Source organism: Nostoc sp., assembly GCF_036917155.1.
Lineage (GTDB): Bacteria > Cyanobacteriota > Cyanobacteriia > Cyanobacteriales > Nostocaceae > Nostoc.
Genome location: NZ_JBALDZ010000005.1, coordinates 1 through 104,998 on the forward strand (window position 1 = coordinate 1; position 104,998 = coordinate 104,998).

General features: G+C 42.6%; 88 protein-coding genes, 26 tRNA genes and 5 pseudogenes. 77 read left to right on the forward strand and 42 right to left on the reverse strand.

All coding sequences use genetic code 11. The annotated features are described in order from the left end of the window. Nucleotides 1-102: 102 nt before the first annotated feature. Genes V7K67_RS00275 through V7K67_RS00285 form a run of 3 tightly spaced genes read left to right on the forward strand, consistent with a single transcriptional unit; the run spans nt 103 to nt 4,404 of the window. A complete protein-coding gene (locus V7K67_RS00275; RefSeq protein WP_335164771.1) occupies nt 103-3,582 on the forward strand; it encodes a tetratricopeptide repeat protein in 3,480 nt (1,159 codons plus the stop codon). After that, nucleotides 3,575-3,820 carry a tetratricopeptide repeat protein gene (locus tag V7K67_RS00280; RefSeq protein WP_334729289.1) on the forward strand — a complete coding sequence of 82 codons (246 nt, stop codon included), beginning with the start codon at nt 3,575-3,577 and terminating at the stop codon, nt 3,818-3,820. Before V7K67_RS00275 ends, V7K67_RS00280 begins: the two co-directional genes overlap by 8 nt. A gap of 50 nt (nt 3,821-3,870) precedes the next feature. Further along, on the forward strand, nt 3,871-4,404 hold the full coding sequence (locus tag V7K67_RS00285) for a tetratricopeptide repeat protein (RefSeq protein ID WP_334729290.1): 534 nt from the start codon (nt 3,871-3,873) through the stop codon (nt 4,402-4,404). Between the two features lie 71 nt (nt 4,405-4,475). Here the strand turns inward: V7K67_RS00285 and V7K67_RS00290 are convergent, their stop codons facing one another. Together V7K67_RS00290 and V7K67_RS00295 are read right to left on the reverse strand one after the other, a co-directional pair. Then, the gene (locus V7K67_RS00290; protein ID WP_334729291.1) at nt 4,476-4,901 is read right to left on the reverse strand and encodes a putative toxin-antitoxin system toxin component, PIN family; all 426 of its coding nucleotides are present in this window, start codon (nt 4,899-4,901) and stop codon (nt 4,476-4,478) included. A 9-nt stretch (nt 4,902-4,910) separates the two neighbouring features. After that, a complete protein-coding gene (locus tag V7K67_RS00295; RefSeq protein WP_335164774.1) occupies nt 4,911-5,189 on the reverse strand; it encodes an AbrB/MazE/SpoVT family DNA-binding domain-containing protein in 279 nt (92 codons plus the stop codon). Between the two features lie 54 nt (nt 5,190-5,243). Between V7K67_RS00295 and V7K67_RS00300 the strand changes: the two genes are divergently transcribed. Then, nucleotides 5,244-5,666, forward strand: a complete 423-nt coding sequence (locus V7K67_RS00300; protein ID WP_335164776.1) for a tetratricopeptide repeat protein — start codon at nt 5,244-5,246, stop codon at nt 5,664-5,666. A 389-nt stretch (nt 5,667-6,055) separates the two neighbouring features. Here the strand turns inward: V7K67_RS00300 and V7K67_RS00305 are convergent, their stop codons facing one another. Both V7K67_RS00305 and V7K67_RS00310 read right to left on the reverse strand, forming a co-directional pair. Then, on the reverse strand, nt 6,056-6,754 hold the full coding sequence (locus V7K67_RS00305; protein ID WP_335164778.1) for a Uma2 family endonuclease: 699 nt from the start codon (nt 6,752-6,754) through the stop codon (nt 6,056-6,058). Nucleotides 6,755-7,121: 367 nt separating this feature from the next. Continuing rightward, nucleotides 7,122-7,352: pseudogene (locus V7K67_RS00310) on the reverse strand (ATP-binding protein); the annotation flags it as partial. Nucleotides 7,353-7,359: 7 nt separating this feature from the next. Here V7K67_RS00310 and V7K67_RS00315 point away from each other — a divergent pair. After that, nucleotides 7,360-7,548, forward strand: coding sequence for a tetratricopeptide repeat protein (locus V7K67_RS00315; protein ID WP_334729295.1), 189 nt, complete (start codon nt 7,360-7,362; stop codon nt 7,546-7,548). Between the two features lie 71 nt (nt 7,549-7,619). Here V7K67_RS00315 and aroF read toward each other — a convergent pair whose 3' ends face one another. Together aroF and V7K67_RS00325 are read right to left on the reverse strand one after the other, a co-directional pair. Then, nucleotides 7,620-8,489 (reverse strand): 3-deoxy-7-phosphoheptulonate synthase, encoded by an 870-nt coding sequence (aroF, locus tag V7K67_RS00320; protein WP_334729296.1) that lies wholly within the window; start codon nt 8,487-8,489, stop codon nt 7,620-7,622. A gap of 678 nt (nt 8,490-9,167) precedes the next feature. After that, nucleotides 9,168-10,649, reverse strand: a complete 1,482-nt coding sequence (locus V7K67_RS00325; protein ID WP_334729297.1) for a GTP-binding protein — start codon at nt 10,647-10,649, stop codon at nt 9,168-9,170. Nucleotides 10,650-10,863: 214 nt separating this feature from the next. Here V7K67_RS00325 and tpiA point away from each other — a divergent pair, with 214 nt between their 5' ends. Beyond that, entirely contained in the window at nt 10,864-11,595 is a 732-nt protein-coding gene (gene tpiA, locus V7K67_RS00330; protein ID WP_335164830.1) for a triose-phosphate isomerase, read from the forward strand. 78 nt (nt 11,596-11,673) lie between these two features. Beyond that, a complete protein-coding gene (gene folP, locus V7K67_RS00335; RefSeq protein WP_334729298.1) occupies nt 11,674-12,534 on the forward strand; it encodes a dihydropteroate synthase in 861 nt (286 codons plus the stop codon). Between the two features lie 266 nt (nt 12,535-12,800). On the opposite strand, the gene V7K67_RS00340 is transcribed toward folP, so the two are convergent. Then, nucleotides 12,801-13,097, reverse strand: a complete 297-nt coding sequence (locus tag V7K67_RS00340) for a DUF2288 domain-containing protein (protein ID WP_334711478.1) — start codon at nt 13,095-13,097, stop codon at nt 12,801-12,803. 1,584 nt (nt 13,098-14,681) lie between these two features. Between V7K67_RS00340 and V7K67_RS00345 the strand changes: the two genes are divergently transcribed. The 3 genes from V7K67_RS00345 to V7K67_RS00355 all read left to right on the forward strand — a co-directional run bounded on the left by V7K67_RS00345 (nt 14,682) and on the right by V7K67_RS00355 (nt 17,671). Then, a complete protein-coding gene (locus tag V7K67_RS00345) occupies nt 14,682-14,966 on the forward strand; it encodes an HU family DNA-binding protein (protein WP_010998076.1) in 285 nt (94 codons plus the stop codon). Between the two features lie 26 nt (nt 14,967-14,992). Beyond that, nucleotides 14,993-16,051, forward strand: a complete 1,059-nt coding sequence (cobD, locus tag V7K67_RS00350) for a threonine-phosphate decarboxylase CobD (protein ID WP_335164781.1) — start codon at nt 14,993-14,995, stop codon at nt 16,049-16,051. 165 nt (nt 16,052-16,216) lie between these two features. Then, the gene (locus tag V7K67_RS00355; protein ID WP_334729300.1) at nt 16,217-17,671 is read left to right on the forward strand and encodes a dihydrolipoyl dehydrogenase family protein; all 1,455 of its coding nucleotides are present in this window, start codon (nt 16,217-16,219) and stop codon (nt 17,669-17,671) included. 83 nt (nt 17,672-17,754) lie between these two features. On the opposite strand, the gene V7K67_RS00360 is transcribed toward V7K67_RS00355, so the two are convergent. Further along, a complete protein-coding gene (locus V7K67_RS00360; RefSeq protein WP_334729301.1) occupies nt 17,755-18,462 on the reverse strand; it encodes a diacylglycerol/polyprenol kinase family protein in 708 nt (235 codons plus the stop codon). An 83-nt stretch (nt 18,463-18,545) separates the two neighbouring features. Further along, entirely contained in the window at nt 18,546-20,315 is a 1,770-nt protein-coding gene (locus tag V7K67_RS00365; RefSeq protein ID WP_334729302.1) for a DUF3685 domain-containing protein, read from the reverse strand. Nucleotides 20,316-20,456: 141 nt separating this feature from the next. On the opposite strand from V7K67_RS00365, the gene V7K67_RS00370 reads away from it, so the two are divergent. Then, the gene (locus tag V7K67_RS00370) at nt 20,457-23,483 is read left to right on the forward strand and encodes a pentapeptide repeat-containing protein (RefSeq protein ID WP_335164784.1); all 3,027 of its coding nucleotides are present in this window, start codon (nt 20,457-20,459) and stop codon (nt 23,481-23,483) included. 130 nt (nt 23,484-23,613) lie between these two features. Here the strand turns inward: V7K67_RS00370 and V7K67_RS00375 are convergent, their stop codons facing one another. Continuing rightward, entirely contained in the window at nt 23,614-24,060 is a 447-nt protein-coding gene (locus tag V7K67_RS00375; protein ID WP_179067258.1) for a Fur family transcriptional regulator, read from the reverse strand. Between the two features lie 1,022 nt (nt 24,061-25,082). Here V7K67_RS00375 and V7K67_RS00380 point away from each other — a divergent pair. Then, a complete protein-coding gene (locus tag V7K67_RS00380) occupies nt 25,083-25,553 on the forward strand; it encodes a CRR6 family NdhI maturation factor (RefSeq protein ID WP_334729314.1) in 471 nt (156 codons plus the stop codon). Nucleotides 25,554-25,756: 203 nt separating this feature from the next. Here the strand turns inward: V7K67_RS00380 and V7K67_RS00385 are convergent, their stop codons facing one another. After that, entirely contained in the window at nt 25,757-26,716 is a 960-nt protein-coding gene (locus V7K67_RS00385; protein ID WP_335164785.1) for a glycosyltransferase family 9 protein, read from the reverse strand. Between the two features lie 69 nt (nt 26,717-26,785). Here V7K67_RS00385 and ispD point away from each other — a divergent pair, with 69 nt between their 5' ends. The 3 genes from ispD (at nt 26,786) to accD (ending at nt 29,971) form a co-directional block, all read left to right on the forward strand. After that, nucleotides 26,786-27,475, forward strand: coding sequence for a 2-C-methyl-D-erythritol 4-phosphate cytidylyltransferase (gene ispD / locus V7K67_RS00390; protein WP_334711464.1), 690 nt, complete (start codon nt 26,786-26,788; stop codon nt 27,473-27,475). A gap of 185 nt (nt 27,476-27,660) precedes the next feature. Continuing rightward, entirely contained in the window at nt 27,661-28,203 is a 543-nt protein-coding gene (gene scpB / locus V7K67_RS00395; protein WP_334711465.1) for an SMC-Scp complex subunit ScpB, read from the forward strand. 817 nt (nt 28,204-29,020) lie between these two features. After that, complete coding sequence (gene accD / locus V7K67_RS00400) at nt 29,021-29,971, forward strand: acetyl-CoA carboxylase, carboxyltransferase subunit beta (RefSeq protein WP_334711466.1); 951 nt, start codon at nt 29,021-29,023, stop codon at nt 29,969-29,971. A 367-nt stretch (nt 29,972-30,338) separates the two neighbouring features. Here accD and V7K67_RS00405 read toward each other — a convergent pair whose 3' ends face one another. Both V7K67_RS00405 and V7K67_RS00410 read right to left on the reverse strand, forming a co-directional pair. Next, entirely contained in the window at nt 30,339-31,907 is a 1,569-nt protein-coding gene (locus V7K67_RS00405; protein ID WP_335164788.1) for an MFS transporter, read from the reverse strand. A 275-nt stretch (nt 31,908-32,182) separates the two neighbouring features. Next, complete coding sequence (locus V7K67_RS00410) at nt 32,183-32,530, reverse strand: hypothetical protein (RefSeq protein WP_334729306.1); 348 nt, start codon at nt 32,528-32,530, stop codon at nt 32,183-32,185. On the opposite strand from V7K67_RS00410, the gene V7K67_RS00415 reads away from it, so the two are divergent. Beyond that, complete coding sequence (locus V7K67_RS00415; RefSeq protein WP_334729307.1) at nt 32,529-33,821, forward strand: ABC transporter substrate-binding protein; 1,293 nt, start codon at nt 32,529-32,531, stop codon at nt 33,819-33,821. The genes V7K67_RS00410 and V7K67_RS00415 overlap by 2 nt on opposite strands. 12 nt (nt 33,822-33,833) lie before the next feature. Here the strand turns inward: V7K67_RS00415 and V7K67_RS00420 are convergent, their stop codons facing one another. The 3 genes from V7K67_RS00420 to V7K67_RS00430 form a co-directional block, all read right to left on the reverse strand. Continuing rightward, nucleotides 33,834-34,226 carry a type II toxin-antitoxin system VapC family toxin gene (locus V7K67_RS00420; RefSeq protein WP_334729308.1) on the reverse strand — a complete coding sequence of 131 codons (393 nt, stop codon included), beginning with the start codon at nt 34,224-34,226 and terminating at the stop codon, nt 33,834-33,836. Beyond that, nucleotides 34,223-34,453: a type II toxin-antitoxin system Phd/YefM family antitoxin gene (locus V7K67_RS00425; protein ID WP_104908431.1), complete on the reverse strand. Its 231-nt coding sequence runs from the start codon at nt 34,451-34,453 to the stop codon at nt 34,223-34,225. Before V7K67_RS00425 ends, V7K67_RS00420 begins: the two co-directional genes overlap by 4 nt. Nucleotides 34,454-34,894: 441 nt before the next feature. After that, nucleotides 34,895-35,032: a hypothetical protein gene (locus tag V7K67_RS00430; protein ID WP_335164832.1), complete on the reverse strand. Its 138-nt coding sequence runs from the start codon at nt 35,030-35,032 to the stop codon at nt 34,895-34,897. 450 nt (nt 35,033-35,482) lie between these two features. Here V7K67_RS00430 and V7K67_RS00435 point away from each other — a divergent pair. From V7K67_RS00435 to V7K67_RS00450, 4 genes and pseudogenes are all read left to right on the forward strand, one after another. Further along, nucleotides 35,483-35,575, forward strand: a pseudogene (locus V7K67_RS00435) (addiction module protein); the annotation flags it as partial. After that, nucleotides 35,572-35,760 (forward strand): annotated as a pseudogene (locus V7K67_RS00440) (type II toxin-antitoxin system RelE/ParE family toxin); the annotation flags it as partial. The pseudogenes V7K67_RS00435 and V7K67_RS00440, both read left to right, overlap by 4 nt. A 741-nt stretch (nt 35,761-36,501) precedes the next feature. Further along, entirely contained in the window at nt 36,502-36,750 is a 249-nt protein-coding gene (locus V7K67_RS00445; RefSeq protein ID WP_334729859.1) for a hypothetical protein, read from the forward strand. Between the two features lie 147 nt (nt 36,751-36,897). After that, nucleotides 36,898-37,080: an alpha/beta fold hydrolase gene (locus V7K67_RS00450; RefSeq protein ID WP_334729858.1), complete on the forward strand. Its 183-nt coding sequence runs from the start codon at nt 36,898-36,900 to the stop codon at nt 37,078-37,080. A gap of 217 nt (nt 37,081-37,297) precedes the next feature. Here the strand turns inward: V7K67_RS00450 and V7K67_RS00455 are convergent, their stop codons facing one another. Next, entirely contained in the window at nt 37,298-39,751 is a 2,454-nt protein-coding gene (locus tag V7K67_RS00455; RefSeq protein WP_334729857.1) for an ATP-binding protein, read from the reverse strand. 162 nt (nt 39,752-39,913) lie between these two features. Here V7K67_RS00455 and V7K67_RS00460 point away from each other — a divergent pair, with 162 nt between their 5' ends. The 6 genes from V7K67_RS00460 to petJ all read left to right on the forward strand — a co-directional run bounded on the left by V7K67_RS00460 (nt 39,914) and on the right by petJ (nt 43,908). Then, complete coding sequence (locus tag V7K67_RS00460) at nt 39,914-40,825, forward strand: carbohydrate ABC transporter permease (RefSeq protein ID WP_335164792.1); 912 nt, start codon at nt 39,914-39,916, stop codon at nt 40,823-40,825. Then, nucleotides 40,818-41,654 (forward strand): carbohydrate ABC transporter permease, encoded by an 837-nt coding sequence (locus V7K67_RS00465; protein ID WP_334729855.1) that lies wholly within the window; start codon nt 40,818-40,820, stop codon nt 41,652-41,654. The genes V7K67_RS00460 and V7K67_RS00465 overlap by 8 nt, the downstream gene beginning before the upstream one ends. Nucleotides 41,655-41,833: 179 nt before the next feature. Then, on the forward strand, nt 41,834-42,049 hold the full coding sequence (locus tag V7K67_RS00470; RefSeq protein WP_179065905.1) for a hypothetical protein: 216 nt from the start codon (nt 41,834-41,836) through the stop codon (nt 42,047-42,049). A 135-nt stretch (nt 42,050-42,184) separates the two neighbouring features. Then, nucleotides 42,185-42,676: a photosystem II cytochrome c-550 gene (psbV, locus tag V7K67_RS00475; protein WP_179065906.1), complete on the forward strand. Its 492-nt coding sequence runs from the start codon at nt 42,185-42,187 to the stop codon at nt 42,674-42,676. A 242-nt stretch (nt 42,677-42,918) separates the two neighbouring features. Then, the gene (gene petE / locus V7K67_RS00480) at nt 42,919-43,338 is read left to right on the forward strand and encodes a plastocyanin (protein ID WP_334729854.1); all 420 of its coding nucleotides are present in this window, start codon (nt 42,919-42,921) and stop codon (nt 43,336-43,338) included. Nucleotides 43,339-43,563: 225 nt separating this feature from the next. Next, nucleotides 43,564-43,908 (forward strand): cytochrome c6 PetJ, encoded by a 345-nt coding sequence (gene petJ, locus V7K67_RS00485; RefSeq protein ID WP_334707638.1) that lies wholly within the window; start codon nt 43,564-43,566, stop codon nt 43,906-43,908. Between the two features lie 404 nt (nt 43,909-44,312). Here petJ and V7K67_RS00490 read toward each other — a convergent pair whose 3' ends face one another. Beyond that, nucleotides 44,313-45,755 carry a hypothetical protein gene (locus V7K67_RS00490; RefSeq protein WP_335164794.1) on the reverse strand — a complete coding sequence of 481 codons (1,443 nt, stop codon included), beginning with the start codon at nt 45,753-45,755 and terminating at the stop codon, nt 44,313-44,315. Nucleotides 45,756-46,386: 631 nt separating this feature from the next. Between V7K67_RS00490 and V7K67_RS00495 the strand changes: the two genes are divergently transcribed. After that, nucleotides 46,387-47,082: an esterase/lipase family protein gene (locus V7K67_RS00495; protein ID WP_334729852.1), complete on the forward strand. Its 696-nt coding sequence runs from the start codon at nt 46,387-46,389 to the stop codon at nt 47,080-47,082. 100 nt (nt 47,083-47,182) lie between these two features. Then, nucleotides 47,183-47,785 (forward strand): cytochrome b N-terminal domain-containing protein, encoded by a 603-nt coding sequence (locus V7K67_RS00500; protein WP_334729851.1) that lies wholly within the window; start codon nt 47,183-47,185, stop codon nt 47,783-47,785. An 80-nt stretch (nt 47,786-47,865) separates the two neighbouring features. Here V7K67_RS00500 and V7K67_RS00505 read toward each other — a convergent pair whose 3' ends face one another. Then, nucleotides 47,866-49,785 (reverse strand): cation:proton antiporter, encoded by a 1,920-nt coding sequence (locus V7K67_RS00505; protein ID WP_334729850.1) that lies wholly within the window; start codon nt 49,783-49,785, stop codon nt 47,866-47,868. A gap of 317 nt (nt 49,786-50,102) precedes the next feature. Between V7K67_RS00505 and V7K67_RS00510 the strand changes: the two genes are divergently transcribed. Further along, a tRNA-Glu gene (locus V7K67_RS00510) sits at nt 50,103-50,175 on the forward strand. Between the two features lie 90 nt (nt 50,176-50,265). On the opposite strand, the gene V7K67_RS00515 is transcribed toward V7K67_RS00510, so the two are convergent. The 3 genes from V7K67_RS00515 to V7K67_RS00525 form a co-directional block, all read right to left on the reverse strand. Continuing rightward, entirely contained in the window at nt 50,266-50,853 is a 588-nt protein-coding gene (locus V7K67_RS00515) for an SRPBCC family protein (RefSeq protein ID WP_334729848.1), read from the reverse strand. Nucleotides 50,854-50,861: 8 nt separating this feature from the next. Further along, on the reverse strand, nt 50,862-52,880 hold the full coding sequence (locus V7K67_RS00520; RefSeq protein WP_335164797.1) for a GAF domain-containing sensor histidine kinase: 2,019 nt from the start codon (nt 52,878-52,880) through the stop codon (nt 50,862-50,864). A gap of 702 nt (nt 52,881-53,582) precedes the next feature. After that, entirely contained in the window at nt 53,583-53,918 is a 336-nt protein-coding gene (locus V7K67_RS00525; RefSeq protein WP_096535028.1) for a hypothetical protein, read from the reverse strand. 71 nt (nt 53,919-53,989) lie between these two features. Here V7K67_RS00525 and V7K67_RS00530 point away from each other — a divergent pair, with 71 nt between their 5' ends. From V7K67_RS00530 to V7K67_RS00540, 3 genes are all read left to right on the forward strand, one after another. Next, the gene (locus V7K67_RS00530; protein WP_334710690.1) at nt 53,990-54,241 is read left to right on the forward strand and encodes a hypothetical protein; all 252 of its coding nucleotides are present in this window, start codon (nt 53,990-53,992) and stop codon (nt 54,239-54,241) included. Nucleotides 54,242-54,354: 113 nt separating this feature from the next. Continuing rightward, nucleotides 54,355-54,861, forward strand: a complete 507-nt coding sequence (locus V7K67_RS00535) for an HNH endonuclease (protein ID WP_292851445.1) — start codon at nt 54,355-54,357, stop codon at nt 54,859-54,861. A 16-nt stretch (nt 54,862-54,877) separates the two neighbouring features. Continuing rightward, entirely contained in the window at nt 54,878-55,267 is a 390-nt protein-coding gene (locus V7K67_RS00540) for an alr0857 family protein (RefSeq protein WP_334710691.1), read from the forward strand. 145 nt (nt 55,268-55,412) lie between these two features. Here V7K67_RS00540 and V7K67_RS00545 read toward each other — a convergent pair whose 3' ends face one another. Then, nucleotides 55,413-56,261, reverse strand: a complete 849-nt coding sequence (locus tag V7K67_RS00545; protein ID WP_335164800.1) for a polysaccharide deacetylase family protein — start codon at nt 56,259-56,261, stop codon at nt 55,413-55,415. Nucleotides 56,262-56,460: 199 nt separating this feature from the next. Beyond that, nucleotides 56,461-56,583, reverse strand: coding sequence for a hypothetical protein (locus V7K67_RS00550; RefSeq protein ID WP_334704939.1), 123 nt, complete (start codon nt 56,581-56,583; stop codon nt 56,461-56,463). Between the two features lie 176 nt (nt 56,584-56,759). Here V7K67_RS00550 and V7K67_RS00555 point away from each other — a divergent pair. The 25 genes from V7K67_RS00555 (at nt 56,760) to V7K67_RS00675 (ending at nt 60,233) form a co-directional block, all read left to right on the forward strand. Then, a tRNA-Asp gene (locus tag V7K67_RS00555) sits at nt 56,760-56,834 on the forward strand. 3 nt (nt 56,835-56,837) lie between these two features. Next, nucleotides 56,838-56,914, forward strand: a tRNA-Glu gene (locus tag V7K67_RS00560). Nucleotides 56,915-56,917: 3 nt separating this feature from the next. Then, nucleotides 56,918-56,990 (forward strand) — tRNA-Cys (locus tag V7K67_RS00565). 7 nt (nt 56,991-56,997) lie between these two features. Continuing rightward, nucleotides 56,998-57,071, forward strand: a tRNA-Met gene (locus V7K67_RS00570). A gap of 3 nt (nt 57,072-57,074) precedes the next feature. After that, nucleotides 57,075-57,146: transfer RNA gene (locus V7K67_RS00575), tRNA-Trp, on the forward strand. A gap of 86 nt (nt 57,147-57,232) precedes the next feature. Then, nucleotides 57,233-57,305: transfer RNA gene (locus V7K67_RS00580), tRNA-Glu, on the forward strand. A gap of 7 nt (nt 57,306-57,312) precedes the next feature. Further along, a tRNA-Tyr gene (locus V7K67_RS00585) sits at nt 57,313-57,395 on the forward strand. Nucleotides 57,396-57,399: 4 nt separating this feature from the next. Further along, nucleotides 57,400-57,489, forward strand: a tRNA-Ser gene (locus V7K67_RS00590). A 4-nt stretch (nt 57,490-57,493) separates the two neighbouring features. Beyond that, nucleotides 57,494-57,568 (forward strand) — tRNA-Arg (locus V7K67_RS00595). Nucleotides 57,569-57,589: 21 nt separating this feature from the next. After that, nucleotides 57,590-57,664 (forward strand) — tRNA-Phe (locus V7K67_RS00600). 6 nt (nt 57,665-57,670) lie between these two features. Beyond that, nucleotides 57,671-57,745 (forward strand) — tRNA-Asn (locus V7K67_RS00605). Between the two features lie 5 nt (nt 57,746-57,750). Further along, nucleotides 57,751-57,823 (forward strand) — tRNA-Gln (locus tag V7K67_RS00610). A 3-nt stretch (nt 57,824-57,826) separates the two neighbouring features. Next, nucleotides 57,827-57,902, forward strand: a tRNA-Gln gene (locus V7K67_RS00615). A 6-nt stretch (nt 57,903-57,908) separates the two neighbouring features. After that, nucleotides 57,909-58,011: transfer RNA gene (locus V7K67_RS00620), tRNA-Leu, on the forward strand. Nucleotides 58,012-58,017: 6 nt separating this feature from the next. Further along, a tRNA-Leu gene (locus tag V7K67_RS00625) sits at nt 58,018-58,091 on the forward strand. A gap of 95 nt (nt 58,092-58,186) precedes the next feature. After that, nucleotides 58,187-58,259: transfer RNA gene (locus V7K67_RS00630), tRNA-Thr, on the forward strand. 51 nt (nt 58,260-58,310) lie between these two features. Beyond that, a complete protein-coding gene (locus V7K67_RS00635; protein WP_335164802.1) occupies nt 58,311-59,177 on the forward strand; it encodes a TIGR02452 family protein in 867 nt (288 codons plus the stop codon). A 263-nt stretch (nt 59,178-59,440) separates the two neighbouring features. After that, nucleotides 59,441-59,512 (forward strand) — tRNA-Gly (locus tag V7K67_RS00640). Between the two features lie 5 nt (nt 59,513-59,517). Next, nucleotides 59,518-59,593, forward strand: a tRNA-Val gene (locus V7K67_RS00645). A 6-nt stretch (nt 59,594-59,599) separates the two neighbouring features. Then, nucleotides 59,600-59,673 (forward strand) — tRNA-Arg (locus V7K67_RS00650). A gap of 5 nt (nt 59,674-59,678) precedes the next feature. After that, nucleotides 59,679-59,755 (forward strand) — tRNA-Ala (locus V7K67_RS00655). Nucleotides 59,756-59,760: 5 nt separating this feature from the next. Then, nucleotides 59,761-59,834 (forward strand) — tRNA-Ala (locus V7K67_RS00660). 9 nt (nt 59,835-59,843) lie between these two features. Further along, nucleotides 59,844-59,917: transfer RNA gene (locus V7K67_RS00665), tRNA-His, on the forward strand. Between the two features lie 7 nt (nt 59,918-59,924). Beyond that, a tRNA-OTHER gene (locus V7K67_RS00670) sits at nt 59,925-60,007 on the forward strand. Nucleotides 60,008-60,162: 155 nt separating this feature from the next. Then, nucleotides 60,163-60,233, forward strand: a tRNA-Lys gene (locus V7K67_RS00675). 101 nt (nt 60,234-60,334) lie between these two features. Here the strand turns inward: V7K67_RS00675 and V7K67_RS00680 are convergent. Next, nucleotides 60,335-61,423: a glycoside hydrolase family 3 protein gene (locus V7K67_RS00680; protein WP_335164804.1), complete on the reverse strand. Its 1,089-nt coding sequence runs from the start codon at nt 61,421-61,423 to the stop codon at nt 60,335-60,337. 444 nt (nt 61,424-61,867) lie between these two features. Here V7K67_RS00680 and pds point away from each other — a divergent pair, with 444 nt between their 5' ends. The 4 genes from pds (at nt 61,868) to V7K67_RS00700 (ending at nt 65,954) form a co-directional block, all read left to right on the forward strand. Continuing rightward, nucleotides 61,868-63,307, forward strand: coding sequence for a 15-cis-phytoene desaturase (gene pds / locus V7K67_RS00685; RefSeq protein WP_334729843.1), 1,440 nt, complete (start codon nt 61,868-61,870; stop codon nt 63,305-63,307). Continuing rightward, nucleotides 63,291-64,223, forward strand: a complete 933-nt coding sequence (crtB, locus tag V7K67_RS00690; RefSeq protein WP_334729842.1) for a 15-cis-phytoene synthase CrtB — start codon at nt 63,291-63,293, stop codon at nt 64,221-64,223. The genes pds and crtB overlap by 17 nt, the downstream gene beginning before the upstream one ends. Nucleotides 64,224-64,346: 123 nt before the next feature. Then, a tRNA-Ser gene (locus V7K67_RS00695) sits at nt 64,347-64,438 on the forward strand. 193 nt (nt 64,439-64,631) lie between these two features. Continuing rightward, nucleotides 64,632-65,954, forward strand: a complete 1,323-nt coding sequence (locus V7K67_RS00700) for an ABC transporter substrate-binding protein (protein WP_335164807.1) — start codon at nt 64,632-64,634, stop codon at nt 65,952-65,954. 77 nt (nt 65,955-66,031) lie between these two features. On the opposite strand, the gene V7K67_RS00705 is transcribed toward V7K67_RS00700, so the two are convergent. Next, nucleotides 66,032-66,889, reverse strand: coding sequence for a hypothetical protein (locus V7K67_RS00705; RefSeq protein ID WP_334729840.1), 858 nt, complete (start codon nt 66,887-66,889; stop codon nt 66,032-66,034). A 507-nt stretch (nt 66,890-67,396) separates the two neighbouring features. Between V7K67_RS00705 and V7K67_RS00710 the strand changes: the two genes are divergently transcribed. From V7K67_RS00710 to V7K67_RS00720, 3 genes are all read left to right on the forward strand, one after another. Beyond that, nucleotides 67,397-67,714: a hypothetical protein gene (locus tag V7K67_RS00710; protein ID WP_334710702.1), complete on the forward strand. Its 318-nt coding sequence runs from the start codon at nt 67,397-67,399 to the stop codon at nt 67,712-67,714. A gap of 400 nt (nt 67,715-68,114) precedes the next feature. Further along, nucleotides 68,115-69,842, forward strand: coding sequence for a succinate dehydrogenase/fumarate reductase flavoprotein subunit (locus tag V7K67_RS00715; protein ID WP_334729839.1), 1,728 nt, complete (start codon nt 68,115-68,117; stop codon nt 69,840-69,842). Continuing rightward, on the forward strand, nt 69,842-70,027 hold the full coding sequence (locus V7K67_RS00720) for a DDE transposase family protein (protein WP_334729838.1): 186 nt from the start codon (nt 69,842-69,844) through the stop codon (nt 70,025-70,027). Before V7K67_RS00715 ends, V7K67_RS00720 begins: the two co-directional genes overlap by 1 nt. Before the next feature lie 78 nt (nt 70,028-70,105). Here the strand turns inward: V7K67_RS00720 and ctpC are convergent, their stop codons facing one another. The 6 genes from ctpC to mnmG form a co-directional block, all read right to left on the reverse strand. Beyond that, nucleotides 70,106-71,389: a carboxyl-terminal processing protease CtpC gene (gene ctpC / locus V7K67_RS00725; RefSeq protein WP_334729837.1), complete on the reverse strand. Its 1,284-nt coding sequence runs from the start codon at nt 71,387-71,389 to the stop codon at nt 70,106-70,108. Between the two features lie 219 nt (nt 71,390-71,608). Next, nucleotides 71,609-72,835, reverse strand: a complete 1,227-nt coding sequence (ispG, locus tag V7K67_RS00730; RefSeq protein WP_334729836.1) for a (E)-4-hydroxy-3-methylbut-2-enyl-diphosphate synthase — start codon at nt 72,833-72,835, stop codon at nt 71,609-71,611. Between the two features lie 427 nt (nt 72,836-73,262). Continuing rightward, nucleotides 73,263-74,615, reverse strand: a complete 1,353-nt coding sequence (locus V7K67_RS00735) for a histidine phosphatase family protein (RefSeq protein ID WP_335164810.1) — start codon at nt 74,613-74,615, stop codon at nt 73,263-73,265. Nucleotides 74,616-74,886: 271 nt separating this feature from the next. Next, the gene (locus V7K67_RS00740; RefSeq protein WP_334731139.1) at nt 74,887-76,218 is read right to left on the reverse strand and encodes a hypothetical protein; all 1,332 of its coding nucleotides are present in this window, start codon (nt 76,216-76,218) and stop codon (nt 74,887-74,889) included. A 66-nt stretch (nt 76,219-76,284) separates the two neighbouring features. Beyond that, nucleotides 76,285-76,506: a hypothetical protein gene (locus tag V7K67_RS00745; protein ID WP_334731140.1), complete on the reverse strand. Its 222-nt coding sequence runs from the start codon at nt 76,504-76,506 to the stop codon at nt 76,285-76,287. 47 nt (nt 76,507-76,553) lie between these two features. Next, complete coding sequence (gene mnmG / locus V7K67_RS00750) at nt 76,554-78,476, reverse strand: tRNA uridine-5-carboxymethylaminomethyl(34) synthesis enzyme MnmG (RefSeq protein WP_334731144.1); 1,923 nt, start codon at nt 78,474-78,476, stop codon at nt 76,554-76,556. A gap of 181 nt (nt 78,477-78,657) precedes the next feature. Here mnmG and V7K67_RS00755 point away from each other — a divergent pair, with 181 nt between their 5' ends. The 3 genes from V7K67_RS00755 to V7K67_RS00765 are packed head-to-tail and all read left to right on the forward strand — an operon-like array spanning nt 78,658 to nt 81,342. Then, entirely contained in the window at nt 78,658-79,806 is a 1,149-nt protein-coding gene (locus tag V7K67_RS00755; protein ID WP_335164813.1) for an AAA family ATPase, read from the forward strand. Beyond that, nucleotides 79,803-80,492: a hypothetical protein gene (locus tag V7K67_RS00760; RefSeq protein ID WP_334731142.1), complete on the forward strand. Its 690-nt coding sequence runs from the start codon at nt 79,803-79,805 to the stop codon at nt 80,490-80,492. Before V7K67_RS00755 ends, V7K67_RS00760 begins: the two co-directional genes overlap by 4 nt. 7 nt (nt 80,493-80,499) lie before the next feature. Beyond that, the gene (locus V7K67_RS00765) at nt 80,500-81,342 is read left to right on the forward strand and encodes a D-alanyl-D-alanine carboxypeptidase family protein (RefSeq protein ID WP_334731143.1); all 843 of its coding nucleotides are present in this window, start codon (nt 80,500-80,502) and stop codon (nt 81,340-81,342) included. A gap of 38 nt (nt 81,343-81,380) precedes the next feature. Here the strand turns inward: V7K67_RS00765 and V7K67_RS00770 are convergent, their stop codons facing one another. Then, the gene (locus tag V7K67_RS00770) at nt 81,381-82,010 is read right to left on the reverse strand and encodes a Uma2 family endonuclease (protein ID WP_334733062.1); all 630 of its coding nucleotides are present in this window, start codon (nt 82,008-82,010) and stop codon (nt 81,381-81,383) included. A gap of 510 nt (nt 82,011-82,520) precedes the next feature. Next, nucleotides 82,521-82,883, reverse strand: coding sequence for a hypothetical protein (locus V7K67_RS00775; RefSeq protein WP_334710713.1), 363 nt, complete (start codon nt 82,881-82,883; stop codon nt 82,521-82,523). Nucleotides 82,884-83,139: 256 nt separating this feature from the next. Here V7K67_RS00775 and V7K67_RS00780 point away from each other — a divergent pair, with 256 nt between their 5' ends. Further along, on the forward strand, nt 83,140-84,183 hold the full coding sequence (locus tag V7K67_RS00780) for a DMT family transporter (protein ID WP_334733063.1): 1,044 nt from the start codon (nt 83,140-83,142) through the stop codon (nt 84,181-84,183). Between the two features lie 580 nt (nt 84,184-84,763). Further along, nucleotides 84,764-85,435, forward strand: coding sequence for a DUF2996 domain-containing protein (locus V7K67_RS00785; protein WP_335164817.1), 672 nt, complete (start codon nt 84,764-84,766; stop codon nt 85,433-85,435). A 471-nt stretch (nt 85,436-85,906) separates the two neighbouring features. Here the strand turns inward: V7K67_RS00785 and V7K67_RS00790 are convergent. Together V7K67_RS00790 and V7K67_RS00795 are read right to left on the reverse strand one after the other, a co-directional pair. Beyond that, nucleotides 85,907-86,725: pseudogene (locus V7K67_RS00790) on the reverse strand (protein kinase domain-containing protein); the annotation flags it as partial. Between the two features lie 168 nt (nt 86,726-86,893). After that, a pseudogene (locus V7K67_RS00795) lies at nt 86,894-87,058 on the reverse strand (NINE protein); the annotation flags it as partial. Nucleotides 87,059-87,758: 700 nt separating this feature from the next. On the opposite strand from V7K67_RS00795, the gene acsF reads away from it, so the two are divergent. After that, nucleotides 87,759-88,835, forward strand: coding sequence for a magnesium-protoporphyrin IX monomethyl ester (oxidative) cyclase (gene acsF, locus V7K67_RS00800; RefSeq protein ID WP_334733064.1), 1,077 nt, complete (start codon nt 87,759-87,761; stop codon nt 88,833-88,835). A gap of 116 nt (nt 88,836-88,951) precedes the next feature. On the opposite strand, the gene V7K67_RS00805 is transcribed toward acsF, so the two are convergent. The 4 genes from V7K67_RS00805 to V7K67_RS00820 all read right to left on the reverse strand — a co-directional run bounded on the left by V7K67_RS00805 (nt 88,952) and on the right by V7K67_RS00820 (nt 91,582). Next, nucleotides 88,952-89,767 (reverse strand): type 1 glutamine amidotransferase, encoded by an 816-nt coding sequence (locus tag V7K67_RS00805; protein ID WP_334733065.1) that lies wholly within the window; start codon nt 89,765-89,767, stop codon nt 88,952-88,954. Nucleotides 89,768-89,860: 93 nt separating this feature from the next. Then, nucleotides 89,861-91,198 (reverse strand): Mur ligase family protein, encoded by a 1,338-nt coding sequence (locus tag V7K67_RS00810; RefSeq protein WP_334733066.1) that lies wholly within the window; start codon nt 91,196-91,198, stop codon nt 89,861-89,863. Between the two features lie 94 nt (nt 91,199-91,292). Continuing rightward, the gene (locus V7K67_RS00815) at nt 91,293-91,454 is read right to left on the reverse strand and encodes a hypothetical protein (protein WP_335164819.1); all 162 of its coding nucleotides are present in this window, start codon (nt 91,452-91,454) and stop codon (nt 91,293-91,295) included. Continuing rightward, nucleotides 91,445-91,582 carry a hypothetical protein gene (locus V7K67_RS00820; RefSeq protein ID WP_335164821.1) on the reverse strand — a complete coding sequence of 46 codons (138 nt, stop codon included), beginning with the start codon at nt 91,580-91,582 and terminating at the stop codon, nt 91,445-91,447. The genes V7K67_RS00815 and V7K67_RS00820 overlap by 10 nt, the downstream gene beginning before the upstream one ends. A gap of 148 nt (nt 91,583-91,730) precedes the next feature. On the opposite strand from V7K67_RS00820, the gene V7K67_RS00825 reads away from it, so the two are divergent. From V7K67_RS00825 to V7K67_RS00835, 3 genes are all read left to right on the forward strand, one after another. Next, on the forward strand, nt 91,731-92,318 hold the full coding sequence (locus V7K67_RS00825; RefSeq protein WP_334733067.1) for a thylakoid membrane photosystem I accumulation factor: 588 nt from the start codon (nt 91,731-91,733) through the stop codon (nt 92,316-92,318). 177 nt (nt 92,319-92,495) lie between these two features. Next, nucleotides 92,496-93,104 (forward strand): hypothetical protein, encoded by a 609-nt coding sequence (locus V7K67_RS00830; protein ID WP_334733068.1) that lies wholly within the window; start codon nt 92,496-92,498, stop codon nt 93,102-93,104. Between the two features lie 318 nt (nt 93,105-93,422). Beyond that, complete coding sequence (locus V7K67_RS00835) at nt 93,423-93,605, forward strand: type II toxin-antitoxin system HicB family antitoxin (protein WP_334733069.1); 183 nt, start codon at nt 93,423-93,425, stop codon at nt 93,603-93,605. Between the two features lie 248 nt (nt 93,606-93,853). On the opposite strand, the gene murD is transcribed toward V7K67_RS00835, so the two are convergent. Together murD and glyS are read right to left on the reverse strand one after the other, a co-directional pair. Further along, nucleotides 93,854-95,356, reverse strand: coding sequence for a UDP-N-acetylmuramoyl-L-alanine--D-glutamate ligase (gene murD, locus V7K67_RS00840; RefSeq protein ID WP_334733070.1), 1,503 nt, complete (start codon nt 95,354-95,356; stop codon nt 93,854-93,856). 84 nt (nt 95,357-95,440) lie between these two features. After that, nucleotides 95,441-97,594: a glycine--tRNA ligase subunit beta gene (gene glyS, locus V7K67_RS00845; RefSeq protein ID WP_335164825.1), complete on the reverse strand. Its 2,154-nt coding sequence runs from the start codon at nt 97,592-97,594 to the stop codon at nt 95,441-95,443. A 776-nt stretch (nt 97,595-98,370) separates the two neighbouring features. Between glyS and V7K67_RS00850 the strand changes: the two genes are divergently transcribed. The 4 genes from V7K67_RS00850 to V7K67_RS00865 all read left to right on the forward strand — a co-directional run bounded on the left by V7K67_RS00850 (nt 98,371) and on the right by V7K67_RS00865 (nt 104,904). Beyond that, nucleotides 98,371-99,660 (forward strand): glycosyltransferase family 4 protein, encoded by a 1,290-nt coding sequence (locus tag V7K67_RS00850; protein WP_334733072.1) that lies wholly within the window; start codon nt 98,371-98,373, stop codon nt 99,658-99,660. A gap of 1,342 nt (nt 99,661-101,002) precedes the next feature. Continuing rightward, a complete protein-coding gene (locus tag V7K67_RS00855; protein ID WP_335164827.1) occupies nt 101,003-102,586 on the forward strand; it encodes an efflux RND transporter periplasmic adaptor subunit in 1,584 nt (527 codons plus the stop codon). A 395-nt stretch (nt 102,587-102,981) separates the two neighbouring features. Next, nucleotides 102,982-103,431, forward strand: coding sequence for an RpiB/LacA/LacB family sugar-phosphate isomerase (locus V7K67_RS00860; RefSeq protein WP_334733074.1), 450 nt, complete (start codon nt 102,982-102,984; stop codon nt 103,429-103,431). A gap of 90 nt (nt 103,432-103,521) precedes the next feature. Then, nucleotides 103,522-104,904, forward strand: coding sequence for a carotenoid oxygenase family protein (locus V7K67_RS00865; protein ID WP_334733075.1), 1,383 nt, complete (start codon nt 103,522-103,524; stop codon nt 104,902-104,904). The last annotated feature ends 94 nt before the right edge of the window (nt 104,905-104,998 follow it).

Sequence of the window (104,998 nt, forward strand, 5' to 3'; positions counted from 1 at the left end):
TTGGCGCGTAGCGCCAACGTACCGATGCACGCGATCGCATCAATTGAGTGGTAACAAGCACAGATCAGTCGATAACCCGCAACTTGGGTTATTAGCAAATAAGTGCAAACTATCCGCATTCAACTTCGGGAAAGTACGCAGGAAACAGTTGAACTCAGGTATTGGCTACCTCAAAAAAATCACTATGAATCACGTCGCCTGAAATTAGCAGAAATTGCTAATTTCCTCAAGCAAGGTGAACGAGATTACTATAAACTGCTGCCCAATTTACCAGGAATCGGGAAGCAGTTATTTTTTTGGTTGGATGGGGATGGACGGTGGTTGAGTCGGGGAATTGCTAACTGTCGCGGTGAGGGGTTGGTAATTGCCATTGATACCGATCAAAAACTGGCACATCTACCTTGGGAAGTGCTGCATGATGGTGAGGATTTTTTGGTGAAGCAGGTTAATCCAGTGGTGTTACCTCTGCGCTGGATTGAGAAAGAAACGGCAGGGTTTTCTGTGGAAGCACGGCAATTGCGAGTATTGTTTATGGCAACCGACCCGGAAGATGTGGAACCAAAGTTAGAGTTTGAACAGGAAGAAGCGAGAATTCTGGCTGATACGCGAGATTTTGCTGTTGATTTGCGGGTGGAAGAAAGCGGTTGCGTTAGCGAGTTGGGTAAGGTGTGGAGTCGCTATTTTAATGACTTTGATGTGTTTCACCTCACAGGACACGCCTCAATTAAAGCTGAAGCACCTTACACGCCTTACTTTATCACTGAGACGGAAATCGGGGAACGCCACGAAACCACAGCCGCAGAACTTGCCGAAGTCTTCCGGTTTCGCTTTCCCAAATTGATGTTTTTATCTGGGTGTCGGACTGGACAAGCACCAGATAAAGGCGCTGTCCCTTCAATGGCTGAGGCGCTAATTGCCCAAGGGGCTAGGGCTATTTTAAGTTGGGGGCGGCCTGTGGAAGATCGGACAGCTACAGCCGCCGCCGCGCACCTTTACGGGAAATTGGCAGCCGGATATCAATTAGCCCAAGCCCTCGCTAGCACTTACCAGCAGTTGTTTAAACAGAATGTGCGTGACTGGCATTTGTTGCGGTTATATGTCCAGGGAGAATGTCCCGGTGCGTTGGTGGAAGTGTGGGGAGATTTGCCACCCTCAGCGCCGGAACCTGCATACCAACAGTTTTTAGATCCCGATACCCAACTGGTGCGGGTGGCGAAACCCTCTGAGTTTGTTGGCAGACGGCGGACTTTGCAACGTTGTCTCAAAGCAATTCGTACTTCGTTAGGGGTACTAATTCACGGACTGGGGGGTGTGGGTAAGAGTACTGTGACGGCGCGACTTCTGGAAAGGATGGTTGGCTATGACAGGCTGGTGATTGTTCGGCAACTGGATGAGGACAAACTGCTCAAAACCCTTGCTGAACAATGTACCTCGGAACGGGGGCATGATATTCTCAATGGCAAGTTACCGTTGATGCAGCGCCTCACCAAGTTTTTCACTGAAGGACTGAATACCAAAGAACAGCGATTTGCTTTTGTGCTGGATGACTTTGAGGCTAATTTGGAATTACGAAATGGGGTTTATGTTTTGCAACCTCAAGTTGTGGATGTACTGCTGGCGTTGCTGAAGGCGATGCAAAATTCCCAACTTCCCCACAAGGTAATTATTACCTGTCGCTACAATTTCACATTGTCGGAACTGAATCATCGTCTGTACCGCGAACCTCTGGGGGCTTTGGGTGGGGCAGATTTAATTAAAAAGTATAATCGTCTGGATTCGTTTAATGGCAGTTGGCAATTTCAGCCAGATTTGCCGGAACGTGCCAAACAAGCAGCAGATGGAAATCCTCGGCTGTTGGAATGGTTAGATAAGATTTTGCAAAATTCCCCGCAGTCGCCAGAAGCCGAGAGGGGAGTTGAGATGATTCTGCAAAAGATGGCAGATAAGGAAAAGGAATTTCGTGAGGATATTTTGGCACAGGTATTGCTGAAGCAGCAAACTCCAGCTTTGCGTCAAATGCTGGGGAAGTTGTTGGTGTATGAGTTACCTGTTCCTCTAGCTGCGATTTCACCGATTTGTGAGGATATCTCAAGTTGGGAAAGTCATATTCAACGCGCTGAAATTTTGGGTTTGTTGGAAGTTACCCTCACCAACAACACAGAGAGGTTGTATCGTGTTCCCCGGATTTTGTCACCGTTGCTAGAGTTTCCAGAAAACCCCAAGGGTGAAGAGTTGTATAAACAAGCTGCACAAATTTTGTATCGCCTGTGGTGGGAGGCGAAAAGTTCTACGGAAGCACAAAAGTTAGAAATTCATCGGTTGGCTTTGTTGGGGAAGGTTGAAGAGATTGCAGCGAAAATAGCTAGTTCATTGGGGGAACACTTGCGGAATCAAAGTCGATTTCGGGAAGCAATACATCTGTGCAAATCAACCTTAAAAATTACTAAAAACCATAGGGTTATCAGAGAAATTGCTTATTGTGAACACCGAATAGGTGAAGTTAATCAAGCATTAAACTATTACGAAGAAGCTTTAAATCTTTGTCCCGCAGAAGACGAAAGAGAATTAGCAGCAATTTATCATTGTTTAGGAATGCTGAAAGCCAACAAAGGGGAAGTCGATGAGGCGATCACACTCTACAATCAGTCTTTGGAAATAAATGAACGCATTGGTAATGTCCAAGGCAAAGCGACAACGTTGCAAAATCTGGGAGTAATATACGCCAACAAAGGGGAAGTGGATAAAGCGATCGCACTTTTCAATCAGTCTTTGGAAATAAAAGAACGCATTGGAGATGTCCAAGGTAAAGCGGAGACATTGCACGAACTGGGACGTATCTACGCCAACAAAGGGGAAGTGGAGCAAGCAAGCGCACTTTTCAATCAGTCTTTGGAAATAAAAGAACGTATTGGAGATGTCCAAGGCAAAGCGGCGACGTTGCACGAACTGGGACGTATCTACGCCAACAAAGGGGAAGTGGAGCAAGCAAGCGCACTTTTCAATCAGTGCTTAGAAGTTTTTGAACGTATTGGTGATGCTTATTGGAAAGCACTAACGTTGCACAATCTCGGATATATCTACGCCAACAAAGGGGAAGTGGAGCAAGCGATCACACTTTTCAATCAGTCTTTGGAAATAAAAGAACGTATTGGAGATGTCCAAGGCAAAGCGGCGACGTTGCACGAACTGGGACGTATTTACGCCAACAAAGGGGAAGTGGATGAAGCGATCGCACTCTACAATCAGTCTTTGGAAATAAATGAACGCATTGGTAATGTCCAAACCAAAGCGGCGACGTTGAACTGTCTGGGAATAATCCACTCCAACAAAGGGGAAGTGGATGAAGCGATCGCACTCTACAATCAGTCTTTGGAAATAAAAGAACGCATTGGAGATATCCAAGGCAAAGCTGCGACATTGCACTGTCTGGGAATTATCTACGCTAACAAAGGGGAAGTGGATGAAGCGATCGCACTTTTCAATCAGTCTTTGGAAATAACTGAACGCATTGGGGATGTCCAAATCAAATCGGCGACGTTGCACTGTCTGGAGTATCTACGCCAACAAAGGGGAAGTGGATGAAGCGATCAGACTCTACAATCAGTCTTTGGAAATAACAGAACGCATTGGATATGTCCAAAGCAAAGCGGCGACATTGCACCAACTGGGAATAATCCACGCCGACAAAGGGGAAGTGGAGCAAGCGATCGCACTCTACAATAAGTCTTTGGAAATAACTGAACGCATTGGGGATGTCCAAATCAAAGCAGCGACGTTGCACTGTCTGGAGTATCTACGCCAACAAAGGGGAAGTGGATGAAGCGATCAGACTCTACAATCAGTCTTTGGAAATAACAGAACGCATTGGATATGTCCAAAGCAAAGCGGCGACATTGCACTGTCTGGAGTATCCACGCCGACAAAGGGGAAGTGGAGCAAGCGATCGCCCTCTACAATCAATCTTTAGAAATATTTGAATGCATTGGTTATGTTCAAGGCAAAGCAGCGACGTTGCACCAACTGGGAATTCTCTACGCCAACAAAGGGGAAGTGGATGAAGCGATCGCACTCTACAATCAGTCTTTGGAAATAACTGAACGCATTGGTAATGTCCAAGGCAAAGCGGCGAATTTGCACGAACAGGGACTTCTCTACGCCAACAAAGGGGAACTTGATGAAGCGATCGCACTCTACAATCAGTCTTTGGAAATAAAAGAACGCATTGGTGATGTCCAAGGCAAAGCAATGACTCTGTGTTGGTTAGGAGTTTTAGCAGAACAGCAGGGTGAATACAGTAAAGCGATATCCTATTTGGAACCAGCTTTAGAGATTTTGCAGCGATTGAAGTCACCGTATGCTGAACAGGTGCAGGCGATGCTGGAGAGAATACAGAATCATTCGTAAAGACTTAGATCCCCGACTTTTTGAAAAAGTCGGGGATCTGGTTTTCTGGTGATTGACAAGCGATCACTTTCTCAAATTTCTGGGTACAGAAGTGCGATCGCCTCTCGCATATCTACCACTGTTACTCTCTCTAATTCCTGACCATAAAATGAACCAAAATGTGTCTTATCACCCGTTACCAAAAGGTCTGCTCTACTCTCTACTGCTGTCGCTAAAATGGGAGCATCTTTCAAAGGTAGTCCCATCTCCATTGCCCAATTGACTCGTGCAATTGGTGCTTCTCCAACTATAGTTAGTTTGGGGATTAAATCTTGCTCCAATCGTGTTAAAGCTTGGGGATATTTAGCTGTAATATTACGCCGTGTTTCTTCCAAAGCATGAGGCGAAGTTAGCAAAGCACAATACCCAGCAGAAGCCAACTTAAACAATGCACTACAGCGACCATCAGGACTAATAGCTGCTGCAAAGATAACATTAGCATCCAGGAATAAGCGCATTTATATTCCCTATTCAGCATCTTGAAGCTGTCGCTGAAGTTGTTTAGCTTCTTCGTCAGTTAAGCGATCGGCTATCTGAAACTCCTCGATTCGCTCGTCTGTATATATCTCAATCGGATACACTCCAGCAGGACGTAGTAAAATTCCACCATCAGCAGTAGTTTCTACCAGTAGCATAGTTTCCCCATCTAACCCTAGACGATTAAGAATTGCTTTGGGAATAGAGACTTGACCTGTTTTTCCTAGCTTGATGACTTCCATAATTTCTAAATAACCATAATCCGGCAACCCGGAATTTAATTAGATCATAACTAATCAGGTTTACTCGCACCAACTTTTCTGTTGATTAATCTAGTTTACAGGCACTTGGTACAAAAAGCGATCGCTCTCTACAATCAGTCTTTGGAAATAACAGAACGCATTGGTAATGTCCAAACCAAAGCGGCGACGTTGCACCAACTGGCAGGTATCTACGCCGACAAAGGGGAAGTGGAGCAAGCAATAGCACTCTACAATCAGTCTTTGGAAATATTTGAACGCATTGGTAATGTCCAAGGCAAAGCGGCGAATTTGCACGAACTGGGAAATATCTACGCCAACAAAGGGGAACTTGATGAAGCGATCGCACTTTTCAATCAGTCTTTGGAAATATTTGAACGCATTGGTAATGTCCAAGGCAAAGCAATGACTCTGTGGCGCTTAGGAGATTTGGCAGAACAGCAGGGTGAAAACACTAAAGCGAGATCCTTTTGCAACCAGCTTTAGAGATTTTGCAGCGATTGAAGTCACCGGATGCTGAAGGTGTGCGTGCAAGTCTTGATAGGGTAATGGGTAATTCGTAATTCGTAATTACTGAAAGATTTTTGTCTCACGCAGAGGCGCAGAGAAGAACGCGAGAGTGTTTTTTTAATAAATGAAAATTGCTGTAATGAGTCTTTAATACTCGTGAATGAGTCTTTGATACTCATTCATGAGTCTTTGAACTCCGTTAATGAACCTTTGAGCTTCATTCGTGAACCTCGCAATGTTGTTCGGTTAAGGCAAAAGACGCGATGAATCGCCGTCTCTACAATAATCATTCCTTTGTAGAGACGGCGATTTATCGCGTCTTCGTGATTATGGGATTTATTTCATTAATAGATTTTGATAGCAATTCAGGTGAGAGAATCAGGATCTATGCCGAGCGATCGCAACCGTTCTGCTAACAATTGGACGCGTCGTAGTGCTTCCTGTGCTTCTTGTTGAGCAAGTTTTGCCTGTTCTTGTGGTGTAAAAAGCCTTTGCCCTTGCTGATCGTACCAATACAACCACTCGCGGGGAATGCCTAGATAAGTTCCCCGTTCCATGCCAATTCCTAAACCGATCTCTGGCAACCAAACGGGATTACCATCATGTAATTCATAAGCATTATTAACTAATTTGTAAACTTCCAACCGTGGCTTTCGGCGACGATTCGGATTGTAGACTACATAATATAAAATCCCTAATTTCGCATACTCTGATTTTTTAGTAGAGTACTCACCACGATACTTTTGAGATACTACTTCTAGCGCTAATACTGGTACTCTCTTTTCTTCCCAAAGGACATAACTGGGGCGGAGGTTTTCATCATAAAATCGCTCTACGCCCAGACTCAAAAACCCATCTGGGACTATTGCTGGTAAGTCTGGGTCATAATAAATACCCATATCTACGCCAAAATACCAATCCATGCGTTCTGGCCAAGCCATTGCGAGTATTGCTTTGAGTAAACCGGGAATTAAATCTTGTAATTCGTTATCCACTGGGCTATCGTCAGAGTCGGGCAGTTCCTCTGATGAGGGCAAACAAGCTAATGGATCGTAATTTAGCATGATGGACTTACTGTTTTTCGGTGGTTAGTACATCTTTATTTTATTAATAAATTTTGATAGCAATTTAGAAGAACGCGAGAGTGTGATTTAACGTGAATTCGACAAACCTCTCCCTGCTTTGCAATAGCAATACTCAAAACTATTTCAAACAGATCCAGTCGCCTTCTACTTGAGCGATCGCACTTAAAGCTTGATACCGCCAATCGCGTGCAGCAGCTTCACTATTTATCTGACTTTTCACGGGAAGTCCTCAAGCCCCCAAAAAGCGTAGGTTTTTCCACAGGCTAATTCTCAATAACTCTGAGTTAATGAAAATAGCTAACGGAGAAATCAGGGCTTGGGAAAGCATCAAAATGACCTTTTCCACATCCCGTGAAAAGTCAGCACTATTTATCGGTTCGTTTGCTGTTTCTAAATAAAAGCATATACCCCAAGTTTTCGCTAAATTTTCGACGTGTTTAGCATTAGCCTCGGAGTCAGAACGCCAGCGATGATCGCAGTGAGCAATACCTAAATACCATCCCCATTTGGATTGTAAATCTAAAAGTAATTTTATCAAACACAGAGAATCTTGTCCGCCGGAGACAGCGATTAGTAGTAAACTTTTGCACCAGCTGGGACATATCTACGCCAATAAAGGGGAAGTTGATCAAGCGATCGCACTCTACAATCAGTCTTTGGAAATATTTGAACGCATTGGAAATGTTCAAGGCAAAGCGGCGACGTTGCACTGTCTGGCAATTCTCTACGCCAACAAAGGGGATGTGGATGAAGCGATCGCTGTTTGTCTTTAAGCCAAAAGAAATTTTTTGACTCAGACATACAAGCGATGCCTACGGCGGTAAACTACGCCCTCAACTGAGATTTAAGCCGCACAAAAAATCGGGGCAGGTTTCAAGCCTGCCCCGACATCTGATATATTTCGCCCTACGGCTGTTGCCACAGGCTTTAAGCTATTAACTAAATGCACCATATCTTCTAAAGAAAGTGCTTGACGGGCATCAGAAACAGATTTTTCTGGTTCTGGGTGACATTCAATAATTAATCCATCAGCACCACAAGCGATCGCAGCCCTAGCCACAGGTGCCACCAACTCTCGTTTACCGACGGCATGGGAAGGATCTACAATGACAGGCAGGTGAGTGATTTGCTTGAGTGCTGCCACTGCCCCTAAATCTAGGACATTACGGGTGTAATCATCAAAGCTGCGGATACCTCTTTCGCACAACACCACATCAGGATTCCCGTGGCTGAGAATATATTCAGCAGCCATGACGAATTCTTCAATAGTTGCTGCTAAACCACGCTTGAGTAATATTGGTTTACCAGCTTGTCCTAAAGCTTTGAGCAAGTCGAAGTTTTGCATATTGCGGCTACCAACCTGAAGCATATCAGCGTGGGCGGCGACTACTTCAATTTGGGAAATTGACATTACCTCAGTGACAATCGGCATAAGGTAATGCGATCGCACCCTTGCCAAAATCTCTAATCCGGCTTCTCCCATACCTTGGAAAGCGTAGGGAGATGTGCGGGGTTTGTAGACACCGCCACGCAACCCCTGTACCGATGCAGTAGATAGCTTGTGGGCAACTATCTCCATTTGTTCTAAGCTTTCGACGGTGCAGGGGCCACCGATAATTACCAGTTCTTCACCCCCAAAAGCGACTTTTTCGGAAATTTTAACGATTGTCTGGTGGTTAGGATGAGATTGTGCGGCAAGTCTAGCATTAATCATGGTTTCATTCTCCTGAAAAAAGTTAGGGATTGGGTATTGGGTATTGGGGACTGGGTATTGGGTATTAAGGTAAGAGTTGTTTTCCATTCCCCAGTCTCTAATCCCCGATAACAACAAAAAAAACCCGGAACTCTTAAAGGTTCCGGGGGCGTTCTGATTCATTGGCATGACGCTATTTACCCGGAACTTAGTTTGGGCCAAAAGTAAAAGCCATAAAACCAACTACTGAAATAAGTCATGACAATGAAATTCTCCTTAAAAAACAAAAACCGCAGAGTTCGCTCTGCGGTTCACCGGGTGGTTTCCATTAGGAAACTTAATTCACTCCCGGTGAACCACCCTAAACCAAAAATAAAAGTAAGAATTCGTGTTAAGCATTTGCGGGGCTTTTGCAGGAAACTCTAAAAACTATATCTATCTAATTTAACATTATCAGGAAAAATAAGCGGTGTCAACACCTCCATAAACTAACGAACGCGAACAGCGTCCCGTAGGGAAGTGAAACCCAACATCCAAAGAGTTTGGTATTGTTAGGTTTCGTGCCTCAATTCAACCTACGCCTAAAATCAATATTTTTGCTAAAAGTCTTATTTTGTCAGCATTCTAGATTATTCTTTCCCGAAAGTGATTAAAGAGGGATTACTAGGGGTAAAATAATTTGAAATTACGAATTACGAATCACTTTTTGAGTTTTACTTTGTGGAGTAATTCATCTTTAATCCGGTTGAGAATTGAAGTCTCATCCAGGTTTGCCAAAATCCGATTAATCACTGCTTTCGGCCCATCAGGCCCCCAAGTTGCGCCATTGGCTAAATAAACTTTGGTAACTTGTCCAATACCGTAAGAAGAAACACCAGCTACTCCCCCTTGGGTGAGTGCCACTGATATATAAGGGCCTAAGGCAATGCCACCTGTGGCTGTTGCAGAGATCCCAAGTAAAGTTTTTAATCCACTTAAGCCCAAATTTGCTAACAATTCACTAGCACCTATGCCGCCCATACTCAGGGCGATTTTTTGTAGCAATTGTATAGCCCCAGCTTCGGTCATGGAGAAGCCATAGAGTTTAGATAAACCCAAAATCAGAGCAATATCAATGACTACACTACTCAGAATATCTACCACAGTTACGGGATTAAGTGCGATCGCTAATGCCTTAGTCATCACAGCTTTCCAAATCAGCTGATTGGCATTCTGTTCCCGAATCATCACTTTTCGCTCTACCAATTGCTCATTTACAATATCGGCATAAAGCATAGTATTGAGAGCAACCAAGGCTTTACCCTCACGGTGTAGAATCTCCAAGATTTTCAGCTTCAGTTCCTCAACTTGGGCATTCCCTGTACGTAACTGTATACCCCTAGTACCATCAGGGCGACGAATCGCCGTCTTCACCAATGGCGATGCCGCAGCCATAATAATTTCTAGAGGTGTAAGTAATTCCCGCACCCTTTCATCCCGGATTTTGTGATAAATTGCCATCCGGTCTGCTTCTGGATACTGGTCTACTTTGTTAAACACCAGAATGATCGGTTTACCTGCTTCCCGCAACTGAGAAAGGGCCATGTATTCTAGCTTTGTCATGTCGCCAGATATCACAAACAGAATTAAATCCGCTTGTTTGGCAATCTGTTCAGCTAAGGCGGCACGGGTTGCACCATCTACTTCGTCTAACCCAGGAGTATCAATTAATTCTACCTGTGATTGACCTACACCAGGGAGAGTAACCCGCAAAGCACGTTCAGTTTCCCCAATTGCTTCCTCGCTAATACTCCAATTAACTCTTTGTGCAGCACGGGTGACACCGTGCAGCGGCCCAGTTTCAAATACTGTTTGTCCAACCAAAGCATTGAGTAGCGAAGACTTACCACGTCCCACCATGCCAAAAGCCGCAATCTGTACCACCATACGGTCTAACTTCCCCAGCATGGTTTCCAACTCAGCAATTTCCGTCTCTAACCCGGTTTTTTCATGGGGGGTGAGGTCGAGATTGGCTACCAAATTTCGCAGCGCCGTTTGTGCTTGTTTATAGTTAAGTTCTGTTTGAATATCTTCAAAACTGAAAATAGCACTATCCAGTTCTTCCTCCCAACTGAGAGAATTTGGGTCGGTGTTAGCGGAATCGCTTTGATGAGGTTCAGGCATAGGCAGGGTTGAAGTCATTTTAATTTTAGATTTTAGATTTTAGATACACCCCCTCTACCATCCTAGTTATTTTTAGCAAGGGTTTGGCGAGATGAGAGGGAGCAGAGGTAGCAGGGGAAGAATAATTTTTACCCAATGCCCCATGCCCAACTCGTAGACTAATGACTAACAAAAAGTCATAAACTGAAAAATGCATCTAATATAACGCGTTAGAATCTTGACTAAATTACCTGTGCGGAAAATCGTTATTGCCGGCAACTGGAAAATGTACAAAACTCAGGCAGAGACCCAGGAGTTTTTACAAGGATTTCTGCCCCACTTAGAGGAAACCTCCCAAGGGCGAGAAGTGATATTGTGCCCTCCGTTCACTGATTTAAGCGTTTTGTCCAAAACTTTGCACGGTAGCCTCATCCAACTGGGGGCACAAAATATCCATTGGGAAGAATTTGGAGCCTATACGGGTGAGATTTCTGGCCCAATGCTGACAGAAAGTGGTGTGCGCTTTGTAATTGTCGGTCATAGCGAACGACGGCAATACTTTGGTGAAACGGACGCCACTGTTAATCTGCGCCTCCGAACTGCTCAAAGGTTTGGTTTGACTCCAATTCTCTGTGTTGGCGAAACTAAACAACAACGAGATGCAGGAGAAACTGAATCCCTGATTATTCGCCAACTTGACAAAGCCTTGGTAGATATCGATCAGAATAATTTGGTGATTGCCTACGAGCCAATTTGGGCGATTGGTACTGGTGATACTTGTGAAGTAACGGAGGCAAATCGGATAATTGGCTTAATTCGTAGCCAGTTGAGTAATCCAAATGTATCAATTCAATATGGCGGTTCAGTTAAACCCAATAATATTGATGAGATTATGGCTCAACCAGAAATTGATGGTGTTCTGGTGGGTGGAGCAAGTATAGAGCCTGAGAGTTTCGCTCGGATTGTGAATTTTCACTTAGTGTAATGTGCCTTCTTTTCGTTCCCATGCTCTGCATGGGAATGCCTACAGTGGGGCTGCCGCCTCACATAGCAATGTAGATTTATGCCAAGGAACTTGATAATTCGAGGACGCTGTTTCGAGTGGGGACAGCGGACTTATCTGATGGGTATTTTGAATGTGACGCCTGATAGCTTTAGTGATGGGGGTGAGTTTAACACTACCTCTGCCGCTTTAGTACAGGCGCAAGCCCTGGTAGCTGCTGGTGCTGACATAATTGATGTGGGCGGTCAATCAACTCGACCAGGGGCAAAGCAAATAACTCTGGCGGAAGAACTTGACCGAGTACTATCGGTGTTAGAAGTGCTAAGACCAGAAATCTCAATCCCGATTTCTGTAGATACAACTCGTGCTGCTGTAGCTAGGGCATCAGTAGAAGCTGGAGCGGATATGATTAATGATATTTCTGGCGGTACTTTTGACTCAAAAATGTTGCCAACAGTTGCAGAGTTAAATGTGCCGATGATTTTAATGCACATCCGGGGAACACCACAGATAATGCAACAACAGACTGATTATCAAGATTTGCTCACAGAGATTTATAGTTTTTTGGCTGGGCAAATTGAGGTAGCAACTACTGTGGGCATTGACCTGGATAAAATTATTATTGATCCTGGTATTGGTTTTGCTAAGAACTATGAGCAAAATTTAGAAATTTTTCGGGGCTTGCGATCGCTTGCAGCACTCAACTGTCCTATCTTAGTAGGAGCATCTCGTAAAAGTTTCATCGGTCGCATTTTAAATCAACCAGATCCCAAAGCACGAGTTTGGGGAACGGCAGCAGCTTGTTCTGCTGCTATTTTTAATGGCGCTGATATCCTCCGAGTTCACGATGTTCAAGAAATGCGCGATGTTTCATTAGTAGCCGATGCAATATTCCGACAAGCCGCACAGCTTGACCAATAATTCCTTGATGTTACACAGCAAGCAAATTCTAGATTTATTTATTGATTGTCAAAAATTTGACTTTCCTAAACTGCATGAATATGGTGTTTTCTCATGAATCATTTAGGATTGCTATAGTAAATCAAGCCATCTTTCCTTAGAAACTAACCCAACACCAACTGTCATTGAAAACAACACAGAAACTAATTAGAATAATTCGTAATTAAGTTTTGTAGCAGAGTTTTAGACTCTGCTACAAAATTTACTACCAAATCGACAGAAGTTACTTAAGCAGCGGCTATTTCTTGTGCCAAAACGTAAGGCTGGACAATGAGAGTATTGAATCGCTTACTACGCTCAAGATTCCATTCTCCCACCTGTACTGTCGTGGGTTTGGTAATCAATAGCTCATCAATCCACTGTTGCACTGATGGAATGTTATCACTAGCGATCGCTACTCCAACATCTATCAAGTTTAAATCAAGTGCCACCAAAATTACTGCATCTCGTTGTACATGAGGAATTAGCCACTCCCACTCTGCCTCATCCAAAATCTTTGTTAATTCCGCTCTTAAATCCGACATTATTTCCCAATTTGTCTTGTCTAATATACTATTCTACATTAGATAGACCTCTTGTAAAATTTAAAGTACTATCTAAAAATAATTTTTTAGACTAATAGCTCAATTCCGTTTAAACCAAATCATTATAGTATTTTTATGCTGTTATAACCGATTTTTTATGCCCCATAGACTCAAGTATCTGGGTGTTCAAGTAGTTTTATAAAAAGTTAATTACTAGCTCCCGATTAAACTTCAGATTTAATTTCATTGATGAAAAATAAAGACATAATTACTCTAGGATAGGAATAAATATAAAAACACCTAAAGATTTGCCAAATAAACTAACCACAGAGACGCAGAGAACACAGAGAGAGGAGAAATAGAAAGCAAATCCCGGATTTCTCACCACATCTCTCAAAACCTTGTGCTCTTGAGCAGAGGGGCAGAGGGGATTGAACTTGGCACATTGAACTCTCCTCTGCTCCCCTGCTCAAGAGCACCTCTGCATTTCAAGCTTGTGAGAAATGCGGGAAATATACCAGGCGATTAGAAATCGCGGCTACACAAACGTACTTCTTTGGATAACCCGGAGGGTAGACCGCCTACGCGGACTTAAACCCACGCAGGTGGGTAAAGTCTCGTATAGCCAAGCCAGTGCGGTCTTCTCACATTGGGAGAGGCTAGCGCCTTCGCGCGCGGAGCGTCTCGTAGAGAAGGGGATTTCCCCCATGCACAACTGGCGCGCGAATTCCATTCGCTAGGGCAGGTGTGTTTTTACACTCATTGAGATGCTCCCATGTGGCACTTGAGGGCGTGGAATGTAGGTTAAAAAATTTGGGCTGATGTTCAGATGTTGAAATATTTGCTTGTACGCGTCGGGACTTGGCAGTGATTGTGTTGATTTGGCTTGTCACTCCAAAAATCCTTTGGATAACTTGTGGTAATGTTACAAATCGTAATCAGATTCTTACGGTTATATTTCCAGATGCTTTAGAACGTCTGCCACAAGGTAAAGCGATTATATAAATTAGCCCAGACGCCTAGCTGCTGGCCATCATCCTATTTTCAAAAATATTTGCAACAAATTAATTGGCTGTAGGGGTGTACATCTGTATACCCCTAACTATGTAGGGTATGGCGTGTATTTCATAAACTACAAGCTCCCCGATTTCTTAAATAAATCGGGGATCTGAGCCTTCGATTTTCATCAAAACTTGGTTAATCTCAGCAATAACTCTTTAACATCGGTAATTAATCCCAACAAACGCTGACCATCTCCCACATCGCTACTTCCCTGTTCTCTTGGAAATCGCGGTTTTTAATAGGTATTTTTTCCTACTTTTGGGGTGGTTTTTAGTGAAACAAGTACCCTAAAATTACAAAACATCCTGAAATCTATATAAATTAATGGTTTCATCTATCCACATCAGGCTACAACACCTTAGAATGATTCATTGAAAAGTCGAGCCGATGGGATGTACAGCCGTTTAGAGTAAAAATACTCCCAAAGGATGATTTTTGTATTTCTGCGAACAGAAATTTCAGTATAAGATGTATTAATTTGCATCCGTGCTGAAATCTCAAGTAAACCTTCAGGAGTTTGACATGAACAAAGGTGAATTAGTTGATGCCGTAGCTGAAAAAGCTAGTGTTACCAAGAAACAAGCGGATGCAGTCTTAACTGCCGCTTTGGAAACGATTATTGAAGCGGTTTCCTCTGGTGATAAGGTGACATTGGTGGGATTTGGTTCATTTGAATCACGGGAACGTAAAGCTCGTGAAGGTCGCAACCCGAAAACAAATGAAAAGATGGAAATTCCAGCCACGAGAGTTCCTGCTTTCTCCGCAGGAAAACTGTTTAGAGAAAAGGTAGCACCCCCAAAAGCATAGGTTCTGTCTTCGGGAACCCTTTTTTAATGCGGCAACCTGCACACGGGGGAAATTTAGCCTGGGCAGCGGCACTGGCTGGCTGTCCCCCTGATGCTATTCTGGATTTTTCTGCTAGCATCAGCCCGTTGGGGCCTCCAAACAGCGCGATCGCTGCTATACTGTCCCAAATTGGTAATCTTAAGCACTATCCAGACCCAAATTATAGTGAACTGAGACTAGCTCTCAGTCACTTCCATCAATTGCCGCCTGAGTGGATTCTGCCGGGTAACGGCTCCGCAGAATTACTCACTTTAATCGGTCGGGAATTAGCTCAATTAGCCGCAACAATTTTAATAACTCCAGCCTTTGGCGACTACTACCGAACCCTGAGGGCATACGACGCGAAAGTGCTGGAGTGTCCTTTGTCATTAGTCACTGGTCATTGGTCATTGGTCATTGACAAAGGACAAAGGACAAAGGATAAAGGACTATTGCTAAATAATCCCCACAACCCAACCGGAAAGCTATTCTCGCGGGACTCTATATTGCCCTACCTAGAGCAATTTGCTTTGGTTGTGGTGGATGAAGCATTTATGGATTTTGTGCCGCCCAATGAGGAACAAAGCCTGATTCCGGTAGTACAGGAATATGCAAATTTAGTAGTATTGCGATCGCTGACCAAATTTTACAGTCTCCCAGGACTGCGATTAGGATATGCGATCGCACACCCCGATTGTCTAGCAAAATGGCAGCTATGGCGCGATCCTTGGCCTGTAAACACACTAGCGGCAGCGGCGGCAATTGCAGCACTCCAGGATACAGATTTTCAGCAGCAAACCTGGGCATGGCTACCACCTGCACGAAACCAACTCTTTCAGGGTTTAGCTGAAATCCCAGGATTGCAACCCCAAGCAAGTGCCGCTAACTTTTTACTAGTTGAGTCTCAACAGTCTACTTTGCAGTTGCAGCAACAATTACTCAAACATCATCAGATTTTAATCCGCGATTGCCTTAGCTTTCAAGAACTAGGCGATCGCTTTTTCCGGGTTGCTGTACGTGAAGAGTCCGATAACCAACGCTTACTAACAGCGCTAAAAGAGAGTTAGGAGTTATAAGTTATAAGTTAGGAGTTATAAGTTCAAGAAAGGTTTTAACTCCTAATTCCTAACTCCTAACTCCTAACTCTTAATTCCTAATTCCTAACTCTAAATTCCTAACTCCTAACTCTAAATTCCTAACTCCTAACTCCTAACTCCTAACTCTAAATTCACGTGACTATTGACTACGATATTGTAATTATTGGCGGCAGTCTTGCTGGATATTACGCTGCCCTTGCTGCAACCCAACTACGTGCTACAGTTGCTCTGGTGGAACCCAAAGTAGATTATGGTTTGACTCATCACCATGCTCTTACGGAAATTGCTAAACTGGCACAGAAGTTGAATAATGCTGCTGGTTTTGGTATTCACGCCACACACACTGATACCTCAGAAAAATGCCATATATCTATGGCATGGCAAGAAGCAATGCTGTATGCTCAATGCGTCGCCTCAAATCTTAAAGAACAGCATTCTCCAGCCATCCTAGCCGCGCAGGGAGTCGATGTCATAGTTGGCAGTGGTCAATTTCAATCTTCCCCCCAACTGGCTTTTGCCATTAACAATCGCTTATTACGCGCCCGTACCTATTTGCTAGCCACTGGTTCACGTCCAGAAATTCCTGAGATTGAAGGATTGCAAGCCACTGGCTATCTAACCCTTTCTAATATTTGGCAATCCTTACAGGGAGCAACATTACCCAAAAATTGGGTAATTATCGGCGGAATTCCCCAAAGCATTGAAATCGCTCAAACTTTAGCGCGGTTTGGTTGTAGTGTGACGCTAGTAGTCAAGCATCCTTATATTCTCCCCTATTTAGAGCCTGAGATAGCCATACTGCTTCAGGCACAATTGCAAGTCGAGGGTGTGCGCGTCCTCACCGAAAAACCAGTAACTCAGGTAAAGCTAATTGAGGATAAAAAGTGGATTCAAGCAGGAGATAAGGCCTTTGAAACTGATGAAATTTTAGTGGCGACTGGACAACAGCCAAATCTCGAATCTCTCAATTTGGCAACAGTAGGCGTGAAATGGCATCAGCGTAGCTTAGTGGTGAATGATAAATTACAAACCACTAACCACCGCATTTATGCTTGTGGTGATGTCATTGGTGGTTACGACTTTGCCAATATCGCTAATTATGAAGCCAAAATTGCCCTGAACAATGCCCTCTTTTTTCCCAGGCTACGAGTAAATTATTGCTCCATTCCTTGGGCGATATTTTCTGTACCGATGCTGGCGCAAGTGGGTTTGACTGAAGCCCAAGCAAAACGCCAATTTCGTAGAGATGAAGTTTTAGTTTTGCGACAGTATTTTAAAACAGTGGTAGCAGCCCAAATTTGCGGCGAAACTACTGGTATGTGTAAATTAATTGTGCTACGCAATGGGGAAATTTTGGGAGCTTCGATATTGGGGGGTGAAGCTGGAGAATTAATTAATTTGATTGCCTTGGCAATATCACAAAAAATTAAAGTCAAAGATTTAGCAAATTTATCTCCCGTCTATCCCAGTTTCTCAGTAATTCTGGAACAGACTGCAAGAGAGTGGAGTAAACAAAAGTTAAATAGCAATATTGCTTTGCAAGAGTTTTTAGAAGGCTTCTTCCATTTCCGCCGCAATTGGAATTTATGAGTTATTGGGCATTGGGTATTGGGCATAACACTATATCGACTTTAAAATCTCGTCAAGCCCCTGGAGGCGAATTACAAATTATTTTAAAATGCCTGCATTATCCACACTACCCCAGCTGCTACTAGAGGCACACTGAGGTTATCTGTGCCGTGGGGTGAGACTGCCTCTGCTAGGGTGGCGAAAGTAGCAGTTACCACTGCCGTTAATAAGGCCCATCCTAAACCTAAAGGCGTTGCTAGGGGACTCAGCGACGAACCAGGTAGCAGCAACAGCACCAAGAAAATCACCACTGTACTTGCTATAAACATTGCTGCCGAACCTTCCCAGGAACGCACAGAATTTCCCACTTGGTATTTATGCTGTCCGAAGCGTCTACCGATTAATGCTGCTAGCGCATCACCCCAGGTCATTGCCATTATCCCAGCAACAGCGATCGCAACGCTATCTACTGGCTCATCTGGCCGCCACAGCAACCCGAATAACAGCGTCACTGAGATAGCAAAGTAAACTGTACCAGGTGAGCTATCTTCAGTATCCATTGCGCCAATGATTCGGTAGCGGTAAAACAGGTAATTGAGTCCGATAAAGGTAGCAAAAGGTATAATTCCGATTTGCCAGTGCTTAAACAGCAGCAGGACACCGAAAACCCACATCCCTGCACCAATATGAATCACTTTGCGGGTCAAATCTGGCTTTACAGCAAATAGCCTACGCAGTCCCTCGCCAATGACAAGCAGACTGGTGGCGTAAACGTAAGAAATTGCTAGTCCGATAAAATCATTGTTAGTCATTTGTCATTTGTCATTAGTCATTAGTCCCCCTCATCTCCCTCATCCCCCTCATCCCCCTCGTCCCCCTCATCCCCCCTGCTTCTTCACTTTGGTCGATCGCTATTTCTTCTAAAGTTCTTTTCTACTGACGAAACGCTACCAATACCTTGAAGAATACCACGACCGATTAAACCTAAACCCCGGCCAACTATTTGAGTGAGAATGAAGACTATACCGCTACCTACGAAAGATAATAGTGATTTTAGACGCGGTGCGATCGCATCACTAAATTCTAGGAGCAATGTCACTACTAAAGGAATATTAGCAAGTCTTACTAACTCCTGATTTCGAGGAGCATAAACTGAAGTGTTGGCAATACCACGAGGCACTATTACAAATAGCTCATAACGGCTTTCAAATACTGCTTTTGGTTCATTGATATAATTTCTTAATCTATATTTCCACGACAAATCATTTCTAAATCTTTCAATCTCTCTTGTGGAAATTAATTGCTGCCCATAAAAAGTTTGCTTAATCTCTTCTACATCTGCTAAAGAATTTAGCAATGGTTGCACTACCCCATTCGCTACCTGAATCAACAAGTTCTCTAAAATTATTAGTGCCTGAGACTTAGACTCAGCACTCACTACTGAATATGAGGTATTATCAATATTCAATTCTATTTGAAATATCAGATAAGAATACAACTCACAAATTAGCGGGATTTTATTGAGAATATCTCTTTGCACAACCTCTGTATTTTGTAGCAATAAATTAACAACTTCTATATTTTGATTACCTGTTTTTATTCGAGAAAATTTACCGAAAAACTCTGTGACTGCCACTTGCCATAAGTCGCGCATCAAGATATTTTTTACTTCATATAATTGATTTATATCAATATTAGAAGCACGTAATTCATCCAACTGTTGAGCTAATTTTTGCAGAATTAGATAAAGTAATTCCCGTTTTTTATCTTCACGAAAGATGTCAATTTCTAAAGGTATATCTGTGACATTTTTTAAAGGAAATTGAAGTTTAGTAACGCAAGATGCAAACAAGACAGATTGTAGTGTTCCCGGACTAAGTAAAGGTGAGACAGTTTGTCTTTGTTGAATGGCACTACTCAACGAAGGAGTCAAAGGCGGCTCATCAGCAATCGGAATTTCCTCTTGCCTTTCTTGTGATGAAACCAATAACCGATTTAGCAACCAACGAGCTGCTAACAGTTCTCGCCGCCGTCCAGCTAGAATTGCTCGATCTAGTACTCGTAATCCGGGAACTTGTAATTGTGCTGTTACTGCGGACAGGGTGGATTCAATGTTAGTGTTTCCTGACAAACGCAAATTATTTCGGAGTTTAGAAAATGGGAGTAGGGAGTGGGGAGAGACGCGATCAATCGCGTCTCTACTAGGGAGTGAGGAGTTAGGAGTTATTACTTCCGTATCCCCAAACCAGTAATAACCCCCATTTGCAACCTCTTGGATGGCAGCGACTAACTCAGGCAGTGGTGTACCTTTAGGGCAGTAGCCATTTACACCAACAGATTTTGCCGCTAATAGCAGTCCTTGTTCTTGCACAGAACTAAGGAGCAAAATTGGGAGGTTGGGATATAAGGCTTTGAGTTGGCGACAGAATTGTAAACCTAGCTGTTGACTGGTGGTAGAGCGACCATTACCGAATTCCAAAACTACCAAATTTACCTGGTTAGGGTCTTTTTCGGCAATTTCTGCTAGAATCTGCAAGGCAACGGTGTCAGTTTCTACTGCTGCGATCGCTACTAAGTTAGGAATTGCTTCCAGAGCTACCTGTAAACCCAGACGAAAAATTGGGTCTTGGTCGATTAACAATAATTTTATCGGGCGATCGCTCATAATCCACTCAATACATAAGCAGTGTTTTTACCAATCAAAAAACAACTTTGATACAAAACTTTGTCTTTATCATTGTTACCTGTTTTCGCAAACTGATAAATCGATCATAATTGCCTCATGCAGCCTTCATTATGTAATTAAATGAACCTGAGTATTCGGCACTGGTTGGCAGAACGCCATATCGCAATCAATCAAATCAGAGGCTTTTCAGCGGGGCAATTGGCAGGTATTGCCTACCGTATTGTTCAGGATATGGAAGTCAAAAGCCTTGTGCCTTTTGATATCTGTACCTTGGTAGAGGTTTTAGAACTGCCCTTAAATATTGTTTGGGAAGAAATCAGTGTCATTTCCCAGTTGACAGAAAACCTGTTGCGTAGCCTCAGCCAAAAAAAACCATTAAAACGTAACGAAGGTACGTGGCTAGCGTTTCAGATTGCCTATCTCCAGGCTTTGCAAGCAATTTTAGAGCAGGAGTCAAGGCTGCAAAGACCGTGGCTAGATCGGGCAAGTATACCTATGCAACCACACATACTTATAGAGGATGTGGGTAGACTCATCCTTCAAGATCCGCGACTACAAGGATTGCTGAAAACTCTCACTCCAGGTAAATTGACTGATACTCAAGCTGAACAAGCACTATCTTTGGTTGCAGACTCATTGCTAGTGCAACAAATAAATAGCGCTACCATCGCTTGGTTAGTTGCCAATGGTGCAGAGGAAACTGAAGCTAAACTCCTAACACAGCGTTTGGTCAACTCACTTCCTGGTGACATACTGGTAGTTGTCACCGAAAATGCTGCACCTTTAGCCCAACTACAAAAATTTTTCCGATTGGGGATTTCATTGTCTCCCAGTTTCATCGCCCCAGAAGTTGGTTCTACAGTCGGTGAGAAAATTGATTTGCACCGAGAACATTACCGTGCAAGTTTGATTCAAAACCTCAGTAGGCCTTTGCTGATGGAATCCTTTGCTCTCCAGGATATCTATGTGCCACAAAAAGGCTTACCAATCGAGGAAAATATTTCTGAGCAGGAGAAAAAAACTGTTAAACCAGTTGATTTAAAGACATGGGGAGAGCAACAGCTAACAGATTTAGAAACGATCGCTGTGATTGAGTCGGAACCTGGTTATGGAAAAACTAGTTTTTGCCAACTTTGGGCGGCACAAGTTGCACAAGAATTATACCCTACTTGGATGCCGATAGTAATTCGGTTACGAGATGTAAAATACGGCAAAACTTTCATCGAAACCTTAAATTCTGCCTTTCCTGTTAATCTTTCAACTTGGTTAGAGCAAGAAAATCTCCCTTGTCTATTGCTGCTGGATGGTTTGGATGAACTACCCCATTCTGCTCAGGGTATCAGGGCGCAAGCAATTTTTCTTCAGCAATTATTGAACTTTCAATCTCAGCATCGACATAAAATTGTGTTGACGAGTCGTTCAACGACGTTACCAGAAATCGTCTCGGAACTACCGCTATTGTTGAAGCGAATTATTATCCAGCCATTGGATGTAGACGAACTCAAACAATGGTTTCAGCAGTGGGCAAAAGTGCAATCATTGCCCATTGCTCAAAATTTATTTACATTGCTAAAACAGTCGGGGGTATTTGCCAGCCAGTCCAAATTAAGAGAATTATCTGCCCTTGTTCGTCAACCTCTAATGCTGCATTTGTTGGGCATTTTGCACCGCGACGGATTGCTAGATGATGAACTATTACAGTTAGCTGCTAATACCCAAAAGTCTTTTCTGTTATGGGAAATTCATCATCGTCTGAGTCGATGGTTATTGGGCTATCCGCTAATTGGTGGCATTAAAACAATGCTATTGCGTTCAGGATCGGCTCATATCCACCGTACTCCAGAAGCGATCGCTAATTTACTTGCTGGTCGTCATCCCCAAGATTTACTTGAGCAGATGCAAGCGATCGCTCTCAAAATTTTACACTCACAACGCCATCAAATTAATGTCGTTGGGGAATTTAAGACTCTACCAGGGTTTTATTTTAAAATTCGGGATGTAGAAAGCGTAACCCAAAGTAGTTTAATTGAGTTTTCATACATCAAGTTAGGAGAATTTCTTTGTGCAGATGCTATTGCTGCCCAACTTAAATTTCTGACTCAATACCAAGATGAGGCTTATGGTACGCCAACTTTTGCGCTTGATTCTCCCAGTAGCGTAGCCCAGCATATTTATAATTTACTAGGTTATGGCATACTTAGCCAAGAAATTGAAGAACTGGCGATCTCTGGATTACGTCGCCAGCAAAAACACAAGTTTTCATTTGAAGTTTTGTTTCAACGTCTTCTATCTTTCTGGCGTGCTTACTGTCAAGGACATTGGTTAGATGAGGGGATAGCCCACAACGCTTTAACTAATTTTCACGCACTACAAAACCCTGTGAATGTTGAACAGGTGAATGCTGCGGTGGGACTGAATGTGTTTTTATTGCTTTGTGCTTGCTACCGAGAAACAAAAATTCCTTTTTGGCCTTGTGGGAATCCGGTCAATTTGACAGAATTCAACCCAGAGGCGCTGAGTGTGCTAATTGCGAGGACAACGGTTTTGCATAAAAGTGCCTTCGCAACCCGAATCAAATCTCTGGCTGGACTCAATTTATCGGGAGCCTCTTTATCACAAGTGATGTTAACTGGGGTAAATCTTGAGCAAACAAACTTATCCAATGCGGAGTTAATGGGGGCGAATTTAGCTGGAGCCAATTTGCAACAGGCGAACCTCACAGGCACTAACCTTACAGGCGCAAACCTCGCAGGTGCAAACCTCCAACAGGCAAACCTGATAGGGACAAACCTCCAACAGGCAAACCTGATAGGGACAAATCTTAATTCTGCCAATCTCACCAACGCTTGCTTATTTGATGCAATTCTCACTAATACTGAGAAAAAATTGGCTGCTGATAATGGTGCTTTGTTCTCCAAAGAGTCGTTTCAAAGACTGAAACATTTGCGTAGTTTACCGCCGCAGGCATCGCAGCAGCCTTTCTTAAACACGGTGCAAATCACTCCAAACATGAATGTTAATTGGAAAAATGCCCCTGCAATCGGACAAATTGAAAGCTGCGAAGGCGCAATTTTGCCAGTAGATTTATATGATGATGCCGATGCCGATGATGAAACAGTTTTTGGCAATAATTCTATTGGGGAATAGGGCATTGGGCATTGGGCATTGGGCAAAACAGTTCCGAGAAATCATTATAAAGACGCGATAAATCGCGTCTTTTGTCTTAACCGAACAGTATTGATTCTCTTCCCAGTCCCCAGTCCCCAGTCCCCAATCCCTAGCCCTCTTGCGAATTACGATAGCCAAAAAAGTTAATACTGTAGTCAGTAATCCGCACTCCTGTTTGTTCTTCAATTTTGCGGATAAAATCTTCTGGCAGTTCTACATGAACATCAAGAATTTGATTTGTATCTATACAGTTAACATGACTGTGAGAGTCACTGATATTACCGTACAAACGTCCATCACAGCGTTCAATACACTCAATGATGCCTTGACTTGATAATGCTTCTAAGTTTTGATAAACAGAAGTATGACCGATCTCTTTGCCTTGTAGGTTCAAGCGATCGTAAATCTCTCGTGCTGCAAGGTGTTCATTTGCTTGCCAAAGTAGTTCCAGAATAAAGCGACGCTGACGACTGACGCGCATACCCAGGATTTGACAGCGCTCAAGCGCATCTTCTAGGGAACGAATTGGTTTTGTAGTAATTGTTTGTTTTTGCATATTACAGCTTGTTAACTGTTGGGGGGATTTTCCCGTCTAAATGTTTATTGGTTATTTAATATATGCAATGATATTGCACACCGCTCTTTTACCTGTGCTTGTGTTTTGGCTTTTGATGCTGCGGAAGTGACAATGGCGATAATGATTTTTTTGCTTGTTGATGCTTACTTTGTCAGACCTTAATCTAAAACAAACTCATTACAACTTTAACTTAAAATTGCTGTAAATGTCCACCTTGGGGCAGGCATTGACTTACCCAAGTAGGCTAATTCTCATGGCATACCATATTAATCGTGTAGTAATTATTTAGTTAAGTGTGAGTAATTATAGCAATGATAAAAGCAATATTTAATTTTAGTAAAAATCAGTGAAGTGAGTGGCGTAGGTGTAGCCCGCCGCAGGCATCGCCAGCAGATAATATCAAGGCTAGCAACTAGATGTATCTTTGTGATAACCAGCGAAAATTAAGCAAAAGTATCAAATAAATTTGAGCAGGTCAGACTTGTGTCTAAACCTTGTGTAGGTTGACCAAATTATCAGCAAAAAAGTATCAGTAAATACTAATTTAACGTAAGTTCGATGAACCTCTCCCGGACAGCCTCCCTCTCCGAAACGGAAAGGGAGGAGCAACGAAAAATTCAGCTTTTTGCTCCCCTCTGGGCGTCGGAGAGGGGTTGGGGGAGAGGTCAAATAAGACTTGTCGAACTCACGTTAATTTATTTGTGAAGAAGACTTTGTGCTAGAAAGCCAGTCCACTAATATATATTGACAAAAACTAAAGTATGTGAATTAGGATAAAACGCCTATCTTGGGTGAAATATTTGGGTCTGATTTTTAGCGATCGCATAAAAACGGAACACTCAAATCCCCAATTTTAACAACACCCATATCTTGCATTTTAGGTCAAGCACCTCTACTGGACTGGCTCTCTAGTAAAAATCAATGTAGCGTCAATCGCTGAAAGCTGCTACTGTATATTGTCGATCCTACAGTTGAGCATCAAGAAAGTGGCTGCTGAATCAATAACAATTGCGATCGCACTCAATAATGACTTCATTAACAATCTGGATCTGTCGCCTGCGTCAACGGTGATTGGTAAACTGCTGCAAGATGGGGTTACATCCCATGAACAGCAGCTACGTTTTGATATCAATTACGATCTCGAACCTGGCGATCCACGGGAACTCTCAGAAATTCCAGAGGTGCGGCTGTGGTTTGTGCGCCTAGATGCCAAGTATCCCTGGTTGCCATTTTTACTAGATTGGAAAGCTGGAGAATTTGCTCGTTATGCCGCCATGCTTGTACCACACCAGTTTAGTTCCCAAGAAGGTATTCAGTATAATCCCGAAGCCTTAGAGATATTTTTGATGCACAAAATATTTATTTTAGGTGATTGGCTCAAACAGCAAGACATCCCCAGCCTATCGCGGCTGAAGTCTATGGCCCAAATGCTGGGTTATGAATTAGATGATGCTTTTTTTGGGATATTTTAATCAGAAAGAATTCAGTCAAATTAAGACCTGGCGAATAGAATTCGCGGCTATACTGGCATTGTCCGCCTCCGCGGACTAAAGTCAAATTAAGGGTTTGAAACCCAGGATCGGTAGCTTTTGTTTGTATAGACGCGGTTTCTAACCGCCCGTTTCCCTTTCTTGTTCTGAATTCTGACTTCTGAATTCTTCAAAAAACGACTGGTTTAGCCACCCCAAACCTTCTCTAAAACTGCGTTTGGTGAAATATCCGCCGTTTTTCCCGTGGGGGATTCAATGGCCAGAAATTTATCGTTTTTCGGCAGCAACTTAACCGGATCGGTGGGCCCAAATAGGGCAATGGTATAGGTTTGGACAGCAACACTCAGTTGTAGTGCCTCATTATCAGTAGACAGCAACAAATTTGCCCCAGCAATTATGGCAGTTAACTTGCCAATATCATCGGGGGCAGTTACTTTGATATCTGGAGAAGACTCCAGGAGCGATCGCACAAATTGCTCATCATCAGACCCCTTAATGACCAACACAGGCAGATCCGGTTGCTTGTCTTGGAAGCCTTGAATAATTTGCTGCCAACTTTCGACAGGGTAGATTTTATCCAGTTCTTTAGACTTGGATAACTGGCCAGAACTGCCATTAATCAAAATATAGCCTGTTTCATTCACCCCTAAACGTTTTTGTTCCTTTTGTGCCCACTCAATATTTGGTTTTGGCACATTTACAGCTAACTCTGGGACAGGGCTATTTATTTCCAATGGTTGCAGCAAATCGTGGTATAATGCTGCCGCATACTGGGATGGTTTGAACGGCACAGCATGGGTAAGAAAACCCGATCCTTTGCCTTGGTAGCCAATACGTATCGGAATTCCCGTCAACCAGAGTAAAAGACCCACCAACCAATTTTGCTTAACAGCAATGGCAACATCGTATTCGCGATCGCGAATGTTGCCGACCAAATTACCCCAATCTGCCAGACTATTACGGTCTTGAAAATCAAAGTTCAGTACCTCGTGAACCGACTTGCTCACTTGGTAGGCAGCCTTTGACCGGGGTTCAACAACGACATCTATTTGAGCGTTAGGATAATGGCGCTTCAGGTCATCTAGAGTCGGAAAGAAGAGAATTTGGTCGCCAATTCCGCCAGGTACAAGGGCTACTACTCGCATAATATTTATTGACGCTTACTCGCTCCCTATTTTAGGGGAAAATATATAGCTTAAAGATTGAGGAATTCTGTGTATTTACTAATTCCAGCTGCGGGAATCGGAAAAAGAATGGGGAGTAACCGCAATAAACTCCTGCTGAAAGTGCGATCACAACCAATTATTGCTTGGACTCTATTAGCCGCAGAAGCCGCCAGCACCATCAGTTGGATCGGGATTATTTCTCAGTCTACGGATTGGCCAGAGTTCAATGCAATTCTCACCGATCTGAAGCTGACCAAACCAGTAGAATTGATTCAAGGCGGCTCCACCCGACAAGAATCTGTTTACAATGGCTTGCAATCTCTGCCAGTAGTCGCAGAACAAGTTTTAATTCATGATGGCGCTAGATGCTTGGCTACACCAGATTTATTTAACTCTTGTGCCGAGGCGATTCGCCATTGTCCCGGTTTAATTGCTGGTGTGCCGGTCAAAGACACCATCAAAGTTGTCGATGAACAAGGGATAATTCAAGAAACACCCGATAGACGAAAACTATGGGCGGCACAAACTCCCCAAGGATTTGATGTCAAGTTATTGAAACAGTGTCATGCTGAAGGTGTCCGTCAAGGTTGGGAAGTAACTGACGACGCCGCTTTATTTGAAAAGTGCGGCATCGAAGTCCGAATTGTCGAGGGAGAGGAGACAAATTTAAAAGTGACCACTCCACAAGATTTAGCGATCGCAGAATTTATTCTCACAAGTAGAGGGATTGGGGATTAGGGACTGGGGATTGGGGATTGGGGACTGGGGATTAGGGACTGGAGGAACAAAAAAGTGTGTTCTCAATACTCAGATTTTAATTGGAGAGTGTCAAAATATTCTTCGACTTATGTTATTAAGATACAATCCCATACACTTGTTGATTGTTAGTTGTCATCTGCTAATGACTAATGACTAATGACTAAATGATTACAGCCACAGCGACGAAGATAGAAGCAATTCTCTATTTAAAGGGTAAACCCTTGTCGCTCGGCGAAATCGCCGAGTATGCCGCGTGCGATCGCGCCACTGTCAAGGAAGGCATGATTGAACTTATGGACAACTATGCCCACCGAGATAGCGCCCTAGAGGTAATAGAAACCCCAGATGGTTACAGTTTGCAACTACGGTCTGACTTTCATGATTTGGTGCAAACTATGATACCAGTCGAATTGGGTGTAGGTGCATTGCGGACTTTAGCTGCGATCGCTCTCAATAGTCCTATACTCCAAAGCGACTTGATTAACCTGCGCGGTTCAGGGGTATATCAACACGTTCCAGAACTCGTAGAACTTGGTTTCATCCGCAAGCGCCGAGACAGTGATTCTCGTTCCTACTCATTGCAAATAACCCCGAAATTTCATCAGTACTTCCAAATCGAACAACTCCCGCAAATACTTTCCACTAGCCAGAAGGAAGAACAATTAGAACTAGAACTAGAACTAAAGGGAGTGGGGAGCGGGGAATAGGGAGTAGGGGTCAACTTCAGAGGATAAAGTCTATATTTGTTGGGTGTAAGCATCAATCTCTTGATGGCGCTTGCACTTTATTTGACTAATTGATGGGGAATTAGGGACTGGGAATTAGGAAAGGGTTTTTGTCGTACCCAATGCACTTACTTGAAGAAGAATTCAGAAGTCAGAATAAAGACGCAACGCTCTCTAAGTTCGCGCAGCGTGTCGCAGACAGACGCTAAAAGCGTAGCTTGCTTCCCTGTAAGGGTACGAATACTCGCTATCGCAGACTCGCTAACACTGCGCTATCTGCCACTCGTACAGAATTCAGAATGAATTCTGACACCTGACTCCTGAATTCTGTTCGATAGAAAATATTTATAATTCGTGACTGTAACCAACATTACCCCATCTGCCCTTCACATTTTGATAATATTCAGCTTGTGACTTGTATTACCCTCTTAACGACGATTAACCGTTGGCAAGTACAACTAGTGCAACAGATGCTGCTTGTTCACAACCTAGCAATACGAAGTAATTGATTTGGGTGGGAGGGAGAGAGCATCTTATTTGGAGGTTGGTATTCTCGTGGCTTTGTCAGTACGTCCATATAATTAAGTCTGCTGAAAAAAAGAGCAAGAGACTTGTATTGGTATAAGTATTTTCGTTAAGCTGGCAACCAAAGATGAAAATTAAGGTCTGAATTGCTTAAAAGCGTAGTTTAACGATGTAGTCATTAGTCATTAGCAAAGACAAATAACTATTGATTAAGGACAACCCAATACGATTTGTCATGTTTTCGACCTCATACCCACTTAAAATAAAATAAAAAATGGCTAACAACGAAGAATCACGTGGTTTAAAGTCTCTATTTGATTGGTTTGCAAATCGAAGGAAGTCAGGATCTACAAGCCTCGAACGCCAAGAGCGTGAAATTGCTGATGGACTTTGGCATAAATGCTCTAAGTGTGGCGTGTTGGCATATACAAAAGACCTGAAAGCCAATCAGATGGTTTGTGTCGAATGTGGTCATCACAATCGGGTAGACAGCGATGAGCGCATCCGTCAATTGATAGATCATAATACCTGGAAACCCCTGGATGAGCATTTGCGTCCAACCGATCCGCTGGAATTTCGCGATCGCAAACTCTACAGCGATCGCCTACGAGAAACACAAGATAAAATTGGCTTAATAGACGCGGTTAACACTGGTTTAGGTCAAATCAATGGTTTGCCCATTGCCCTTGGAGTTATGGACTTCCGCTTCATGGGTGGTAGCATGGGTTCAGTTGTAGGAGAAAAACTCACCCGCATGATTGAGCAAGCCACTCAACGGCGGTATCCTGTAGCGATCATCTGCACCTCCGGTGGTGCCAGGATGCAGGAAGGAATGCTCTCTCTGATGCAAATGGCGAAAATATCCGCAGCCCTACAGCGTCATAAAGATGCCCGACTATTATATATTCCCGTTTTGACCAACCCCACAACGGGCGGTGTTACCGCTAGTTTTGCAATGTTGGGTGATATTATCTTGGCAGAACCCAAGGCAACCATTGGTTTTGCCGGTCGGCGAGTGATTGAGCAAACCCTGCGGGAAAAACTACCCGAAAATTTTCAAACTGCTGAAGATTTACTCCAGCACGGTTTTGTCGATGATATTGTACCCCGTACTCAATTAAAGAACACCCTAGCCCAGCTGATTGCTCTACACCAGCCTGTACTAACAACACCTCACATGGTTTTGTGGGAAACAATGTCTTTGACTTCTACCGCCGCAGAATAAACAAAAGTTAAAAGTTATGAGTTATGAGTTAAAAATTTACAACTCCTAACTCCTAACTGCTAACTGCTAACTGCTAACTGCTAACTGCTAACTGCTAACTCCTAACTGCTAACTGCTAACTGCTAACTGCTAACTCCTAACTGCTAACTGCTAACTGCTAACTCCTAACTGCTAACTGCTAACTGCTAACTCCTAACTGCTAACTGCTAACTGCTAACTCCTAACTCCTAACTCCTAACTGCTAACTGCTAACTGCTAACTCCTAACTGCTAACTCCAAACTCCAAACTCCAAACTCCAAACTCCAAACTCCAAACTCCTAACTCCTAACTCCTAACTCCTAACTCCTAACTCCTAACTCCTAACTCCTAACTTCTCCTTGGCTCTTGAAGAAACATGAGTGGAACAAGCGCTACTAGTCGGAATAGACCAGAGAGGGCAAACAAGCCTAGTAAGCCTCCAGATTGAGCAAATTGGACGAGAAAGCTGCCTATAGTTGTGCCCAAAGCACCACTCACTCCAGCAACGGCAGCTGCGATCGCAAAATAGATAGACTGATTTTTAATTGGTGCGATCGCCAATTGTATATTATTGCTGCACAAATCAATGGCCGCCCAAGTACCTCCAGCTAAGATGTGTAATAGAGGTAGCCACAACCAGATATCAAGGCGATTAGCACCAATTCCCAGCCAGAGGAGTGGTGTGACTCCAACCAAAATCCCAACACAGATGAGGATGGGACGATTACCAATCTTATCAGCTAATTTTCCCCACAGAATAAGCATTAGTAAAGTCGCCCCTGCCTGAAGGCTGTTGTAGACAGTCACGTAACTCACATCCAAATCCAGCGTGTCCAGCATGTAGAGGTTAAAAAAAGGACTGCTGAGATTAACAGCAAGATTCCAGAAGCTAAAATACAGCAGAAATATCAAAAAGTTAGAATTTTTCCAAATACTGTTAGTTAACTGGTCTTGTGGCAGATGAATTGAACTTGAAGGCAGAAGTAATAAGTCTGTTGATTGAGTGACTTCAGAAGATTCATCGAAAGCGACGGGAAACTCCACCCACTCTTGGGAGGAGAGGGATAGTCGCCCCGTCGCTTGGGGCATTGGGCATTGGGCATTGGTAACTTCTTCCCCTTGTGGGTGGAGTTTTTTATCTTTTGTAATGTCTGATTGAATCTCACTTGTTTGTGGTGACTTGCCATAATAAGTGTTTTGCGATTGGGGATTTATATCCACCTGGAAATATTGACACCCCAATCCCATAATTCCAAAGACAATGCTTACCAGTAAGACTACCCCATAACCTTGTAGAGATCCCCCATACCAATGTGATACAACTAGACCAGCCATTGGTACGCAAATCAAAGTGGTGAGGTTAGCAGCACTATTACGTGTCCCAAAATACCTGCCTCGTAATCGCCGGGGAACTATCATTGCCACCCAACTTAGCCACGATGCAGTTCCTAATCCTCCCAAAAGATTGCTGAATAGAACAATCAAGAGTGTCAATATTACTAACTGCTGAGTATCAATTACTCCCCAATTGATGCTGACAATCCCAATTACTAAAACCAACCATAACAGCCGACCAATTCCGTGCGTCCGAAGCGAATATTGAAAGCGGCTGGTGCTGCGTTCAGACAAGTAAGCACCCAAAGGCTGAATAAGATTGACCAACATCGGGATAGAAGACAACATCCCAAATACCACTGGACTAGCACCCAATTCCACCAATAAATTGCTGAGTAAAATGCCACTAGTTCCAAGAGAATAAACCGATGCTAAGACAGAATCCGCAGTGGATGCTTTTAAACTAGTGCGAATACTATCCTTGGGAATTCGAGAGTTTGGAGAGATTGCTCTTGGTAGTGAGGCAATCTGGGTAATTTCTAGAGTCAGTGGTGCAGTTATTTCAACCTGAACAGAATCCATAATCTATGTTTATGGGTGAAGTACCCTGGATAAATCCGGTTGCAGAGGAAATCAGTATGCTTTAATTAGCGTTGCTGATAATTTTTCGTTATTTTAGCTTGCAATTTTCAACAAAAATTTTAAATAAGTAAAAAATCACTCCTTAAGAACACAAGGTATAAGTAAAGTGAGAGAGATTATTATCTGTCATTGGTGATATCAACAGCTTAATGAGTGTATGCCTACAATAACCAAGTTTTGCCTCACGAGGGATCTAGGTGTCAAGTTTCAACAGACTAATTATCGATTATTTTTTCAACTAAAGAACACAGCGAATCTGCTTCTCCTTCTACACTTTCTCGCTGAAACCAGAATGCAGGCTCAGGATCAGAGGCACTGCCAAATACAATCAATCGTCCACAATTATGACACTCATAAACTTTAGTAAATTTTGGTTTTTTTAGGTAAAAAAGTTTGTAGGCTTCCTCTTCAAACTCTTCATCAGATTTAGCTTGTCGATGTGCATTGACCAGAGAATCAATAAGTGTTTCAATTAGTGGTTCCCAAATCAGCTTAAACTCTTGCTTATTTGGAATCACAGATAAATTGATAACTTCATCACATAAACATCTGATTTTCGGCATGGAAATTCTTCCTACGAATGGTTATCTGTCTGTGATTAAAAAAAGATTATTTAATTTTTTGGGATTGGTAATAGCGATCGCGATCGCCTTTATTGCTTGTCAAAGTCTACAATTGCCAAGCAAACCGTTAGCATCTACCGCAGTCACCATCAAACTTAGTGGTTGGGGAGGCTCTCCCGTTGAGCAAAAACTCTTGAGAGTAGTATTGCAAGACTTTGAAGCACAACATCCAACTATTAAGGTCAAATATGAGGTAATTTCCGACCAATATATGGATGTAATTAAAACTCGTTTGGTTGGAGAAGCCGCGCCTGATGTCTTTTATCTGGATGCGCTGGAAGCTCCTTTCTTGATGAGTCAAAATGTTTTGGAACCGTTAGATACTTATATCACCCCCAAATTTGACCTAGCAGACTTTGAAGATAACCTACTCGACAGTTTTAAATATCAGAACCACATTTATGGTCTTCCCAAAGACTATTCCACCCTGGCTCTGTTTTATAACAAAAAAGCCTTCGCCGCCGCCGGGTTGAGTAGTCCGCCAGCGACTTGGGATGAATTACGTAACTACTCGAAACAATTGACAGGCAAACTTAACAAATATGGGTTTGGGGAAATTCCAGAATTGGCGCGTCAGGCTTATAAAATTAAAGCCTTTAGTGGACAACTCATCGATCAAAATGGTTATGCTACCTTTGCCAGTGAGACGGGTTTACAGGGTTTGCAGTTGGTAGTCAACCAGTATCAAAAAGACCACTCCTCTGCCCAAAAATCGGATGTGGGGACTAACTCAGGTAGTGAAATGTTTGGTCAAAGTAAAGTGGCAATGGTGATTGAGGGTAATTGGGCAATTCCCTATCTAACTGAAACCTTTCCCCAAGTAGAGTTTGCTACCGCACAAGTGCCTACTATTAATGACAAAAAAGGTACGATGGTCTTTACCGTTGCCTACGTGATGAATAAGCAAGCACAGCACAAAGCCGAAGCCTGGGAATTGATTTCTTATCTCACAGGTAAAGAAGGTATGCAAAAATGGACAGGAACAGGGTTTGCTTTGCCAGCACGTAAATCAGTGGCAAAGAATTTGGGCTACGATCAAGATCCGTTGCGATCGCCATTAGTTGCGGGAGTAGATTATGCTACACCGTGGCAGGTAGGGAAATATCCAGGGGCGATCGTGAATAATTTTGATAACCAATTCGTCAGCGCCTTGTTGGGTCAACAACCATTAAAGCAGGCGATACTGAAGGCACAGAATGAAGCTAATCAACAAATTAAGGCTATGGAGTAAGCAATCTTTCTTTCACCAAATCACTTCTGAGTAGAAATTTGCTATTTCCTTATCAGATGTAATTATTGCAGCTTGATTACTTCTCGCTAGTGCAACAACAACTCGATCTACTGGATCTCGATGATCCCATTCTAAATTGACACTTTCCATCCAAATATTTTCATCAATGGGTACAATCTGAACGACACTAGACTTTTTCAGCCTTACTACGTACTCCTTAAGATTGACTCCTAAATCTAGTTTTTTATTTTTGATTTTTATCGCAATTTCCCATATAGCTATGGAAGGGACAAGACCATTTTTATCCTTTTCCATTTGGTTGCACGCTTCTTTAGCTTGTTCAGAAAGTTTGGCTGGATCTAGACTCAACCAGATTAGGGCACAAGTGTCAAGGACTATCTTCACAATTGTGTCCATTCCTCAGTGGTTGGTGTAGTTAAATCCTCAAAGTACTTCACTTTCCCGCGCATCTCCCCAAATAACTCTTCTGTTGAAGGTGTTTGTGCGTATTTGGAAATTTTCACGACTGGCTTACCGCGATCGGTAACTACAATTTCTTCTCCTTCTGACTCTACAAGTCGTAAGAACTCAAGAAGTTGAGATTTGAGTTTACTTTTAGAAATTGATTTCATAATAACCGGAGTCATGACTATAGTCATATTCTAATAGGACATAGGTGCAGCTAGCGGACTCATCTGTGGTTTCTGTTTTGGTAACAGATTTTTTTTGGGGCTGGGATTTAGAGGCTAGAGACTAGGGAAAAGAGCGAAATGGGCGGTTAGAAACCGCATCTACACAAACAAAAGCTACCGATCCTGGGTTTCAAAACCTTAATTTGACCTTAGAAAGCCTGTGTAGCCACGAATTCCATTCGTCAAGGCAAAAGTAGACACGTATGAGATGCGATCGCCTATTACAAAACTCAGTTTAAATGGAGAGTGGGAAGCGTAGGCGTAGCCCGTCGTAGACATCGCTCTTTATAGTAGATATTAAACAATAACTTTGGGTCATCTCTCAGATTCGTAATTCGTTCATAGGTACGAGCCAGCTTGATTTTCGCTTTGACTCGGTTGCTACTTACTACCTTTGACACTGCGGGACAGTTTTTTGTGTGCCTTCTGTAACTTCCTTTTTTGAGTTCTATAATACTTGGGGTTGTCTACCGTCTCGCCATTACTAGTAGTCAGATCAGACTTCAGCCCTAAGTCCATTCCAATATTCTGCGTGACTTGAGGATACTTTTCTATCTCTGTTTCGCACAAAATACTAGCAATATATTTACCTGATGAAGTACGATTTATGGTAACGTTTACAAGCTTCCCGGTAATGTCCTGAGACTGGTGAAACTTAATCCATCCTAACTTGGGAAGTCTTAAACGATTCTCTATAATTTGAACGTTGCCGTTAGTCAGGTTAGTTCTGTAAGACTGCTTGTCAATAAGCAATAGTACTTAAAATATTGCTGAAATCGGGGTTAGAAACAGAATTTTTGATTGGGCGATGCCTAGGTTGGGCTTTGCCTACGCGTCATCTTGATACGCATCATTTATTCTTAACCCATAATTTCAGTACAACAGTTAACTTGATACCTCGGCTCTTTCCAAATTTTAAGCATAATTTCTAATTGACAAAAGTAAGATTATCTTAACCTCTCACCGATGGAATTGGATAGACGTTTAGAAACACATCGTCAAAACCCAAATCAGGGTTCAACCTGGGAAGAGGTTAAGCAAAGACTGGGTTTTTCTCAATGATTTATCAGTTAATTATTAACCCAGAAGCAGAGCTTGATATCCAAGATGGTTTTGAATGGTACGAGCAACGTAGTTCTGGATTAGGTTCAGAATTTGTACGTGCTGTCGATAGCAGTTTGACATTAATCGGACGCAACCCTCTAGCTTATCGACAAGTACGACGAGTTTTAATTCGTCGATTTCCTTAGCTCTACTTTATCCATTTTTTTCGCAACGCGATCGCTATCGCTGAAACCTATGTGGGACAGTAGTTTTACTTTTTGAACTTTATCTATGCTCTGTGACGTAGAAAAAGTATTTGCCAAAAAGCCACGATTTTTGCCAGATAAAGAAACCGAGTTCTTAATTTTGGATAAAGTCGAGCTTAGAGGATGTTTGAAAAGTTTTGGGCGAATATAATTCGCTACTACACAAACCAAGTCCACCTTTCCTGCGGAACGCTAAGTAGGTGGGCGTCAATATTTGTCGTTGGAAAAAGGCAGGGGGCAGGGAGCAGGGGGAGAAAGGGTTTGAGCCTTGTTTACTTTTCTTTACACAGTTTGGTTTTATTGTGCCGACTTACTTACGCGAACGTGGACTAATTAAAAATCAAGGGTTTTAACCCACGAAGGTGGGTTTTGTCTGTGTAGCCGCGATTTCTAATCGCCAGGGCAAGTAATAATTTAGACTTTTCAAACAACCTTTTATGGAGTGATATATATTTTGGAAGAAGATGTAATTACTATTATCGCCTGCTTTCACGTCAAACGCGACCCTAAACAATGGCAGGATAGAAATATTTGAAATTCTCCTGTTAGCTCAAAAACTACCTTTTTAGTTAGAAGATCACACAAAACCTGGGTGGATATCTGGCATGATCACAAAGCTTCTCAAGCAGTTGGTAAAATAAATGTTCGCAATCTTTGCTCTACAAAATCTAGAATAAGATGAGGTTTACTAATTATGTGGCAATGGAAGTTTTAAAACTTACAACTAAAATCGATGAATCAGGATATTTAAATCTTAAAATTCCAACGCAGTTAGCGGTGATGGAAGTGGACGTTGTAGTTGTTTTAAATCCAGTTTCATCAGAGGAAAAACAGCAACCTAGTTATGATTTCTCCGATTTGGTGGGGCGATTAACTTGGCGGGGAGATGTGGTAGCAATGCAGAGGAATCTACGCGATGAGTGGTAATCGCTACGTGTTGGATACGAATGCGATAGTAGCTCTGCTTCAAGGAAATTCTCAACTTATTCAATTACTTCAAGGTGCTGATTGGATTAGAGTTTCAGTTATTAGCCAAATTGAATTTCTCACGTTTTCTGGGCTGAGTCAAGAGGATTGTCAGCTTTTTGGGCCTACGATGAGGTTACACCTACTTGTGTTGAAACAGTTCACAAGGGTATTTCTGGTTCCGAGTGGGTACTATTTGAAAACAGTTCACACATGCCTCATCTGGAAGAGACAGAAAGATTCTTGCAAGTCTTGGGTGAATTTTTGAATCGTATCGAAACAGCCCTGTAAATAGGTTGATGGCAGTGCAAGAGAAAACGTTCAAGACTATGAAAGCTAAATATTTGCAGTCAAAAACTCAAAAGCGCATTTACTTTCAGTATCATTTACAAAAAATATTTTGGGATTATGGTTCAAACAATACAGGCTAAAGAAATTACCCTGCTTGACTTAGAGACCAGATTTGGACTCGATGGGCTACGCCTACGCCATTTTTGTTAGCCTACTGCTAATACAATCCCCATTCTAATTTCAGAGTTTCTAACTTAGGATTTTTTACACTCATTCTCTTACACTCTTCCAAAAATTCTTTGACTTGTCCTTCGTTCAGACTTAAGCCACCATCTTGCAGATTATTGATGTAAGTAATCACATCTGAAGTTGTTAAAGCTGAACTTATTTCTTCTAGCAGAATAGCATTTCTAACTTCCCGACAAACCAACTCAATATCAGATGAAGTAAATCTCCCACTTTTATCCGCCAGAATTTCAAAGTTAACTAGCTGATTCATATCAATTTTGGACAGGTAGTGTTTGAATAAATCTATTCTCTCTGCTTGAGCGGGTGGGAAAACAGGAATCTTCCAATCCAATCTACCAGAACGTTTCAAAGCACTATCAATACCACTCAAATAATTAGTAGCAGCAATGACAATTACATCACTATTTTGCAGATTATTTAGTTCTATGAGTAATTGGTTGATGGTTGCCTTTTGGTCTGTGTGTGCGTTGTCTTCGTTACGATTAAACCCAATACTGTCTAGCTCATCAATGAATAAAAGCGAAGGAGATTTTTTCTTAGCTTGAGCAAAGATATCTCGAATATTTTTTTGACTTTGCCCTATCCAAACACTAACAATATCGGCAGGAGAGAACTTAAAGAAATATCTCCCAGACTCGTTAGCAAAGGCATTTGCCAGTAGAGTTTTACCACATCCTGGCAAGCCATAGAAAAGAATCCCACCAATTGAACTTTTATGTCCTTTAGATTCCAGCTTCAGGAGTCTAGTTAGTTTTTCTTTTTCTTCATTTAGCCCTTGTACTTGGCTAAAGTCAAGCTTGAATTCCTTGATGCGGTTAGTAATTGGATATGTTTGGACTAAACTAGGTTTTTTGGCTCCATACTTAAAAGATGGATATTCGACAGAATTAAATGATACTGGGACTAATTGGTGTTTTTCATAATCAGGAGCCATGATTATAACTTGGAAGCGATCGCCATAATATCCAGAAAATTTATATTCTAATATTTCCTTAGCTTTTTTCAGTTGATAATAGTTGCGTGCTATCTCAAAGCCAGGAATTACTAACCAAAGACTTTCTAGTTTATTTGGCCATACTTTTGATTTTCTCAAAACTCTTTTAATTGAATCTAAAAAGAGATTATTGTCCTGAAATTCTTGGTATTTGAGAGTTTCTATCTCAACCACTACCTGATTTTTTACATAGACTTCTATGATTTCACTTTGATACTCATCATCATCATCATCTGATGTATCTTCATCGATTGTTTCTTCATCCCTAGAAGTCAATTCGACTTCACAGCCGATATTAGACAATCCATAGCCTAAACTTTCTAAGGTTTTAATAGCAAAATACTTAAGGTAGATATATTCTTTACTTTCTTGCTGCCACTTCAGAGTGTAAAAATGTTCAGATTTCATTTTCAGAAATAACTGAGACTCAGCCTGTATTTGAGCCTTTTGTAATTCCAAAAAGTAATCTTGCAAAGATGTATCATCTTCCTCTATTTCATAATATGGAAGTTCCAGCAGTAGACGAAAATGGGCGTACACTTCCTCTTGATATTCAATAGATGCTTCATTTGGGTATTTACACCGGAGAGTGAAAGTAAAAGGAATTTTACTAGCAACTCTATCTACCAAGTACCCTAAAGCATCTTCTTGCTGATGAGCTTGGATTTCTAATGCCGATGGACAATGAAATAAAATAAAGAACTGTTCAGAATTATATTTATTCGCATATAGAGATATCTGTTCAAACTGCTGCTCAAATTTTTCAGAATCAAGCAACTCTAAACCAGTGTTGCCAAGGATAATACTGGTCATGGTTGAGCGATTAAACTGGAAAATACTAGCATCGGAAATAGGATTTTCTTGCTCATCTTCACAATCTTTGTCATCTGAGGTAATACTCGTAGGAATTTTCCTAGTGGCAACTTTGGGTATGCTATTATAGCCGCCATACTGATACTTTCTAATTAATTCATAATTAAAGATTTTGACAACAATATCACAGAAGAAATCTTTTACTTGTGGAATCAAAAAAATACCTACTGGCTGATGAGAATCTAAACACGCTTGAAATCGTTCATATTCTTGTTCAGAACCAAAATCAAACAAGTAGTAGAAAAAATCATGTTTGACTGAAATTGCCTCTTTTAGTTTGGCTGAAATTGATTGAGGTTCAGCAACTTCACTTGTTGGTTCTACATCTTTGATGGAAATAGCTATTTTTGTATCTAAGGGAACGTGCAAATTCAACTGAGGATTTGTACAAAGTCCCAATTCATCAAGGGCAGTATTAAAATCATCTATGAATGATTGACTTCTACGCTGGTAGCCAAACTGTTCTATGATAGTTTTGACTCGTAGGCTTTTTTGAGTTTTACCAGTTCTCTGGAGTTTACTTTTAATCGAGCGTAAGTAAGCTGTATATGACATTTTGTGAGCATCCCAAGGAAACTAAATATATAGTTCCCTAACTTACATATCCAGCTAACTCACACAGGCAATATCTTTATTTTTATATAGCAGTACGATAAATAATCATGCACAATCCATCGCTACAGTCGGGTTAGTGCGAGATTAGATGGAGGCTCAGTAGTGTTTGAAATCAACAGGCGGCGGAGTAACCCCAGGTGGAACATCACCGAAGACTTGGCTGGGTATATATTTATGATGCCCACAATTCTAGTTTTGGGAACTTTTGTAGTCTTACCCATTCTCTACGCCGTTTTTCTTTCCCTGCAAAAAGTCCAACTTCTCGGCGGTATTGAGTACGAGTTCATCGGTTTTCGCAACTTCACGCGATTAGCTGAAGATGAACGGGTTTGGATTGCTTTGAGAAACACAGCAGCTTATGTAGCAATTGTTGTGCCAACTCAAACCGTACTAGCTTTAATTCTGGCGGTAACTCTGAATTCTGGGATTCGTGGTAAAAACTGGTGGCGCATCCTCTATTTTTTGCCCACAGTCACTTCTTCAGCAGTGCTAACACTCATCTTTATGTGGATTTATAACACTGATGGGCTACTAAACGATTTCCTCGCGTTTGTGAGGCTACCGACTTATAACTGGTTGGGCGATCCAGCAGTTGCGCTCAAAGGCATTATGATTATGAACATTTGGTCAACTGCGCCGTTTTTTATGGTGATTTATCTGGCGGCGTTGCAAGATATACCCCAAGCACTTTATGAGGCGGCGGAACTCGATGGCGCAAATGGGTGGCAGCAATTTATCTACATTACTCTTCCCCTGCTTGGGTCTGTAACCTTCTTTGTGGTAGCAGTGGGGGTGATTGGGACTTTTCAACTTTTTGACCAGTCTTATATCTTCTCTGGCGGTACTGGCGGGCCGAACAACGCTACCTTAACTGTGGTGCTGCTAATTTATCAAGCTGTGTTTCGGAATTTACAAATGGGATATGCAGCTGCGATCGCATTTTTGTTAGCAGCAGTGATCATTCTCATCACTTTGATTCAGCGGCGACTTTTCGGAGGCGAACGATTTGACTAACACCTCTGGCTTATCCTGGCTCAAAGCCCTGTTGTACGTCCTGCTGACACTTTATGCCATCATTACCCTAATACCCTTTCTCTGGGCACTTTCAGCATCATTTAAGCCGCTATCAGAGATTGTCAGTGGTGAACCCAACTTTCTCCCCAAGAATTTTACTCTTGATAACTACAAGCAAATCTTTCTCCAAGAACCGCTATTTTGGCGCTGGTTATTCAACAGTGTAGCGATCGCAATCAGCGTCACCCTTTTAAATTTGTTGTTAAATTCAATGGCTGGTTATGCCTTGGCAAGATTGCACTTTGTAGGCAAGCGTTTTTGGTTCTTCCTAATCTTGGCTGTGCTGGCAGTACCAGCGCAAATTACCTTAATTCCGACATTTTTAATTTTAAAAGCGATCGGCTGGCTAAATTCTTACCAAGGAATGATAGCGCCTAGCATGGTGAATGCCACTTTTATCTTTATGATGCGGCAGTTTTTTGTTAATTTTCCTAAAGAACTAGAAGAAGCGGCTCAACTCGATGGTTTAAATACCTTTGGGATATTCCGACATATTGTCTTACCTTTGGCAAAGCCAGCACTAGCAGCACAAGCAGTATTTGTGTTCATGGGGAGTTGGAATAATTTTTTACTGCCTATAGTTATCCTATTTGACCCAGAAATGTTTACCCTCCCTTTGGGGCTGAACACCTTCAAAGGTCAATACATCAGCTATTGGAACTACATTATGGCGGCTTCTATGGTCTTTACCCTGCCAGCTTTAGGTATTTATGCCTTTTTTAATCGTTACTTTATTCAAAGCGTCACCTTTACCGGGGGAAAAGGTTAATAGTCATTAGTCATTAGTCAAGAGTTAAAAATTCTTCCCCTGCTTCCCCTGCTTCCCCTGCTTCCCCTGCCCCCTGCCCCCTCCCGATCCCCAAACAGTATTTTGGGCAACAAATTGGACTCCTAACGTGATATTGGTATTACAGAGACTCAATCTCTATCTATCAGTTAATAAGCATTATGGGTTTTGCAGACCTATCGATCGCAGAGATAGCAGCCGACTACAGCATTCCTGTAGAAAAAGTGTTTTCTCTGTGCAACCAACTGGGAATCGCCTACAAACACCAAAAGACCCGTTTGGCGTTAGAAGATGCAAAGGCAATTATTTCCCAAATATCGTCTGAAATACGCCCAAAAGGTACTAGCGACTCGGTGGGCGATAACGAAGTCACCTAAAGGGTTATCTCGGCTTTGGCTAATCACTGATAGCTAATGACAAAAAATAATGAGTCATTAGCAATTAGCAGCTTGGAGATTGAGAATCGCGTTCTTAGTTAGCTGTGTTGAGCGTCAAAATTTTTAAGGGGAAACATGTTTAGAAGACTAATTGGCGTTGTTGTGGCTACTGTTTTACTCTCGTTTCAGTTGCTTGTCGGTAGCGCGACAGCAGTGGAACTGGACAAAGCTACCCGAACAGTGCCATTAAATACTCAAGGTGATACCGTCGTACTCAGCCTTAAACAAGTCAAAGAAGGCAAACGCTTATTTAATTACGCTTGCGCCCAATGTCATGCTGGTGGAGTTACCAAGACAAATCAAAACGTGGGACTCACTCCAGAAGACCTGGCACTGGCAACACCCAACCGTAATAACATTGAAGGCTTAGTCGATTACCTGAAAAATCCCACTACTTACGACGGGGAAGAAGAAATTTCCGAAATACACCCCAGTCTCAAAAGCGCAGATATTTTCACAGCAGTGCGAAATCTGACAGATGAGGACTTGGAGGCGATCGCCGGTCATATTCTCTTACAACCCAAAATCGTTGGTACTAAGTGGGGAGGCGGAAAAATCTATTACTAAATCCCGGAACTGAGTCATTGGGAATAGGGTATTGGGAATAGGGCATTGGGCATTGAGAAGAATTCATTCCCCATTCCCCATTCCCCATTCCCCATTCCCCATTCCCCACTGATTGCACGGATTTTTGCAATAAATTGCTCTCCATATATTAAAAAAAAAATTATCTATGACAGATTGTCATATTTGGCGTTGATTTTATTTAAAATGAGAAAGGGAAAAAATTTGTTTGTTAGGAGAGAGCTATGAAATTAATTTCGGCAAGCTGGCGACGCCTTAGTTTAGCTGTGTTGACAATCCTTTTAATTGTTAGCAGCTTTGCTGTTTTTACTCCCAGTGCTTCGGCTGAAACCTACAAGGTGAAATTGGGTAGCGATAAAGGACTGCTAGCATTTGAACCGAAAAAGTTGACCATCAAGCCAGGCGACACAATTGAATGGGTGAACAACAAAGTTCCCCCCCATAATGTTGTGTTTGATGCTGCCAAAAACCCCACTAAAAACGCTGAATTGGCAAAATCTCTGTCTCATACCAAGTTGCTGTTGAATCCTGGTCAAACCAAAACAACCACCTTCCCCGCAGATGCACCTGTTGGTGACTACACTTTCTACTGCAATCCCCACCGTGGTGCTGGCATGGTTGGTACAATCACTGTCGAGGGCTAGGAACACTAGCGTTAGTGAAATTAGTTCATCGCAACACGCCACACTCCTAGAGTGACGCACAAAAGACATCAATGGCGGTAACAAGTTCTATCCTTCCCGAAGACGCTAAGTAACCTGTAGCGATGGAGGAGTGAACTCGTTACCGCCAATTTTGATCAAATTTGACTTAATCGGGGATTAATCGCGTTTATACTCTTGCTGGAGGCTTGTTGCGAGGAAATTCTGTTGAGAATACTTTTATTAATTTTAATGTCGGCGATCGCCATATTCAAATTGACATTCATTAGTCCAGCACTAGCTGCCGAAACATCCAACGGTGCTAAAATTTTTGAGGCTAACTGCGCTTCTTGCCATATCGGTGGCGGTAATATCCTGATTATCCAAAAAACTTTGAAAAAGGAAGCATTATCAAAATACTTAGAAAATTATGATAGTGACTCAATCCAGGCGATTATCCACCAAGTGCAAAATGGTAAAAATGCCATGCCTGCTTTTAAAGATAAGTTAAGTACTGAGGATATTCTGGAGGTAGCTGCTTACGTTTTTAAGAATGCAGAACAAGGTTGGTAAATGCAGCTATACCGTCTAGTTCTTGTAGGGTGGGCCCGAAAGCCCGCCCTATATAGTAGCAAGTTTACGCTAACGAACTCCAAAATTAGAACTCCAAAATTAACTATATGTTATGAATGTACGATGAACTAGTGCATTAGACGTAGGTTGGGTTGCGCTCCACTCCACCCAACCTACAATTTTTTTACAACATCTTAGCCTTGCCACACTACTACATATACTTATACTTAGATTTTTTCAGGAATCAAATAGGATTCCTATTATATGTATGAACGAATGAAGAACTAGCGATCGCTAGTTCTTCAACTGCTAAAAACGATATTTTAAAGATGAATGATAAATTAACAATTTTTATCATTCATTGCTTTTAGCTTGTTTCTTAATCCAAAAATCACGCCAGGCGATTAATTTTCTGGATTAGACTTTTTTCTGTTTTCCTTTACTTGGCGTAATCGTTCTACTAATTTTTGCTCCGATTCAGCAGAGCGCGTAGACTTACTGTTATTGACTTGTGGTAGCAATAACGGTTCGGAAGTAGTAGCTGTTGATGAAGGTGTGAACTGGTTATTTATGATTGGCAGTTCAGATAATGGCTTAGGGGTAGCTGCTGGTGAGGGGATAAGCTGATTGTTATTGATTTCCGATGCAGGTAATGGTTTAAAAGTAGCGTTGTTATTGATTCCCGGTGTAGATAATGACGAGGGCTTTTGATCTTGAGTAGTTCCAATGGTGTTGTTAATGTTGTTTTGGAAACGTAGGCTAAAGGGATAGGAACTAATCTGTTTATCTCCCTTGGGGGATTGCTTGTTAAAGTATTCCCTTGCTTTTAATTGCAATTCAGGGGAAATTAACTTGTCTTGAAACTTGATATCTAAGACCTTACCATCAGGATCTACAACTAATACACCCAAAACAGCACCTTGGAGATTCGGCTTATCTGTGGGTAATGTTTGGCGGATAACTGGTTTTTGTTCAGCATTGGGGTATTGTTGCTGGACTTCTTTTCTCAGGTTTGCGTAGGCGTCTAGCTGTGCAATTGCTAGTTGAGTTCTCTTCGCCGATAAATCGGTTCTCTGGGGCGTGATTCCCCTAGTTCCGATGAAAGTATTCCCATTCCCTGAAGCTTGTTTTAGAGAATTTATCAGTGGGTTTTGAGCAATTCTAGACGCATTATTAACTGGTTGCGTCATTGGCGAAATCATATTTCCCTGTGCTGGTGCAATGGGGGTAGTGTTAGATAATGTTGGAGATTGGGGATTCCGCAGAATATCATCCGGTATTTTCTGTGACTGCAATTCTGGCAATCTATTTAGAGTTAGCGGCTTAGATGGCTCATAATTGCTGGCAATATTATTGACACGAGGAACTGATGGAGAGAATTTGGCGCTGGTATTGTATTTAGAACTGTCAAATTTAGAGGCGTCAAATCGTAAATTATCACTGGGAATCATCCGCAAAGACTGTCTTGTAGGCAAGGATGAGACTGAATAGTTATTCGATGATGCGGGTAGCGGAGGCAGTACGAATTGGCTGGATGGCGGTGGCGCTAATGGGGTTAATCCATTTTGGGGGCTAAAGTTCGGTGCAGAAAGTGGTGCTACTGGAGGAGATTGTTGTAAACCAACTTGGGGCGTGGTTTGGGGCAAACGGTTTTGGTCGGCTTGGCTCAATTCCAAAAGTCCGACTGTTTTGGATGATGCTGTTTCTTTGGGCTTGTTAGACTCCATAGGCATCAATGGTACGATCATGGCGATCGCACCGTGAATACCAAGGGAGGCTATAGCTGCTATCCCAATTGGTTGGCTTAAGATTTCTGGTATATTTTTCAGCAGGGAGACGTAAGACATAGCTGTTATCGTTCACTCGACTCAGTTGCAGTTGACTAGCGATTTTCTCTTTCCGACTATATTCTAATGTCTTGTAAGAGATGCGTTCCTCTAAGGAAATAATAACTTCCTCTGCTGGCAATCAAAACGCCAAAATTGCCATTTATTCAAGGTTTTTAACTCATCAATGACGCTATATCATAATCTTCAAAATTTGAACTTGCTAAAGAGATATTTGAAAAATTACACTATTTGATTTCTTATTGTTATGACGCACCCAATTAAACCTAATTAAAATTAATATCTGGGATATTTATAAACTTTAAGTAAACGCACAAGTCTGGGTAAATTACAACTTCAGCAGATGTTGCCTTGTTATTTCTACTGATTTGCAGTCAACTACGCTCCTGTAACAGATGGCACACTTGCTTATCTAAGACTAGTCCCTATGTAAAAATACTACCACATCGGCAGCCCCTAAAACTGTTGCAAATTGTACAATTTTATGAGCATTCTCGTTCTAAACCCCACCAAAGCTATTTGAGTTTCTATCAAAGGAGTGAGTCAAACGATCGCAATTCTAGCTCTTGAATCATGACTATTTCTTCGGCCAAAAAGTTCAAACCCTCAATTATCGCATCCAAAATTTAAAATGCCGTTACCAACAGTCATTTTACCTGGATATCTAGAAAACGCGATCGCTTATCGCCAACTAGAACAATCTTTACAACAATTAAACTTACCCACCGTTACAGTACCACTGCGACGGCGTGACTGGCTCCCCACTCTGGGAGGAAGACCCGTAACACCAATTTTGCAACAACTTGATCGCACAATCAAGCATACATTGCAGCAATATAATGCTACTCAAGTTAACTTAATTGGTCACTCAGCTGGAGGTTGGATATCCCGCATCTACATGGGAGAAAAACCCTATTTGGGACGCGGTGGTGTAAAACCATTTCTCTGGGAAGCGCATCCCCTAGTTGCTAATCTCATCACCTTGGGTACACCCCATATTAGCCAAGAACGCTGGACGCGCTTCAATCTAGATTTTGTCACCAATAACTACCCAGGAGCCTTTCACAAAAACGTTCGTTACATTTGTGTAGCTGGCAAAACTATCTTTGGCCAAAGGCGGCCTGGTAGTTGGTTAGCTTACAGCAGTTACCAATTAACCTGTGGTCAGGGCAACACTTGGGGAGATGGAATCACCCCCATTGCAGCTGCTCATTTAGAAGGTGCAGAAAATCTGGTGATTGAAGGTGTCAGGCATTCTCCGAGAAGTCCTGGGATTTGGTACGGTTCAGCAGAACCTTTAAAAGCTTGGGTGCAATATTTGATTTAAAAAACTTTATCTTTTTCTGATAAATGCAACATTTATTAATATTTCTTAGCTAAAATTGTAATAAGAATAAATACTTAGTTAAGAACAGGAGGGGTGAACCATGCAAAGCACCCAGTTCGATCAGATTTTGCGACGAATAGCGACGATATTATCGGTCGTGATTTTGACTCTGTGTTTAATTTATGTTTCTAGCGGAGTAATGCTGTCTTTTTACTATGAACCGACAGCAGGTGGGGCTTATAACTCCTTAAAGATGATTAATACACAATTGCCATACGGCTGGTTGTTTTGGAGAGCGCATAACATTGCTGGTAACGCGGTAATTGCGATCGCCTTAATTCAAATTGTGGTGATGTTTTTAGGTAGGCAATTTCGCCAGAGTTGGCTGACAGCTTGGATTAGTGGGATTCTGTTGACCCTAAGTGCGATCGGTCTGGATTGGACAGCGATGATTTTAGATTGGACTCAGGAAGGATACTGGCGTTTTAACATTGAGCTAGGAACCATCGAAGCTATTCCTTTCATTGGTGGCCAACTACGCGACATTTTGACTGGCGGTGGAGCCATTAACACAGTTACCGTCGAACACCTTTACACAATACACAGTTATCTGATTTCGGTGGCGACCCTAATTCTGGCCATAGTCCATTTCTCTGCTTTACTCTGGCAGGAATCGCAAGTTGAGTTAGGAGTTAGGAGTTAGGAGTTAGGAGTTAGGAGTTAGGAGTTAGGAGTTATTTTATTATTCTCTCCCAATCCCCAATCCCCAATCCCCAATCCCCCTCATACCCCAGAAGCCTCACTAGTAGAAAGTTGAGATAATTGAGCGAGGGATAGGTCTTCAACCTCCGGTAACTTTTCTAAAGAGAGGGGAGTGGATTGGGTGACACCAGATAAACGTTTTAAAAGGCTAGGTCTGGGGTCATACAACAGATAAATAATGCGATCGCCAATTTCCCAATCTTGGTTAGCTGGCATTACCTGTAAGCGTTCTTCTCGTTCTATCAATAGCGGTATCAACACCCCAGTCCGAATCTTTTCTTGGATGCGATCGGATTGAGTAGAAAATTCCGACTCATTTAGCGTGGTTGTCCCCAATTTAACTCGCCCATCATTCAGATATTCATTCCAAGTTTTAATTGCTAAGTCTGGGATAAAAGCTTGATTAACTTTATTACTAGCTGAGGTACTCGCCTGCGGGTCGCGGGGGAAAACAGCTAAGACACGCGGCGGATTAAACTCCTCAGCGGCTCGTTGAGCCAAAACAAAATTCACCTCACCATTACTCGTCATCGCCAAAAAAGTACCCATAGAGGCAAGTCCAGCCTCTTCCAAAACAGCAGCATCTAGGGCACTGCTGGCAATCACCCGGAGATTTTGCGCCTCAGCTTGCACAAGACATTCGGGGTCAGTATCAATCATGACCACGTTTTCTCCCCGTTCTTGAAAGAACCTGGCAATCAAAAGACTCAAGGGATTACAACCCACAATCACTGCCCCAATTGCATCTTTAGAGGTGATTTGCAGCCATTTAGCAACCCAACCAGCTGTTAGCCCTTGGCAGACAACAGTCATGATAATTGTGAGGAATACCAGAGCTTTGATGGAATCACCGCCGTTAATGCCGCGCTGTGTCAGCGAAATCGCAAAAAAAGAAGCTACGGAAGCAGCAACAATTCCTCTTGGCGCAACCCAGCTTAAAAATAATTTTTGTCGCCAGTTTAGATCACTGTTCCAGGTACACAAGAGAATATTAATCGGGCGAACGACAAACATTAGTACCAAAACGGTGAATAAACTACCCCAACCCAAAGCAAACACACTAGCAATGGATAGGTCAGCAGCTAATAAGATAAATAGCACCGAGACGCTGAGAATTGTTAGCTGACCCTTAAAGCTTCGTAAAAGACGTTCTTCTGGGACTGAGGAGTTCGCAAATACTGCTCCTGCAACTACTGTTGTCATTACTCCCGATTCACTGCGGATCATTTGCGATAAGGTAAACAAGCTCCAAAGAATCGCCAACACCACTAAATTTTTTAGCTCAAATGACAGAAAACTGGCGCGTTTGAAAATCAAACTCATCAGATAACCGCCAGCACCACCAATTCCTGCACCAACACCCAAACGCATCAATAAACCAACGATCGCATTAATGGGGTCAGCATCGCCGTTCAAAATCGTATCGAGGACAACGAAGGCGAGGATAGCCCCTACAGGGTCAATTAAAATCCCTTCCCCTTCCAAAAGTGTTGCTACTTGCCGATCTACATTGATTTGTTTGAGCAAAGGGCCAACGACGGTTGGACCTGTCACCACAATTATGGAAGCGTAGAGAAAAGCTATGTTCCAGGGAAATTCCCCCAGCCAGTGGGCTGCCATACTCCCACCAAGTAATGTGATCAGCGTTCCGAGTGTTACCAGCAATTGCAGGCTGACTGAAACTCTGCCTAATTCTCGCAGATCCAAGTTAAGTCCGCCTTCAAACAAAATTATTGCCGTTGCGAGGGCGACAATAACTTCTAGCCCAGTGCCTAGCGAGTGGGGATGCAATAACCCGATGCCATCAGAGCCAAACAAAATGCCCAACAGCAATAATAAGACGATGCTGGGTACACGAAGGTATGCGGCTAGCACTTGGGCGCTAATGCCTGCAAAGACAGCGATCGCCATCTGTATGGTAATTTCAAAAGATGCTTCCATGTTGTAGATTTTGAGCGATTTATTTCAAAATCTTTTGTAAAAAACCGTAGATATTAACTCTACAGGGTACAACATCATACCCTTTGTTCCTTGCTGTCTTTAGCGTTTTTTCAATCTGTAAATCCCCAGCATCGGAAACTAACACACTCTGCGGCTGACCGCAGCAGCATCTACGAACTTCTTTTTGTGTCTCCATATCCTTGTATCCTCTTTCAAGCTTTCGCCTCCACCCAGTTTAGCTGCCACAAACTTTTTTTGGCAAAACCTGTTGACAACTGCGAGGAAATTGGTTAACTTATAAAAGGTCTGAGTCAGATGCCCCCATCGTCTAGAGGCCTAGGACACCTCCCTTTCACGGAGGTAACGGGGATTCGAATTCCCCTGGGGGTACTTAAAAAGAATAAAAAGCAAAAGCTTTTTGTTTGAAGTTCAAGGATAAAAACCATCATCCAGCAATACTCCTGAATGATGGTTTAACTGTTATACATACGGTTCTTTGCTGGCTAACTCTTCTACACGTTGGTGAATAGCTAGGAGATTTAACCGCAAATCTTTACTCAGGCGATTTTCAATAATTCCCACTGGCATAGTGAGTTTAGGCCAAACTTGAATTGTGTAGGACAGATTTGTTCCTATATACTCACCGAAGGAATAAGGCTCTAAGCACCAGCTACCAGAAAAGCCTTTAAAATCGCCCTCTACCATACGGAAATTAATTGCTTTGGGGAAGCATTCTTCCAAATCCAGAACTACCCGCGCACAAAATTTGAAATTCAGTAAGCGTTGGGAGCCTACTTGCTCCAGTCGAATTCCACCATTGGGATGCTCGATTAGGCAACTCTTGGCGAGGTTGGGGAGGAAGTCTGGTAAGGCTTCATAATTTGTCAGAACCTTCCAGATTTGCTCCACTGGATGGGGAATTTGGACTTTAGCACTGATTTGCCGCTGTCGCTCTGCTATTTTCTCAATTTGAATTTCTACCTGAGTAAGCAAATCCCCTTCTAGGTTGGTGTCATCAGTGGAAGGCTGCAAATCAGGGTTCTCTGTTGTGTTCTGTTTTTTAGTCACTTTCAGAATTATGGTTTGCTTTCGTCAGAAAATTGGGGCAGAGTCAGGGTGAAGCAAATTTCGCTTTGTTCAGAATCCGAGATGGGGAGACTTTCAACTGCGATCGCTCCATTCAAATGCTGCACTAAAGACTTGACTAGAGCAAGTCCCAAGCCTGTCCCTGGAGTCCAACGCCCTTTTCCGCGACGGAACTTGTCAAAAATATAGGTTGCTTCTTCTTCAGAGATCGCGCGTCCTATATTCGTCACCTTTATGATAACTTGATCGATTTGTTGATCGACTCGGTGAGCCGCTTCCAGGCGTACTATTGTATCATGCTCTGAGTATTTACAGGCATTTGTTAATAATTCTTGCAGGATGCGGTCAAAACTCTCCAGTTCTGTTTGCAGTTTTAGCGAATCTTCTGGTAAATCTACAGAAATCCTTAATCCCTTCTCTGCAAGTTTTTTCTCAAAAGATGCTGCTATATCCTGGATTCTAGTATTTAAATCTATAGATTGTAATAGCGGGGCTTCATGAGGCGACTCTAGCTTTTGGAGTGTCAACAAGTCATTAATCAAGTTGATTTCCTTGGAACATTCTTGTTCAAGGATATCCAGATATTTACTTTGACGCTCTGGCGCTATTCCTGGCAAACGCAAGTTGCGAATTGACATCAGCATATTTGTCAGGGGGTAGCGTAGGCGATCGCTCATGTTACTCAAAAATTCATCTTTGAGTTCATTAAGTTTACGTAGCTGCTCAACATACTGCCGTGTTCTTTCATGCAATTTCGCTTGGAGTTCCAGACTACTCTGGAGTTTCGCCGTCCGTTCATCTACCAAAGTTTGCACTTGGCGCAATGTCTGTGACTGAATTATGGCGTTACTCACTTGAGCGCAAACCATTTCCACAAGATTTAATTCTGCTGGTTGCCAATTGCGAATCACAGATTGCTGTAGCACCAAAAATCCTAAGATTTTACCTTGACTCTCTAATGGCACTAAAAGTACCGCAGGCAATTCCTCTATTGCAAATAATGGAGCCGCTGTCAAGGTTTCGTTTTGGTCTGTATAGTCATCGAAGATGACTGGTTTCCCAGAATCCATGAAGGCACGCTGGCATAAACCACAATCTGAAACCAAGAAAGACTGAGCTAAGGTGTCTGATTTACTAGCGCCAGAACTTTGTGCTTCCTTAGCCCATTCACCAATCACCGTAGCTCTCGCTTTGGGAATTTGTTTTTTAGCTTGAGTCCTAAATAGTGGATCTGTATATTTCAGCAGTATGAGCAAACCCCGATCTGCCTGTAGAGATTCAGCAGTAGAGGCGATAACTAACTGGAGCATTTGATTAAGCTCCAAGTTGCTGCGACTTAATAAAGTTAATTGCTTGATCAAGCTTTGATGCTGGTTGCTTTTTTGCACGTACTGCTCTTGATGAGCAATTTGTTGAGCTTGTGCCACTCCAGAAAAAGCGATCGCACAAGCCGACTCCACTTCTTTGAGCAATTGTTTTTCTGATTCACTCCATTCATAAGGTTGGAATTTAATCAGATTAATCACTCCGTTATTATTGCCACCAAACCGAGTGGGAATTGCCAAAACCGCTTTTATCGGTAGTGGCAAATATTGACAACCAATTACCAGACTGTTCTGAATGATGGAAATGTCTTCAATAGTCAATGGTTGGGCAGCACATTGCAGCACTGGCGAGTGCATAAGTAACTGTTCCATCGAAAACATTTCTTCTTGGCGTGGCAACCCTAGATACTCATCAGCACACCAATTAGTAGTAGTTGCTTCGTCGGATGTTTCATCCGCCACTGAAACCAAGCAGCAGCAATCTACTTGAAAAGCAACTCCTAGTAATTGGGCAATATCTTGCAGCATCAATGCCGTAGCGGAGCTACTGGCAATGATTTGGTTAATCTTTTGTACCAACTGGCGGGCACGTTCTTCCTGATGCTGCATCAGCTTGACTTGGTAAGGTTGTAGTCGATCTATGTCATCTACGTAATGTGGCGGCGATGATAAAGGCTTCTTCATTCTTGGCATGCCCTTGGATAATAACCCCATTGTTCTTGCACCCAACCTCTTGGCATATTCTTCACCTTTAGTTGTGTTGCTACACCTTGATAATTGACAAATTTTGTGTGAATACTTTCTCTCACCTGTTATAGCCCTTTTCTATCTCAGATGGTCAAATTTCCCCTGTATCAAGCAAATTGCTACATTAGTACATAAGTAATAGAATATTTAAGATATCCTATAAATGCTTCTGTTAGCTTATTTTTAACTGCTCTGTCTGGAAATAATTTATTAACTTTATACTGTCTGTAAGTATACATAAACCGTAATTTCTCTGGAATTCCAGCAAAATTACCCTTTACATCACGTAAAATTACGTAACTGGATTTATAAAGTTTTATTACATTTAAAAAAAAACTAGTAGGTTTAACAAGCTACTCGTTTATCTCTGTAACTCTCAGTAAAATATTGAGTGCTGAGTGCTGAGTGCTGAGTGCTGAGTGCTGAGTGATTAGTTACTTACTATTGTCTCCCCAGTACCTAATCCGCAGTCCCCAGTCCCCAGTACCTAATCCGCAGTCCCCAGTCCCCAGTTATTCTTTCATTCAAGGCTTTTGAAACTTGTTTCATCGGGACTGCCTTCCTTGATAGCTAAATTTTGAATGCAGCCCAGTTATTTTCACTAATAACTGGGCTGCATTCGTTTGAATATAAGAAAAACTATCCAGCCAAGCTCTCGACACTCAGAGGAACCATATCGCCGTTCCTCGTCAGTCCTAACAACATCGGTTGTTGGGGTTGAATTAGTTGACCTGTTAGTACACAGCGTTCTTCTTGCTGGGCTGTGGCAGCTATGCTAGCTCGAATGTCGGATCGCGAAAATCTAGGTTTCCACTCACCTGATTTTTGCTGGACATAATTCCAAAGGATATCTCGGATTAGAGCTTGATATCCCTGATTCCCAGCGATTTCTTTGAGCTTATCTTTGAGTTCCCGCTCTAGGCGGATGCTGGTAACTTCCATATCGGTGGTTGGGGTGCGGGCGATCGTATGCATCACTTTTTCTCCTTAAAGGTATAGACAGGATAGTAATACAAGTGTAGTATGTTTAAAGGAATGTTCAATAGGTGAAATTTTCTGTGAAATCCATTTACCCCACCTCTACTTCAATTTTGTGCGCTACCAATTGCCGAGCCAGTTGGGAATCAGCCGCTATGGAAGTGGAGTATTTATTTATGGGCGATGGTAGCCGGAATCATGGGCAAATCACAGAAGGTAATGATGATTATAAATATCTCAGCATTATTGCACTAATTGCAAAACCACAACTAGATGAACAAAGCGGGGGGTACAGACAAAGGAATCCTGTACCGATATAAGACCAGAAAATTTTCCGGTCAATTCTAACCCCCGCTTCACCAAAACAAGAAGCGGGGGTTTTTTTATAAGGAGTTAAGCTGTGACGATATCTTCCATGCGCGGCGCGAACGCAATGCAAGTGTTAGAGCAATCTGTGGTGGTGTTTTCCCAAAATTACTTGCCACTGTGTCGGGTCAATATTAAGCGGGCGATTGTGCTGTTAGTAACCAACAAGGCGCAACCGCTGGGTTTTACCACAGAAGGCGGCTGGCAAGTTCACTCACCCAATTTGGTAATTGATGTACCAAAACACATTCGCTTGACAATCACTTCCAATGAGCGGATGTGGAAAGTTCCGCCAGTGAATCGGCGGGAAGTGTTGCGACGAGATCATCACAGTTGCCAATATTGCGGTAGCGGTAAACATCTAACGCTAGATCATGTGATGCCGCGTTCTAAAGGCGGTTCTCACACTTGGGATAACGTAGTCGCAGCTTGTGAAAGATGTAACTCCCGTAAAGGCGATCGCACCCTGTTTGAAGCTGGTATGCAACTGCGTACCAAACCAAAAGCGCCAATTCACCCCGCGATTTCTTTTGCTGAACAGTTTTGGATAGATATGCAGGCAAACCTGGAATAACAGGAGAGCATAAGGAATGCTGAAATTAACTTACACCGAAAGCAGTTTTGATTTGGAATGTGTCACTCTGTCGCTAGAAGAATGGGTAGCGCAGCGAGTGATTTTCGCCCTGCGAGTTGGGCAAAGTTTTTGCATTGAACCCACTACCTCTTCCTTTTTGCTTCCTGTTGATTTGCCAGGAGTAGAAGTACTCAGGGCTGAGGTAAAAAGAGATGACAGAGAAATCATTGCCCTCTGTGCCTGCGATGCCGAATATATGGAAGTCACCCTGCGGGGTTCTTGGCTATCAGATAGTTCTAAGGATTCTGTAGGTGTGTTTGTCACCGCTATGAGCGATCGCGCTGAGTTCTTTTTGCACAAACTTTGGCAAGAAGCTCAATCTTGTGCTTCTGTCCTGAGCGAATAAACGAAATAGTTGGGTGATTCAATTTTGGATTTTGGATTTTAGATTTGTTCTCGCCTGCGCGAACAGACCTTTTTGGATTTTGGATTAAATAATCCAAAATCCAAAATTTAAAATCTAAAATTCGGTGAGTCAAATTTCTCACCCTTTATTCCTTCATTTGCAGCAGTTCGGGAATTGTCACAAATCGGTAGCCTTGTTGTTTTAGTCCACTGATGATTTGTGGCAAAGCTTCTACAGTTCTGTGGCGATCGCCACCACCATCATGCATTAAAACAATAAAACCAGGTTTCGCGCCTTTCAGGACATTATTTACAAATGCCTGCGGTTTGGCGTGAGGATCGGTATCGGCTGAAGTTAGTGACCACATAATTACAGCGTCTTTCTGGCTTTTGGCGTAAGCGGCTAGTCCGTTATTTAAAAAGCCTCCAGGAGGACGAAACAGAGCCGTTTTGACTCCTGTAGTTTTGTATATCAGATCGGATGTGCGATCGATTTCACTCTTGGCTGTGGCTTCATCCATCCGTCGATACCAATGATGCCAAGTATGGTTGCCAATGGCGTGTCCCTGGGCTACCACTTGTTTGGCTAGATCTGGATTTGCTTGCAAAGCTTGTCCTACCCAAAAGAATGTCGCTTTAACATCATTTTGCTTCAGGATATCCAGCATTTCTAGAGTTGTCTTTGGCCAGGGGCCATCATCAATGCTTAGAGCAATAACCTTTTCGTTGTTGCTGGGTTGCACCTTATAAACTGTTTTTCCCTGAAATTTCGCTGGGACTGTAAAGGTAGGGTTTTCTGCTTGGGCTGATGGCGGTAGCTGGGCATTAATTTCGCCCTTTGCTGGATCTTGAACTTGTGCAGTATGGATTTTGCTTACTGGCTGGTTCAACCCCGATTGCGGGGAGGTGCCTGGAGCAATACTACAAGCTGTAATACTAGAGGCGATCGCGACAATACTAATTATCTTTTGTCGCTTGAGGTAGTTGTCTGTCACGTCAGGCTTTTAAAGACTCACCCAATCATAAGCTGTAGTTTGACTTTTCAGAGGGTTTAGCAAGTTCATATCTAAGTGCAGAAGCTTTTCTAGACAATTTCAAAAAAACTTTCTAAAACCCCTTGACACCTTTTGTAGTATTTTGTAGTATATTTGTAGTGAAGCAAAAGACAAGCTTCCCAAGAGTCAAAGTTACGTTCTACATACAACTAAAGGAAAGGCGTTGAAACAAACCAGAGTCCTTAGTCAACAAAGCTGCTCCTACTTGCAAACCATCGGCAGTAGAGGCAATAAACGAAAAAAGTTCTAATTTTGCACTCATTAAAACCACTGAATACATCCGTAATATACAACAGGCTTGCTACCTAGAGTTTCGGTTGTTTTGCTAACAGTTAAAAGTAAATTTTCTGAACCTTGAAAACTAAATAAGAAATGGGCAAGTTCACCAACAAAATTTGTGCCTAAAAACCTCAAAGTTTAGGCACAGATTCCAAAAAATCGGGTGTAGCTCAATTGGCTAGAGCGTTCCGTTGTCTGCGGAAATGTTGCGGGTTCAAATCCCGTCACCCTGGTTGTAGTCCTGTAGGCGAATAGTTTAAGCCGTCAGTTTCTCAAACTGAAGATTGCGAGTGCGAATCTCGTCGGGACTCCCAAATGGCTGAGTAGCCAAGTGGTTGAAGGCATTGGTCTGCAAAACCGACATCGTGAGTTCAAATCTCACCTCAGCCTCTGGTGCCGCAGTGTCGCTTAACGTAAAGCCCCAGGTTCATACCCTGGTATATGCGGGTTCAAGTCCCGCCGCTGCCACCAAATGCAGGGATGGTGTAATGGTAACATCTCGTGACTCCAAATCCGATGTTCTAGGTTCAAATCCTAGCCCCTGCGTCAGACAATTTGGGATTTTAGATTGCCAATTTTAGATTAAATTTTTTAATCCAAAATCCCAAATTTAAAATCTAAAATTCCAATTATGCCCTCGTGGACGAATGGTTAAGTCAGTGTTCTTTCAAAGCACAGATGCGAGTTCAATTCTCGTCGGGGGAATGATTATGGGTCGGTGGCCGAGTCTGGGTGAAGGCGACAGTCTGTAAAACTGTTCTTTTTTACGCGCAGGTTCAAATCCTGCTCGACCCACTATGGAGAGGTGGCTGAGTGGCTAAAAGCGTCCTCCTGCTAAGAGGAAACGGGTAGCTAATACCCGTCGCAGGTTCAAATCCTGTTCTCTCCGTTTTGAGAGTGTGGTGTAACTGGATAACATCTCAGTCTACGAAACTGAAGACGTGAGGGTTCAAATCCCTCCACTCTCGTTACATAATCTCTTCTTCTATCCCTCGGTAGCTCAGTTGGTAGTTAGCGCCTGTTTGAAAAACAGGAGGTCGTCGGTTCGATTCCGACCTGGGGGGCTTCGTTGCCTCATAGCTCAATGGTAGAGCAAGCGGCTGTTAACCGCGCGGTTGTAGGTTCGAGTCCTACTGAGGCAGCCATTCATTGCTGGGTGGACGAATTGGTAAGTCGCATCGCTCTGAACGATGAGGTTGCAGGTTCAAACCCTGCCCTGGCAATAAAGCCCTGTGGTGTAATTGGCAACATAGCGCCCTTTGAAGGCGAAGATTCCAGGTTCGACCCCTGGCGGGGCTGCCAAACTCTGCTCTTGTAGCCCAACTGGAAGAGGCTGCCGTCTCAAAAACGGTAAGTTGTGGGTACCCTTCGGGAAGCCGCTCCGCGTCTACGATTCCCACCAAGAGTACCAAAATTTGCTCCTGTAGCCCAATTGGAAGAGGCACCAGGCTAAGAACTTGGTTGTTGCTGGTTCAAATCCAGTCAGGGGTATTGGTGAATATGCGGGGATGAAGCAAGAGTGGCTTGGAGGTCTCATAAGCCTCACATCAGCAGGTGCAATTCCTGCCCCCGTCACCAAAATTTAGGCTGGTGTAGCTCAATTGGCAGAGCAACTGACTTGTAATCAGTAGGTTGCAGGTTCAATTCCTGTTACCAGCTTGACTAGAAATTACTGAGACAATTTGTAACTAGGAAATCCTATGAAAAAGTATGAAACGAATTGCGATCGCTCAAGACACCCTCAAAATTCTCGAAGCCGGTCACTACTTCTCTCCTGAAGGTAAGCAAATTAATATTGGCCGAGAATTAGTATCCTGTATTGCTGGGACGGAATACTACGAGCCGGAAACTCTTACAGCGATCGCCCGAAATATTCTCTCAGGTAATTCTCAATTTGCAAAGACTGAATTTACACTGAGGAATGAGACAACGCTTATGGGAGCCGAACGCACAGCGCGATGTCTACGACGGGCTACGCCTACGCAGAAATTTGAAAGAATTGGAGTTCTCAATTTTGCTTCTGCTAAAAATCCTGGTGGTGGATTTCTCAAAGGCGCTCAAGCTCAAGAAGAAAGCTTAACACGCAGTTCTGCACTGTACAAAAGCTTGTTGAAATGTCGCGAATACTACGATTTTCATCGCGCTCATAAATCCTTGCTCTACTCTGATCGCATCATTTACTCTCCTGGTTGTCCAGTATTCCGAAAAGATGATGGCACTCTGCTCGAAGAAGCTTATTTGGTCGATTTTATTACGAGTTGCGCTCCTAATGCTGGTCAAGTTTGGAAAAAAGAGCCTGAAAGTGTAGAAAAAATCAGAGAAATCTTGTATAAACGCGGTGAAAAATTATTATCTCTGGCTGCTTCTAAAGGTTGCGATACCTTAATTTTAGGAGCTTGGGGATGCGGTGTTTTTAGAAACGATCCATCAATGGTTGCTCAGATGTTTGCAGACTTCTTATTAGCGAATGGTCAATTTTGGGGTAAATTTAAAAGCGTTCTATTTTCGGTTCTCGATTCGAGCAAAGAAAGCAGGATTTTCGCAGAATTTCAAAGGCGATTTCCCTCGAATTCATAAAGCTTTTTCCTCACGAATAGCAACCTCTAAAAGTAATTTTTGATTTTAAATAGTGCGGATATGGTGTAAAGGTAGCATTCCCCGGATTTCTCACCAGATTTATCAAACCGAAGTGCAGAGGTCGTAGGGGCGGGTTAAGCGAGACATTCATGAATGATGGATCATATCTGTTAACCCGCCCCTACTGCTTGTGAGAAATGCGGCATTCGAGTCTTCCAAACTCTAGGCACGAGTTCAAGTCTCGTTATCCGCTTTAAAAACTTGCGGGTGTGATGTAATCGGTAGCATCTGAGTACGCCATACTCAGTGCGTGAGTTCAAGTCTCGCCACTCGCTTGCGTAGTCCTGTAGCTCAATTGGTAGAGTGTCTTCCTTACAAGAAGAATGTCGCAGGTTCAATTCCTGCCAGGACTACCAAATCTTGGGAGTGTAGCTCAATTGAATAGAGCTTCAAGTTTCTACCTTGAAAGTTGTGGGTTTAAGTCCTACCACTCCCGCCTATGGGTCTGTAGCTTAATTGGTAAAGCGTCTAACTGGCTGTTAGAAGGTTGTCGGTTCGATTCCGACCAGTATCCACCAAATATGGGGTCATAGCTCAAATGGCTAGAGCGCCTGCCTTGCAAGCAGGAGGTTATGGGTTCAATTCCCATTGATTCCACTGATGATGGTGTCTGAAGCCAAAATGGTCGAGGCGCTGGTTTGTGGAACCAGTCATAGCGGGTTCAAGCCCCGTCAGATACCCCTGAATGGAAGATGCCGCTGAATGGACGGCAACTGGTCTTGAAAACCAGGGTATGGGCAACTGTAGGGGTTCGATTCCTCCATCTTCCTCTTTTTCCACCTGGAGCCGAAAAGCGAGGCGCTGTGCTGATAACACAGAAATAGGAGGGGCAGTACCTCCCTGGTGGATTTATATCTAGTGTTGGTGTTACAAGGCTTGCGATGTAATATGATCGCACTTGCTCATTTCTTTTTCAAATTAACTAGGGTGGTTGGCATACCGGCTGTGCAGCGGGCTTTTAACCCGCAGAAATAGGTTCGACCCCTATACCACCCACTAAACAATTTAAAATTCAAAATTTAAAATTCAAAATTAAGAAATGCAATCTTAGTTAGCCTTTTGGCAATTGCTAATATGCAACTTGAATGGGTGTTGGGTTATGAATCGCAACTAGCGATCGCTAGTTGAGCATGTTGCAATAATATATCTTTATCCAAAGTATGTATGGGATATTGCGGTGTTACTGCCAGTAGTTTCTCAATTCTTTCTCTGGCTGCTTCTACCACTGCTTCATCTAAGCTACCGTTACTGAGCGAATCAGCAAAATCTTCAGCAATCCGATAAGTTCTTTCTAAAGATGATGAGTTGATATTGCGCGAAACAATAAACAAGTCACAGCCTGCATTAAATGACCGCGCTACAGTACCAGTTTTCATAAACATATCTGAGATAGCTTTCATATCTAAATCATCAGATACAACCACTCCTTGAAAGCCAAGTTCCTCTCTAAGTATGGTTTTGAGGATAGCCTGGGAAAGGGTTGCTGGCACATCAGCATCTATTCTGGGAAATAAGATATGGACAGTCATAATTAAAGGAATCTGGACTTCGATTAAGGCTTTGAAAGGTATGAGTTCTCGAAGTCGCAGGTCTTCTAAAGTTAAATTCAGTATTGGTAACTCAATGTGAGAGTCCTTGCTGGTGTCTCCATGTCCGGGGAAGTGTTTGGCGCATCCCAAAATTCCTGAATCTCGAAGTCCAAGGTAATAGTCACGGGCACCTTGAGTAGCAGTTTCGGGAGTGTTACCAAAGGCGCGAGGCCCAATCACCGGGTTGTCAGGATGGGAAAAAATATCGGCTACGGGTGCCCAAGATAAATTGATTCCCAGTGATTTTAGTTCTATCGCTGTAGCTTTTGCTACTTCATAAGCATGCGATCGCAGCAATAAGGCATGAGGAAAGCGGGTAATTGGTAGCGGTGTACGAATTACACGACCTCCTTCATGATCCAGAGTCATGAACATGGAATCACGTCCAGTATATTCTCGTATCTGCCTGTTTAAATCCTTGAAGCTTTCCAGCCAAACCTGATATGGGGTGCCATCCAAAAAGTTCTTAGCAAAAAAGATCGCCCCAATCGGTTTCAATTCATTGAGTGCGCGTTTATCATCATCACTTAATGTCGTGCCAGAAATACCTAGAATCAGGTGATGTCCAAAGCGCTTTAGCTCCTGCGATACACCCATAATCTTTTACATATAAGTTGTGCGGTAAACAACTGGGTTGTTCAACCTAGAGGACATAGATTTTTATCCTACACCTTATGGGAAGCAGAAAGTTTTCCAAGTAGTCTTTAACCAATACCCCCGATATTTACTCAAAGCAAATACACGAATTAGCAAATAAATCAACTATTTTAAGACAGTATTTGAGATTAACTTATTTTCAGTCAAAGGAAATACTTTTGTTTGCCTAATTTTCCTCCATGTAAAGATAGATGAAATGCTCGCTCAAACCTATTGCCAACAATGGTATTGATAATTTGCTTGGGTAGGTGTGCATAAGTAAAATTCCCTTTGGCAAAAGTTTTTTAGGGAAGCGATCGCACAATAACTGCCAAATGTAACGGATTGCAACGTATAATGAGAACGATAAAACGGTTAAGAAATATTGAAGAGCAGTAGGGTTACATGCGAGTAGCGATCGCGGGAGCGGGACTAGCAGGACTTTCCTGCGCGAAATATCTTACGGACGCAGGTCACACACCCATTGTCTTGGAACGTCGAGACGTTCTAGGCGGTAAAGTGGCCGCGTGGAAAGATGCTGATGGAGACTGGTACGAAACAGGTCTGCACATCTTTTTTGGCGCATATCCCAATATGTTGCAGTTATTTAAAGAACTGGACATTGAAGATCGGTTGCAGTGGAAAGAACACACAATGATCTTCAACCAGCCGGATGCACCAGGTACTTACAGCCGCTTTGATTTCCCAGATTTGCCAGCACCGATTAATGGTATAGTGGCGATTCTGCGAAACAACGATATGCTGACATGGCCAGAAAAAATCCGCTTTGGCATCGGGTTATTGCCGGTCATGATTCAGGGGCAAAAGTACGTTGAAGAAATGGACAAATATTCCTGGACAGATTGGCTGCGTAAACACAACATCCCAGAACGGGTCAATAAAGAAGTTTTTATTGCCATGGCCAAGTCGCTGAACTTCATCGACCCAGATGAAATTTCGGCAACCATTCTTTTAACTGCCCTCAATCGTTTCCTCCAGGAAAAAAATGGCTCGAAAATGGCCTTTCTGGATGGTTCGCCCACAGAACGATTGTGTCAGCCCATAGTAGATCACATCACCGAACGCGGCGGAGAAGTCCGCTTGAATGCCCCTTTGAAAGAGATTTTGCTGAAGGCCGATGGCAGCGTGAAAGGATATTTGATTCGGGGGGTGAATGGTGAAGAGGATGAAGTTTTCACAGCGGATTTGTATGTATCTGCCATGCCGGTTGACCCTCTGAAGGTGATTTTGCCAGCACCTTGGAAGGAAATGGAGTTTTTCCAAAAGCTAGAAGGCTTGGAAGGCGTACCTGTGATTAACGTGCATTTGTGGTTTGATCGTAAACTTACGCAAATTGATCACTTGCTATTCTCGCGATCGCCCCTCCTCAGCGTTTATGCTGATATGAGCAATACCTGCCGTGAATACGCCAACCCCAATCGCTCAATGCTGGAATTAGTTCTAGCCCCGGCAAAAGATTGGATTGCCAAATCCGATGAGGAGATTGTGGCTGCAACAATTGCCGAGTTAGAAAAACTCTTCCCCGACCACTTTGGGGGAGACAATCCAGCAACATTGCTGAAATCTCATGTGGTGAAAACGCCCCGTTCAGTTTACAAAGCGACCCCTGGTCGTCAACAGTACCGTCCCTCGCAAACAACCCCCATTAGTAACTTCTATCTCTCAGGGGATTACACCATGCAACGCTACTTAGCCAGTATGGAAGGTGCCGTACTTTCTGGTAAGCTAACAGCGCAGGCGATTTCTGAGGCCCTCCCGGTAGCAAATTCCTCAAACCTGCAAACGCTCACCCGACCGCCCGCAACGAATGCTGCAACTGCCTGATTCCCCGCCGCGCATGAAAACGCTGGTCTCTGTAGACGAGTCATACAAACTTTGTCGGCATCTCACAGCAAAGTATGCCAAGACTTTTTACCTGGGTACTTTGCTGATGAGTCCGGTAAAACGTCAATCTATTTGGTCAATTTACGCTTGGTGTCGCCGTACAGATGAATTGGTGGATGGCCCCGCATCTGCTATTACCACGCCAGAAACCCTAGACCTATGGGAACAGCAGCTGGAATCGGTTTTTGCGGGACGCCCATTAGAAAATTACGATGTCGCTTTAGTTGATACCCTCCAGCGCTTTCCGATGGACATTCAGCCCTTTCGGGATATGATTGCTGGTCAGCGCATGGACTTATATCGCAGTCGTTATGAAACCTTTGAGGATTTATACCTCTACTGTTACCGCGTTGCTGGCACTGTTGGCTTAATGTCAACATCAGTTATGGGTGTAGATAACACCATATATACAGCACCGTGGCGGCAGAACAAACAACCATATCTTCCCATAGAAGAAGCGATCGCTCTCGGAATTGCCAATCAACTCACCAACATTCTGCGGGATGTAGGAGAAGATGCCAAACGGGGGCGGATTTACATTCCCCTTGAGGACTTGGCAAAATTCAACTATACCGAGCAAGACTTCTTCAAAGGTGTGGTAGATGACCGTTGGCGGGCATTGATGCGCTTTCAAATTGACCGCGCCCGCCAATTTTATACCACATCCGACCAGGGCATTACTTATTTAGCATCCGATGCTCGTTGGCCCGTGTGGGCAGCATCAATGCTGTACGGGCAGATTTTGGAGGTGATTGAACGCAACGATTACGATGTATTCAGTCAACGAGCTTACGTTCCCCAGTGGAAAAAATTAGGCACTTTGCCCATAGCTTGGATGCGATCGCAAGTCCTTTGAATTAGTCATTAGTCATTAGTCCCTAGTCCTTAGTGTTTTGTGAATAACCAATGACAAATGACAAATGACAAATGACTATTGACTCTTCCCAACAAACCTGCTACCATTATTATTCGTGAGTCAGGAGAGGTGGCTGAGTGGTCGAAAGCGGCAGATTGCTAATCTGTTGTACGGCAGGCAACTCCGTACCGAGGGTTCGAATCCCTCCCTCTCCGTTTTTCAGCATTTGATACACGCAGTATATTCTGTGTACAAAAATAAATATTAATGTCTGGGTAAATACTTCTACTCCCAAAGATGGATGATATGATTTATCCTTTGGAACCTTGACTAAGATCCAACTAAGTTACAAATCTAGGTTGAATCTTATTTTTAGGCTCCTAAATATCTGAGGAGTGAAAGAGATTTATGAAAAAAATTAGCGCCGCCTTAGCCTTAAGTCTAGCTACCCTAGCAACTGGGTTCCTAGTTGGGGCTTGTGGTGATAACAGTACCCCCAACAGCACAGCTACCAACGGCAGCACCGCTACCCCAGCGGCAAGCTCAACTACTACAAGTAGTGCTAAAGGGTTAAAAATTGGTTCCCTGCTACCGACAACAGGCGACTTGGCTTCTGTGGGACAGCAGATGCTAGGTTCTGTACCTTTACTAGTCGATACAGTCAACGCTTGCGGTGGAGTGAATGGCGAACCTGTTACCTTGGTGCAAGTAGACGACCAAACCGACCCCAAAGCTGGAGCTGCCGGTATGACCAAACTGGCAACTTTGGATAAAGTGGCAGGTGTAGTTGGTTCCTTTGCCAGTAGCGTTTCAAGTGCAGCAGTTTCTATTGCTACGCCGAATAAAGTCATGCTGGTTTCCCCTGGTAGTACCAGTCCTGTATTTACCGAAAAAGCCCAAAAAGGAGACTATAAAGGCTTTTGGGCGCGTACTGCTCCCCCTGATACCTACCAAGCATTAGCTTTAGCCCAACTTGCCAGAAAAAAAGGTTTTAAGCGAGTTTCTACAGTCGTGATTAATAACGACTATGGCGTAGGGTTTGAAAAAGCATTCGTGCAAACCTTTGAAAAATTGGGTGGAACTATCGTTAATAAAGATAAGCCTGTTCGTTACGACCCAAAAGCTCAGACATTTGATACAGAGGCGGCTGCTGCATTTGCAGGTAAGCCAGATGCAGTACTGGCCGTACTCTACGCGGAAACTGGTAGTCTGTTCCTAAAAGCCGCCTATCAGCAAGGTGTGGCGAAGGGAGTGCAAATTCTGCTGACAGATGGGGTAAAATCACCTACTTTTCCCGAACAAGTTGGTAAAGGCAGTGATGGGAAATATATTTTAACTGGAGCGATTGGTACAGTACCCGGTTCCGATGGTAAAGCATTAGCAGCTTTCAACAAGCTGTGGAAGGATAAAAAGGGTAGTGAGCCAGGAGAATACGCTCCTCAAGCTTGGGATGCGGCTGCTTTATTGACCTTGGCAGCACAAGCTGCTAAAGAAAATACAGGTGTTGGTATAGCTAGCAAAATCCGTGAAGTTGCTGATGGGCCTGGCACAGAAGTTACTGATGTCTGCGAGGGACTAAAGTTACTTAAAGATGGTAAAAAGATTAACTACCAAGGAGCCAGTGGCAACGTAGATATTGATGCTAACGGTGATGTCGTTGGTGTTTATGATGTCTGGACAGTAGGAGATGATGGCAAAATCAAGGTAATTGATAAAGTTACCCCCAAATAGAAAGTTAGGAGTTAGGAGTTAAGAGTTACGAATGAAACATTACTAACTCCTAACTCCCAGTTCCTAACTCCTAACTTTTAAAGCCCATTGAAGTTGTAACCAACTCCTAACAACAAACCCACATCAGTTGTATCGAAAAATCCCGCATTTATAGCAGCGGTTGCCGTAAATTGAGGAGTGAGAGGCACATCAATACCAGCAGATGCCAAAAAGGCGAATTTAGAGTTATCACCAGTTTTGTAAGCTGCACCTACTCCGACGTAAGGTGCGATCGCTAATGGTTCGCTAAAAGCATCTGCTGATTTGAAAGTAAAATCATAGGTGATCGGAAGTAGAATTGTGGTATTGTCTCCAAATACGGCTGAGGGTCGCACCGATATAGAATTTGTTAGTCCGATTTTGCTGACTACCGCAAAATTACCGTCGCCCAAAGACGCGTCACCAGCACCACTCAAACCAACATTACCAGCAACGCCAACATAGCTGCTGCCACCACGGGTAGTTCTACCTAAATCAATATCCGACTGTGCCACTTTGGTAGTAGATGGTTGAGCAGTTGTTTGAGAAACCGATTGAGAAGTCGGTTGTACAACCTCAGAGGTGAGCGTCGCAGATGAGGTAGCCACTGTGCCTGGAACGGGTGTAGCTGTTGTGCTGGTGTTTTGTTCCATTACAGTGTTCGGCAACTGCTGTACCTTAGCTAAATTTGTCGCTGTAAATATTTCAGTTGTTTCTGTAGAGAGATTTTGGCTTTCAGTGTCTAGTTCTGGACTAAACTCGTTGGGAGACGCTACGGTTGCAGAAGGCTCAGTTAATGGCTGACTTCCCAACTTGTCCACAGTCTGGGCACTTGCAGATAAGCCGCTACTCAAGAATGTAAGAGCAGCTACACTTGGCAACAAAAAAACACCTTTACGAAGAAAAATAGTACTCACGTTCACTCCTAAAACAATGTTGCCACGAAAAAGAAATATTTTTGTTGACTTATAATCAACAAATTCGGGCAATACTCAAAATTTAACATCAAAAAATCTGTTTTTACATCCTGAATTTACTTGACTTCTCTAGTTAATATTTACTCGCAAAAAATTAAATACTATACTCATCTGAATCATTTGTGACAAACAAGATCGCTGACTTCTCAAAGAAGTCGGCGGTTTGTGAGTTGCGATTTTCACAATCAAATAAAATTGCTAGATATTCTGAATATCCTGAATTTGATAGATGACATTAAGCAAAGAGACTATCTCTTGAGGAGGTTATGAGAATTGCGACCTCTCCCACAAAGAGAAAAAGTTTTCTTCCAGAATAGCTGCCTTCCTACCAAAGGTGGCTTGATTGTGAAGTAATATTACGAAGCTTGCAAAAATATTTAGAAATTGTCTACAAGACAAACATAGTTCTAACGTAGAACCTATTAGGAGAGACTTGAGGCAAATGTGATGATCGAAAATAATATTCAAAAGTATCGGTTTGTCTGTACCCTGACTTTCGGTGATATCTACGGTCAAATAATTGTTTGGTTAATTACAATTACTCTCAGTTTAGCATCAGCTTTGGCATTGATGGGTGCCAAGCGACCTGTGTATGCTTTAGCAACGGCGGGTCTCGTCGTTCTGCTATCGCTACCTTTCTTGTTGTTTGCCTTTGTCACTACCTTGTTAAATCATATTGAAGTCGCTCCTGTAGGGCCGGGAACAAAATTGGAACCCATACCAGGTAATGTGTCTCAGCAACAACCTGTACAAGCAACTAGCTAAAGAGTTAGGAGTTAGGAGTTAGGAGTTAGGAGTAGAGACGCGATTAATCACGTCTCTACAGGAGTTATGAGTCACTCTATCTGTTCCATAACTCTTCATTTTTAACTTTTCACTCCTAATTTAAAAATTTTTTATAACATCCCTGTCTATAAACCAATACAGTTCAGTTAAGCATTTATCTCTTCTCTCAGTGCCCTCTGCGTCTCTGTGGTAGCCTGCGGCAAGCCGCTCCGCGTCTACGTTAAAAAAATTGACTTTGACAAAGGGTTTTAGTCTTAACCCAAGCGTATTGGTCTATAAGCAGGGAATTTTTTTGTAGAGATGCCACTGTTGTAACCCACTGCCTGATTCATCACGTCTCTACAATAGAACAGCAGTGGTTTGCAGTCGGAGGCTAAATATGCTGGAACATGATGTGATGATTGTCGGGGGTGGATTAGCAGGATGTCGCGCTGCTGTGGAAATTGCCCGTATTGACCCTAGTTTAAATATTGCTGTGGTTGCCAAAACCCACCCAATTCGTTCCCACTCGGTTGCGGCTCAAGGTGGTATGGCTGCATCGCTGAAAAATGTTGATTCGGAGGATAGTTGGGAAGCACATGCTTTTGATACTGTCAAGGGTTCTGATTACTTGGCAGACCAAGATGCTGTAGCAATTCTCACCCAAGAAGCACCAGATGTGGTAATTGACTTGGAACATCTTGGCGTTTTGTTTTCTCGCTTACCCGATGGGCGGATTGCTCAACGAGCTTTTGGCGGACATTCTCACAACCGCACTTGTTACGCTGCTGACAAAACTGGTCACGCGATTTTGCACGAATTGGTTAACAATTTGCGACGTTATGGGGTACAAGTTTATGAAGAATGGTACGTGATGCGTCTCATTTTGGAAGAAAATGAGGCGAAGGGTGTGGTGATGTTCCACCTTTTGGATGGACATATAGAGGTGGTGCGGGCTAAGGCGGTGATGTTTGCCACAGGGGGCTATGGTCGCGTTTATAACACTACCTCTAATGATTACGCGTCTTCGGGTGATGGTTTGGCAATGACTGCGATCGCCGGTTTGCCCCTAGAAGATATGGAATTTGTGCAGTTTCATCCCACTGGTTTATATCCGGTAGGGGTGCTGATTTCAGAAGCGGTACGAGGCGAAGGGGCGTATCTGATTAATAGTGAAGGCGATCGCTTTATGGCTAACTATGCGCCCAGTCGCATGGAACTAGCTCCTCGTGATATTACCTCACGAGCGATCGCTTATGAAATTCGCGCCGGACGTGGTATTCATCTCGATGGTAGTGCTGGTGGCCCCTTTGTCTATCTGGATCTACGCCATCTGGGTAAAGAAAAAATTATGAGTCGCGTTCCCTTCTGTTGGGAAGAAGCACACCGTCTAGTAGGTGTTGACGCGGTAACTCAACCGATGCCAGTCCGCCCGACAATTCACTATTGTATGGGTGGTATCCCAGTTAATACTGATGGGCAAGTTCGTAGTAGTGGCGATGGTTTGGTTGATGCTTTCTTTGCTGCGGGTGAAACATCTTGTGTTTCCGTACATGGTGCCAATCGCTTGGGGAGTAATTCACTTCTAGAGTGTGTAGTTTATGGTAAGCGGACTGGGGCTGCGATCGCCAAATTTGTCCAAAAACGTAAGCTACCTTCTGTAGATGAGCAACGGTATATAACAGAAGCCCAGCAACAAATTCAAGCTTTGCTAGAACAACCAGGACAGTATCGCATTAACCAAGTTCGTGAAGCCTTCCAGGATTGTATGACTGAGTACTGTGGTGTTTTCCGCACTGAGGCGTTAATGACTGAAGGTTTGCAGAAACTAGAAGAAATACAACAGCAATACCCTCAAATTTATTTAGATGATAAAGGTAGTTGTTGGAATACAGAACTTGTAGAAGCCTTGGAATTGCGAAGTTTGATGGTAGTAGGACAAACTATTTTGGCATCAGCCCGAAATCGCCAAGAAAGCCGTGGCGCTCATTTCCGCGAAGATTATTCCCAGCGAGATGATGCAAATTTCCTCAAACACACAATGGCTTACTATTCACCAGCAGGAATTGAGATTCAATATCGACCGGTAGCGATTACCATGTTTGAGCCAAAAGAGCGGAAGTATTAATGAACAATTCACAAACTTGGTATATTGTCAAGCGTTATGGTGCAAACTGCGAAATTATCCCCAGCGACCAAGTTGGGAACGATAATCCAGAAATTATAGAACAGTGGGGGCCTTTTAGTTCGCCAGAAGAAGCGATCGCTCGTCGGGCTGGACTCATCAGGGCTGGAAAGTGCCAACCAGTTTAAGTTAGGAGTTAGGAGTTAGAAGTTAAGAGTTAACAATGATGGTTTTTATTCCTAACTCCTCACTATTCACTCCTAACTTTATTTTTCTGCTGTGGGTGTAACCTTAGCAGTAATTTTTTGACCTATCACTTCCACTGCTTTGGCGAATTGGGGATCTGCTAGAGTAGCAATTTTGTCGCGTCCATGCAGCCACAAATCTTCCATCTGCTTTTTGGTCAAATCCACCTTCACATCTGGCTCAATGCCTTTATGATTGATATCTCTGCCACTGGGGGTATAGTAATGAGCAATTGTCACTGCCAATCCTGAACCATCTTCCAGGGGACGTACCGATTGCACCAGTCCCTTTCCAAAGGTTTGAGTACCCACTAAAGTTGCGCGCTTATTATCTTGCAAAGCCCCTGAGAGGATTTCACTGGCGCTAGCTGAACCTTTATCTACCAGTACCACCAAAGGTTTATTTGTCAAGGCTCGTCCGTTTGCCTCTTCTTTTTCTGCCTCTCCTTGGCGTTCAACGGTGGAGACAATCTTGCCTTTATCGATCCACATCCGGGCAATATCTACACTGGAGAAGAGTAAACCACCTGGATTACCGCGCAGATCAAGGATATATCCAGCTACCTGTTTGCTTTCTAAATTTTTGATGGCGCTTTGCATTTCTTTACCAGCATTGGCGCTGAACTGGTTTAAACGAATGTAACCAAGATTTCCTGCTGGAGTGTTCTTTTGGGAAAATTTAACTGGATGGATTTCAATTCGCGCCCGTTTGATGTCAAACTGTTTTGTCTGACCATCGCGCTGAATAATCAGGCTGACTTGCGTGCCTGCTTCACCCCTAATCAAGGATACTGCCTGATTGGTATCCATCCCCTTAGTATCTTTGCCATCGATTTTGAGGATGACATCTTTCGCCAAAACACCAGCTTTAAAGGCTGGTGTATCTTCGATTGGCGCAATTACAACCAGTTGTTTGGTTTTCTCATCCTGACTGATTGTGATCCCAATCCCTGTGAGTTCTCCAGAGGTATCCACTTGCATACTCTTGAATTCCTCTGGGTCCATAAACCGGGTGTAGGGGTCTTGTAGCTTTTTCAGCATTTCCCGAATGGACTTATACGCATCCTGTGGATTACTGTAGGACTTGCTCAAGTATTCCTTACGAACAGCCTGCCAATCTACCTGATTAAAAGTACCGTCTACATATTGGCGTTGAACAATTTGCCAAACTTCATCTACTAAATCTTTAGGACTTGCTTTAAATAAAGCCTGACCTCGCGAATGAATGCCAAGGCTAGTAACAGCGATCGTGGAGAGTGTCACTGCCGTAGCACCCAAAACAAGCCTACTTTTTGTAATCACCATAATGACAGCTGCGTCAGAGGGAAAATATATAGTCAGTATGCTCAATCTAACACAGGCTACCACTGTACAGACCAAGTATGTCTTCCTAATTTGAACAAAATACTTGACAATCTGGCAAATTGGGCATTGGGCATTGGGTATTGGGTATTGCTTATTCTTCTTGTCTCCCCCTGCCCCCCTGCCCCCCTGCCCCCCTGCCCCCCTGCCCCCCTGCCCCCCTTAAGGTTCTACCCAGCGTTCATCTGCCTTAATGAGGTTAATTAATTCCTCTACACCTTTATCTTCTGGGACTTTTTTAATTTCTTCTCGGCCACGATACAAAGAAATATAACCGGGTGTTTTGCCGACATAACCATAGTCGGCATCGGCCATTTCTCCCGGTCCATTGACAATGCAACCCATCACTGCTATATCTAGCCCAGTTAGGTGTTTAGTGGCTTCCCGAACTTTGTGCAGCACTTCTTCTAGGTTAAACAAAGTGCGTCCACAGGAAGGACAAGCGACATATTCCACCATCGTTTTTCGCAATCCCAAAGCTTGGAGAATGCTGTAGCAGACGGGGATTTCTTTTTCTGGTGCTTCTGTAAGTGAGACGCGGATTGTATCACCAATGCCATCAGCAAGTAAGGTAGCAATACCAGCTGTAGATTTAATTCGCCCGTATTCGCCATCACCGGCTTCCGTAACGCCTAAATGTAATGGGTAATCCATACCCAAGTCATCCATACGCTTGGCGATGAGGCGATAGGCGGCTACCATCACTGGGACTCGTGAGGCTTTCATGGAAATTACCAAGTTGCGGAAATCTAAAGATTCACAGATGCGGATGAATTCTATAGCAGATTCCACCATTCCTTCGGGGGTGTCACCGTAAGTAAATAGCATTCTCTCCGCGAGGGAACCATGATTTACCCCAATTCGCATCGATTTTCCTTGATCGCGCAAAGAAACTACCAGAGGTTCTAAGGTTTCGCGGATTTTGTCGCCAATTTCGTCAAATTCGGTTTTAGTATACTCAGTTCGATTGATGTTTGGCTTTTCAAACACATACAAGCCGGGATTAATCCGTACTTTCTCTATGTGCTTGGCAACTTCCACGGCGATTTTTAGCCCATTGTGATGGACATCAGCCACAATTGGCACGTCTTGGTAAGTTTTTATTAATTTTTGTTTAATTTCTCCTAACGCTTTAGCATGAGCCATACTTGGCACGGTGACGCGGACAATTTCGCAGCCAATTTCGTGCAGACGACGAATACCAGCCACGGAACCATCAATATCAAGAGTGTCTTCGTTAATCATTGACTGCACCACAACGGGGTAGCCACCGCCAATGGTGACATTTCCCACCTTTACAGGGCGGGTTTTACGCCGCTTGATAGTTGTATCAAAGGTGGCTTGACTGGATGTGATGCTTGAAGTGTTGACTGTGGGCAGAGTTTGCATAACCTGAATTAGGTAAATTTGCTGTAGCTCAAATATCAGATTTAATAAATCTCTGTTTCCCAGATTGCCACAGGTGGTGGCTCTTTGGGTGATTAGATAGAAAAAAATCAGACAATAACACAGCACAACAGATCAAGAGCGATCGCTGAGTTATACATATTATCAGCAATGCCAATGATTTTATGAACCAACCGTCTTTATTGCTAATTGCTAATTGCTAATTGCTAATTGCTAATTGCTAATTGCTAATTGCTAATTGCTAATTGCTAATTGCTAACTCCTAACTCCTAACTGCTAACTCCTAACTGCTAACTCCTAACTCCTAACTGCTAACTCCTAACTGCTAACTCCTAACTCCTAACTCCTAACTCCTAACTCCTAACTCCTAACTTTATTCCTCACTCAGCACTCAAGAGTCAGCACTCAATCACAATGCCCCCGCTGCTGTTTTATCTAGTACGCCTCCACCCAAGTGAGTGGTGATGTTCATCGCTTGTAATACTGGTAAACCATCAATTCCAGAAGGGTAGTCGATAACGCTGACTGCGCCATTACCCTGGCGAAAATTCCAGAAATTTTCCAGCGATAAGCCCAGAATGTGACAAAGCAAAGTTTTGTTAGTAGCGTCATGAGCTACTACTAATACAGTTTTGAATTCATTATTTAATGCGGCTTGTACAATTGATTGCCAAGCGACAACGCTGCGTTCCCATACCTGTTGCAAATTTTCTCCTTCGGGCATTTGCACTTCGGCTGGTACTAGCCGCCAGCGCTGCAACTCTCCAGGAAACTCTTGCTCTATCTCTGTTTCTAATTTTCCTTCCCAAAGTCCGTGACTGATTTCTCTTAAACCATCTTGCAATTCTAACTTTACATTCGGATGTTGTTTTAAAATAATCTCTGCTGTTTCTTTAGGGCGCAGCATTGTGCTACTGCAAGCATTATCAATCGCTACCTCTTGGAGAAATTCGCCTGCTTTTTGCGACTGTTGTCTACCGTTGTCGTTGAGGGGAACATCAATTTGCCCTTGAAACCTGGTTTGGCGATTCCAGTCGGTTTCACCGTGACGCACCAGCAACAATCGTACTCCTTGATGATCCGGTCGCAATGAGGGTAAAGATTCTCCGGTGTGTTGCGTCTGATTTAAGGATTCTAGCTGGACTGGTTCGCCCAATCCCCCAGCAAAATTTAATACAGTGATGCCACAGTTAGATTGCTGTATTGAGTGATAGCGACTTGGAGAAATTCCTAGTGCTGTGCTAATCAGGGCGCGATTAATTCCGTTATGTCCCACAATGAGAATAGTTTCGCCTTGATGGTGAGACAAAGTTTCTTGCCAAAACTGCCTTGCTTGTTCGTATAAAGCAAGAACGGGAAAATGTTCTCTTGTCCCTTGTGCATCATTAAGCAGCATCCGCAGTTCATCTGGGCGTTGATGCCAAGTGCGATAGTCTTCGGCAAATTTCTGCTTGACTTCTGAAGTCAGCAGTGCTTCCCATAAAGGCAGGTCGATTTCTAACAGTAAATTAGAAACTTGGATTACAGCAGATTGTTCAGCATGATTAGCTAACTCACTATGGATAATATCTGCTGTGTGCTTTGCTCGTTGCAAAGGACTGCTGTAAATTGCATTAAATAAGATATTGCTGAGGGCTTTGCCTACTTTACTGGCATCGTTACGACCTTTTTCGGTTAATGTTGACGCATCAGTGCGTCCTTGGATACGCCGCTCGGTATTATAACCACTTTGACCGTGGCGCACAATGATGACACGAGTCATCTCAAAGCCCTCCTCTATCTTGACGATTAATTCTACTGCAAAATGATTGCATAATTATCGACTCAGGAAGGCGAATTGAGTCAGTAGCACTCTCTATTTCTCCTCTCTCTGTGTTCTCTGTGTCTCTGTGGTAGCCTGCGGCAAGACGCTTCGCATCTACGTTTATTTGGATAATTTCTTGGAAATCCCTAAAGCCATAACCTCGAAGTTCTTAAAGAACTCGAGGTTATGAGACACTAAATATTAAGAAGAGTTGCTGACAGAAAAACTTTTACAATTTCTGACCTGCGTAAATCGATCGCACTTCGCCGTTACGCCGGATGACTGCTTCGCCATTACTGACATCTACTAATGTCCAACCGCTTGAGCCGATACTTTCACCCATATTGATGCGGCGAGTCACGCCATCAATTTTAAACAACGCGGCAGATTTATTGCCCAACTCTAGCAATCCCTCTAAGGTATTACTCGGAGCTTCTGCGATCGCAGTTGGCGGATATACTTGTTCCTGGGTAATGGTTGGTTCTGACTCTGGGGCGAGTGCATCACGTAATGGAACTATTGGTAATGCAGGCAGAGGCTTAGGTGTCTGCCGCACTGTAATGGGTGCAGTTTTCCCAGCCACAGGCTTGAGTTCAGATCGTACAGCCGCAGCCAACATATTGACGGTTACAGGCTTGGCAGCTTGTCGTACTGTATTTAGGGCAGTTTTCACAACATTAGGTTGAGATCCCTGCAATACACTGGCAACTTGTGGTAAAAGTGTAGAAGTCCCAGGAATAGCTGGAAGAGCATAGCGCATTGGTGACGGCGCTTGATAAACAGGAACGTAGATGCGCTCAACAACACTCCCAGAACGGTTGGAGGCTGATGATGTATTGTTAGCTAGAAGTGGAAGTGCTGGCAGATTACCTGTTGTTTGCTCGTTACCAAGGGCTATTTGGTTACTACTTGCCTGACTGGAGAATCCCCGACTGAAAGATTTTTGATTGGGTGTTGCTCCTTGCTTATCTATGACTGCTAGTGATTGGAGCATATAGTCAACTAACTCTGCCTCAATTTCTGTTTTGACAGGTAATTGTGACTGCGATTGTGTCAATAGAAGCGCTGATTCGGGCAATTTGGCATTTAAAAGATATACAACTCCAGACTGCACCAGGTAAATCATACCTGCGATCGCCACGCCTAAAGTTGTTCCCACCATCAGCAGTTTGCCCAAAGCCGGCCTAGTTTTCTGACGCTTTCTACTAACTGCTTTCACAGCGCCGTTTTCAAACACAACGGTACTCAATTGCTTATGCTTATCTTGAGCAGCTGACTGATTCAGGCTGTTTGGTAAAATAATCTGCGGTATTGTAACTGTTTGCAGAGGCACATATCCTGGAGGTGACTGGCGTTGAGCTTGGGTAGAAACCCCAGCAACAGAGTGGTGCCTAACAGCTTGAGAAGGCAGATTACCACTAACATCCAGAATGTAGTCGATATCGGCAAAGAGTTCATCCATGAGGCCATCAGCATAGTTTTCTATCGACCAAGGCTCGTTGGCGATTAAGTCTTCTGATGGTTCCGGTACTATGAGACGGGTGCTGGCTTCTTGTAACATAGACGTTCTGGGTTGTTGCTAGGACGGAGAAACGCCGTCTCTACTGCCTGGAAATTGGGATTATTTTTAAAGAGAGAATAGGGAACCGGCAACAGGAAACAGGTGGTCTGTTACTCCCGGACAGGGAACATGAACATGAAATAGAAAAAACTGTTCCCTGTTCCCTTCTTTGATGAAACATCCAATCCCGGTTCTCTTAAGACGAGTTGATTGAGCGTTGGTATTAAACTCAACTTTCATCTGGGGATTGTTGACGATGGCAGTACTAAGAGTTATGTCATCTATCATACCAATCTCCCTCCTTACTACTATACTCAGTCTTTATGAAGTTGGTGTTAAGCTAACGCTGGAAACTCTGACTGGCTCTTGGTTATACGCAATTCTAAATATAATAATAAAGCATTAATATCTGCTGGGTTTACACCACCTATACGTGCTGCTTGACCAAGAGTGAGTGGTTTTACGTGAGTCAGCTTTTCTCGTGCCTCTTTGGAAAGAGTCTCAATTGTTGTGTAGTCCAAATCAGCGGGTAACTTGCGGTGCGCTTGCCGGGCAATTTGGTCAATCTGATGTTGTTGCCTAGCGAGATAGCCAGAATACTTGATGTCAATTTCTGCGCCTTCTTTCTCAGCGCGGTTGAGGTTGGGGTTTCCCAATCCGAACCTATCGAGGTGAACGTAATGGAATCCCGGACGCCGCAGCAAGTCGTTAAGGGTAATTGAACCTTTAATTGCTTGTTGGGTATTAGATGCGATCGCTATTCCTATTTCATCATGTTCTTTCACTCGTGTGGCTTGTAATCTTTGTTTTTCTGTGGTGATGTTACCCTGTTTTTTAGTAAACATATCCCAACGGCGATCGTCAATTAAACCAATTTCCCGCCCCAAGGGTGTCAGACGTTGATCGGCATTGTCAGAACGCAATATTAATCGGTACTCTGACCTACTGGTAAGCATCCGGTAAGGTTCCCGCAAGTCTTTTGTACACAAGTCATCAACTAGCGTCCCAATGTAACTTTGCTCGCGGGCAAACACAATCATTTCTTGAGAGCGAACAAATCGAGCTGCGTTAATTCCCGCCACCAGCCCTTGAGCTGCGGCTTCTTCATAACCTGTAGTGCCATTAATCTGCCCAGCACAAAACAGCCCCGCAATCTTCTTAGTCATCAATGTGGGGTAACACTGAGTTGCTGGTAAATAGTCATATTCCACTGCATAAGCCGGACGTAGCATCACACATTTTTCCAAACCGGGGAGAGTCCGCAACATTTGCAGCTGTAGATTTTCTGGCAACCCTGTAGAAAACCCTTGAATATACAGTTCGGGTATATCCCTTCCTTCCGGTTCAATAAAGATTTGATGGCTTTCTTTATCGGCAAAGCGGACAATCTTATCTTCAATACTGGGACAATAACGTGGCCCTTTGGCTTCCACCCAACCGCCATAAACGGGCGACAGATGCAAATTTTCCTGAATTAGGCGATGGGTTTCGGCGGTGGTGCGGGTGATATAGCAAGGCATTTGTTCCCGTTCGACCCAAACATCTGGGTCAAAACTGAACCAGCGCACGTCTTCATCCCCTGGCTGAATGAGCATTTTACTATAATCTACCGATCGCTTGTCTACTCGCGCTGGAGTTCCAGTTTTAAGTCTGCCAGTTTCAAATCCCAGGCGATTTAAGGTTTGTGTCAATCCTTCAGCCGCAAATTCCCCAGCGCGTCCGGCTGGCATTGATTTGTTACCAACCCAAATTTTGCCTCCCAGGAAAGTGCCAGTTGTCAAGATGACTGCTTGACATTGGAACCCTACACCAAAATAAGTTTCAACGCCAATGACTTCACCGTTAGCACCCAGCACCAAGTCTGTTGCCATACTTTCGCGGATTGTCAAGTTTTCTTGGTTCTCAACAATATTTTTCATCACCGCTGCATATTCGCGCTTGTCCGTCTGGGCGCGTAATGCCCATACAGCAGGCCCCCGTGAAGAGTTGAGGATACGTTTTTGCAGGTAGGTACGGTCTGCTACTTTACCAATTTCTCCGCCGAGTGCGTCTACCTCATGAGTCAACTGAGATTTGGCCGGGCCACCCACCGCTGGGTTACAAGGTTGCCAAGCGATTTTATCCAAGTTGAGCGTCAATAGCATGGTACGACAACCGAGGCGTGCAGAGGCAAGAGCTGCTTCGCAACCGGAGTGACCTGCACCGACGACTATGACATCAAAAGCGTCTTGAAATTCAACGGAATTGTGCATGGTCATACTTACAGGAACGGCAAGCTTAGAGTTATTTTCAATTGTAACTGTTCCAGTGGTTTCAGGGAGGTATCTTTCTGATAAATAAGTTATCAACATTACTATAAATAAAAGACTAATTAAGGTCAGTTATAATCAACTTTATGGCTTTCTTATTCGTTCTCATTTCTTTTGTTTAGGTGTAAATATGAAAATCAACAAAATAACCTATTATGACCATAAACTAGAGTGGCAGTTTGAGCCGATACATTTTTCTGAACTAAATCTTTTAGTTGGTATATCCGGTGTTGGTAAAACACAAATACTTAAATCTATTATGAGCTTACGGAAAATAGCTAGAGGTGGCTCATTGAATGGTGTGGAATGGGATATAGATTTCTCTTTAAATAATTATGAATATAAATGGAATGGTAAATTTGAAAAAAAAGAAGTAAATGAATTTATCATTGATACTGAACAGTCAGAAAAAGATAAATTTAGGATTCACAGAGAACATTTATCTGTAAATGGAAAAACTCTGATAAAAAGAAGTAATAATGAAATAATGTTTAATGGTACTAAATTGCCTAAACTCTCACCTTTTCAAAGTGCTGTTCAAATCTTAAGCGAGGAAGAAGATATTGCACCTGTTAAAGATGGATTTAATAAAGTTATTTACAGCGAAAAATTAAGAATAGAAAATCATATTTATATAGATGATATTATTTATTCCTCACTAATGAGTAATAACTTATCAGCAAAAAAATATTCTTCGCTAGAAGAAATCCAGAAAAGTAACTTGCCAAATCAAATAAAATTAGCATTAGTTTATAATAAACATCCACAAACTTTCCAAGAAATTAAACAGCAGTTCATAAATATATTTGACCAGATAGAAGATATCAAGATGGAACCTGATAAAGATGAAGATTTGCCTAAGATGATGGCAGACTATCCTTTCATTAATATCAAAGAAAAAGGTGTTAATAATTGGATTACCCAAAAAGGTATATCTTCTGGAATGTTTAAAACACTAATTCATATTAGTGAATTTTATTTATCTGCCGAAGGGACTGTAATTCTGATTGATGAATTTGAAAATAGCTTGGGAGTTAACTGTATTGATATTTTAAGTGATTTATTACTGGAAGAAAGAAATTTACAATTTATAATCACTAGCCACCATCCTTATATTATTAATAAAATTGGAATGGAGCATTGGAAAATTGTAACTCGTCGAGGTGGTGTAGTAACAGTTAAGGATGCCAAAGATTATAATCTTGGTAAATCTAGGCATCAAGCCTTTATGCAGCTGATTAATCTTGAGGCTTATAAGGAAGGAATTGCAGTCGGATGAATCTATACTTTCTTGTTGAAGGTAAAAGAACTGAAAGAAAAGTTTATCCAGCTTGGCTAAAACATCTGTTACCAGAACTGCAACAAGTTCAGAATTATGATGAAGTCAATAAAAACAACTATTATCTATTCAGTGGAGAAGGTTATCCTTCGATTATTTACGATCATCTTCCTAATGCCATTGCAGACATCAATGCAAATGGCAAGTATAACTACTTTGTAGTCTGTCTAGATGCAGAAGAGAATACAGTTAGCTGTATCCAGCAGGAAATTTATGATTTTTTAACTGCCGAAAAAATTCAGATGGGAAGTACACAGCTTGTTTTAATCATACAAAATCGTTGTCTTGAAACCTGGTTCTTAGGAAACAGAAAAATTTACTCAAGGCAACCCCAAAGCGAACCATTATTAGATTACACCCGTTATTATGATATTTCAAGTAATTGTCCAGAACTAATGGGTAATTATGACAAATTCAACACTCATGCTCAATTCCATGAAGCTTATTTAAAAGAATTATTTAGAGCCAAAAATATTAACTATTCTAAAAAAAATCCTGGTGATGTAATGAAGCTATATTACTTAGAACAATTATTGGCAAGAATTCAAGAGAAAAACCACCACTTACCTAGCTTTCAAAGCTTTATAAATTTTTGCAATATAATTAGACCTAAATTAACTAGCTAATTTCTTTATGAAGAAACTTTTAAAAAAGATAAAATTTTTTAGTATTGTTATCTTGATTATTTTCACATTAGTAGCTAGCAATGAAATTACCCACCACAAGATTGCTATAACCGCTCAACCATTAAACGGATGCTTGAGTACTGATTCATTGCCTTGTACAGATATCTCTAAAAAGACAACATCAGAACCATTTATTCCTGATGCCAAATTAAATAATCAAGAACGTTTTTTATCTGCAATCGCTAGAAAATTATCTACAATTCCTCAGCCTGGTACTTATGAATATACGTTACTACGAATGTATGGTGCAGTCTTTGTAAATCAAGATGTTGGGATTAAACTGCCGCAAAAGGATATCTTTGCCAGTGAACAAGAAACTCAAGATTTTCAAGCTACTTTAACAATGGCTCATGTTGATGGCACTAACGACTGTTACTTACAAAAATCGGCGGCTGATGCTTTAAATAAAGCACGAGTTCAGCAACAGATTCCGCTAAAATCTGGTTATGGTTCTGGTGATTGTACTCGCACTTTCAACACGAATTTAAGATTTTGGCACAAATATGCTAACGACCAAGTTTTGGCAAAAGTTCAACAGGGTAAAGAAACAAAAATTCTTGGTTTAGTTGCACCTCCCGGAACTTCACAACATCTTTGGGGATTAGCAATTGATTTACGCATAGGCAGTAAAGAACAAAGAAAAGCTCTGAATCAAAATGGTTGGTTTCAAACAGTAGAAAACGATATTCCCCATTGGACTTATGTGGGTTTATCTGAAGAGAATTTATCCCTGTTTGGTTTCAAAAAACAAGCTATTCGGGGCATTACTTATTGGATAACGCCACTCTGATTGTTAGATAGTATAGAAACTTGGGAATATTAGCTTATCTAACCCATCTGTCCTTTTACCCATTCTCTAATTGCTTGTCGGAAAACTCGTCTTCCTAACATACGATATCTTTCAATTAGTGACGGAATCTCTTGAATATTCAGATTAGTAAATACTAAACTTATTTCTCTTTGAAGATATTCTTCACCTTGTAACTGGTAAATTTTGATTTCGCCAGAGTCATAACACCAGATTTCAGGCACACCTAACCGCGCATAAATAGGAAAACGATCTAAAGATTTACTACTAACATCAATCTCTAAAGCCAAATCAGGAGGAGGGTCTTGATTTAAATCAAACTTGAGCTTACCTCGAATTAGTGCTTCATTTTGGAAATAAAAACAATTATCGGGTTCTATCCCTGCTTTTTTTAGCTCTCGTTTCCACGTACTTGAACCATAACATTCATAATCTAGTTCTAAAACTTCAGCCGTATCTTTGATAATGTCACCAATTATTTCTTTGTAATATTCATGTTCTGGTAATGGTGTCATAATCTCTAATGTGCCATCATCATAAGCCACCTTAGCTGCACGAGTTTCACCTAAATCTATCAATAAATTTTCAAATTGTTGCCAACTGATATTGTAAAGAACTACCCGATCGGCATGACGTTCAGTTAGCAGCATAACTCCTCGCAGAATCAGTAAGTAATAAACAGTATTCAGTAATCAGTGAAAATCTGATATAAATCCTTAAACTTACAACTGATAGCTGAACAAGATAGACATTTATCCTAATCTATTTTATCAAGGATGATTGATGAATATTTCCCAACTCTCACCACCTTTACCCCACCCACACAAATTTAAACACCAAACTATTGCCAAAATACCCTTCTGAGCGCACCTACAGGCTCTCGAAAAACAGAAATTGCGTAGACGTAGCCCGTCATAGACATCGCACCCTCCCTCTTCTCTAAAACTCTCAACATAGACAAGAGAACAAGGGGAAAAAGAACTCATACCCCTTGTCCACACGTTTCTAGAAGGCTATTTTCAAAGGTAGTAGTTTATGGGGACATTAAGGGAAAACTCTGCTATTTTTGCTGATTAGATATTATACTTATCTAAGTTTTCAGCACTTAGCTTGGACATATTCATGATTGCTGAGTTTTTGCACTCAACGTCCTCTATAAGTTACTTCACTTCACTGGGTTCAAACTTAGTCACCTTACCTTTCTTAATGGCAACAATCACATCGTAATGTGAACAGTAAGCGAATGTAACATCATTGGCTTTGTTATAAAGATTAACTACGTGACCTGCACCACCTAGTTGGATACCGATTGGCTCCAAGTCACCAAAAAAGAAACGACGTAGTTGATCTCCACTACCAATCTGACCCTTACTCTTAGTAAGCAAGTCTAGTTTCTGTGTTACAGACAATTCTTCGGCTGCTGATGCCTGCACTAATGACGGATTGATCGCTTTTAATGGTACATCCCAAACTGTGAAAAAACCAACCAAGGCTATACTTGTAAGAAAGGGTGCGAGTTTCATTTGTTACTTCTCTTCTTTGTTTTATCCTGAACATCCTAAGCATCGCAGGTGGCAGTGAGAGCTTATTGAAACTAAGCCACTATTTTCATGAATTTATCCCTTGAGAAAATTTAGTTAATTCTCAGCATTTTCTCAGGTATTCAAGGCTGCTCAAAGTCACAGCATAATTTAAGTATTTTCTCAACAAAACCTCATTTTGAGCTGCATGAGGGCAACTTAAGATCATGAGCAATGCTTTTATTGCAGTGATGTTATTATGACTAGACCCAAAAAACCACATCGCCTAATCCATAGAATTTCGGGACAAACATATCTCTGGCTAGCAATGCTAATTTTTGGAGCATCTGGCGCAGTTACTCGGAAGCTAACAGAAATTGGTACTCAACATTTTATTGGTAATCGCAATCCAATTTCTTTGTGTAATGTTTTATTTGTGGGAAACCTTTGCGCCTTGATGCTTCTGATCCTGATCTATGGGCGGCAGTGGAACAAAGCTAGCTTGAAGCAATTCTCAAGGAAGGATTGGTTCAGTCTAACGGTAGTGGCTATTTTATCAGGTGCATTAGCCCCTGGCTTAATTTTCCAGGCATTGGCACTCACAGGAGTAAACAATGTCATTTTGGTAGGACGCTTGGAACCGCCTCTAACTCTGGCTTTATCAGTTTGGTTGTTGAGAGAACGGGTAAATATTTGGGAATTTATCGGTGCGATCGCAGCCTTTATCGGCGTTATCCTAACTATTATTCTTCAACCTCCGACAGAAACCATGATGAACATGGGAGGTTTCGGTTTAGGTATAGGGGAACTTTTGGCGGCAGCCGGATCTATTGCTGTAGCTGCTTCCACAATTATTAGCAAGAAACACCTTTCGCAGATTCCTTTGGGAATCTATAGCATTTTTCGGACTGCATTAGGAACCGTAATCTTTTTCTTCATTGCTTTACTCCTTTATGGCAGGGATCATTTTGCTGATGTCCTCTCACCATTCTTGTGGCAATGGATGTTTCTCTATGGCGGGTTGATTGTGGTATTAGGTCAGTCTTTTTGGATTAAAGGCTTGAAAACTTCTACTGTATCTACGGCTTCCTTAGTTAGCTCATTTGGCCCAATTGTGGGCATCATAGCAGCCTATTTAATTTTGGGTGAAGCCCCTAACTTAGCCCAATATATTGGCGGTAGCTTGATTTTAGTAGGTATATTCTTGAGTCAAGTTGGCATCTGGCGTCAGACTTCTGGCAAGGTGAATTCTACTCCAGCACAGCAACAGGTAGAAGCTGGTATGGGATTCAAAGGGATTTGAAGGAGGCGGAAGAATTTTAGATTTTGGATTTTAGATTTTGGATTGAATATCTAAAACCGCAAATCCAAAATTGAAGGGGCAGGATAAATTCCTTGTAGAGACGGCGATTTATCGCGTCTCTCTAACCTTAAAAGGGAACAGGGAACGGGCAACAGGGAACAGGGAAATCCCCATAATTAAAATTAGGGGATTTGTACAAGGACGTATTTTTTCTTGCGCTACGCGTCCCCTTAAAAAATGTTTTTATTTCTTTCATAAATAAATTTAGGGGCTTGTACCCTAAATCTTCGGGGCTAATTCTTGCACTGTTCCCTGTTCCCTCTTCCCTGTTCCCGCCCCGAAGGGGCTTGGTCAAAATAAACCACCCATTCAAAATCGATGAAACGCTTACACTGTATTAATTTTGAATTTTGTTAGCGAGTCTGCGTACCCTTACAGGCATCTTGCTACGCTTTTAGCGTCTCGTAGAGAGCGTCATTTTGAATTCCGCCTTGCGGTACTAGTATGTCAAAATAAAAATACCCGATACATCAAGGTGAGCGATCGCTCCCAAAGCTAGATTAAAGGATTGACCTGAGCAATGGCAGACGAAACCAATCACAATCAAGCGGGAGAAGTAGCTCCCAACACTGCTGACAAGCAAGTTCCTACTACAGACTCACCCGAAGCCACAGACCTCCCTACTGCCAACACGCCAGATCCTAAAGCCGCAAACCCCGAAGATAATCCTAATGCTGCTAAACCAGCTGCTGTAGCACCCAAGCGAGAAAAACCCGCAGCCGCAGCTAAAGCCGCAGTAGGCGAAAAACCCGTCGCCGACGCAACGGAAGAAAAACCAGCCACCGCCGCTAAAGCCGCTAAAAAGGAAAAAGCCCCATCTGTTGAAGATAAGCCATTTGTACAGTTCATTGAGCAAGACTACTTACCAGCTTTACAAAAAGCGATCACTCAACAAGGTGTGCAAGATTTGCAGGTGTCTTTTGCCAAGCAGAAAGTGCCAATCACTGGCTTTGAATCCGCCGAAGAATGCTGGCAAATTATCGGCAGTTGGTCGGAAACTGGTCGGCGTCAGTTTAACCTGTATTTCCCCGAAGAAGATATTCAAGGAAAAAAGGGATTTTCTTGTAATGAAGGCAAAAAACCTAGCACTCTTGAGTCATTCTTAATTGATGAGCGCAGAATTACCCTCGATTTGTTGGTATTTGGCTTAGTGCAGCGGTTAGATGGTCAAAAGTGGTTAGGTAGAAATTAGTCATTGGGCATTGGGCATGGGGCATTGGGCATGGGGCAAAACAGTTCCGTTAGCACTAACGGGGCGTGGAGCCAGTCCTGAGTAAAAAAGTGTGTCCTACTTGCTACTCAGAACTCAGCACGGGCTAAACGCCCCGCTATCCATGTACAGCACTCAGCACTCATAAGGGGCATTGAATATTAGTTATTCTTTCTCCTTCACTTCTCCAATTTCCCACTAACCTTAAAGTTCGTAGAAATGGTAGGTAACGGCTCCAACATTGGGGTCGTTATCAATAACTAAATTTTAGATTAAATTATCGACAGAATTCAAGAGTCAGAATTTAGAATGAATTCTGTATGACTGGCGGATAGCGAAGCGTTAGCGACTATTCGTATCCTTACAGGGAAGCAAGCTACGCTTTTAGAGTCCCGTAGAGAGCGTCGCATCTTGATTCTGACTCCTGAATTCTGACTTCTGAATTCTTCTTCAAGAGTGTTGATTTAAGTCTTTAAGAACTTCATCTACTGTTTGATAACGTCGAATGGGAATACTTTCTAGCATCTTATTAAGAATGCGACTCAACTTATGACTAACAGGAGTTTTTAAGTATTGCTGCCAAACCCAAGTATCGTTATTAATATCATAAGAATCGAATGGCGATCGCCCAGTTAATAAATTAATGCAAGTAGCACCCAAACTGTAAATATCGCTGGCAAAAACAGCCCTACCTCTCATTTGTTCAGGTGCAACATATTCTGGACTACCAATACTTGTACCAGTTCTATTTAAGGCGGTGTTAGTGGCAGATTTAGCAGCGCCAAAATCTACTAATACTAATTTGCGTTGGGTTTCGCTTTTACGTAAAATAATATTTTCTGGCTTGATATCGCGGTGAATTACTTTTCTGGCGTGACAAAATTGTAACACTGGTAATAAATCATTTAGTAATTGCCAGATTTGCGTTTCACTAAAAGTACCTCTATCTGCTAATTCTTGAGCTAAATTTTGCCCGTCAATAAATTCTTGTACAAGATACTGCTCGTCTTCTTGGGTAAAATATGCCAGTAGTTCGGGAATTTGGGGATGTTTGCCTAATAAATCTAACTGCACCGCTTCCTGATTAAATAATTCTATGGCTTTTGCAAGAGTGCCAGTACCTTGAGCTTGAGGATAAAATTGTTTAATCACGCATAGTGGTTTTGAAGGTTTATCCTCATCTACAGCTAAGAAGGTTTTACCAAAACCACCTTGCCCTATTTGTTTAATCGCACGATAACGTTCTTTGAGGAGTAAGTTATCACCCTTGCTTTTTGCCGCTTCGATTACTTCAGTCATGAGTTTGTTGCCTGTTGGCTCGTGGACTTGAGAGGCAACCACTGCTTGATTTAACGGCACACCCAAGGGAGATACACCTACTTTTAGTCTCAGCTTATGTTCGTATTCGTCAACCATCTCAGGGATGATGAACAAATCCAAAAGCTGTCCTATACCAAACACACCACCAGTCAACAGCCAGAACAAACCACTTACGATTTTGCCATTGTAAAAACGGTGCAGTCCTCCTAATCCGAAAAAGACGGCTGCACACAAGATGTAAGAAACAAGAAGTCGGCTTTTACGCTGATTGTTTTCAAGATTCATCTTGTTTTCAACCCTTTGGATTTGCTCTTGTTGTCTAAGATTGTTTTCTTATACTGTTTTTTATACTAAATATAGATAGCTAGACTTACATCTTGCATCAGTTATTTTCTAGCAATTTTTGTAGGTGGTTACTATCTAACCTACTAACCTATAGTCACTGGAAAAAGTGTAACATATTACTAGAATATTTAAATCTTCTAAGTAATTATGCTAGCTACAGATTGTTAATAAATTAACGATCATTAACGTATTGATCGATTAAACCCGATAAATTTATTGTAGTAATAACCACAGCAAATCACTGAAATTATAGTTTTTTAGATACAAAAAGTGCGTGTTGCTTTACTGAATCGAAACAATGGCGATCGCTAAAACTACCTTTGCTTAACTACCAATCTGCGATTATTGATCCCTCAAACATTGAATTATTGTTGCAACTCTTAATGTTTTGCTTATAAGTTTCTAACCCGCACCTTGGTAGACTGAACTTTATACAATTGGATTATTATGGGCTGTTACGGTTTGCCAGAGCAATTACCCTTGGCTTTCTGGTAAGGCAGTCCGGTCTTCTCCCAAAGGGAGAGGCTAGCGCCAAAGGGGTTTCCCCCATGAGGAACTACCGTTAGCGTAGCGGTAGGGACGTAAGAGCGTCACCCGAAAGGTCTACTTAAGATAATAAAGACGAAAGAGCAATCAAGACATGGTAGATTCCCTCAAAAAACCAGGCTTTGAAGAAATCCGGCCAGGGATTAAAGTCCCGGCAAAAGAAACCCTGTTAACACCTCGGTTTTATACTACCGATTTTGATGAAATGGCACGGATGGATATCTCCGTCAACGAAGACGAGTTACAAGCCATTCTCGAAGAGTTCCGCACTGACTACAACCGCCACCACTTTGTTCGGGATGCCGAGTTTGAACAATCTTGGGATCATATTGACGGAGAAACTCGCCGATTGTTCGTTGAATTTCTAGAACGTTCCTGTACAGCAGAGTTTTCCGGCTTTTTGCTGTACAAAGAACTTGGTCGTCGCTTGAAAGGCAAAAGCCCCGTTTTGGCAGAGTGTTTTAACCTGATGTCACGGGATGAAGCACGTCACGCTGGCTTTTTGAACAAAGCTTTGTCGGACTTTAATCTATCCCTAGATTTAGGGTTTTTGACTAAGAGCCGCAGTTATACTTTCTTCAAACCGAAATTCATCTTCTACGCCACTTATCTTTCTGAAAAGATTGGTTATTGGCGCTATATCACCATTTATCGCCATTTAGAAACACATCCCGAAGACCGGGTTTATCCAATCTTCCGGTTCTTTGAAAACTGGTGTCAAGATGAAAACCGTCACGGCGATTTCTTTGATGCGATTATGAAATCTCAGCCGCAAATGTTGAATGATTGGAAAGCACGGCTGTGGAGTCGGTTCTTCCTATTGTCGGTGTTTGCGACTATGTATCTCAATGACATCCAACGCAAGGACTTTTATGCCACCCTTGGACTGGATGCACGAGAATACGATATCCATGTAATTCAGAAGACCAACGAGAATGCAGGTAGGGTGTTCCCGCTGATGCTGGATGTAGAGAATCCAGAATTTTATCAGCGCTTGGACATTTGTATAAGCAATAATGAGAAACTGGGTGCAATCGCTAATTCCAACACTCCCAAATTCCTGCAATTCTTGCAAAAACTACCGCTTTACATCTCCAATGGCTGGCAGTTATTGCGGCTATACCTAATGAAACCAATTGATACTGTTTCTTATCAAGGAGCAGTTCGTTAACTATATAACAGGTTTGCGAAAGCTTTAGTGGTTCTGCTGATTGCAGAACCACTTTTTTGTTTAAGACACTACCCTAAAGGGTATTACTTGTCAATAAGTCTAAGCAGTTAGATACGTTAAACTTTCGCAGCAGCACTTGGTAAACTTACTTTCAACCGCTTAAACATTGCTTCTCGAGCTTGTACAGCAAGATTATCATCTAAAGGTTGTAATGCGATCGCTTCGTCATACTTCAGCCGCAGTGCTGTTTGAATTAACCAATCGGCGACAAAGGGATTTTTCGGTAATAAAGGGCCGTGAGAATAAGTAGCGATCGCATTCTGATAAAATGCTCCTTCTGTCCCATCTTCACCATTATTTCCCAAACCGTACACCACTCGCCCCAAAGCTTCCACTTTTCCCAGTTTGGTACGCCCACCGTGATTTTCAAAGCCTACCAAATATGGTGTAGTACCCGTCATCTCTTGTAAATCCCGCGCCAGACGTGAGGCTGTCACTTCAATGACCAAGTTGCCAATACAGCGCTTAGTATTTTCACCAGGATGCACAGAAACTAAATCGAGTATTCCCAAACCATCAATTCGTTGTCCCAAGCCTGGTTCATAATAATGTCCCAGTAATTGAGGTGAACCACAAGTAAATACTCCCGGTGTGCCATTTTCGATTTTGTCCCGCATTGCATCAGCTTTCGCACCTTGCAAATCACGCATGACAATCTCTTGCTGACGATCTTGTGCGCCACCACCAACGATTACATCTACAGTTTTAATATCTGCGGCTATGGAATTTTGATCTAGGGGTAACACTTTCACATCGTATCCCCGCCATTGAGCGCGACGTTCTATAGTAATTACATTACCGCGATCGCCATAGGTACTCATCAGTGTTGGATAAAGCCAACCTATTGTTAATTCTAAATTTTGAGAACTCATAAATTTGGGGATTGGGGACTGGGGACTGGGGACTGGGGACTGGGAACTGGGGACTGGGGGAGAATAACCAATGCCCAATGCCCAATGACAAATTTAAAGAATTTTCCGACCAATTAAGACTTCTCGCACTTCTAGCATGGCTGAGTAGGTAGGTAGAATATGCAGAGTTTCATTCTCTGGTGTATGCTCTAATGCAGTTGCGATCGCTTGTCGTAAATCTTCTTCGACTATTAAATTTAAGTTACTCTCGGTGGACTTTTGGCTGTAACGTAGACGTAGTGCCATATCATAGACGCGATCGCCACTCACTACTAAAGTCCCGCCGCGTTCGACTAATTTCTCGGTGTCTACGTCCCAAATCCAGGATACATCAGTGCCATCGGGTGTGCGATCGTTCAATACCAGCAGTGTGGTTTTATCTGTGCTTTGAGTAACTACGCGAATGGTTTCATTCGTTCCCACAGGATTTTTTGATAACAATATTCGCACTCGTTTACCATTAATTACTAAATCTTCCGTACGGCCAAAAGCAGCTTGGAAATTGTTAATAGTATCTCTAATTGTTACTTCATCAACTCCCAATTCGATAGCCGCAGTAGCAGCCGCTAAAGTATTATATTTGTTGTACAAACCAACTAAAATTTGCGACCATTCATTACTTTCGAGAGTCGGTTTACTTTTAGTAAAACCACACTTGGGACAAGTAAAATCTCCCAAATGAGACAAATAAACACCTTTGTAATCTAGAGAATGCCCACATTTTGGACAATAAATAGAATCAACAGCATGAGGAATTGCTTCTAGATAATGTTCTGGTTCATTCAAGCCAAAGAATAACACCCGTTGGGGTAACTGCTGACCGAGGTTAGATAAAGTTGGGTCATCAGCATTGGGAATTACTACCGTTTCTGCTGGTAGTGTAGAAATAACTTTTGTCCAACGCTTACTAATTGTATCTACTTCCCCGTACCTATCGAGTTGGTCGCGGAACAAGTTTAAACAGAGAATGATTTGTGGCTGGAGTGGTGCTAATACTTTCGGTACAATATTTTCGTCAACTTCCAAAATGGCGTAATCAGTATTTAGCGTACCTAGTAAGTTAGTGCTTTCCAACAGCGCCGTCATCAAGCCATTTTCCAGATTTGCACCTGTAGAATTATGAGTGACACGAAAACCCTTGCGTTCTAGTATCGTGCATAAAAGCAGCGCTGTAGTAGTTTTGCCGTTAGTACCAGCAATTAAAATCACTCCGTTTTTAACTTGCTGACTCAATAATTGTAAAAGGCGGGGTTCAATGCGACGAGCAATCGAGCCTGGTAATACACTAGCAGCACCGAGACGGAGCGATCGCACAATAAATGTCACACTCTTTGCCACTGACACCGCGAAACCCAATCGCAGCCTATCGATGAATTGTATTTTGTTTCCCACATCTTTACCCTAGTCTTCTGGCAGTTGCTAATTAAAAGTGCAAATTTAATCTTGTGAGTTTAGCGAATCCTAGCTGAAAAAGCCAGCCTTGACATTACGAAAAAGGGGATGAGGGGGATGACGGGGATGAGGGGGATGACGGGGATGACGGGGATGACGGGGATGAGGGGGATGAGGGGGATGAGGAGGATGAGGAGGATGAGGAGGATGAGGAGGATGAGGAGGATGAGGAGGATGAGGAAGAATTTACTCCCACATCTCCCCCATCTCCCCCATCTCCCCCATCTCCCCCATCTCCCTCATCTCCCTCATCTCCCCTATCTCCCCCATCTCCCTCATCTCCCCTATCTCCCTCATCTCCCTCATCTCCCCTATCTCCCTCATCTCCCTACTCCCAACTTTCCACTTACGAGAGATAATCTCAGTAGGCGTTATCTTAAAAAATAGTGCGTGGGCGTAATTACATATCCAACCCAGTTTGCCGAATTCAGTACAAACTCACGACAAGTAGTAGCTTGCAAGGTTCCTTTTGATGAATAGCACAAAATTTCTTTTTTTACATAAACAAATTACTGGCTGGCGAAGGTGGTTGTCCAAAGGCCTGTTGTTGCTTGCAAGTCTTTTCATTATAAGTATGCAGCCTGCATCTGCTGGTCTTAATAATGATTTATATGACGGCAACATCTTTGTCGTTTATGCTGGCAATGGCTCCTTGGTTCCTCCCAGACAGTCACTAGCACAGACTTTAGCGGAACATAAACCCGTATTTTTGGCCTTTTACGTAGATGACAGCAGCGATTCCAAAAGATATGCTATTTCCATTTCACGGGTACAGGAATTCTATGGTCGGGTAGCAGAGATTATCCCAATTAATATAGATACGATTCCGCCCAAACAGACTTACGATCCTACAGAAGTAGGATATTACTATTCTGGGGCTGTTCCTCAAGTCCTGGTGTTTAATAAATCAGGTGAGGTAGTTTTGAATAAAAAAGGTCAAGTACCTTTTGAAGAGATAGACGATCAATTTCGCAAAATCTTTGATTTATTACCACGCACTGAAACAGCACAGCTAAAACGGCGAGCCTTTAATGAGTTTAGCAGTGAGTTAGCTAAATAACTTATGGGGTAGACCAAATTGGTCTGCCCTAATTTTTAGTGATATCTGTTACTACATTGCCGCCGATGTCAAAGCATAATGATTAGAAAGTTAATCTATAGTCTATAAGTCCGTAACAACTGACTAATGACTAATGACTAATGACCAATGACCAATGACTAAATAGAGTGTATTCTGATGTCAAAGGTTTACACCACCCAAGAACTAATTCAAATTTTGGCAGCCGAACGCCAAGCTTGCCTCAAAGGAAAACGTCTAAAATTAGAAATAACAGTCTCTGGCAATCCTGTAATTGACCAGTTTATCAGTACTGATGGGCTGCAAAAATTTACTGCTTATCAAGATTTCAAAACTGCAATTCACGAGTATCAGAAAGAAAATCGAGTTTCCGGTATTATCTGGCGGGAATTGACAGTTAAAGAAAAAAACTTGTACTATCCCGAAATAGATACTGAGTTAATTGCCCTCAATGGTGACTTAGAGATATTAAAAGCCGCTAAAAATTCCATCGTAGAATTTTGGTATGAAGTCACTATCGGGATGGACTTATACTTAAGTTTCAATAATAGTAAACAACATCAACAAATTGTCACATCTGATGTAGAAAGAATTGTTCAAAGAACAGAATGGGCAAGTTTGTGCAAGTGGGAAAATTCTAGCTTTTTGGAAATGATTTTGCAGCTAGGATGGGGTAAACCAGAAGAAGCTTATTATAAACGAGGAAGACCGCGATCGGGTAGTGAATATATTCATGCAGTCAATCCCGGAAATCGCCCTATTGGTTGATTGATGTGTTGGGTAGCAATGCTGAAAAGAACGACAAAATGACGGATAGAATTACGTTTACTTTGCTTTCTTAATAAGGCACTCTATCTGTAACAGTGGCTAGTAAACCAAATGTGGATGTGCCAATTGGTACTCTGAAAAATATCTGGAGACAAGCTCAATTGGAGGAAGACTGATGCATTATACAGTTGTGATTGAAAAGGGAGCAACTAGCTACGGCGCTTATAGCGCTTCCGGCTATTATGAAATACAGTTTTTCTCCTTGCCCTCTCCTATCAAAGCTTTCAGATTTGAGGATGTACCTCATAGCTGCCGGAAGTGCTGTATGTCCCTGATTTACCAGGTTGTGTCGCTGTGGGTGAAACTTTAGAAGAAGTCAAGCAGATGATTGCAGAAGCTATTGAATTTCATATAGAAGGAATGCTAGAAGATGGTTTACCTATTCCTAAACCTACAAGCATTGCTCATGAGGTTGAAGTTGCAAACTACAGCAAAATATAATAATTTAAAACTACTAAATTAGCACTAAACAATCCTTCTATAGGACTACTATTTGATTTTTGAACAGATACGTAGGGTGCGTTACGCGAAACGCTAACACACCCTACAAATACTTAATTTTGTTCAAAAATCAAACCGGATTCCTATAGATATTTTGTAAAGTTAGTTTTGAGAGTTTGTAGTAAAGACTTTAGTGCTTAGAAAATAAAGACTAAACTCCTTACTAAGAACTTGTTGACAAACAATGCTTATCGACTTTGAACTATGGACTCTTGAGTAGAGTTTTCAAACTCTGGAAATTCTACTTTGGCAGGTTTCCAGCCTCCTGCCCAAGCAAGGCATAGATGACGGAAACGATCGCCCCGCACCTCAAAATTTGGGTACTGATCAAAACTCGCGCAAGCCGGAGATAGCAATACCACAGGCGCTTCATACTGCTTGGCTAATTCTGCCGACTTGGGAACTGCCCTTTCCATAGTTTCCACAATCTGGTAGTTATGATATCCTACCTCTTGCAGACGTTTAGCAAATGCGGGTGCAGCAGAACCAATCAATAACACAGCAGCAGTTTTGGTTTGAATTTTTGCTAACCAGCCAGTGTCATCACCTGCTTTGGCTTCTCCACCAGCAATTAAAATCGCTGGACTGTTAACGGATGCTAAACCAACTTCAGCAGCATCGTAGTTAGTAGCTTTGCTGTCGTTAATGAAGTCGATACCTTCCCAAGTGCAGATATGCTCCAAACGATGGGCAACACCAGGAAATTCTCGAATTGCAAGTGCGATGGCATCACGATTGATTCCCGCTAATCTTGCTGTTGCTACTGCCATCAACAGATTTTGCTGGTTATGTTCTCCCACCATTCGCAAGGTAGATACTTTCACAATCGCTTCTGGTGCAGAGGTTGCAGTCAATTTTTCCACAACCCAGCCATCTTCAATGTAAAAGCCTTTTTCGCTAATCAGAAAATCTTTTCCTCTGACGCTTGTCCAATAGGCATCAGGCCAAGCACTTAAACCTAGCTGGCTCAAGTAGGCATCATCGCCATTGAATACTTGCAACTCAGACTGACGTAATAATTTTGCTTTGATGTTGTAATAGTTCTCTAAAGTCTGATGGCGACTGAGATGATCCGGTGTGAAAGTCGTCCAAACTCCGATCCGGGGAGCAAGAGAACTCGAAGACTCTATTTGATAGCTACTAACTTCCGCAATCACCCAATCGAGTGAAGAGTTAGGAGTTAGGAGTGAGGAATTATCAAATGCTTCCCCTACCTCCCCTGTACCCTGTCCCCTCCAAGATAGGGCAACATCACAAGCGGCATAGCCGATGTTACCGCAGGCAGGTGCATTTAGTTTTGCTGCTTGGAAAATGGCAGCAATTAAAGCTGTGGTAGTAGTTTTGCCATTAGTACCAGTAATTCCTACCCAAGGTAGTGATTGTAAATTTCGCCAAGCGAGTTCCATTTCGCCAATGGTTTCAATACCTAATTGACGTGCCTCAACTAACACGGGAATATTCCAAGGCACGCCCGGACTAACAACTATTAATTGGGGTAAATTAGCACCATTTAATTCTAGAGATTGGCCGAGTTTTACGGTTATTTGCTCGGCAGCGAGTTGTTTTTGTTGTTCTAGGAGGGTTTCGGAGGTGTTGCCATCACTCAGCTCTACCTCCCAACCTTCCCGTTTCAACAATCTCGCCGCAGCAACACCGGACTTTCCCAATCCAATAACAGTAGCTCTAGGCATAGATTGCAGCAGAGTGTCCCTGGTTAAGCACTCCCTATACTAGCGTTTATTGGCAAAAATTACACCAGTTTTTGTTAACCTACGCTACAGATTTTTAACGATCGCACCAAAGTCAGCCAAAACACGGGCATGATTGCGAACTAATCCCAGCAGATGTAACCGATTACGCTTAATTTCTGGATCGGAGTCCATAACTAAAACGCTATCTGGGCCATCAAAGAAGTTACTAACTGCTGGAGCAATTTTTGTGAGTGCTGCTACTAATAGTTGATAATTTCGTGTCTGCTGTGCTGCTTGAGTTTGTGGTACTGATTCGATTAGCGCATTATACAAAGCACTCTCAGAGGGCTTTTGAAATAGTTCTTGACGAACTACGGTTGTTGGTTCTAGCTGTTTTGGATCCAAATCACCTTGGGCGGCTAATCGTGTGGAACGGTTAACGGTTTCGTAGATGTTATCTAAGGTACTGTCGTTGCGGATTTGTTGTAAGTATAAGGCGCGATCGCGTACATCCAATAAATCTTTTAACGTCCGTTCTGTGTATTCTGGGTCATTTTCTCCCAAAACTGCATTTACCAAGTCGTAATCAATCTGCTTTTCTTCTTGTAGTAAAGTGCGGATGCGTTGCAAGAAAAATTCTTGTAAACCTGTGGTTAATGATCCCTGTTCTTTGTGATATTTAGCTGCAAAATCTGTTGCTATCTGCTTCAATAAATCATCTAAATTTATCGGCAAGTTATCAAACCAAACAATTTTCACTACAGCATTAGCCGCACGTCGTAAGGCAAAGGGATCAGAGGAACCAGAGGGGATTAAACCTAAACCAAAGATACTCACTAAGGTATCTAATCTATCTGCCAAACCGACAATTTTACCTGTGAGTGTTCCAGGTAAAATATCACCGGCTCCCTTTGGCAAATAATGTTGATAAATTGCTTTTGCTACTTCGGCATCTTCACCACTAGCTAAGGCATATTTTTCTCCCATAATGCCTTGCAACTCAGGGAATTCATACACCATTTGTGTCACCAAATCTGCTTTACATAATAAAGCAGCACGTTGGATTCTTTGGCTTTGATTTTCCGCTAGTTCTAATTGATTGCTAATTTGTTCGGCAATTTGAACTACTCTATCTACCTTGGCACGCACTGAACCCAATTCTTCTTGGAAAGTGACTTTTTCTAACTGGGGTAAAAAGCTATCTATTGGCTTAGTTAAATCAGCTTCGTAGAAAAATCTGCCATCAGCTAATCTGGCACGAATTACCCTTTCATTCCCGACGGCAACAATATCTGATTTTTTCGGGTCGCCGTTAGAAATGGTGATGAAATTGGGCAATAATTCTTGCTCAAAACTCCCTGGTTTGAATACGGGAAAATAACGCTGATGAGTAACCATAACTTCAGTAATTACTTCAGTTGGCAATTCCAAAAATTCTGGTTCAAATTTCCCGACAACTGCGGAAGGATATTCTACAAGGTTGGTTACTTCCGCTAACAAATCGGGGTAAATTACTGTATACCCACCTAAATTCTGTGCTACTGTATTTACTTGCTCTTTAATCAGATTTGCCCGTTCTTCTGGGTCAACGTTGACATAGGCAGACTTGAGGGCGGTAACATAATCAGTAGCCTGGGTAATTGTCACAGGTTCAGGATGTAAAACCCGATGACCTTGGGAAATGCGATCGCTCTGAACCGTTTTAGAACCATTCACTAATTCTAGAGGCAGCACTATCTCATCTAACAAAGCTACCAGCCAACGAATTGGTCGAGAAAACCTCGCATCCCCATTACCCCAACGCATCAACCGCTTACCCTCTAAACCCCAAATCCACTGAGGAACAAGTTCTGTCAAAATTTCTGCCACCGGACGACCGGGAATTTTTTTGAGAACAAAGACAAATTCCCCTTTATCAGTGGGGCGAACAGATAGTGCATCCAGTTCCACACCTTGCTTTTTGGCAAAGCCTGCTGCTGCTGCTGTCGGCTGACCATCTTTAAAGGCTGCTTGGGCGGGGGGCCCTTTAATTTCTTCTTCTCGGTCTGGTTGCTGCGATGGTAGCCCTGTAATTAATACCGCCAACCGCCGGGGAGTACCGTACACCTGGACACTTGCGCCCTTGAGGCTGTTTGCTTCCAAGCTTTGGGGAATGCGTTCCTGCCATTGCACTAAAGCATCACTGAGAAAACTTGCAGGTAGTTCTTCTGTACCAACTTCTAATAGAAACCCAGGCATATAACACTGTTTTCAACTTTGCGTAGCTCAACTTTATCAGTTATTCTCAGGCGATCGCTCGTGATTTTTAGCTAGAGGGCAGTTCTAGCTTGCGGTAGAAGGTTTGTTGGATAAACTTGGCATTTTATGCAAATCGCCAGGTCTTAAGTTGACACCAATACACACTGCTGCCCTTGTGGAAAGTCTTTTCACTATTCAAAAAAGTGAGATGCTCCACAATGAACACAATACTTATGACTTGGTTAAAAATACTTCGTGTGCCAGTTTAAAAGGCGGAATGAGGGTTATATGCACAACCGTGAATATAATGCTACAATCCCCCAAGTGTAAGTTTAGACATTAGTTCAGAAACAACTAGATCAACTATTGTCATAATCACCAAAAATTATTAAAGCCTATGTCTATAGGAACCTAACCTGCTTACACAAAATGATGTTTTGATTTTGAATTTTATTATTCAGTACAAAAACTTTCTTTTAAAAACCACTAATAAAATTCATAAACAATGTTTAAGTAAGTCAGTATGAATAATTAAAGGTCTGTAGTAATCGGCTCTAGCTTTTAAAATAGGACTGGAGCCGCTTACTACAATCCAATTTAATTAAGTTTGCATTGCAAAATACATAGTTTGATTTAAGTTTTACCATTTACTTAACGCAACTTTAATCAAGCAATCTTACAACTTAAAATAAGTAATAAAAGTAGCAGCCTGTACTGGCTATAAAGGAATAAATCCGATCATCTCAGACTATCTTCACGCAATTCACAAATAGCTCATGCACATTCTGATTTATTCCTACAACTATCATCCAGAGCCAATTGGAATTGCCCCGTTAATGACTGAATTGGCAGAAGGATTAGTAAAGCGAGGTCATGAAGTGCGAGTGATTACGGGAATGCCCAACTATCCTCAGCGCGAAATTTATGATGGGTATCGGGGTAAGTGGTATCTTACTGAACAAAAAAATGGTGTCACAATTGCGCGAAGTTACCTCCGAATTAAATCCAAACCTAACCTCGTAGATCGGCTGTTACTAGAGTTGAGCTTTGTTTTCACCAGCTTACCCCAAGCCTTTAAAGGTGGACGCCCCGATGTGATTCTCTTAACAATTCCACCTCTATTAGGTACGTTGCCAGCAACAATATTTGGCTGGTTATACAACTGCCCAGTAGTTCTGAATGTGCAAGACATTCTACCAGAAGCCGCTATACGTATCGGGCTATTGAAAAACAAGTGGATGATCCGAACTCTTACAGCCCTAGAGAAATTCGCATATCAGACTGCACACACTATTAGTGTCATCGCCGACGGGTTTGGCGATAACTTAGTGAATAAAGGAGTACCTATTAATAAAATTGTTTGTATTCCCAATTGGGTGAATTTAAATTTCATCCGGCCTTTACCCAAAGTGAACAACTCTTGGATATCTAACCATCAACTGGATGATAAATTTGTAGTACTTTATTCGGGCAATATTGCTCTAACACAAGGTCTTGAAACAGTAATAGAAGCAGCAGTTTGCTTGCGTCATATTAAGGATATTGTCTTTGTAATCGTTGGCGAATCAAGAGCATTACAAAGATTGCAGGAATATTGTCTATTAAATGGAGCAGATAATGTTTTGCTGCTACCTTTGCAGCCACGAGAAAAACTACCCGAAATGCTAGCGGCATCTGATGTAGGACTAATTGTGCAAAAGTGCAATGTGATTTCGTTCAATATGCCTTCAAAAATACCATTGCTATTGGCGAGTGGTCGCCCGATTGTGGGTTCAGTTCCCGCCACTGGTACTGCTGCTAGAGCGCTCGAACTCAGTGGTGGTGGGATAATTGTTGAGCCGGAATCACCCCATGCAATGGCAGCTGCGGTGCATGATTTATATACTAATCCTGCTCTAGGAGCAAGGCTAGGCAACGAAGGAAGACAGTTTGCCGAAGAAAACTATTCCTTGGAACAAGCACTCGATCGGTATGAGTTGCTTCTTTCTCACATTGTTACTAACCACAAATCAACTATGGGGATCTTTCCGAAATTGGATTCCAATAAATCAGTTGTGGATGGGTGAAGGGGATTGGGGATTGGGGATTGTCTACACAGCCAATACCCTAATTTGGATAAATTAAATCACCCATTCGGGTGAGTTGTGAATCAACCGATCGGGTGAACTAACTGTAGGAAGTTAAGATTGCTCAAAAATAGGACTCTAGAGAACACTAATTGATTGCACGTCGTTCTTGGTGAGGATAACTTGATGAAACTTTCAACCTTGATGAATAAAGCTGAATTAATCAATGTAGGCATAGCCCACCTAACCCCTACGGGGAAGCAAGCTATGGGGAGTGTCTCATAGAGAAGGCATCGCTCCATACTCTTTTCTTCCTTAAGATCGTTATTCACTACAACTTAAGAACGATAAACTCATCTGTGACTTATATACTAATGTGGTTATAATGCAAGCAAGTGCTTGCAAACACTCATAGAAAACTTAACATCAAGGATGGCAAAAATTCCTGCAACCTTGATTAAGACGACAACTGAGGTGTCTGCAACAGTAGGTTTAATCTAAGCTAAAACGCAAGAAATTGCTCGTGTTGCTATGTTCACTAAAGTAACTTTATTTCGTCATTTACCAGAACAAAGAGCAACCACTAACTTGTGATTACCTAAGCGATCGCTTTACAGTCTCAAGCTGTAGCCTATTACGATGAGTAGACTCAAAGTCTGTACATTGACTTCAAGAATTATCCAAGGCCTTGCAACCAGATGGTGGAGGAGCATGAAAACCTAATTTGGACATTGATTGCAGAAGCGAAGCGACATCCCCAGTCCGCCTTTCTGGATCTTATACGAAACTAAAAAATCACTGCGCGCACAGATGATTGTGTACTTGCGAAAAAGTCAAGAGCCAGACACAGTATCTTCAGATATAGATATGAAAGCATCTGTAGATAGTTCCGCGAGTATGTTGCTTCACGGTATCCTGCGTTTTAGCGATATATCTACCACACTAGACTAAGGTTCTAAATACTACATGTAAACTTTTGTGGATCTATTTGTGCGTGGTATTAGCACTTCACCATTGAAGGAGACAGGGATTTCATTTGGTTGCCTGCAACAAGATGAATTGTGCTTTTTCTCTGAGACAAGGCACTGAGTTTTTACTAGTGAGAAAAGTTTTATAAATTACAATTTAAAAAAGGATTGGAGTTAAGTAATGTACAAAAAGACCATAGTGTGCTAGATGATATTAGTTCGTTTTAGGTGCTAGACATCGTGAGCGATCGCCCAAATACCCAAAAATTTTGTCACCAACATCGAGAAAAAGGGCTAAAAAACTATTCAAAATAATGCTTTTTTAGCGAAGAGTAGATTGCCCAAGTCTAAATCCACAAGACGAGAAAACGAAGATGTCCAATCCTCAGTTCCCTGACTCTCCCCTGCCGATTGAAGTAGAACAGCCTGCTGTTACCGATCCTAATCAAGAATCGCAACCATTGCCACAGCGATCGCCAAAGCCACCTCAAAAACGGCGTTGGCCCCTAATATTGGGAATTATCCTGTTAGTTGCAGGTGTTGGTTTTGGTTGGCGCTGGTGGCAAACTAGTAACGCTAGGAATGCACCTGCGGCTGGAGTCGGTGCTGGGCAACCAGCAATCCCTGTCAAGTTAGCAACTGTAGAAAATGAAACTGTACAGGAAAGTTCGGAGTTTATTGGCTCCTTAGAAGCACCACTATCTGTACCAATCAAGCCCCAAGTTGGAGGGCGAATTACCCAGATTTACATCAAAGAGGGCAAGCGTGTTCAACAAGGGGATGTCATTATTAGCCTACAAATTGATGATGCCCTTGCCCAGCTACGACAAAAACAAGCAGCACTAGAACAAGCACAAGCAAATCTTGCTGAACTCAAAGCAGGGACTCGAAGAGAAGTAATTTTCCAAGCCAAAGCCCAGTTAGATCAAGCCGAAGCAAAATATCAAGATGCCGTATCTGGATCGCTACCACAGCAAATTCAGCAGGCTGAAGCTCAAGTTAATTCCGCCAAATCAGACTTAGTACTAGCACAAGCACGAGCAACGCGATACGCACAATTAACAAAAGAAGGGGCAACTTCTCAAGATAGCCTAGATGAATATCTGAAAAACAAAGCTAGTGCAGAAGCGGCCCTGGTTGCAGCTCAGAAAAACTTAGAGCAACTCCGCAAAAGCAGAATTGCTAGTATCCAACAGTTGGGTGCTGCCTTAGAACAACAGAGGCAATACTATAGGCAGCAGGTGAACGGCAACCGCCCAGAAGATATTGCCCAAGGGCGATCGCAAGTAAGCCAAGCAGCGGCTCAAGTCCAGTCGGCTCAAGTCCAACTGCAATATACAAAAGTCCTAGCTCCTTTCACAGGTATTGTTGGTAATATTCCAGTCAGGGTAGGGCAGTATGTAGGACAAGGGGATCAACTGACCACATTGACCAAAAACGACTTTTTATATCTGGATATATCCATTCCCCTAAATCAAGCCAAAAAGTTGCGCTTGGGCTTACCTGTGCAAATGCTGGACGCCCAAGGTAAACCGACATCAACGGGTAAGATCAGTTTTATCTCCCCCAATGCCAGTTCGGATTCGCAGACAGTTTTGGTGAAAGCCAACTTTAGCAATTTCAGAAATCGACTGCTGAATCTTCAGTCAGTGCAAACCAGAGTGATCTGGGATGAACGTCCAGGAATCTTAATTCCAGTTACAGCAGTATCTCGGTTGGGTGGGGAGACTTTTGTGTTTGTGGCTCAAGCACCACAGGAAAAGCCTCAATCTGGAGCGCCAGCAACATCTTTAGTCGCTCAACAAAAACCTGTGAAATTGGGAGTTATTGAGGGAAATAATTATCAAGTTATTGACGGATTAAAGGCTGGGGACAAAATTGTTGTTTCCGGTATTCTCAACATAACCAATGGCGCTCCCATCAAGCCTGCACCAGAAGAAGTGGGTAGTCAAAATTAATTTTTCCCTGTCGTCTATGTTCCTCTTCCCTGTCTCCTATAAACGGGAGCATCTCAATGAGTGTAAAAACACACCTTGCCCTGGCGAATGGAATTCGCGCGCCAGTTGCTCATGGGGGAAACCCCCTTCTCTACGAGACGCTCCGCGAACGCGGAGCGTCTCGTAGAGAAGGAAAGGCGCTAGCCTCTCCCAATGTGAGAAGACTGCACTGGCTTGGCTATACGAGACTTTACCCACCTTCGTGGGTTTCAAATTCTTTGAGTCCGCGTAGGCGGACGAAAGTTTGTGTAGCCGCGATTTCTAATCGCCCGATATTTTTGCTTTCGTTGAGATGCTCCCCCTATAAACATCGTAGTATGAGGGGATGGGGAAGACTAATTTCAAAGGGGAAATGCATGAAAATTGCTATTGGCAGTGATGAACGCACCAACCTTACTGATAGGGTACTAGAAGAACTTAAGCAGCGTGGGCATGAAGTTATACTCTTTGGTTCTCTAACCGAGAATGATCCTGAAATCGATTGGCCTGTTAGCTGTAGTAAAGTTGCTTCGGCGGTAGCAACCCAGAAAGCAGATGAGGGAATTGTCTTTTGTTGGACTGGTACGGGTGCATCTATAGCCGCCAATAAAGTCTCTGGGATACGTGCAGCATTGTGCCATGATGCTGAGACGGCACGCGGGGCCCGCATCTGGAATCATGCGAACGTTCTTGTATTAAGTTTACGTGCAACTACAGAAGCGATCGCTAAAGAAATATTAGATACCTGGTTTAGCACACCTTTTTCTGAAGATGAGTGGAACCTCCTGCAAATCAAACGAATTAAACAACTAGAAGAAAAGGTTTAATTTGTAGACCGATTGCAAAAATTCCACAACGGCTTCAAAAATTCTATGTGGGCATAATGGCAAACCCAAATTTACAGTTAAGTCAGCACAATGGTAACAATAGCAGTCAATCCCTATCTCGATCGCAACTTCGCTCCAATCCATGAAGAAATCACCACCGACAAATTGTCAGTCATCGGTGAATTACCCCTTGAATTATCGGGGATGTTTGTACGGAATGGCCCTAACCCTCAATGGACACCCATCGGTCAATATCACTGGTTTGATGGAGATGGGATGTTGCATGGTGTGCAAATTAGCAACAGCGTAGCCACTTATCGTAACCGCTACATTCAGACAACCGGATGGAAAAAAGAACGAGAAGCGGGTAAGGCTCTCTGGAGTGGATTGTTAGAACCACCGCAAATGGATAACCCCCACGGCCCCCGCAAAAATACCGCCAACACTGCCTTAGTGTGGCACGCTGGTCAGATGTTGGCGCTGAACGAGGGGGGTAAACCTCACGCCATCAAGCTTCCTGAATTAGATACCATTGGCGAGTATACCTACAATGGCAAACTGGTTTCTCCCTTCACAGCCCATCCCAAAGTAGACCCAGTAACAGGGGAAATGATCTTCTTTGGCTATTCTCTGTTTGTGCCACCGTACCTGCAATATAGTGTGGTTTCAGCAGAAGGCGAACTGTTGCGGACAGTGCCAATTGACCTACCAATAGGGGTGATGATGCATGATTTCGCCATCACTGAAAACTACACCATTTTTATGGATTTGCCCCTGACTTTTAATCTTGAAAGGGCGCAACGGGGAGAACCTATAATGATGTTTGAGCGCGATCGCTCCAGTCGCTTCGGGATTTTACCACGTCACGGTGACAACAGTAATATCCGCTGGTTTGAGAGTCCCGCTTGCTACGTCTTCCATACCCTCAACGCCTACGAAGACGGAGACGAAGTAGTGCTGATTGCCTGTCGCATGAGTTCTACTACTATTTTGAGTTCTGATGATTCACAACCTGACCCAGAAGGAAATATCCCCCGTTTGTATCGCTGGCGATTCAACCTCAGCACGGGAACAGTGCGTGAAGAAATTTTGGATGATGTCGCTTCCGAATTTCCCCGCGTTAACGAAAACCTATTGGGGCGACAAACCCAATATGGCTACAGTAACAAAATGGCGAACAATCCCCTACCCTTATTTGAAGGTATTATTAAGTACGACTTCAGCAGTGGAAAGTCCCAAACCCATAACTTCGGACAGGGACGCTATGGCGGTGAAGCTGTGTTTGCGCCGCGTCCTGGTGCAACGGCTGAAGATGATGGTTGGCTTATAACTTTCGTCCATGATGAGGGTGAAGATACTTCAGAATTAGTAGTAGTGAATGCTCAAGATGTAACAACTGAACCTGTAGCGCGGGTGATAATTCCTCAGCGAGTGCCTTATGGGTTTCATGGGACCTGGGTTGCACAGGAATAGGGTATTTGCCAAAAAATCACCCAATACGCTTTCGATAATCTTGGTGATTCTTTCTCTAGATTCTTTAGTAAAAAAGGTGGATATCCAAAGTTTA

Coding starts and splice junctions, on each gene's coding strand:
- V7K67_RS00285 (WP_334729290.1), top strand. CDS start 3,871: ATGTCCAAAGCAAAGCGGCGACATTGCACTGTCTGGAGTATCCACGCC.
- V7K67_RS00290 (WP_334729291.1), bottom strand. CDS start 4,901: ATGCGCTTATTCCTGGATGCTAATGTTATCTTTGCAGCAGCTATTAGT.
- V7K67_RS00305 (WP_335164778.1), bottom strand. CDS start 6,754: ATGCTAAATTACGATCCATTAGCTTGTTTGCCCTCATCAGAGGAACTG.
- aroF (WP_334729296.1), bottom strand. CDS start 8,489: ATGATTAATGCTAGACTTGCCGCACAATCTCATCCTAACCACCAGACA.
- V7K67_RS00325 (WP_334729297.1), bottom strand. CDS start 10,649: ATGACTTCAACCCTGCCTATGCCTGAACCTCATCAAAGCGATTCCGCT.
- folP (WP_334729298.1), top strand. CDS start 11,674: ATGCCAAGGAACTTGATAATTCGAGGACGCTGTTTCGAGTGGGGACAG.
- V7K67_RS00340 (WP_334711478.1), bottom strand. CDS start 13,097: ATGTCGGATTTAAGAGCGGAATTAACAAAGATTTTGGATGAGGCAGAG.
- V7K67_RS00345 (WP_010998076.1), top strand. CDS start 14,682: ATGAACAAAGGTGAATTAGTTGATGCCGTAGCTGAAAAAGCTAGTGTT.
- cobD (WP_335164781.1), top strand. CDS start 14,993: ATGCGGCAACCTGCACACGGGGGAAATTTAGCCTGGGCAGCGGCACTG.
- V7K67_RS00360 (WP_334729301.1), bottom strand. CDS start 18,462: ATGACTAACAATGATTTTATCGGACTAGCAATTTCTTACGTTTACGCC.
- V7K67_RS00365 (WP_334729302.1), bottom strand. CDS start 20,315: ATGAGCGATCGCCCGATAAAATTATTGTTAATCGACCAAGACCCAATT.
- V7K67_RS00370 (WP_335164784.1), top strand. CDS start 20,457: ATGAACCTGAGTATTCGGCACTGGTTGGCAGAACGCCATATCGCAATC.
- V7K67_RS00375 (WP_179067258.1), bottom strand. CDS start 24,060: ATGCAAAAACAAACAATTACTACAAAACCAATTCGTTCCCTAGAAGAT.
- V7K67_RS00385 (WP_335164785.1), bottom strand. CDS start 26,716: ATGCGAGTAGTAGCCCTTGTACCTGGCGGAATTGGCGACCAAATTCTC.
- scpB (WP_334711465.1), top strand. CDS start 27,661: ATGATTACAGCCACAGCGACGAAGATAGAAGCAATTCTCTATTTAAAG.
- accD (WP_334711466.1), top strand. CDS start 29,021: ATGGCTAACAACGAAGAATCACGTGGTTTAAAGTCTCTATTTGATTGG.
- V7K67_RS00405 (WP_335164788.1), bottom strand. CDS start 31,907: ATGGATTCTGTTCAGGTTGAAATAACTGCACCACTGACTCTAGAAATT.
- V7K67_RS00415 (WP_334729307.1), top strand. CDS start 32,529: ATGGAAATTCTTCCTACGAATGGTTATCTGTCTGTGATTAAAAAAAGA.
- V7K67_RS00410 (WP_334729306.1), bottom strand. CDS start 32,530: ATGCCGAAAATCAGATGTTTATGTGATGAAGTTATCAATTTATCTGTG.
- V7K67_RS00425 (WP_104908431.1), bottom strand. CDS start 34,453: ATGAAATCAATTTCTAAAAGTAAACTCAAATCTCAACTTCTTGAGTTC.
- V7K67_RS00430 (WP_335164832.1), bottom strand. CDS start 35,032: ATGGACTTAGGGCTGAAGTCTGATCTGACTACTAGTAATGGCGAGACG.
- V7K67_RS00445 (WP_334729859.1), top strand. CDS start 36,502: ATGAGGTTTACTAATTATGTGGCAATGGAAGTTTTAAAACTTACAACT.
- V7K67_RS00455 (WP_334729857.1), bottom strand. CDS start 39,751: ATGTCATATACAGCTTACTTACGCTCGATTAAAAGTAAACTCCAGAGA.
- V7K67_RS00470 (WP_179065905.1), top strand. CDS start 41,834: ATGGGTTTTGCAGACCTATCGATCGCAGAGATAGCAGCCGACTACAGC.
- psbV (WP_179065906.1), top strand. CDS start 42,185: ATGTTTAGAAGACTAATTGGCGTTGTTGTGGCTACTGTTTTACTCTCG.
- petE (WP_334729854.1), top strand. CDS start 42,919: ATGAAATTAATTTCGGCAAGCTGGCGACGCCTTAGTTTAGCTGTGTTG.
- V7K67_RS00490 (WP_335164794.1), bottom strand. CDS start 45,755: ATGTCTTACGTCTCCCTGCTGAAAAATATACCAGAAATCTTAAGCCAA.
- V7K67_RS00495 (WP_334729852.1), top strand. CDS start 46,387: ATGCCGTTACCAACAGTCATTTTACCTGGATATCTAGAAAACGCGATC.
- V7K67_RS00500 (WP_334729851.1), top strand. CDS start 47,183: ATGCAAAGCACCCAGTTCGATCAGATTTTGCGACGAATAGCGACGATA.
- V7K67_RS00505 (WP_334729850.1), bottom strand. CDS start 49,785: ATGGAAGCATCTTTTGAAATTACCATACAGATGGCGATCGCTGTCTTT.
- V7K67_RS00520 (WP_335164797.1), bottom strand. CDS start 52,880: ATGAAGAAGCCTTTATCATCGCCGCCACATTACGTAGATGACATAGAT.
- V7K67_RS00525 (WP_096535028.1), bottom strand. CDS start 53,918: ATGCATACGATCGCCCGCACCCCAACCACCGATATGGAAGTTACCAGC.
- V7K67_RS00535 (WP_292851445.1), top strand. CDS start 54,355: ATGCAAGTGTTAGAGCAATCTGTGGTGGTGTTTTCCCAAAATTACTTG.
- V7K67_RS00540 (WP_334710691.1), top strand. CDS start 54,878: ATGCTGAAATTAACTTACACCGAAAGCAGTTTTGATTTGGAATGTGTC.
- V7K67_RS00550 (WP_334704939.1), bottom strand. CDS start 56,583: ATGAGTGCAAAATTAGAACTTTTTTCGTTTATTGCCTCTACTGCCGAT.
- V7K67_RS00635 (WP_335164802.1), top strand. CDS start 58,311: ATGAAACGAATTGCGATCGCTCAAGACACCCTCAAAATTCTCGAAGCC.
- V7K67_RS00680 (WP_335164804.1), bottom strand. CDS start 61,423: ATGGGTGTATCGCAGGAGCTAAAGCGCTTTGGACATCACCTGATTCTA.
- pds (WP_334729843.1), top strand. CDS start 61,868: ATGCGAGTAGCGATCGCGGGAGCGGGACTAGCAGGACTTTCCTGCGCG.
- crtB (WP_334729842.1), top strand. CDS start 63,291: ATGCTGCAACTGCCTGATTCCCCGCCGCGCATGAAAACGCTGGTCTCT.
- V7K67_RS00700 (WP_335164807.1), top strand. CDS start 64,632: ATGAAAAAAATTAGCGCCGCCTTAGCCTTAAGTCTAGCTACCCTAGCA.
- V7K67_RS00710 (WP_334710702.1), top strand. CDS start 67,397: ATGATCGAAAATAATATTCAAAAGTATCGGTTTGTCTGTACCCTGACT.
- V7K67_RS00715 (WP_334729839.1), top strand. CDS start 68,115: ATGCTGGAACATGATGTGATGATTGTCGGGGGTGGATTAGCAGGATGT.
- V7K67_RS00720 (WP_334729838.1), top strand. CDS start 69,842: ATGAACAATTCACAAACTTGGTATATTGTCAAGCGTTATGGTGCAAAC.
- ctpC (WP_334729837.1), bottom strand. CDS start 71,389: ATGGTGATTACAAAAAGTAGGCTTGTTTTGGGTGCTACGGCAGTGACA.
- ispG (WP_334729836.1), bottom strand. CDS start 72,835: ATGCAAACTCTGCCCACAGTCAACACTTCAAGCATCACATCCAGTCAA.
- V7K67_RS00735 (WP_335164810.1), bottom strand. CDS start 74,615: ATGACTCGTGTCATCATTGTGCGCCACGGTCAAAGTGGTTATAATACC.
- V7K67_RS00740 (WP_334731139.1), bottom strand. CDS start 76,218: ATGTTACAAGAAGCCAGCACCCGTCTCATAGTACCGGAACCATCAGAA.
- V7K67_RS00745 (WP_334731140.1), bottom strand. CDS start 76,506: ATGATAGATGACATAACTCTTAGTACTGCCATCGTCAACAATCCCCAG.
- mnmG (WP_334731144.1), bottom strand. CDS start 78,476: ATGACCATGCACAATTCCGTTGAATTTCAAGACGCTTTTGATGTCATA.
- V7K67_RS00755 (WP_335164813.1), top strand. CDS start 78,658: ATGAAAATCAACAAAATAACCTATTATGACCATAAACTAGAGTGGCAG.
- V7K67_RS00760 (WP_334731142.1), top strand. CDS start 79,803: ATGAATCTATACTTTCTTGTTGAAGGTAAAAGAACTGAAAGAAAAGTT.
- V7K67_RS00765 (WP_334731143.1), top strand. CDS start 80,500: ATGAAGAAACTTTTAAAAAAGATAAAATTTTTTAGTATTGTTATCTTG.
- V7K67_RS00770 (WP_334733062.1), bottom strand. CDS start 82,010: ATGCTGCTAACTGAACGTCATGCCGATCGGGTAGTTCTTTACAATATC.
- V7K67_RS00775 (WP_334710713.1), bottom strand. CDS start 82,883: ATGAAACTCGCACCCTTTCTTACAAGTATAGCCTTGGTTGGTTTTTTC.
- V7K67_RS00780 (WP_334733063.1), top strand. CDS start 83,140: ATGACTAGACCCAAAAAACCACATCGCCTAATCCATAGAATTTCGGGA.
- V7K67_RS00785 (WP_335164817.1), top strand. CDS start 84,764: ATGGCAGACGAAACCAATCACAATCAAGCGGGAGAAGTAGCTCCCAAC.
- acsF (WP_334733064.1), top strand. CDS start 87,759: ATGGTAGATTCCCTCAAAAAACCAGGCTTTGAAGAAATCCGGCCAGGG.
- V7K67_RS00805 (WP_334733065.1), bottom strand. CDS start 89,767: ATGAGTTCTCAAAATTTAGAATTAACAATAGGTTGGCTTTATCCAACA.
- V7K67_RS00820 (WP_335164821.1), bottom strand. CDS start 91,582: ATGAGGGAGATAGGGGAGATGAGGGAGATGAGGGAGATAGGGGAGATG.
- V7K67_RS00825 (WP_334733067.1), top strand. CDS start 91,731: ATGAATAGCACAAAATTTCTTTTTTTACATAAACAAATTACTGGCTGG.
- V7K67_RS00830 (WP_334733068.1), top strand. CDS start 92,496: ATGTCAAAGGTTTACACCACCCAAGAACTAATTCAAATTTTGGCAGCC.
- murD (WP_334733070.1), bottom strand. CDS start 95,356: ATGCCTAGAGCTACTGTTATTGGATTGGGAAAGTCCGGTGTTGCTGCG.
- glyS (WP_335164825.1), bottom strand. CDS start 97,594: ATGCCTGGGTTTCTATTAGAAGTTGGTACAGAAGAACTACCTGCAAGT.
- V7K67_RS00850 (WP_334733072.1), top strand. CDS start 98,371: ATGCACATTCTGATTTATTCCTACAACTATCATCCAGAGCCAATTGGA.
- V7K67_RS00855 (WP_335164827.1), top strand. CDS start 101,003: ATGTCCAATCCTCAGTTCCCTGACTCTCCCCTGCCGATTGAAGTAGAA.
- V7K67_RS00860 (WP_334733074.1), top strand. CDS start 102,982: ATGAAAATTGCTATTGGCAGTGATGAACGCACCAACCTTACTGATAGG.
- V7K67_RS00865 (WP_334733075.1), top strand. CDS start 103,522: ATGGTAACAATAGCAGTCAATCCCTATCTCGATCGCAACTTCGCTCCA.